This is a genomic window from Methylocystis rosea (genome assembly GCF_003855495.1).
In the GTDB taxonomy this organism is placed as follows: domain Bacteria; phylum Pseudomonadota; class Alphaproteobacteria; order Rhizobiales; family Beijerinckiaceae; genus Methylocystis; species Methylocystis rosea_A.
This window is the reverse complement of the sequence record NZ_CP034086.1, coordinates 398,230-512,246: the sequence shown is the minus strand read 5'-3', so window position 1 is coordinate 512,246 and position 114,017 is coordinate 398,230. Positions and strand designations below refer to the sequence as shown.

Sequence of the window (114,017 nt, the reverse complement as noted above, 5' to 3'; positions counted from 1 at the left end):
GCTGACGCGGCGGCTCTGCGCCGACACGGATCACGCCGAAGCCTGGCTTTCCGCCCATGGCGCGCACCTCCACAAATATGGAGCCAAAGCGCGATGATCGACCGCCGCGGCCTGCTCGGATTCGCCCTGCTCCTGCCCCTTCCGCTGTCGCAAGCCGCGTCGGCGCTGGCCGAAGAGCCGCGCAAACGCCTGCTCGTTCTCGATTTCGAGCTGGTCGACACGTCAAACGAGCCTGTCGACCAAAGCGCCGAACATGCAAAACGACTGGCGCGGGCGCGTGACGACATCGGCGCAGGAATCGCCGCGCGGCGCGTCTATGACGTCGTTGATCGGGGCCCCATCGCGGCGGATCTCGACGCGATCTTGAAGCAAACCTACATTCGCACCTGCAACGGCTGCGAATTGTCGCTTGCCCGCAAGGCCGGCGCCGATCTCGTTCTGACGGGCGTCGTCAACAAGGTCAGCACGCTTATCCTCAGCATGGGCGTGTCAATCGCGCGCGTCTCGACGGGCGAACTGATCTATCATCAAGGGTTCGATTTTCGCGGGGATAATGATCAATCCTGGGCGCGCGCGACGAAATTCTTCGTCGATCGCATCGCTCGCGATCCGCTGAATTGAGCCAAGGAGGCCGTATGAGCCAGAGCGCTGGCTGTGAACCGACGGCGACGTCGCGCCCGCCCTGGTCGATGGTGGCGCAGGCCCGCGCGCGCGGCGCCTTGCTTGACGCCCTCGTGCGGCGGGCGCAGGCGCTGCCGCCCATCCGCATGGGCGTCATCCACCCTTGCGACGCGCGCTCGGTCGAAGGCGCGATCGCCGCGCGCGACAAAGGGCTGATCGTCCCGACTCTTATCGGACCGCGGGCGAAGATCGAGGCGGCCGCGCGCACGAGCGGGGTCTCGCTTGAAGGCGTCGAGATCGTCGACGCGCCACACAGCCACGCCGCCGCCGATCAGGCGGTGGAGCTCGTGCGCCGCGGCCGGCTGCACGCGCTGATGAAAGGCGCGCTGCATACGGACGAACTGATGACCGCGGTCATACGAGACGGCGCGGGACTGCGCACGGACCGGCGGATCAGCCATGTCTTTGTGATCGACGCGCCGTATTATCATAAGTTGCTGCTCGTCACCGACGCCGCGATCAACATTGCGCCGACGCTCGACACCAAGCGCGACATCGTGCGCAACGCAATCGATCTCGCGCATGCGATCGGCATCGAACGTCCCAAAGTGGCGCTGCTCTCGGCCGTGGAGACGGTCGAAGGAAAGATCCCGTCGACGATCGAGGCGGCGGCGCTCTGCAAGATGGCCGACCGTGGCCAGATCGCCGGCGCCGCGCTTGACGGTCCGCTGGCCTTCGACAACGCCATCTCGCGCGAAGCGGCCGACGCCAAGCACATAGAGTCCGAGGTCGCCGGCGACGCGGACATCCTGGTCGCGCCCGATCTCGAGGCGGGCAATATTCTGGCGAAGCAGCTCGTCTTCCTCGGCGGCGCCGACACCGCGGGGCTGGTGCTCGGCGCGCGCGTGCCGATCGTGCTGACGAGCCGCGCCGACGACGTCGATTCGCGCGTCGTCTCTTCGGCGCTGGCGCAGATTTTCACGCATCGGCCGCGCCCCGCGCCTTAGAGCGCTTGATCTGGCGTTCTCGACAGAACGGCCCCCGCGTGGCAGAACGCGGCGCAAGATTCCCGAAGGGGCGGCTGACTTCGCCCGCATGCTTCGAGACGGCTCCTACGGAGCCTCCTCAGCATGAGGGCGCAAGCGGCGCGCTTTACGTTTCCTCATCCTGAGGAGCCCGCGGAGCGGGCGTCTCGAAGGACGAGGAAACGTCCACATTAGAAACCAATATGACCGACCTCGCCAAACTCGAAGAAGATACGCTGCGCCAGATCGACGAGGCCGCCGACGAGGCGGCGCTTGAAGCCGTGCGCCTCTCCTCGCTCGGCAAAAAGGGCGCGATTTCGGCGCTGCTCGCAACGCTCGGAAAAATGTCGCCCGAGGAGCGCAAGACCGAAGGCGCGAAGATCAACGCGCTAAAAGACAAGGCGGCCGAGGCGATCGCCGCGCGACGCGAACGGCTTGCTGAAGCGGCTTTGGAAGCGCGCCTTACGGCCGAGACGCTCGATATGACGCTGCCTGCGCCGGCGAGTCCGCTGGAGCGCGGGCGCATCCATCCGATTTCGCAGGTGACGGACGAGCTCTCCATCATCTTCGCCGACATGGGCTTCGCCGTCGCCGAGGGACCGGACATCGAGAGCGACGACTATAATTTCACCAAGCTCAACTTCCCGGAAGGGCATCCCGCGCGAGAGATGCAGGACACGTTCTTTCTGACCGCAGAGTCAGGCGTAAAGCGGCTGCTGCGCACCCATACGAGCCCGGTGCAGGTGCGCACCATGCTGTCGCAGGCGCCGCCGATCCGAGTCATCTGCCCCGGCCGGGTCTATCGCTGCGACTTCGACCAGACGCATACGCCGATGTTCCATCAGATCGAAGGACTCGTCATCGACGAGACGACGCATCTTGGGCATCTCAAATGGACGCTCGAAGAATTTCTAAGGAGCTTCTTCGAGGTGAAGGGCGTCAAGCTGCGCTTTCGACCCTCCTTCTTCCCCTTCACAGAACCCTCGATGGAGGTCGATGTTCAGTGCCGGCGCCAGGGCGGCGAAATCCGCTTCGGCGAGGGCGAGGACTGGATGGAGATTCTGGGCTGCGGCATGGTGCATCCCAATGTGCTGAGAAATTGCGGGATCGATCCCGACCGCTATCAGGGCTTCGCCTTCGGCGTCGGCGTCGACCGGCTGGCGATGCTCAAATATGGCATGTCGGATCTGCGCGCCTTCTTCGACGCCGACACGCGCTGGCTGGAGCACTATGGTTTCAGGCCGCTCGATTTCCCGACGCTGGCGGGCGGGTTGAGCAGCTAACGATAATTCGCCGCGTCATGGCCGGGCGTGTCCCGGCCATCCACGTAACGCCGAAAACTAGAGACGCGAAACGAATGACGCCGCTCACTTTCATCATTCCGCAGCCTCACGGCGTGGATGCCCGCGACAAGCGCGGGCATGACGAGCCCTTGGCGCCGGCGCTCGACAACTTCAAAGTTCTCAACAAATGAAACTCACCCTCTCCTGGCTCAAGGAACATCTCGACACGTCGGCTTCGCTCAGCGAAATCGTCGAGACGCTGACGCGCATCGGCCTTGAGGTCGAATATGTGCATGACCCCGCCGCGCAGCTCAAAGACTTCACCATCGCGAAGGTGATCGAGGCGAAGCCGCATCCGAACGCCGACCGTTTGCGGGTCTGCATGGTCGACACGGGGAGCGGCGCGCCGGTGCAGGTGGTCTGCGGCGCGCCGAACGCCCGCACCGGCATGAAGAGCGTCTTCTCGGCGCCGGGGACATATATTCCAGGCAAGAAGATCACGCTCGGCAAGGGCGTCATCCGCGGCGTCGAGTCGCTCGGCATGCTGTGCTCTGCCGCCGAACTCGAACTTTCCAACGACCATGAGGGAATCATCGATCTGCCGGAAGACGCGCCGGTCGGCGCCGTCTATGCGCAATGGGCCGGGCTCGACGATCCCATCATCGAGATCAATCTGACGCCCAACCGCCCCGACGCCGCCGGCGTCTACGGCATCGCGCGCGACCTCGCCGCGGCGGGCCTCGGCGTTCTCAAGAACAAGGACATTGCGCCAATCGAGGGCAAATTCCCCTGCCCTGTCGGCGTGACGTTGGATTTCGCGCAGGAAGACAAGCATCTCGCGCCCTTCTTCGGCCTTCGCCTCGTGCGTGGCGTCAAGAACGGACCCAGCCCCGCCTGGCTGCAGGCGAGGTTGCGCGAAATCGGCCTTCGTCCGATCAACGCGCTGGTCGACGTCACCAACTTCCTCACCTTCGATCGCGCGCGGCCGCTGCATGTCTTCGACGCGAAAAAGGTGAAGGGCGATCTTATCGTGCGCCGCGCGAAGATGGGCGAGACTCTGCACGCGCTCGACGGGCGGACCTATCAACTCGACGAGAGCATGGTGGTCATCTGCGACGAGGCCGGACCGGAATCGCTTGCGGGCGTCATGGGCGGCGAGGCCTCAGGCTGCGATGACTCGACGACCGACGTGCTGATCGAAACGGCGCTTTGGGACCCGATGAATATCGCGCACACCGGCCGCAAGCTCGGCATTGTCACCGACGCGCGCTACCGTTTTGAGCGCGGCGTCGATCCGGCCTTTGCACTGCCGGGGATCGAGCTCGCGACGAAGCTCGTGCTGGAATTCTGCGGCGGCGAGCCGTCGGAACTCACGCTCGCCGGCGAACTGCCGCTGCTCTCGCGCGCGATCAATTTCCCCTGGAGCGAAACCAGGCGGCTCACGGGCCTCGACGCGCCGCGTGAAGACGCGGCGAAGATTCTCGAGCGCCTCGGCTTCAGCGTCGAGAACGCCGGCGCCGACATCGCCCATGTCGCCGCGCCGAGCTGGCGTCCGGACATCGAGGGCAAGGCCGACATCGTCGAGGAAATCGTGCGCATGATCGGCGTCGACAACGTGCCCTCGACGCCGCTGCCGCGCGCCGAGGGCGTCGCGCCGCCCGTGCTGACCATGATGCAAAAGCGCGCCCGCAACGCGCGCCGCGCGCTCGCCGGCCAGGGCCTCGTCGAGGCGGTGACGTGGTCCTTCGTCTCCAAGGAGCAGGCGGAGGCGTTTGGCGGCGGCAAGCCGTCGCTGGCGCTCGCCAATCCGATCGCCGCCGATCTTTCCGACATGCGGCCGAGCCTGTTGCCGGGCCTCGTGGCGGCCGCTGGCCGCAACGCCGCGCGCGGGCTTGGCGATCAGAACCTGTTTGAAGTCGGCCAGATCTTCCTCGATGCGACCGAGACCGGCCAGCGCCTCGCCGCGGCGGGCGTGCGGCGCGGGTTGGCTGGCGCCGGGCGTCACTGGTCAGCGCCGCCGGCGCGCGCGGCCGGCGCCTTCGACGCCAAGGCCGACGCCATGGCGCTGCTGAATGCGCTCGGCGTCGCGGCCGGCGGCTTGCAAATCGTTTCCGGCGGGCCGGCATGGTTTCACCCCGGCCGTTCGGCGACGCTGCAATTCGGACCAAAGAACATCGTCGGCCATTTCGGCGAATTGCATCCGCGCGCGCTGAAAGTCATGGACGTCGAGGGGCCGATCGCGGCTTTCGAGATCATTCTCGACGCGCTCCCCGCGCCCAAGGCGAAGCCGACGAAAATCAAGCCGAAGCTCGATATTTCGGATCTTCAGCCGGTTTCGCGCGATTTCGCCTTTATCGTCGATCGCACAGCGGCGGCCGGCGATCTAGTGAAGGCGGCGCAGGGCGCCGACCGGAGTCTGATCGCCGATGTCACAGTCTTCGACGTCTATGAGGGCAAGGGCGTCCCCGAGGGCAAAAAATCGATCGGTCTCGCCGTCACCCTGCAGCCGCGCGAAAAGACTCTGACGGACGCGGAGATCGAGGCGGTGGCCCAGAAGATCGTGGCGGAGGCGCAAAAAAAATGCGGCGCAACGCTGAGGGGATGATGGGCCGTCATTGGCTACCAAGCCGTCATTGCGAGCGAAGCGAAGCAATCCAGCGCTTTGAGGCCGCCCCTCGATTGCCTCGTCGCGACGCTCCTCGCAATGACGCCCGCATTTTTGGCGCCGTGTTCTTCGCCGCATCGCTCCTCTTCGCTGCTCCCGCGCTCGCCGCGTCGCGAAGCATCGACGATTGCGAAGCGATCAAGGAAGCCGACGCCTACAACCGCTGCCTCGCCTCCTTCGGGCCGACGCGCGGTCAGCATGGGGCGACCTATCCCGGCGTCGCCGCCGAAGGCGGCCACAGCGGGAAAGCTTCGGGCCGCAGCGCCTCTCGCCCGCCCTCTCGCACTGGGGGCGCGCGGCTTTCCGCCAGCCGGGGCGGCCGCATGCGCATGGAGTTCACGCCGGGGCGGTGGTGACGCCGCTGAACTGGGTGAGAAACATCGTTTTTCCCCTTGGCAAACTCCTCTACTCCCCTTAAATAGACGATCCGGGGCTGGCCAATCGACCTGCGGCCCCCTTTTCAGTTTTGAGCTTCCGCCTCGACTCAAGTCCTTCCAGGGCTTAGGAAAAGGCGGTGGATAGGCCGGCGGACCCGGGGGTTCTCCCTCGTGTCCCGTCCGGCCATGTCCTGTCCGAGACTGCCGGCGCACGCAAGGGGTTTTACCCTGTAGCGGCTCAATCGGCCCAAGGGAAGGCGGAGCGATCCGTCGTCTTAAAGGCGGCCTGCACAGACGGGGAAACCGGAATTTTAGAGGCCGCAAACGGGCTTCCCGCGTGCGTCCTTCGAATTTGGTTCGCGCCCCTTCAACCGCCGCGGCGTTGCGCCGTGACGGGGACAGGATCTACGGCGTCGCTCGCCTCAAGCGAGCGACATGTCGCAACCGGCGGGATTTCCCGCCAGTAGAGAGAGCACCCGTGGACAGAGCGGAGAAAAAGGAAGCGGTCGCGGCGTTACGCGAAGTCTTTTCGAAGACCGGCGTCGTCGTCGTCGCTCACTACTCCGGCCTGACCGTGGCCCAGCTGCAAAACCTGCGCAAGCAGGCCCGCAATGCTGGCGCGACGGTCCAGGTCGCGAAGAACCGCCTCGCCAAGATCGCTCTCGATGGCGCCGACGTCGCCTCTATCGCGCCCCTGCTCAAGGGGCCGACCCTGATCGCCTATTCGGACGATCCGGTGGCGGCGCCGAAAGTCGCCGTGGCCTTCGCCAAGGACAACAACAAGTTTGTCATCCTGGGCGGCGCCATGGGCAAGACTGCTCTGAATCCGGACAGCGTCAAGTCGCTTGCGACGATGCCGTCCCTCGACGAACTGCGCGCCAAGCTCGTGGGCCTTATCCAGGCGCCCGCGACCAAGATCGCTCAGCTCTCGACCGCGCCAGCCGCCAAGCTCGCGCGCGTCTTCGGAGCCTACGCCAATCGAGACGCGGCCTAAGAGGCCGACATCCAGACAAACCAAATTCAAAGGACGCAACAAATGGCAAATCTTGAAAAGATCGTCGAAGACCTCTCGGCGCTGACCGTCCTCGAGGCGGCTGAACTCGCGAAGCTCCTTGAAGAGAAGTGGGGCGTTTCCGCCGCCGCCGCCGTCGCCGTCGCCGCCGCTCCGGGCGCCGCCGCCGCTGCGCCGGTCGCGGAAGAGAAGACCGAGTTCAACGTGATCCTGGCCGCGACCGGCGAGAAGAAGATCGAGGTCATCAAGGAGGTCCGCGCGATCACCGGCCTCGGCCTGAAGGAAGCCAAGGACCTGGTCGAAGGCGCGCCCAAGCCCATCAAGGAAGGCGTGAACAAGGACGAGGCCGAGAAGATCAAGGCCGCCCTCGAAAAGGTCGGCGCCAAGATCGAACTCAAGTAATTCTTCCGCCGCCTTTGGCGGCGTCGCGATCGTCGCAGCCCCGGCGCGCCGGGGCTGCGACCAATAAACAAAAGGCGCTCACGGACGCGGGAATTCCGCCGCTATGACGAGCGCCTGACGGGCAAGGACCTCTCGCAGCGGGACGGTCGGCTCAACGAAGAAAGAGGCTCGAAAAGCGACATGGCTCAGACGTCGGCGAGAAAGTTCACCGGTCGCAAGCGCATCCGCAAATTCTTCGGACATATCCGCGAAGCGGCGGAAATGCCGAACCTGATCGAGGTCCAAAAGGCCTCCTACGATCAGTTCCTCCTTGTCGACGAGCCCAAAGGCGGCCGTCCTGACGAGGGGTTGCAGTCCGTCTTCAAGTCCGTCTTTCCGATCTCCGACTTCTCGCAGGTCTCTCTGCTCGAATTCGTGCGCTACGAGTTCGAACAGCCGAAATATGACGTCGACGAATGCCGCCAGCGCGGCATGACCTACGCTGCGCCGCTCAAAGTGACGCTGCGCCTCATCGTGTTCGACGTCGATCCCGATACGCAGGCGAAGTCGGTCAAGGACATCAAGGAGCAGGACGTCTACATGGGCGACATGCCCTTCATGACGTCGAACGGCACCTTCGTCGTCAACGGCACCGAGCGCGTCATCGTCTCGCAGATGCATCGCTCGCCGGGCGTGTTCTTCGACCACGACAAGGGCAAGAGCCATTCTTCGGGCAAGCTGCTGTTCGCCGCCCGCATCATTCCCTATCGCGGATCCTGGCTGGACATCGAGTTCGACGCCAAGGACATCGTCTATGCGCGCATCGACCGCCGCCGCAAGATTCCGGTGACGTCGCTCCTGTTCGCGCTCGGCCTCGACGGCGAAGAGATTCTGTCGACCTTCTACAAGACCATCCTGTACACGCAGGACGGCGAGAACTGGCGCATGCCGTTTGACGCCGAGCGCATCAAGGGCGTGAAGGCTGTCGCCGATATGGTCGACGCCGACACCGGCCAGGTGATTCTCGAAGCCGGCAAGAAGCTCGCCGTGCGCGCCGCGCGCCAACTCGCCGAGAAGGGCGTGAAGGCAATTCGCGTCGCGCCCGAGGAGCTCTACGGCCAATATCTCGCGCAGGACCTCTTCGACCCCGCCACCGGCGAGATCTTCGCCGAAGCGGGCGAGGAGATCACCGTGAAGACTCTGCCGCTGCTGATCGAAAAGGGCTTCGACGAGCTGCCGGTGCTAGACATCGACCACATCAATATCGGCCCCTACATCCGCAATACGCTCGCCGTCGACAAGAACTCGATCCGCGAAGAAGCGCTGTTCGACATCTATCGGGTCATGCGCCCGGGCGAGCCGCCGACGATGGACACGGCGGAAAACATGTTCCACTCGCTGTTCTTCGATCCCGAGCGCTATGATCTCTCGGCCGTCGGCCGCGTGAAGATGAACATGCGCCTCGATCTCGACGCGCCGGACACGACGCGGACGCTGCGTCGCGAGGATATCCTCGCGGTCGTCAAGGCGCTCGTCGATCTGCGCGATGGTCGCGGCGAAATCGACGACATCGACCATCTCGGCAATCGCCGCGTGCGTTCGGTCGGCGAACTGATGGAGAATCAGTATCGCCTCGGCCTGCTGCGCATGGAGCGCGCCATCAAGGAGCGCATGTCGTCGGTCGATATCGACACGGTCATGCCGCAGGACCTGATCAACGCCAAGCCGGCGGCGGCCGCCGTGCGCGAATTCTTCGGTTCGTCGCAGCTGTCGCAGTTCATGGACCAGACCAATCCGCTGTCGGAGATCACCCATAAGCGTCGTCTCTCGGCGCTTGGCCCGGGCGGACTGACTCGTGAGAGGGCGGGCTTCGAGGTGCGCGACGTGCACCCGACGCATTACGGCCGCATCTGTCCGATCGAGACGCCGGAAGGTCCGAACATCGGCCTGATCAATTCGCTCGCGACCTTCGCCCGCGTCAACAAATACGGCTTCATCGAAGCGCCTTATCGCCGCGTGCGCGACAGCAAGGTGACCGGCGAAGTCGCCTATCTGTCGGCGATGGAGGAGGCGAAATATCACGTCGCTCAGGCGAACGCGCAGGTCGACAAGGACGGCAATCTGACGGAAGACCTCGTGCTCTGCCGCCACGCCGGCGACGTCATGCTCGTGCCGCGCGAGAAGGTCGACGCGATGGACGTGTCGCCCAAGCAGCTCGTGTCGGTGGCCGCGGCGCTCATTCCATTCCTCGAGAACGATGACGCCAACCGCGCGCTGATGGGCTCGAACATGCAGCGCCAGGCCGTGCCGCTCGTCAAGGCCGACGCGCCGCTCGTCGGCACCGGCATGGAGCCGATCGTGGCGCGCGACTCCGGCGCCGCCATCTCGGCGCGCCGCACCGGCGTGGTCGATCAGATCGACGCGACCCGTATCGTCATCCGCGCGACCGAAGAACTTGATCCGGGCAAGCCCGGCGTCGACATCTATCGGCTGATGAAGTTCCAGCGCTCGAACCAGTCGACCTGCATCAACCAGAAGCCGCTCGTCCGCGTCGGCGATCTTGTGGTGAAGGGCGACATCATCGCCGACGGTCCGTCGACCGACCTTGGCGATCTGGCGCTCGGGCGCAATGTGCTCGTCGCCTTCATGCCTTGGAACGGCTACAACTTCGAGGATTCGATCCTCCTCAACGAGCGCATCGTCAAGGACGACGTGTTCACTTCGATTCACATCGATGAATTCGAGGTGATGGCGCGCGACACGAAGCTCGGTCCGGAAGAGATCACCCGCGATATTCCCAACGTTTCGGAAGAGACGCTGAAGAATCTCGACGAGGCGGGGATCGTTTATATCGGCGCCGAAGTGCAGGCGGGCGACATTCTCGTCGGCAAGATCACGCCCAAGGGCGAAAGCCCGATGACGCCGGAAGAGAAGCTCCTGCGCGCCATCTTTGGCGAAAAGGCCTCCGACGTGCGCGACACGTCGCTGCGCGTGCCGCCGGGCGTTCAGGGAACGATCGTCGAAGTGCGCGTGTTCAACCGCCACGGCGTCGAGAAGGACGAGCGCGCCCAGGCTATCGAACGCGAGGAGATCGAGCGTCTCGCCAAGGACCGCGACGACGAGCTCGCGATCCTGGACCGCAACGTCTATACGCGTCTTTGTGAAACGCTGATCGGCAAGGTCGGCATCGCCGGCCCGAAGTCCTTCAAGAAGGGCGAGAAGCTGACTCAGGCGATCCTCGACGAATATCCCCGCTCGCAGTGGTGGACCTTCGTCGTCGAGGATGACGCGCTGATGGCGTCGATCGAAGCCGTGCGCAAGCAATATGACGAGTCGAAGAAGGGGCTTGAGAACCGCTTCCTCGACAAGGTCGAGAAACTGCAGCGCGGCGACGAACTGCCGCCCGGCGTGATGAAGATGGTCAAAGTCTTCGTCGCGGTGAAGCGCAAGATTCAGCCCGGCGACAAAATGGCCGGGCGTCACGGCAACAAGGGCGTCGTTTCGCGCATCGTGCCGCAGGAAGACATGCCGTTCCTCGAGGACGGCACGCCTGTCGACATCGTGCTCAATCCGCTCGGCGTGCCGAGCCGGATGAACGTCGGACAGATTCTCGAGACGCATCTCGGCTGGGCCTGCGCCGGTCTCGGCAAGCAGGTCGGCCAGGCCGTCGACGCGTATTATCGCAGCAAAGACATCAAGCCTTTGCGCAAAGCGTTGACGGAAATCTACGGCGACGATCCGGAACTCGCCTCGCTCAGCGAGGCGAACCTCGTGGAAGTCGGCAAGGATCTGAAGCGCGGGGTTCCGATCGCGACGCCGGTGTTCGACGGCGCGCGCGAGAAGGACATCGTCGAAATGCTGGAGAAGGCGGGACTTGCCTCGTCAGGTCAGGTGCGGCTCTTCGACGGACGCACCGGCGAGACCTTCGACCGTAAGGTGACCGTCGGCTACATCTACATGCTGAAGCTGCATCATCTCGTCGACGATAAGATCCACGCGCGCTCCATCGGCCCCTACTCGCTCGTCACCCAGCAGCCGCTGGGCGGCAAGGCGCAGTTCGGCGGACAGCGCTTCGGCGAAATGGAGGTCTGGGCGCTCGAAGCCTATGGCGCCGCGTACACGCTGCAGGAGATGCTGACCGTGAAGTCGGACGACGTCGCCGGCCGCACCAAGGTCTATGAGTCGATCGTGCGCGGCGACGACACCTTCGAATCGGGCATTCCGGAGAGCTTCAACGTGCTCATCAAGGAGATGCGCTCACTGGCGCTGAACGTCGAACTGACCAACGCGGAGCCGGAAGAGGAAGCGCCGCCCACAGCCGCCGAGGCGGCGGAGTAATCGCATCGCGAAGCGCGCCCCTTCTCCCGCTTGCGGGAGAAGGTGTCAGGCGAAGCCTGACGGATGAGGGCTGGCGCCGCTTCTTGAAGATCGAAGCGCCCTCACCCGACCCCGCTTCGCGGGGCCACCCTCTCCCGTGAATGGGAGAGGGAAGCGCAAATGGATTTAGACCGGCGGAGCGTACGACCGCTTCCATCCCGGTCCAGGAGAAGACCATGAATCAGCAAGAGGTCATGAATCTCTTCAATCCGGTCGTGGCGACGCAGGCCTTCGACCAGATTCAGATTTCGATCGCAAGCCCGGAGAAGATTCTTTCCTGGTCTTACGGCGAGATCAAAAAGCCCGAGACGATCAACTACCGCACGTTCAAGCCAGAGCGCGACGGACTGTTCTGCGCGCGCATCTTCGGTCCGATCAAGGACTATGAGTGCCTGTGCGGCAAATATAAGCGGATGAAATACAAGGGCGTCATTTGCGAGAAGTGCGGCGTCGAGGTCACCCTCGCGCGCGTGCGGCGCGACCGCATGGGCCACATCTCGCTCGCCGCGCCCGTCGCCCACATCTGGTTTCTGAAGTCGCTGCCCTCGCGCATCGGCCTGTTGCTCGACATGACGCTCAAGGATCTTGAGCGAATCCTCTATTTCGAGTCGTATATCGTCCTCGACGCGGGCCTGACGCCGCTCAAAGAGCGTCAGTTGCTGTCGGAAGACGAATATATGCGCGCGCAAGACGAATATGGCCAAGACACGTTCACGGCCATGATCGGCGCGGAAGCGATCCGCAAACTTCTTGAGTCGATGGACCTGGAAGCGATCGCCGCGTCGCTGCGCATCGAGATCTCCGAAGCGAAGACCGAGCTCAAGCCCAAGAAGCTGGCGAAGCGCCTGAAGATCATCGAGGCTTTCCTGCAGTCGGGCAATCGCCCCGAGTGGATGATCCTCAAGGAAGTTCCGGTCATTCCGCCGGATCTGCGTCCGCTCGTGCCGCTGGACGGCGGCCGCTTCGCGACCTCGGATTTGAACGATCTCTACCGCCGCGTCATCAACCGCAACAATCGTTTGAAGCGGCTGATCGAATTGCGCGCGCCGGACATCATCATCCGCAACGAGAAGCGCATGTTGCAGGAGGCCGTCGACGCGCTGTTCGACAACGGCCGCCGCGGACGCGTGATCACGGGCGCCAACAAGCGTCCGCTGAAGTCGCTCGCCGACATGCTGAAGGGCAAGCAGGGCCGCTTCCGTCAGAACCTGCTCGGCAAGCGCGTCGATTATTCCGGCCGTTCGGTGATCGTCGTCGGTCCGGAGCTGAAGCTGCATCAGTGCGGCCTGCCCAAGAAGATGGCGCTCGAGCTGTTCAAGCCCTTCATCTATTCGCGTCTCGACGCCAAGGGCTATTCGGCGACCGTGAAGCAGGCGAAGAAGCTCGTCGAAAAGGAAAAGCCGGAAGTCTGGGACATCCTCGACGAGGTCATTCGCGAGCATCCGGTGCTGCTGAATCGCGCGCCCACTCTGCACCGTCTCGGCATTCAGGCGTTCGAGCCCGTGCTGATCGAGGGCAAGGCGATCCAGCTGCATCCGCTCGTCTGCGCCGCCTTCAACGCCGATTTCGACGGCGACCAGATGGCCGTTCACGTGCCGCTGTCGCTCGAAGCGCAGCTCGAAGCGCGCGTGCTGATGATGTCGACGAACAACATCTTGCACCCGGCCAATGGTCAGCCGATCATCGTGCCGTCGCAGGATATCGTTCTCGGCCTCTATTATCTCACGCTTGAGCGCGACGGCGAACCCGGACAGGGCATGGCTTTCTCGAGCCAGGGCGAGATCGAGCACGCGATCGCCGCCAAGGCGGTCACGCTCCACACCAAGATCAAGGGCCGCGCCTGGACCTATGATGAGAAGGGCAAGCGCGTATCGAAGATTTTCGACACGACGCCCGGCCGCATGATGCTCGGCCAGCTCATGCCGAAACACGACAAGATTCCCTTCGACGTCGTCAACAGACTGATGACCAAAAAGGAAATCTCGAACATGATCGACACCGTCTACCGCAACTGCGGTCAGAAGGAGACGGTCATCTTCTGCGACCGCATCATGTCGCTTGGCTTCCGCGAAGCCTTCAAGGCGGGAATCTCCTTCGGCAAGGACGACATGGTCGTGCCGGAAAACAAGGAGGCGATCGTCTCCGAGACGCGCGCGGCGGCCAAGGAATATGAGCAGCAGTATAATGACGGCCTGATCACTCAGGGCGAAAAATACAACAAGGTCGTCGACGCATGGATGAAGTGCACCGACAAGCTCGCCGAGGAAATGATGCAGCGCATCTCGTCGGTGAGCAAAGACGAGCACGGCCGCGACATGCCGATCAACTCGATCTATATGATGTCGCATTCCGGCGCACGCGGCTCGCCGCAGCAGATGAAGCAGCTCGCGGCGATGCGCGGACTGATGGCCAAGCCCTCGGGCGAGATCATCGAGAGTCCGATCATCTCGAACTTCAAGGAAGGCCTCACCGTCCTTGAATACTTCAACTCCACGCACGGCGCCCGCAAGGGTCTCGCCGACACGGCGTTGAAGACGGCGAACTCGGGCTATCTCACGCGCCGCCTCGTTGACGTCGCGCAGGATTCCATCATCTCATCGACCGACTGCGGCTCCCAAAACGGCATCCGCATGCGCGCGATCATCGACGCGGGACAGGTCGTCGCCTCGCTGACGTCGCGCATCCTCGGCCGCACCGCGGCGGAGCCTCTGATGTCGCAGGACGGCAAGACCGTGATCGTGCCGGCCGGCGAGATGATTCAGGAGCAGCACATCGACGCGATCAACGCCGCCGGCATTCAGGAGGTGAAGATCCGCTCGGTCCTGACCTGCGAGGCTAAGAACGGCGTCTGCGGCAAGTGCTATGGACGCGATCTCGCGCGCGGCACGCCCGTCAACATGGGCGAAGCCGTCGGCGTCATCGCGGCGCAGTCGATCGGGGAGCCGGGCACGCAGCTCACCATGCGCACCTTCCATATCGGCGGCGCGGCGCAGCTGGCTGACCAGTCCTTCATCGAGTCGAACTTTGAGGGCAAGGTGCATGTGCGCAATCGCCATCTCGCCCGCAACTCGGACGGCGATCTCATTGTCATGGCGCGTAACGTCGCCATCGTGATCCTCGGCCCGAATGGCGAGGAGCGGGCGGTGAACCGCCTTCTCTATGGCGCCAAAATGAAGGTCGACGAGGGCGACAAGGTGAAGCGCGGCCAGCGACTGGCCGAGTGGGACCCTTACACGCGTCCGATCATCAGCGAAGTCGACGGCGTCATCGGCTTCGAGGAACTCGTCGAAGGGCAATCGATGTCGGAGACGGTCGACGAATCGACCGGCATCACCAAGCGCATGGTCATGGACTACCGCCTCAACCTGCGTTCGGCGAGCCTGAAGCCCTCGATCCTGATCAAGGGCGCCGACGGCAAGATCGTCAAGCTGGCCCGCGGCGGCGACGCTCGCTACTTGCTGCCCGTCGACTCGATCATCGCCGTCGAACCGGGCTCGACGGTGAAGGCCGGCGACATTGTCGCGCGTATTTCGGTGGAGAGCGCCAAGACCCGCGACATCACCGGCGGTCTGCCGCGCGTCGCGGAGCTTTTCGAAGCGCGCCGTCCGAAAGATCACGCGATCATCGCGGAAATCTCCGGCACGGTCGCCTTCGGCAAGGACTACAAGAACAAGCAGCGCATCACCATCACGCCGACCGAGGAAGGCGCGGATCCGGTCGAATATCTGATCCCGAAGGGCAAGCATATCCATCTTCAGGATGGCGACGTCGTCGAGAAGGGCGATTACATCGTCGACGGCAATCCGGCGCCGCATGACATTCTGGCGATCAAGGGCGTGGAGGAGCTTGCGGCTTACCTCGTCAACGAGATCCAGGAGGTCTACCGGCTGCAGGGCGTCAACATCAACGACAAGCACATCGAAGTGATCGTGCGTCAGATGTTGCAGAAGATCGACATCGTCGATCCGGGCGACACCGGCTTCCTCGAAGGCGAGCAGGTCGACAAGCTGGAGCTCGAGGAAGCGAACGCCAAGGCGCTCGAGAATGGCGGCAAGCCTGCGCATGGCACGCCGGTGCTTCTCGGCATCACCAAGGCCTCGCTGCAGACGCGTTCCTTCTTCTCGGCCGCCTCCTTCCAGGAGACGACCCGCGTCCTCACCGAGGCCGCCGTCAACGGCAAGATCGACCCGCTCGTCGGCCTCAAGGAGAACGTCATCGTCGGCCGGCTCATTCCGGCCGGCACCGGCGCTGCGATGTCCAAGTTCCGCGCCGTCGCGGGCGGGCGCGACGAGCTCATCATCGAGCAGCGCGGCGCCGAAGCGGCCGAGCCTGCGCCGGCGCTGCCGCCCGCGGAATGAGATCGCCTACACACTGAGACCGAAAAGGCCGCCCTCGCCGGGCGGCCTTTTTGTTGGACGGACCCCGGGCGCACATTGCGAGTCCCGTCCTGCGAACACGCCCTCCCTTCCGATCGTGTCGCCGACGACATAGATTGCTGTCCGTGTCCTCCCTGCTGTCTTCCTCTCTGTCCCTGCCCGCTCGCGCGGCGCGCGCGCTGATATTCGTCTACCGGGTCACCTTCTCGGCCTTCGCGGGACGTTTCTGCCGCTATGCGCCCACCTGCTCGGAATACGCCGACGAGGCCATCGCCAAACATGGCTTTTGGGCCGGGGGCTGGATGGGGTTCGCGCGGATCTGCCGCTGTCGTCCGGGCGGCGGCGCGGGCTTCGACCCAGTGCCCGCGACCTTGCGCGCCGATGCGCGCCCGCTCACGCCCTGGCGCTACGGCGTCTGGCGCCAGCGCTTGGTCTGCGAAGCCGTCGAGCCCGGAGACAAGATGGACGCCAGGCGCCCTTAATTGAGCACGACGACTTTCGTCCCGACCTTCACGCGACTGTAGAGATCGACGACGTCCTTGTTGGTCATGCGGATGCAGCCCGATGACACGGCGGCGCCGATCGTGTCCGGCTCGTTGGAGCCATGAATGCGATATTGGCTTGAGCCGAGGTAGAGCGCGCGCGCGCCAAGCGGATTTTCCATGCCGCCGGCCATATGGCGCGGCAAATCCGGTCTGCGCTTGAGCATCTGCGGCGGCGGGCTCCAGTCCGGCCACTCGCGCTTGCGCGAAATCGTTTTCACGCCGGACCAGGTGAAGCCCATTCGGCCGACGCCGACGCCATATTCAATCGCGCGTCGATCGCCAAGCACGTAATAGAGCCGACGGTCTTTGGTCGAGATGACGACCGTGCCGCGCTTGAATTCCGGATGGCGCCAATAGACGGCCTGCCGCGGTATCGCCTGCTCGCGAAACACATTGAGGAAGTCGGCGAGCGGACCGCGATTGATCGGGCTGTCGAACGCCTGCGCCGGGGCCGCCGTGAAGAGAAGCGCGGCAAAAATAATCGATCCGCTGTTTTGGCGCATGGTTGATCTCCCAAAAGCCGCGGAGAGAGTTTTTTGGGGGATTACGGCTGATTTCGGGTCGCCGACATCGACGACATAGATCAAGTATGCTGCGTTCGGCTGCTCAGAACGTCGCGCTCGACGCGCCCCCGGCCTTCGTGGCGCATCGATCAAGAATCTCGATCACTTCACCATCGCTGATCTGGCGAAAATCCCGGTAGAAAAAGCCGATCGCGCCGAAGGCGCGATGCGTCTCAAGACAGACAATCTCATCGACTTCAGCGCTAAGAGACTCCAGCGTATCTGGAGGCGCGACCGGCACAGCCAGCACAAGCTTTTTGGGCGCACGCGCGCGGACGGCGCGCAAGGCCGCGCGCGTCGTCGCGCCGGTGGCGACGCCGTCGTCGACAACGATGGCGATGCGCCCTTTCGCCTCCGGTCGTTCACGGCCTCCAAGATAGAGCTGCCGGCGCCTCTCGATCTCCTCAAGCTCGCGCGCGCACACCTCCTCAAATTCTTGTTCGCTCACATTCGCCATGGCGATCACGTCCTCATTGCGCACGATGATCGGCGCGCCGCCATCCGCCACGGCGCCCATCGCCAGCTCCGGCTGGAAGGGCACGCCAATTTTCCTGACGAGCACGAGATCGAGAGGCGCCTTCAGCAAAATCGCGATCGGCTCCGCGACAGGCGCGCCGCCACGCGGCAGGGCGAAGACGACAACATCCTCGCCCTTGAATTTCTCAAGCTCGGCGGCAAGGCGACGTCCAGCGTCGGTTCGGTCGTAAAAGGACATGGCGCCCTCACCTTCCCGTCTGATAGTCGGCGGCGAGCGCCGATTGCGCAAGATCGAGATAGCGCGTCGCCAGCGGCTCCCACTTCGTTGGCTCACGCGGAGAACCATCGAGAAGATGCGCTACGGACTGCCGCGCGCGCAGCACCGCGCGCCAAGCCGCGTAAAGCGACACCAGGCGTCGCGGGGGTTCGCAGGAGAGTCTCTGCGCCACTTTGTCGACAAGTTCGACGCCGAGCGCATTCGCGCCAAGCAGCGCAGATTCGACGCCAAGATAGGCAAGCTCGTCGAAGGGATCGACCTGGCGCAGTTCGGCGTTGAACTCCAGACAGTCGAATATGGCGATGGGGTCGCGAAAGCAGATGTGCTCCGGGCGCAAGTCGCCATGCCCGTCGATCACATGGTCTTGAAGGACGCGCTCCTGCAACTCTGACCGGCTGGCCGCCAGTCTGGCGTCGAGAAGGTCGAGCAGAACGGGCGTGCGCCCATGGTCGAGCGCGAAATCCCGCCGCGTCAGAACGTCTCGATTCTTTTCCTGCTCGCGAAAAAACCGCAGCGCATAGTCCTCGGCGCTGATCGAGGAGCGTTCCACGCCGCGATAGAACGCCGCCAAGGTGTCGCAGAGCGCGTCAATCTGCGCCGCGCTCAAGCGCTCTTCGGCGATCAGCCGATCGAGCATCGCTTCGCGCGGCAGGCGACGCATTTCGACAAGCCAGTCGACGACGGCTCCCTTGCCGCCAAGCGCCATGCCGCCTTCCGCACTATAGGTCAGCGGCGCGACGCCCAAATATACATCGGCCGCGAGCCGGCGGTTGAGACGCACCTCCTCGCGACAATTGTGTTCGCGAGCATCGATCGTCGAGAAGTCGAGGAAGGGATAGCAGACGGGTTTCTTGAGCTTGTAGACCTTGTCGCCTGCCAGAAAAACATAGGACATATGCGTTTCGAGCACGGTGACCGAGTCCGGAGCGTGCGAATAGGCGCCGGGCGCACTGAGAAATCGAACCTTCTCGGCCGTTGAGGGCGAGCCCGCGTCGCCAATGGCGCGCGCTCCGCTATGGGGGATCGACTCCATCGCCCCGCTGCTTTCTCAGCCCGTGACGCAGATGAGCGGCGCGGCTCGCGAGCGGGCCTTTCCGGCCGTCCGCCTGTCCGACAGGACAAGATGCAGGTTGATCTCTTCGAGCCCGCCGGTTTGCTGATGCGCGCCCGGACCTTTGAGGGCGTGACAGGTTGTCGCGCGTGCATAGCGATCCTCGAGCTTTTTGATCATGCGCATAATCTTCTCTTGCGGTCGGATGACGGCTCAACGGCCAGAAAGTCGATCTTCTGCTGCGAATGCATCAAATTCCTCTAAAAACTGAGACGCGCAATGGGCGTCCTAAAGAGGATATGGCGAGGGCTGAGCGGTTTCTCCAGAAGAAGATTCATACTGCGGCGCCATGTAGGACGCCATGTAGGCTGAAACGTCCAATCCGCACGAGGTCCCCATGACGCGCGACTTCACGACCGCCGACGTCGCAATCGGCCCCCATCGATTGGAGGGATCGCTGTACTTGCCTCAGTCGCCACAGGGCCTTGTCATTTTCGCGCATGGCAGCGGCTCCTCGCGCTTCAGTCCGCGCAACAGATATGTCGCCGAGCGACTCGTCGCGCAGGGATTCGCCTGTTTGCTGTTCGACCTCCTCACCGCCGAGGAAGGCGAATTCCGACGCAACGTCTTCGACATTGAACTGCTCGGCGCGCGCGTCGGCGAAGCGATCGACTGGGTGAGGGACAGCGATATGGCTCGCTTGCCCATCGGGCTGTTCGGGGCGAGCACAGGCGCCGCAGCGGCGCTCGTCGCCGCGGCCGACGAACCACGCGTCGCCGCCGTCGTCTCGCGCGGCGGTCGGCCAGATCTTGCAGGCGACGCGCTGCGGCGGGTTCAAGCGCCGACATTGCTGATCGTCGGGGGATTGGACTATGGCGTGATTGAACTTAATCGCAGCGCGCAGCAGCTGCTCAGATGCCGGAACCGTCTCGACATCGTCCCCGGCGCCACCCATCTCTTCGAGGAGCCTGGCACATTGGAGAGCGTCGTCGAGCGCGCGACCAGCTGGTTTGTCGAGAATCTTTGCGCGCCTCAGGCGTGACCCAAGGATAACGTCCAAGAATAACACATGCCAAATTTTTCTTAAGCAGAAGGTTTGAAAATGATGACGATGGCGCTGACCGAACCGCCGCGCGAAGCGGAGAGCAGCCTTGCGCTATTCGCGCTCGGCGCCAGCATATCCGCTGGCGAAGACGTCGCACAATTGCTTGGCGCTGAGCTCGCGCCGCTGGAAGACCGCAAGTTCGAAGACGGCGAATATAAGATCAGGCCGCTCGAAATGTGCGCGGCCGCGACTGTTACGTCGTTTTCACCCTAAATGGCGACGATGTCGCGAGCAGCGCCGACAAGCTCTGCAAACTGCTGTTCTTCATCGGCGCGCTGAAGGACGCGGGCGCTCAGCGCGTCACCGCCGTCGCGCCCTATCTGTGCTTCGCGCGCAAGGACAGGCGCACCAAGCCCCGCGATCCGGTCACCACGCGCTATGTCGCGCAGCTGTTTGAAGCGCTTGGGACGGACCGTGTGGTCTGCGTCGACGTACACAACATCGCCGCTTTTCAGAACGCCTTTCGTTGCGAGACGGTTCACCTTGACGCTCAGGCTCTGTTTGCGCGTCATGTCCTGGCCAATATCGGGGACAGGCCTGTCGCCGTCGTCTCTCCTGATCTTGGCGGCGAAAAACGCGCGGAGCTTTTTCGCTTGCGGCTCGAACGCATGCTGAAGCGGCCCGTGGCCAAGGCCTTCATGGATAAATACCGAAGCGAGGGCCACGTCGCTGGCGATATTTTCGCGGGCGACGTCAAGGATCGCACCGCGATCATCATCGACGACCTCATCGCCGGCGGGGGCACGGTGGCGCGCACCGCTGCGGCCTGCCGCGCCAATGGCGCGGCGCATGTCTGGGTCGCCGCGACCCACGGCGTCTTTTCCGAAAAGGCGGCGTCCGCGCTGAAGAGCGCGCCGATCGACCGGCTCATCATCACCGATACAACGCCGCTGCAACCGTCCATGGCGGCCGCGCTTGGCGATCGGTTGATGGTGGTCAGCGTCGCCGGTCTCCTGGCCGAGGCGATCAGACGCCTGCACGCAAATGCTTCGATCACGCAGCTTCTGGAGGACCGGCCCTAGCCGCCGGGCGCGCGTTGGTTGCGTCCTGCAGCGACTCGCGCCACAAGCCTCGCATGAACTTGGAAGACATCGTCATTCGCCGAATGTCCAAGAGCGAACTTGATCGCGCGCTCGATTGGGCCGCGGCCGAGGGCTGGAATCCCGGACTGTATGACGCGGAGAGTTTCTACGCCGTCGATCCGAAAGGGTTCTTTATCGCCGAACGCGCGGGCGAGCCTCGTGGCTGCGTCTGCGCCGTCGCCTATGACGAGTCATTCGGCTATGTCGGGCTCTTCATCGTTCGTCCGGCTCATCGTGGACAGGGCGTCGGCCTTCGGCTCTTGGACGTCGCACTGCAGCACGTGCAGGGCCGCAATGTCGGGCTCGACGCCGCGATCGACCTTCAGCAGACTTATGCGCGCTACGGATTCAGTTTCGCCTATCGCAACATACGTCATCGATGCGTGGGCGGCGGCGAAGCGCCACCCGACCTGACGGAATTGGCTGACGTCCCCTTCGACGAGATTGTGCGTTATGACCAAACGGTCTTTCCGACGTCGCGACCAAATTTTCTTTCGCGCTGGATCGCGCAGCCGCGCAGCGCCGCGCTCGCCGTGGTGAAGCAAGGGCGACTCGCCGGCTATGGCGTGCTGCGCGCGTGTCGCGACGGCTACAAGATCGGGCCGCTGTTCGCGGATGATTCGCAAATCGCCGACGCGCTGTTTCAAGGCTTATGCGCGCGAGCCGCGCGTGCGCCGGTGTTTCTCGATACGCCCGAAGCAAACGCCGCCGCCATCGCGCTGGCGCAGCGACGCCGGATGACCGCCGTGTTCGACACCGCGCGCATGTATACGAAAGGCACGCCGCCGGGACGCATCGACCGCTGCTACGGCGTCACGACCTTCGAACTCGGCTGATTCGCTTCGCCGGACAGGGCGCCGAGGCGATCGATAAGATCAGTGGCCGCGAGGCTCGGGGCGATCAGCGTCGCATCGTCGTCGGCTTCGCCCGAACGGTTGACGCGCGGCGACACGGTCCATTCCTGCAGAGCCTCGTCGAACGGCGCGCGTAGCAACGCCCCGGGATCCTCGCCTGTCATCCATGCGTTGGCGTCGCGCCAGTCGAGGACGACCGGCATGCGATCATGGAAACGGCGCATCCAGCCATTCGCTGGACCGACAATGATCGTCGCGGAGTCGATCGTCGCATCGCTCTCAATATCGCGACAAGTCTCGCACAAGCCGGCTAAGGCGAGCGGGCGGCCGTCGGGCGCCGTGAAATAATGTGGATTCCTGGCGCCTTTCGCCCCGGTCCATTCATAGAAGCCCGACGCCGGGATGATGCAGCGCCGAGAAGCGAAGGCCGAGCGGAACATCGGTTTTTCGGCGACCGTCTCGGCGCGCGCGTTGAAGGTTGCAGGCAGTTCGCGCAGGGGCTTCTTCCACCAGGAGGGCGCAAAGCCCCAGCGCATCTGGACAAGTTCGTTTCCCGCCGGCGTCGGCCTGATGACCTCGATCATCGTCGTCGGCGCCACATTGTAGCGGGGCTGCAAATTGCGCGGCTGGCCGAACAAATCGGCAAGCCGCTGGAGCTCCTCCCAGGAGAGATGCTGCGTGAAGCGCCCGCACATAAGCGAGACCGTCCTGTCTCAGTAGTAGTGCCGATGACGGCGGTAATAATATGGGCGCGGCGCCGTCGCGGCGCCAATGATGGCGCCGCCTGCTGCGCCGACCGCCGCCGTGGCGAGCGTCGGGCCGGCCAGTCCGCCTGAGGCAAGCGCGCCGATGCCGGCGCCCCCCAGACCGCCGATGACGCCGCCGCCGAGAGCGCGTTCCGCGGGCGTGTAGCAGCCATAAAGCGGCATTGAGGCCGTCAGAAGCGTCGCAAGGACGAGGGCTTTCTTGGCCCGGCGGGGCGTGGCGATGCTGTGCATTTTCATTCCCTTGTTCAAACTCTTCTCGCTGCGTTGGCGCTGAAGCCAAGCCTTCGCGGCGCATCGCCGAATGAACCCAGATTTGCGCCAGAACGATGGCCCTGTCGTGAAGCCACAGGCCAGAACGATGGCCTTGGCGTGATGGTCACAGCCGGGGCGCTCGATGACGACGCGCTTCCTTCTAACTGGAATATTTCGCAAGTAAGAACGCCGCGAACAGCGTTTTCTGAAAGACTTCCGATGAGTGATCAATTGTATTGACGCAGGAAGTCGCCTGTTAAATCTTTATACCATGCACGCGGCGCCGCTGAGACTTTCAGCATTGAACCCTCGAGCAAAAAATCAGGCGCGCAACCCCACGCGTGACGTTCCGCGCCCTCAAGGAGAAAATGATGTGCGATCTGGCGCGAGAGAGAAAACGCATTGATTCGATCCTCGCCGAAGCGATGAACCAAAACTCGGTTCGATCATCGATCGATGAAGTCGAACTCGCCGGCTATGGGCTTGCGGCGCTGCGCAGCCACTATGCGCTTACCTGTCCGGATGAATGCATGCGCAAGAGATGTGACGAATTCGCTGCGCTCATCGCGCTGACGCGTCGTGCGCAGCAGCATGCGCTACATGCGCTATGAAATATTCGGCGACAGGACAGAAGGAACGCGCGATGTTCATGGCCTCGAACCAGTTCAAGGTCGTCAAGGGCTGCGAAGAAACATTCGAAACGGCTTGGCGAGAGACAAGCGTCCGGCTGCGGGAAGCGGCCGGTCTCATCGGATTTCAATTCCATCGAGGGAAGCAGAGCGGTCCGCACGTGCTCTATTTCTCAGTGACCATGTGGGAGACGGAAGAGCGCTTTCTCGATTGGCGACGCGCCGAACTCTACGGTCCGCCGAACGGCGGCGCTGGTCCGCGCTGCGCCTCGAGGCTGGAGGAGTTCGACGCGACTGTCTCCAGAAGCAATCCGCAATAGGCGCCGATGGTGCTTCTTAGGAGAAAGACATGTTGGGAATTGGGGACAGCATACCGCCTTTCGTCGTCACCGGCGTTAAGCCGGGATTTAATGAGGTCGAAGAAAACGGCGAAACAGCCTTCGAAACGCTCAGCGAGACGAGCTTTCCAGGGATGTGGAAAATCATCTTCTTCTATCCGAAGGATTTTACCTTCGTTTGTCCGACGGAAATCGCGGCCTTCGCGCGTTTGTCGAAGGATTTCGCCGAGCGCGACGCCGTCGTTCTCGGCGGCTCGACCGACAATGAGTTCGTGAAGCTTGCTTGGCGGCGCGACCATCGTGACCTGAAGAGCTTGCCGATCTGGCAGTTCGCCGACTCGAGGGGCGATTTGGTCGATGGACTCGGCGTGCGCGCGCCTTCCGGCGTCGCCTATCGCGCCACCTTCGTCGTCGATCCCGACAATGTCATTCAACATGTCTACGCCACGAATCTCGACGTCGGCCGCGCGCCGGACGATACGCTACGCGTGCTCGACGCCTTGCGGACCGGCGCGCTTTGCCCCTGTAGCCGGCCGGTCGGCGGAGAAACGCTTATCCCCGCGGCATGACCGCGGACGCGGCGCCCGGCAACTGCAGCGTCAGACATTTCGCGGCGCCGCCCGCCTTCATGAATTCCGAGAGCGGCGTGACGACGGGCATGAATCCCGCGTCGATCAGGCGCGATCGAACATCGTCGGAACAGGCGTTGAGGAATACTCGCCCGGCGACTTCGACTGCGTTGCAGGCGAAAGCGAGCGCGTCTTTCTCGCCGACTTCGATCCGCTTCTCGACCGGCGCGATGGCTCGGATCGCTTCCTGTGACGCGATATCGAAGGCCGCTGGATAATACATCAGCCAGCCGCCGCTCAGCGGGCAGAAGCAGGTGTCGAGATGATAGAAGCGCGGATCGACGAGCTTCAGCGCGACGGCGCGCAGACCGAATATCTTTTGAAGATGTTTGGGCGCTTCCTCGCCTGAGCGCCAGCCGTATCCGCACCAGACAATGCCCCGCGCATGATCGAGAAGCGCGTCGCCGGCGCCCTCAAAGGGAATGTTCTCCGGCCAGCGTGCGATCGAATAGCCTTGCGCTTCGAACCATTCGCAAAACAGACGCTCTTCGGACCGCCGCTCCTTGGCGTTGAAACGACTCACGACGGCCGTGTCGCCGATCGCAAGTCCCGCATTTGCGGTGAAGACCATGTCCGGCAGGCCCGGCGTCGGCGCGACGAAAGCGATATCGCTATGCGCCGCCAGATTGCCGCGCAAGTTCTCCCACTGCGCCTGCGCGAGCGGCAGCGCTGCTTGCCCAATCTGATTTTCCATCCACGGGTTGATAATGTAATCGACGCCGAAATGGTCTGGCGCGCACATCAGTAGCGCGCGACGCGCAGGCGCAGGCCGTGGCTGCGCGGCTGCGCGCGCCTCGTCCCGCGGCGCATCGCTCAACACAGCGGCTTCAGCGTCGAAGCTCGTCAGCGAATTCTCTGGCATTGAACGTGCGTCGATCATGCGGGCTGTTCCGTCCTTACGAGAGCTGCGACGTTTTCCTGCTCCGCGTCGAGCGGATGCAGCAGTGAGAACAGATCCTTCGGGTCTGCAGGCCCAGCGATCAGCTCGATGTTGCGGCCGACGCCCGTCTCCCGCGCAAGGTCGCGCAACAGGCGCAACACCGAAAAATCCTCGATGGCGAAACCGACGCTGTCGAAGATGGTGATCGCGTCTTTGGAGGTGCGCCCTGGTCGATCACCAGCCAGAATCTCCCGCAGTTCCGTCACCGGATGCTCGGGGCCGAGTTGCTGAATTTCGCCCTCGCTGCGCGTCTGCGGCGCATATTCGACGAAGATCTCGGAACGCAGCAGCAGTTCGCGCGGAAGCTCGGTCTTGCCCGGGCAATCGCCGCCGACCGCGTTGATATGGGTTCCAGGCACAACCATGTCGTCGGCCAGTATCGTGGCGAATTTCTTATCCGCCGTGATCGTCGTGACGATGTCCGCGCCTGATGCGGCGATGCGCGCTTCAACGCACCGAACGATCGTCAGGCCGTAGTCAGCCATGTTGCGCTCGAACTTCTCGACGGCGTCAGGATCGACATCGAAGACGCGAAGCCGGTCAACGCCAAGAACGGCGTGAAACGCGCACGCCTGAAACTCCGATTGAGCGCCAAGGCCGATCAGCGCCATCGTCTTGCTGTCGGTTCGCGCGAGATGCGCCGCCGCCAGCGCCGAGGTCGCGCCGGTTCGGAAGGCGGTGGCGAGCGTCATGTCGGCGATGAGGGTCGGATAGCCGGTTTCGACGTCGGCGAGCGCGCCGAAGGCGACGACGGTCTGCAGATTGAAGTACGTGTTGCCGGGATGACCGTTGACGTATTTAAAGGCGAAAGCCTCGCCGTCGCTCGTCGGCATCAGTTCAATGACGCCGCGCGGCGAATGGCTCGCGTAACGCGGCGACTTCTCGAATGCGTCCCAGCGCATAAAATCGTGACGCAGATAGTCGACTAGCAACAACCAAAAGCGTCGCGCGCCCACTTCTCCAACGATGCGGGCGATATCTCGCGCGCTCAGAAACGTCACCATGCCTTCTCCCATCGATCCATGTGGGGAGACTAGAACGCGGGCCCGCTAATCAAAATCGCCATAAATTGGCGAAACGGCTCGAAATTTGTCATTTCGGTCATAGATATTGACCGTTTCGACAGAGGCGCGGGCCATGGACGACCTCGACCACCGACTGATCGCGCTGCTGCGGACGGACGCGCGCGCCTCCTTGTCCCAGCTCGCCAAGGCGCTGGGCGTCTCGCGCGGGACGGTCCAGAACCGACTCGACAAGCTGATCGCGTCCGACGTGATCCTGGGCTTTACGGTTCGGCTGAAAAATCCTTCCGCGTCCGATCGCATCCGGGCGATCATGATGGTCGAAGTCTCCGGCAAGAATTCCCGTCGCGTCGCCCAGGCGCTGCGCGGACTCCCGCAGATCCACACGCTTTACAGCACCAACGGGCCTTTTGACCTCATCGCGGAAATCGAGTGCGCCAATCTCGAGGAATTCGACCGTGTGCTGTCGGGCGTGAGGATGATCGAGGGGATCGCTCGAAGCGAGACAAGCCTGCTGCTTGCGCCCGCCTGAGCCTTCTCAGTGCAACGCCTGCGCTGCTTTTGAATCGCTGGGAGCCAGCCTCTCGTCCCCCTCCGATGCGCGCGGCAGGAACACGCGCGCGATCAGTCCGTGGGGTTCGCGGTCGAGCAGAGACACAGATCCGCCGTGGTTCTCAACGAGCGAGCGCACGATCGATAGCCCCAATCCAAATCCGCTGTGTTGGTCAAGGGTTCGTCCGGGCTGACCGCGAACGAAAGGCTCGAATGCGGTCTGCTTGCTTTCCGCTGACATTCCTGGCCCGTCGTCGATGACGTCGACCTGTATCAGTCCTTCAGGCCGATCGGTCAGAAGCACGTCCACTGTCTTCGCGTGATGCGTCGCGTTCTCGACGAGATTGGTAAAAATGCGCTGCATGTCGGGGAGCGATCCGAAAATCATTTGGCGTCCGCCGCCGTGGTAGGTCACATGATGCCCAAGGTCGCAGAACTCGTCGGCGACCGTTTGCAGAACGCTGTCGAGATCGACCAGGGAACAGTCGGACTTATCGTCTCCTTCAGCGCGCAAATACTGCAGATTCTTGAACAGCATTGCGTCCATCAGATCGACGTCGCGCATCATCCGCTGCTGAAGGCTTTGATCTGGCACGAACTCAGTTTTCAGCTTCAGGCGCGTGATAATTGTTCGCAAGTCATGACTCACCGCCGCAAGCACATGGGCGCGCGCGGCGATCATCTTGCTGATGCGCGCCTGCATACGATTGAGCGAGCGAGTCAATTCGCGCACCTCGTGGGGACCTCGTTCGGGAAGTGGCGTCTTCGTATCGATGTCATTCGGAATCTGCTCGGCGTATTTCGCGAGTCGCTGCAGCGGCGCCATGATCGCGTTCAGCGCCCAGAAGACGAAGATCGCGGTGAATATGATGAAAGATAGCGCCGTTCGCGCTCCGGGAGTGACGATGATCGGTTCGTCCTCCGCGTGCTGCCAGAGCCAACGCCAGATTGAGCCTGGCGACTTTTGGTGCTGCGCGATCGAGATGGTCGCGTAGCCGCCCTTGCGCAATTCGACGGCGAGAACGCCGTAGTCCCCTGGCGCCGAGCTGGCGACCTCGAACACGTCCGCGCCTTTCCACAAAAGCGAATCGATGTGACGGATCTCGTTATCGAAGGCAACGTCGCTTCCCAACGAGGCGTCCGCCGCTGCTGGGCGAGTCTCCTGGATCTCGATATTGGCGTAGGGAACGGCAAGAGAAAGCTCTGAAACGATATTCGCTCTCTCTGCATTCGGCGCGACGTCCAGAGCGAGGATTATGCTCGCTATGAAATCGCCCTGATCGACAATGTGCCGCCGGCCGAACACATGGAACATGCCGATCACGATAGTTTGGAATGCGACGATGGACACAAGCATGAGCAGCGTGATTTGCACGGCCAGCTTGTTGATCCGGAAACGCCAGGGAACGCGAGTTGAGTTCATGCGCGCGCCACGTGAGTGGAGAAAATATAGCCTTCGGAGCGAACCGTCTGGATGAACGCGGGCTTTTTTGGATCCGCTTCTATCTTCTGTCGAAGCCGGCTGATCAGCACGTCAATGCTCCGCTCAAAGGGCCCGGTCGTCGGGCCATGCGTCATGTTAATCAGTTGCTCGCGCGTCAACACCCGGTTGGGATTTTCGCACAAGGCATGCAGCAGATCGAATTCTGCGCCGGTCATGGCCACCTTTATGCCGCACGGCGCGACAACCTCTCGAGCGAGCACATCGACGCGCCAGCCCGAGAAAAGATACGCTTGCCGTAAGGCGCGCCCGTCGACGGCGTTCGCGTTCGGGGTTTCAGTTCGCCTCAAAACCGCGCGGATACGCGCCAGCAGCTCGCGCGAGTTGAAAGGCTTGACGATGTAATCGTCGGCCCCGAGCTCCAGACCCAATATTTTGTCGATGTCCTCCGACTGCGCCGTCAGTATGATTATGGGGATGCGTCTCTCGGATCGCACCCGCCGGCAGATCGATAAGCCGTCTTCGCCGGGAAGATTAAGGTCGAGGATCAGCAGGTCATAGGCTCCGGCGCTGAACGCAGCGTCCATTGCCTGGGCGTTTGCGGCCACCTTAGCCTGAATATCGTGCGCCGCGAGATAGAGCGAGATGAACTCGCCGATTTCGGCGTCATCCTCGACGATCAGAATTGAAATGGGAGGGGTCAAAGGAGGCGCAATCGCTTTCATTGGAGCTCGGCGGAACGTAATAATGCAGTGTTTCTAGAGTGTTTCCATCACAAAAAAGATTGCGCTTCTCAACGTTTTCCGTAGCTTTGGTCCGATCTCGTCGGATTTGGGAAAAGAATCAGAAACAATCTCTGTGGCCTGAAAAACTGGAGAAACACCACAGCCACTGGTGTGTCCTAAGTTGCGGCGCGCTCACCGGTCGGCGCCAAGGTTTCGGCTGAGCGCAATTGCAAGGACAACAGATGAAAAGCAAGGCTCAGGCTGTCACCCACGACCTCGAAGCGGGCGCGGCAGAGGCGAGCGCCGCTCGGCGCCCCAGTTCGTCGTCGCAGGCATGGCTGGGCAAGGATCTCGGCAGACCCGCCGCGGATGAAAATCGGTCAAATTTCGCAGCGACGATTCCAACAAGGTTCACGCCGAAGACCGGCCTCGCCGGATTGGCCGAAAATTGGCGCGCCGACATTCTGTCCGGCTTTCTGGTCTTTCTTATTGCGCTGCCGCTCTGCCTCGGCATTTCGATGGCCTCGGGCTTTCCGCCGCAGGCGGGCATCATCACCGCCGTGGTTGGCGGCCTCCTCGTGTCGCGCATTAACGGATCTTTCGTCACCATCACCGGCCCGGCGGCGGGCCTCATCGTGGTCATTCTGGACTCGGTGCAGGCGCTCGGCGGCGGCGACGCCAAAGCCGGCTACCACTACACCTTGGCGGCGATTGTATGCGCCAGCGTCATTCAGATGCTGATGGGCCTCATGAAAGCCGGCAAGATGAGCGCCTTTTTTCCGTCCTCGGCCGTGCATGGCATGTTGGCGGCGATCGGCATCATCATTATGGCCAAGCAGATTCACGTCATGCTCGGCGTAAAGCCGGATGCGCAGACGCTGTTTGAGACGATCGGCGCCATCCCCGCCAGCCTTCGCGACATGAATCCGGAAGTCGCCATCATCGGCGGCCTTGGGCTCTTGATCCTGATCGCCTGGTCGCTGGTGAAGAGTCGGCGACTAAAGATGATCCCCGCGCCGCTCGTCGTCGTGATCATCGGCATGGCTCTCGCGCAATATTACGATCTCGACGATGAACATATCTATCTCTTCCTGCCGGACACGCCGTTTCTGCCGCATCACGAATTCACGATCGGTCCGAAATTTCTGGTCTCGATTCCGCAGAACTTCCTGTCCGGCTTCGCCTTCCCGGACTTCTCGCTGATCGGCTCCAGCATGTTCTGGCAGCAGGTCTTCGCCATCTGTCTCGTTGGCAGCCTGGAGAGCCTGCTCAGCGCGGCGGCGGTCGATAAGCTCGATCCCTATAAGCGCACCTCGGATCTCAACCGCGACGTCGCGGCCGTCGGCTTCGGCAACATCATCTGCGGCCTGATTGGCGGTCTGCCGATGATCGCAGAAATCGTGCGCAGCTCCGCCAATGTGAATAATGGGGCGCGCACGGGGTGGGCGAATTTCTTCCACGGGTTGTTCCTGCTGATCTTCGTCGCGCTTTTCCCGAGGGTCATTCATGAGATCCCGCTGGCCTCGCTCGCGGCGCTGCTGGTGTTCACCGGTTACCGACTTGCCTCGCCGCTCGAGTTCAAGAAGACGCTGGCGATCGGCTGGGACCAGCTCACCGTTTTCGTGATCACCATCATCGGCGTGCTGGCGACCGATCTCTTGATCGGCGTCGCCATCGGCATCGCCGCCGAGTTCCTGTTCCACTTCTGGCGCAGCGTCAATTGGGCGCAGGTCTTCAAGTTGCGTCGCGACGTCGTGGAGAGCGAACCCGGCGTCTATCAGGTCAAGATCGGCGGCGCCGCGTTTTTCGCCAATTACCTCGCGCTCAAGGGCGATCTCGCCAAGCTCCCAAAGGGCAAGACGGTGATCTTCGACCTCTCGGAGTCCTGGTGCGTCGATCACACGGTGATGGAGAACCTGCATCACTTTTGCGAGGACTATGAAGCTAACGGCGGCCACGCAGAGATTTGCGGACTGGATCAACACGTTGCGACGTCAAAGCATCCCCTCGCCCCGCGCAAGCGCAGCGTCTAGCCCGTAAAGTTCCCGCAAGGCGCGACCGACGACTGTCGCGTCGATTCGAAGGTGACATGTATGCCGCTCTACCTGGCGCTGACCTGTGTCAGCGCCCTGCTCGCCGTCAGCGTCTACGCCATCGTCGACAGGCGGAACCATGACGTTAGCCGTAACGTCTACCGCCTTTGCGTCGGCCTCTGCTGCGTCATCTTTCTCGCAGCGGTCATGCCAAGGGGCGCTCATGTCGTTTCCACGGTTTTGCCGCTCGGACTGCCGTGGATCGGCATGCATGTTCGCATCGACGTCCTGACCGCCTTTTTTCTCGCCGTCGTCAATCTGGGCGCCGCGGCGGCGAGCGCCTATGCGATCGGCTATGGCGCGCATGAGAAAGAGCCGATGCGCGTGCTGCCGTTCTATCCCGCTTTTCTCGCTGGCATGAATCTCGTCGTGCTGGCTGACGACGCCTTCACCTTTCTCGTCGCTTGGGAGTTCATGTCGCTTACTTCATGGGCGCTCGTGCTGACACATCATCATGAGGAGGAGAACAGGCACGCCGGCTTCGTCTATTTGTTGATGGCGAGCTTCGGCGGTTTTGCGCTGTTGATGGCGTTTGGCGTTCTCGGAGGCGTCGGCGGCGCCTATGACTTCGCCTCGATTCGCGAGTCGACCAAGATGGGATGGACGTCGGGCCTTGTCCTCGCCCTCGCGATCGTCGGCATGGGGTCCAAAGCCGGACTCGCGCCCTTGCATATCTGGCTGCCGCTCGCCCATCCGGCGGCGCCGAGCCACGTCTCGGCGCTGATGAGCGGCGTGATGACGAAGGTCGCCGTCTACGGCTTCATTCGCGTCGTGTTCGATTTGCTCGGGCCGCCGGCCTTCTGGTGGTCGGTCGAGCCGATGACCTTTGGCGCAGCGAGCGCCCTCATCGGCGTTCTCTTCGCGACGATACAGAGCGATCTGAAGAAGCTGCTCGCCTACAGCACCATCGAAAACATTGGCGTCATTTTCATCGCGCTCGGACTTGCCTTGGCGTTCAAGGCCAATGGCATGGCGCTGCCGGCCGCCCTCGCCTTCACCGCCGCGCTCTTTCACGTTTTCAATCATTCGCTGTTCAAGAGCCTGCTGTTCTTTGGCGCCGGCGCGGTGCTGAACGCGAGCGGCGAAAGAAGCATCGAGCGTCTCGGCGGGCTCATTCACTCCATGCCGAAAACGGCGTTCCTTTTTCTCGGCGGGTGCGTCGCCATCGCCGCCCTGCCGCCGCTGAACGGCTTCGTCTCGGAATGGCTGGTGTTTCAGGCGATCCTGCTGAGCCCGTCGCTGCCGCAATGGACCGTCAAGCTCCTCGTTCCGGCGGTCGGCGTGGCGCTGGCGCTGAGCGCGGCGCTCGGCGCCGGCTGTTACATCCGCGCCTATGGCGTCGCTTTTCTGGGGCGCCCCCGCAGCGAAGCGGCGCGCAAGGCGCACGACCCGGATCGCTGGTCGCTCGCGACCATGGCGGTTTTGCTGACGCTGTGCCTCACGGCCGGTCTGCTGCCGAGCCTCCTCATCGACACGATCTCGCCCGTGGCGAAAGATTTTGTCGGCGGCCGCATGCCGACGCAGGCTGAACTCTCTTGGCTCTCGATCGCGCCCGTCGCCGAAAGCCGCAGCTCCTACAATGGGCTTCTGGTCTTCCTGTTCATTCTTTTCTCCGCCTATTCGGCGAGATGGGTCATCCACAAATTCGGCACGGCGCGGTCGCGGCGCGCGCCGGCCTGGGACTGCGGCCACATCGAAGCTAGCCCCATGACGCAATACACAGGCAGCAGCTTCGCGCAGCCGATCCGACGCACCCTTGGCGTCATCGCCTTTTCGGTGCGGGAGCGCCTCGACATGCCGGCGCCTGGCGATACGCGGACCGCGCGCCTGAGCGTCGACATCAAGGATCGAATCTTCGACTATCTCTATGCGCCCCTCACGCGGGCGGTTGAGTCCTGCGCCACCGGGCTAAACATCCTCAGTCTCCTGACGATCCAGGAATATCTCGCGCTGGTTTTCGCGGCGCTCGTCTTCCTCCTGGTCCTGGTGGCGATATGACGCTTCTTTTCAACCTTATGGCCCAGAGCCTCCAAATGCTTTTGGTGCTCGCGCTGGCGCCGCTGCTTATCGGCTTTGTTCGAAAGCTGAAGGCGCGCCTCTTGCGTCGCAGAGGGCCGCCGATCATTCAGCCCTGGCTCGATCTCATTCGGCTGCTGCGCAAAGAGGTCGTCCTCGCAGAAAACGCATCGTGGCTGTACCGCTGGGCGCCCTATCTGATCTTTGCGATGATCTGGGTCGCTGCATCGCTTGTGCCGACATTCGCCACGGGACTGACGTTCAGCTGGTCGGCCGATCTCATCGCCATCATCGCTCTGCTCGGCAGCGCCCGTTTCTTCCTTGCTCTCGCGGGCATGGACATTGGAACGAGTTTTGGCGGCATCGGCTCGAGCCGCGAGGCGATGTTCGGCTCGCTCGCGGAGCCGGCGATGATGATGATCGTCTTCACCGTCTCCTTCGTCGCCGGAACGACGCAGCTCTCTGAAATTGCGGCCTATATGGCCGGAAATCTGGAATTGCGCGCCTCGGTCGGGATGGCGCTCGTCGCGCTCCTCATCGTCGCCATCGCGGAGAATGGACGGATTCCCGTCGACAATCCGGCGACGCATCTCGAGCTCACGATGGTGCATGAGGCGATGGTTCTTGAGTATTCCGGGCGCTATCTCGCGCTCATTGAACTCGCCTCCGCGCTCAAACTGCTCCTTTATCTCTCGCTCATCGCCTGCGTCTTTTTCCCCGTTGGACTCGCGTCGCACGATGCGGGCGCGGAGGCGATGATGATCGGCCTTGGCGCTTACGTCCTGAAGCTGGCGATCGGCGGCGGCGCGCTCGCGCTATTTGAGACATCCACGGCCAAGATGCGCATCTTCCGCGTGCCGGACTTTCTCGGCGCGGGGCTGATGCTCGGCCTCCTCGCGACGCTGCTCGTTTTCGTGACACGGAGCCTCTGATGGAGCTTCTGACAATCGACATCGCCCATGTCCTGGCGGGCGCGCTCCTACTGACGAGCTTCATGCTGCTGTATCAGGACAGACTGTCGGGGCTGATCAATATCTACACGCTCCACGCCGTCATTCTGTCGCTGTCGGTCGCCTGGCAGGCCTATTACCAGGATGCACATCACCTCTATCTCACGGCCGCGATCGCGGCGATCTTCAAGGCGCTGATCATTCCGTTCAGCCTCCGCCGCATTATCAAGCGCTTGCGCATCCACCGCACCGTGGAGGTCGTTGGCGGCGTCGGCATAACCATGCTCATCGGCATATTTCTTGTGGCGCTGTCGCTCGTCGTCATGCTGCCGGCGACCGCCTCCGCCGATCCGCTGTCGCGCGAGGACATCGCATTCGCCCTGGCGATCGTGCTGCTGGGGCTGTTGATGATGGTGACGCGGCGTAACGTCGTGAGCCAGATTATCGGCTTCATGTCGCTGGAAAATGGTCTGGTGCTGGCGGCGGCAGGGGCGAACGGCATGCCGCTCGTCGTCGAGATCAGCGTCGCCTTTTCCATTCTCATCGCCTTCATCGTGATCGGCATCTTCCTGTTTCGCATCCGCGAGCGATTCGACAACGTCGACCTTTCTGAACTCGATCGCGTGCGCGGAGGACGTTCATGAGTTCCGATCTCTTCCTGGTCTCGAACGCGCTTGTCGGCATTCCCGCCGTCGCGGCCATCGCCGTGGCGCTCGAACCCGCCTACCGACGCTCGGCGATCATCAACCTCTGCGCCTCCGGCGCGACGTTTCTCTTCGCGCTTGTGCTTCTCGTCGTCGAACCCGAACGTGGCGGCTATCTCTTCGTCGACGACCTCAACATCGTCTTTATTGTGCTCTCGACCTTCATCGGCTTCACCACGAGCGTCTATAGCGCGAGCTATATCGACCATGAGATCGAAACTGGCCGGCTGACCACGAGAAACGTCCGCTTCTATCACGCGATGTATCAGTCGTTGATGTGCGCCATGAATCTGGCGCTGCTCGCCAGCAACATCGGCCTCATGTGGGTCGCGGTCGAAGTCGCGACCCTGACAACCGTGTTGATGGTCGGCATGTACCGCACGCCGCACGCCCTCGAGGCCGCTTGGAAATATTTCATCCTCGGCAGCGTCGGGATCGCGCTGGCGCTCTTTGGCACGATCCTCATTTACATGGCGGCCGAGCCGGTGCTGGGACAGGGCTACGACGCCATGGTCTGGACGACGCTGATGCAGCAAGCGCCGCAGTTCAATCCCCGGATGCTCAACGTCGCCTTCGTGTTTCTGATGCTCGGCTACGGCACCAAGGTCGGCCTCGCGCCGATGCACGCCTGGCTTCCGGATGCGCATGCGGAAGGCCCGACGCCGATCTCGGCGGTCTTGTCCGGCCTCCTTCTCAACGTCGCGCTTTACGCGGTGCTGCGGTTCAAGATGCTGCTGACGGCGAATGCGGCGGCGATTACGCCGGGCCCGCTGATGATCACGCTCGGCCTTGCATCTCTCATCATGGCGGCCTTCATGCTTTACCGCCGTGGCGACATCAAGCGGCTGTTCGCCTACTCCTCCATCGAGCACATGGGCATTATCGCCTTCGCCTTCGGCATGGGCGGACCGCTCGCCAACTTCGCCGGTCTGCTGCACATGACGATGCACAGCCTGACGAAGTCCGCGATCTTCTTCTCGGTCGGCCACATCGCGCAGGTCAAGGGCACGCAGAGAATCGCCGACATCAGAGGGCTGACGCAAAGCCAACCGGCGCTCGGCTGGTCCCTCGTCGCTGGCGTCGTCGCAATCATCGGTCTGCCGCCGCTTGGCATCTTCATGAGCGAATTTCTCGTCGTGAGTTCGACCTTCGCGCGCCAGCCCCTCCTCGCTATTCCACTGGTCTTCGGCCTCCTGCTGGCCTTTGGCGCGTTGCTGTTGCGACTCACCGGAATGGCGTTCGGCGAGCCGAGCCGCGACCAAGGCGAGGTGAAGGCTTCGATGTGGCCTGTCTACGCGCATCTCTCACTTGTGCTGCTGGCGGGAATCTACCTTCCCTCTCACGTCGTAACCTGGTTCCAGAACGTCGCGCGGCTCTTGGGTTGAGTTCAAAGGATGAAAAGATGAACTTCGCCAGCAAACAGATAGAGGCCCAGCCGTCGCCGCCGACGTGTCTGCCCTGGCCGCGTGAGATCGTCGACAGAGCTGGTTGGCTCGCTTTCGCCGAAAGTCTTGCGAGAGGCGATCGCGAGCTCCTCAGCCTGTGGGGCGAACCTGCGAGCGTTCACATGGCGGTGCTCGAAGAGCGGGAGCCGCGCCTGCGCATCATCACATTGGAGTGCCCTGAAGGCTCCTTTCCATCCGTCGGGCGATTGCATCCGCCGGCGTCGAGGCTCGAGCGCGCGATCCGCGATCTTTATGGGCTGAGGGCCGAAAACGCGCCCGACGAGCGGCCCTGGCTCGATCATGGCCGCTGGGGCGTGCGTCATCCTTGCAACGACCCCGAGAAGATCGACTCCGCCAGTGACAGCTACATGTTCCTTCCCGCGGAAGGCGAACCGCTCCACCAGATACCGGTCGGACCCGTGCACGCCGGCATTATCGAGCCGGGTCACTTCCGCTTCTCGGCCAATGGCGAAACCGTCGTGCGGCTTGAGGAGCGGTTTGGCTTCGTGCACAAGGGCGTCGATCAACTGATGGCGGGCGCCTCGATCGAGCGCGCCGCGCGTCTCGCGGCGCGCATTTCCGGCGACAGCACTGTCGCCTATGGCCTCGCCTTTTCGCAGGCGGTCGAGGCGGCGTTCGACGTCAATGTTCCGCCGCGCGCGATATATCTGCGCGCGCTGATGGCCGAACTGGAACGCCTCGCCAATCATTTCGGCGATATCGGCGCGATCTGCAACGACGCGGCCTTCGCATTGATGCATGCGCAGTGCGGCATCGTCCGCGAACGCATTCTGAGAGCAGCGGCAACTTGCTTCGGACACCGCCTGATGATGGATCGCATCGCGCCGGGAGGCGTCGTCGTCGATCTGGAGCGAGAGAACGTCAAGGCGCTCTTCACGCTGATCGAGTGGATCGAGCTGATGACTCCCCGGTTCATCGCGCTCTTTGGCGACACGACGTCGCTGCAGGATCGGACCGTCGGAACCGGCGTCGTCAGCGAAGAGCTCGCCAAGCAATATGCGTGCGGGGGCTATGTCGGACGCGCCTCGGGCCGGGAGTTCGACGCGCGCAAGGCGATCGGTTACGCCCCCTATCCGCAGCTGACGTTCGAGATCGGCGCTTCGAAGGAAGGCGACGTCGATGCGCGCGTCTGGGTCCGGTTCGACGAAATCAGAGCCTCGCTCAAAATCGTCAGACAGATCCTCGACGAAATGCCGCAGGGACCGATCATCGCCGCCTGGGCGCTGCCGGAAGACTGGACGCGCGAAGGCGCAGCGCTCGTCGAAGGATTCCGCGGCGATATCTTTGTCTGGCTGCGCATTCGCGCTGACGGCGTGGTGCAGCGCTGTCATTTGCGCGATCCCTCCTGGTTCCAGTGGCCGCTGCTCGAAGCGGCGATCAAGGACAACATCGTCGCCGACTTCCCCCTCTGCAACAAATCCTTCAACTGTTCCTACTCGGGGCATGATCTCTAGGACACGCGCGCGATGCAGAAATTCTTGCTTCAGGGCCTGCTCCGCCGCGCTCTGACCGAACAGGCCCCCATTCCGAATCCGACGTCGATCGCGGAACTTGGCTACACGCTAGGGCGCACCGCGCGCCAAAAACTGGGCCGAAGTCTTTCGATCCGCGAAGTCGACGCGGGGTCCTGCAATGGCTGCGAATTGGAGATCCACGCGCTCAACAACGCCTATTACGATCTCGAAAGATTCGGCCTGCGTTTTGTCGCGTCGCCGCGCCATGCCGACGTCTTGCTCGTCACCGGTCCGGTGACGAAAAACATGCGCGAAGCGCTTGAGCGAACCTATGCGGCGACGCCGGATCCAAAATGGGTGATCGCCGTCGGCGACTGCGCCTTTGACGGCGGCGTCTATTGCGAGAGCTACGCATGCGTGGGCGCCGTCGCGAATGTCGTCCCGGTCGATCTCCATATTCGCGGCTGTCCGCCTGATCCGACGACGCTGCTCAAAGGGCTGATCGCTTTCGTTGAAACGATGAGCTGAGCGACGCCAGCGAGCGTATTGAAGATGGCCGCCGCCTGAAACAGGGTGACGGCCATTTTTGCGAAACTCACGAGCAATATTTGAGGGTACAGAGATAAACTCGGGAAAAACCTGCGCATAAAAACTTGGCTAGAACGCAAGCGTGCGAAATGTAGAGGACGCACCAATGCAGACGCGCCAGAATGCCAAGGTTTTTTTTCGAGCTGAGCCTTTCTGGAGCGGCGCAAAGGCGGGGATCAATTTACTTAAAGACGTCAAGCGTTCCGCAATTTCGCTTACGGCTGCTGGCGTCCTGGCTCTATTGCCGCCACATCACGCCATGGCCATGACGGACAAGGAGCAGCTGCAAATGCTCCTTGGTCAGGTGAAGCAACTTAAAGCCCGCATGGATAAAAAGGACCGAGATGAGCAGGAGCGTCGCCGGGCCGAAACAGTAAATGCCCGCAGTGCGAACGTCAGGGAAACGGCGCTGACGCCGGTCGCCGCCGTCGCCATGCCAAGGATCCCAGATAGGTTCGTCTACAAGGGTCTGGAGATCATTCCCGGCGGCTTTCTGGCGCTCGAGTCGGTCTGGCGCAACCACTGGGTCGGCGCCGACGTCGCCACGCCCTTCAACGCCATTCCCTATGGCTTCGCGACGGCCGGACATACGGACGAGTTTCACTTCAGCGCCCGCGCGACGCGCCCCGCTCTCCTCGTGCGCGGCGATCTCAGTCCCACGACGCATATCCAGGGCTATTTCGAAACGGACTTTCTCGGCGCGGCCCAGACGGCGAACGCGAACCAGAGCAATTCGTACAATCTCCGCGTTCGCCAAGCCTACACCAACATCGACAATGACGATTATGGGCTGCATTTCACGGCAGGTCAGACCTGGTCGCTCGTAACGATGAATTCACTGGGCACTCGGCCTGACACGTCGTTGCAGCCGCCGACGATCGACCACAATTACATGCCCGGCTATGTCTGGGATCGAAATCCTGGCATCCGCATTTACAAGGATTTCGGAAAGCAATTTTGGTTGGCCTTGGCCGCGGAAGGCTCGGCCAACACCTTCGCCGCGCCGGGCCCTGGATTCGGGCCCGTCTCCACGCTTCTTCCCAACAATCTCGGAATCCCCGCGCCCGCCCTGCTCGCCCTGGCGACGAATGGCGGCTCGCTCAACACCTTGGACACTTATTCCTTCAATCGACTTCCCGATCTCGTCGGCAAGGCCGCATGGGATGCGCCACTCGGCGACCGTACTGTGCATCTGGAAGCGTTCGGGGTGGCGCGTGAGATGACCGAGCGCGTCTATTTCGGCAATCATCGAGTTTGGGTAGGCGGCGTTGGCGCCGGCGCAATTATCCCAATCATTCCCAAGCTCCTGGAATTTCAAGTGTCGGGCATGATCGGGCGCGGCGTCGGCCGCCTTGCATCGAGTCAGCTTCCCGATGCGACCTATACGGCTTTCGGCGCGCTCCAGCCGCTCTACCAACGAAGCCTCCTCGTCGGCGCAACGCTGCATCCGACGCCGCAAACCGATGTTTTTGCATTCGCGGGCGGCGACATCGCCGGCAAGAATCCGCAGGTCACCGCCATCAACGGCACAATCTTCGCCGGTGGATACGGCAATCCGCTTTATAACAATATCGGCTGTAATCTGGAAAATTCCATTTCGCAGGTTACGCCGGGCGTCGCGGCAGCCGTTCCACTTGCGGCGCTCGGCAATCCCCTTTTCAATTGTTCCGGACAGACCCACGCGCTGCGCGAAATCACCACCGGAGCCTGGCACACGCTCTACGAGGGACCGGCCGGCAAAATCAGGGTCGGCGTGCAATTCGCCCATATCATTCGTAACGGCTTCAACGCGGTCGGCGGCGCGCCACGTGGCTCGGAAAACACCATCTTGACGAGCTTCCGCTACTTTCCCTTCTAGGGTTCGATCCTACGGCTTTAAGCGCGCTGCTCCCATACGCTTCATTGTTCGAAAGCCCACATCCGATTCCAATCGCTTTTCATGCTGGCGACAAGCCATCCTTGCCGCTTCGCCTCGTCATACAAAGACTGAGGAAAAGTCCCAATTCTGGTGTCAGGCAAGCCGAGCGCCGGACCATAGGCGTATTCGCGCTGGGCGTCGTCGTGCAAAACCAACATGCCAAACCGCGCGCCGTCCCCGGACGTCGTGTATTCGAGCATCTGCCGGTCGCCCGTTGAGTTTCCGAACGCGGCGCGCGGCCGACGACCAATCATCAAATGGATTGCCTCGGGTTTGCCGGCGCCGACATCGCTGAGCAGCGTTTCGGCGCTCTCGATCAGAACGGGACGCCCGCGCTTGTCATAGCGGTAACTCACGCTCTCCAGAGTTCCGACAACCTGCTCCGGCGGAACGCCATAGGTCTTCTCTGCGTAGACCCGCACGAAATCCTGCCCGCCTCCGGTGACGATATAGGTCTTATAGCCGTTGGCGCGTAGATGTTTCATCAGCTCAAGCATCGGCAGATATGTCAGCTCGGTGTAACGGCGGCCCCAGCGCGGGTGTCTTGCTGTCTCAAGCCATGTCTCCGCATCGGCTCTGAACCGCTCTATGCTCATGCCGCTCAGCGGCGCGGCCATGATCTTGATGAGGTCCTTCGTCGAAAGCTTCGATATCGCCTCCATGTTGCGCGAGAGCGCTGTCTTGAAGGGTTCGATCTTCGCGAGCGCCGGTCTTGCCTTTACGACGGCAGGCAGGCGATCCAGACAATACATCAACTGCGGATAGATCGGATGGGACGCCCAGAGCGTGCCATCCTGATCGAAGACCGCGATGCGCTCCTCGGGCGGGACGAATTTCGTATTCGACGGATCGGTCGTCGCTCGAATGAATTCGACGATGGCATGTTTCGTCGGCGCTTCGTTCCATGACGGAAGCGGATCGCTTCCCGCCCCGGCGGATGATCCCGCCAACAGGAATGTTGTGGCCATCACAGCGATCAGGAAGCCCAATCGAACCAGCGCTTTCATCATTCCTCCCTGATAAGCCGATAGTGTCCAAGAAGCGCCTCCGACGACGTCGTATGTCCGCACGAACGACTGGGCGACGATAGACGATGGGCGACCATTCATAAGCGATTTGCGTGATCGATTGTGGGTGGATCTGCGGGGCGAACATGGTCCCTAATGAGCGCGGCGCTCAACTTTTGGAGCAGATGCTTTGCGCCGAAGATCTATTGAGAGCCATAAAGCGCCGCGACAAATTTACAACGCTTGGCGTAATTCTTCGCGGAAAGACGCGAGGAGATCGGAACAGAGCTTGATTTCATTCGTTGTTAGGATGACGCTCTTAAATAGGTTGTTCAGTGGTCCGTCTCTAAAGAAGGAGATTTCCAATGACCACCAGGAAGGTTCAGCGAAGGCGAAGCGCGATTAGATCGCTTCTCCAGAATCTCGAAACTCGTCCGTTCTGCGGGGATCATTTGCCGCACTCCGGCGGATGGCTGAGTCAGCCTCGGCCGAAGCTGTCGCGCGGCTCGTCCAGCGTCGGTGGTCAAGGCGATCGCCGATAGAGATTGGCGGCGGGGCGCCTGTGAGCGCCTCAGCCGCGCAAAGCTTGGACGGGACAGCGTTTAGCAAACGAACGCCCTGACCGTGGATGTGACGGGGCGTTCCATAGAGCGGCAAAGATCTCAGCTAATGTGCCGGCCTCGACAGCGGGCTCGCTTCGACGAGCGCCTCGCGTAGAGGGTGAAGACGTAGCAGCCACATGCTGCGGCGTGTTATTCGGCTCGGGAAGCTTCCGTCGACTCCAGCACATTCTCGATCGGACAGTTGAAGTCCCAGACGATGCCTGCGCTGTCGTATTGGAGCCTTGCATCCCCTCTGAGGTTCAGTCTGATCATATCGCGAATGACTGTGGACCCGAAGCCCTTACGCGCAGGCGTAACGACCGTGGGACCCTCCGTTTCACGCCAACTCATCGTGAAGCGCCGGCCCTCGCCATCGTGCTCCTGGCCCCATTCGATGTCGACGCGGCCATCCGCGTTGGAAAGAGCGCCATATTTGACGGCGTTGGTCGCCAGCTCATGCAGCGCCATGCTGAAAGATTGCGACGCCGCGGCCGAGATGGTCAGCGGCGGGCCTTTTAGCGTGATGCGATCGTCGATCAAATCCTCCAGATGAGCGAGCTGCGCGCGCACGAGATCGCTTAGCGTGACGCCTTGCCAATCGCTGGCGACCAGCAGGTCCTGGTTTGCGGCGAGAGACAAAATGCGCTCTTGAAACGTTTCCTCGAAGTCGCGTCCTGGATCGCCCGCGGTCGCTCGCGCGATGGCCAGCACGATGCTCAACATATTTTTCGAGCGGTGATTGAGCTCACGCATGAGAAGAGCGCGCTGTTCCTCGGCGCGCACGCGCTCAGTCACATCCCTCGACAGCACGGCGACTCTTGGGCTTTCCGCTTCCTCGATGCGGAAGACAAAGGCGTCATAGATCTTGCCGAGCGCTCGCGCTCTGCGGACGACGCGTTCGGCGTTCCCCGACGCCGCGACTCTGCCGATCGTATCGATCCAGTCCTTTTCCAGGCTGGGCACAAGCTCGCGCCCCCTCCGCCCTGCAACGTTCTTCAGTCCAGTAATAGCCTCAAATGCTGGATTGACTTCAAGGAAGCGGTAGTCGACCGCATGACCTTCCTCGTCATAGAGCGGCTCGACCACCGTGAAGCTTTCGTCAATGGATTCAAACAGCAGGCGATACCGCGACTCGCTGTCGCGCAGCGCCTCTTCGGCGCGCGCCCGCTCGATCGCCGACCACGTCCGCTCGGCGACATCTTCCGCGACCGCGGCCTGAGCGGCGCTCCACGTCCTCGGTAGCCGCGAATCAACGGTAACCACAGCGACCAGCCGGTCGTCCTTGACCAGCGGCGCAGCCAGAAAAGCGGAAACCGAACGGCTTTCGAATGAGCTGAGGGTCTCAGGCGCCGCTGTGCGCGGGTCGTTGCGGACGTCGCTAACGACGATTGTTCTGCCGCGCTTGAGGTCTGCGATCAGGGGCTCTCCCCAGCTCGCGAGACGATGGCGCCCGGCGTTGCTGGGCGCCGCGCCGTCGTTCCAGTCGCGCTGAACAGTTGCGTATTCGCCGGCCTCGTCGATCTCCGCATAGGCCGCCTGGTTGGCCTCGAGATGCCGGCCCAGGACTTCGCTCGCCGCAGCCTGAATGGCCATGGGATCCGCCAACGGGCGCAAACGGTCGTTCAGATCGATCAGGAGACGGCTCGCCTCGCGCGTCCGCTGCTCTGTCGTGTCGCGTATGGCGAGAAGGATCAGGTTAAGCTGGTCGAGCCGACGCCCGTTCAGCAGCATCACCCGAGGACCAAACCCTTGGAACACGCGTTCGATCCGGTAGTCGTCGAAACTCTGTCGGCGAGGCAGAATGTCCTCAAGCAGCCGTCGCAGCTCCGGGGTGTCCCACTGGCCATTGCCAAGCTCGTAAATGGGGCGCCCTTCCGTCTCCTTCGGATCTCCGCCGAAAAGTTGGTAGAAGGGCCGATTCGCCGAGTGAACCGTGAGGTCCCCGTGGAGAATCAGCAGCGCTTCACTAACGCTGTCGATCAGTTTCTCGGCGAATTCTATTCGGCCCTCGAGTTCATCTCGGAGCCGCTCGCGCTCGGTGTCATCGGATATCGCCAGCAGGACGCAATCTTTTTCATCCGGCCTGCGGATGAGCCTGGCCTTGAGCCGCAGGATGCGACGGCCGACGCGTTCGAAGTCATGTTCAACGCGGCAGTCCTCGATCGCACTGTTTGGCTCAACAATTTGTTCGAGCAGCCGGCGCAGCGCCGGGATGTCCCACTGCCTGTCGCAAAGCTCATAAACCAGCCGGCCGACTGTCTCCTCGCGCGTCACCTGAAACTGACTGAGGAACGCGTCAGTGGCGAACTCGACCGTGAGCTGTGAATCGAGCGCCAGCAGCGGCAAGCCCACGGTCTCAAGGATCGAACTCGCATAGGCGGAAATGTCCGTCTCGGTTGTCATGCCTACCGAACTCAGATCGACGATCAGCTTTGCTGAAGGTAACGCGTTTGAACGCGAGAGGAACCCCGTACGATCGTCTGGCGAATCTCGATTATGATGCCCTTCAATCGCCATTACCTGTCGATTCGAGGGAACACGTGCTTCTAAAATTCTGGATGTCGCAGACGACGCTCGTCATGGCGCTCATGCTCACAGGCGCCATGGCCGCCGTCGCGCTTTTCCTGTGCTGGCTCAGCTTCGCCTCGCGCTTCGCCGCCCATGCACAGAGCTGGAAAGGCGTCGTGCCGCCCTTCGTGGCCGTCCCGGCGACCCTGTTTGGCCTGCTGATGACGTTTCTCTCGCAGGACGTCTGGGACGCAAATCGCAGCGCCTATCGCGCCATCGCCATGGAGCGCGAACAATTGGCGACGCTCGCAGCGCTTTCCGGCAATCACGGAGACAGCGCGGACGATATTCCGCGCGCCGTGCGTGACTATGTGGAAACCGCCGTTGGCCTCGAATGGAAAACCATGGAAGACGGCAAAGAAGCGCCGGAAACCGAGGCCGCGCTGAACAGACTCACGCGCGCGGTCGCCAGCGCGAGAATCGAGGCGGCCTTCCAGCGCGCGCTCGTCGATACGGTGATGCGTTTGCGATCGGCGCGCGAACAACGACTCGCGATTGCGGCGGCCTTTCCCGACGATCGCAAATGGGCGGCGGTCCTCATCATCGCCTTCATCACGCAGATCGCCATTGCCGTCGTGCATCTCGACCGCCCGAGGCCTCAGCTTCTCGCGCAGGCAATTTTCGCTTTGGCGGCGATCGTCCCGATATCGCTTGTCGCATCCGTGGACGAGCCCTATTCGCCGCCCAATGCGGTGAGTTCCGAGCCGCTTGCGCAACTGCTGGAGCGCTATCCTCAAAAGTGACCGGCTCGCTCCCCTTTGATAGCGCCCTGCAGACGCAGCTAAGAGTTCCAAGAAGTTGCATTAACCTTCAACGAACGCCGGAACGCGTTCTGGCGCCGAACCCGAGTCCGATCGAGACGAGCCCATGATCAAAATTCAAAAAGTGGTTGGCACCGCTTTTGTCGTTGCGGAATTCCGCAATGACGAAAACAAAGAAGCTCATCCGCTCTACCGTGATCCCTACGTGCACCTGTTCCTCGATCGGGAAACGAAGGAGGCGGCGGATCGCATTTCCCAGTCGTTTCCGCCGATCAGGAACAATGTGCGACTGAGGACTCGCTACTTCGACGACCGGCTTCGTCATCAGATCGACCAAGGGCGCCGGCAGATCCTCATACTAGGCGCCGGTCTCGACACCAGGCCGCAGCGGATCGCGGCCGAAGGCGTCGCCTATTTTGAAATCGACGCTCCTGAAACTCAGGCGTTCAAGCAGGCGAAGCTCAAAGCAAGCAATGTCGATCCCAACACGACATATATCGGGGCGGATTATGTGACGGATGGAATGATCGGCCTCCTTGGTCGAAACGGATTTGATTACAAACTTCCCACGCATGTCATATGGGAAGGCAACACAATGTATTTGAACGAAGCTTTTGTTTGTCAAATCCTGACGGACCTCATGCGCCATATCGAGCGCTGCTCCGTGTCCTTCGACTATATGGCTGAGGACGTGATCAAGCACACAACCGGCGATCCTGAAATCACCAGCGTCGTCGAGAGATTCGCCGCAATGGGCGCCCCCTGGACGTACGGGATCGAGAATCTTGCGGAGCAAACCGCGCGGTGCGGGGCGAGCGTCTTCGATCGCTGCACAGTCGCCGATCTTTATCGAACCTACTGGCCGGATCAGCCGTTGGCGTCGCCCCTTTACGGGTATTACTCGCTTTGCACGGTAGGGAATGCTGTAACTTTGTAGTGGACGCAGTAGGGATCGCACCGGGCCTTTCCAGCGCTACATGGATTAAATCACAAGATAGGAGCCCGACTATGCCCCAAGGCATTTGCTTCACAGGCGCTTACGAAGTCGCAGCCTTGCCGGCGCTGATCCCGGGGAGCTGGTATATTGGCTTTGCATGCAAAAAGTGCCGCCAGCACTTCGCCATCTTGACCGAGCCGACAGGCGCGGGCGCTTTGGAGATATCCGGGCCTGCGACGTTCAGCGTGACGTGTCCGAACTGCAACACACGCGGCGAATATTCGGCGACTGACATCAAGCAGTTTCAAGCCGCTCAGGGCGGCCCATCGTCGACCGCCTGACCCGAGTCGCTCGGCCTCACGTACCTCACTTGCCGCCGCAGCGCTCGAGGCTCAACCGACCCGTTCGTAATGGGCGGTGAAGTGCCGGAGAAATGGCGCCTGTTCAGTGATCCGGTAAGCCGGGATTGCTTCGCGCCGGCGGCCGATGGCGTCGAGCACTTCGATCAGATAGTCGAAATGGCTCTGCGTATAGACCCGGCGAGGGAACGCCAACCGCACCAATTCGTGCGGCGCTGCGATCTCCTCTCCCCCTCCCGGCGCAGGCTTTCCGAACATGACGCTGCCGAGCTCAACGGCGCGAACCCCGCCCTCGAGATAAAGCGCATTGACGAGTCCGATGCCGGGATAGTCGCTGGCCCTCAAATGCGGGCAAAACGCGGCCGCGTCGATGAATATGGCGTGGCCGCCAGCTGGGCGCACGATTGGTATGTCGCGCGAGATCAGCGCCGACGCCACATATTCGACGGTCGCGTGCCGATAGCGCTGATAGTCGTATTCCAAAGCCTCCAACAGGCCGACGGAGATAGCTTCCAGATCGCGGCCGGCGAGACCGCCGTATGTCGGAAAGCCTTCGGTCAGGATGAGCAGGTTACGAAAGTCGTCGGCCCATGAATCATTGTTGCAGGCGAGAAATCCGCCGATATTTGCGAGCCCGTCCTTCTTTGCGCTCATCGTCGCCCCGTCGGCGAATGAAAACATTTCCCGCGCAATTTCCAGCAGGCTTCGATCGGCGAAGCCTTGCTCGCGCTCTTTGATGAAGAAGGCGTTTTCCGCAAAGCGGCATGCGTCGATGATCAGCGGAATACCGCGCTTGTTCAAGATTTCCTTGACGCTTCTGACGTTTTCCATCGACACCGGTTGGCCGCCGCCGGTGTTGTTGGTCACTGTCAGCATGCAGAAGGGAATGTTTCCGGCGCCTTCGGCCTCGATCAATTGTTCGAGTTTGTCTAAGTCCATATTTCCCTTGAACCGCTTCTCAGAATGCAGTTCGCGCGCTTCGGTCGACGGCAAATCCGTTGCAATCGCGCCGACATATTCGATGTTCGCGCGCGTCGTGTCGAAGTGACCATTGTTGGGAACGACGTTCCCTTTCTTGAGACGCGTCGCGGCCAGAATGCGCTCGGCGGCTCGCCCCTGATGCGTGGGAAAAATGTGCTTGAAGCTGGTAATCTCGCGTACGGTTTGCTCGAAGCGCCGCCAGGAGCGACTTCCGGCGTAGCTCTCGTCGCCGAGCATCAGAGCCGACCATTGACGGTCCGACATAGCGCCCGTGCCGCTGTCGGTCAGCAAGTCGATGGTGACGTGGTCGGCGTCCAACAGGAAAACATTGTTGAAGGCGCTGGCGAGAAACGCCTCACGCTCGCTGCGCGTGGTGATGGGCAGCGCCTCGGTCATCTTGATGCGAAACGGCTCGATGATCGTTCTCACGGGAATGCTCGCGATTGATAGCCGAACCGACCGGGCTGTCGGCCACGTGCTACTCAAATGGGCCTCATCGCACGGCTGGTCCACTTCCAAGCGCCAAGGGCATGCATCGCCGCTCTTTCACAGCGTCTGCGAGCTTCTCTCTCTCGTGGATTTAATTTTGGGGTTCGTCTGGCAGTTCGGCGCGTTCTGGCGTTCGCGCGTTTGACGCGGCACGTGCACTGGATGCCGAACCGATTGCGCCAAGACTGGTCACGGCGCCGCGAGTGGCTATCGATTGTGGGCGGCTGCGTCGATCAACTACGAAGGTTTACTGCTTCTCCCCGAGCCGTCCGAAAAACTTGCGAACCGAATTCGCGGTGCGCTTCAGGAAGGTGGAGAAGCCGTCGGACTTCCGAGAGGTTTGATGGCTGGCGTTCCTGTCCTTGGCTTGATGCTTGGGTTTGGCGTCCGCGCCGGTATTGACGGCTCCGCGTTTGGACTCCGAGGCGTTTTGCTCTTGTTCGGGCCTGATCTGCTCACGCGATCTTTCCGGCGCCACGGCCGCGGGCTCGGCATTTGAATTCTTGTCCGGCTTTGCAGGCGCGGCGGATTCCGGAGCGGCGCGCGGAGCCGGCGCCGCCAGAGGCGCCGCTGGCGCAGCCTCATTGCCATGGAGCGCCTTGTCTCCCTGCTCACGCTCCTGGGATGGAGAGCGCGCTTTGCTTCCCTGCTCGCCGCCCGGCGCAACAGGATCGGGTTTCGAGCTTTCTGGCGTTGCGGCCGGAGGCGCGGCGATGATCGCGGCGTCGCTCGGCCCTGCCGGCGCGGCGCTGCTCGGATGTGGCGCCGCGTCGTTTGTCGGCGCGCTTCCCTTCTCCATGGGCTTTGCCGCCGGGGCGCTCGTCTCGGTCTTGGGCAATGCGCTCTGGCTGCGATTGACATTTTCCGTTTTTGTCGGCGGCGGCGCGCCTGCGCGTTTGGTTGAATCGGCAGAGCCAAAGAGCAATGTTTTGACGCCAATGACCGAAGCCAAACCGCCAACAACGACCAGACCGGCGATCATGATGATTCGGCCGGCGCGGCGCGGCGGCTTGTCGAGAACCGTTCCGCCGTCGCGGCTTACGAGAGGCACAAGGGCTGTTGCTGAAGCTTCATCATTGGCGCCTGTCGCCGCGTCTTGGTTCGCAGACCCTTGATCCTCGGACAGGCTGATGCGCTCCGCCACGGCGCCGCTATCTGATGGCGACGAGTCCAGATCTGAAATGGGATGGTCGTCGCCAACACGCGGCGCTTCTGCTTCATCAGGTCTGGCGATCGTTTCTCGTCGCCGTTCTTCTTGCTGGTGACGCTTGAAGCCTTCGATGAGCCAGTTATCGACGGGAACTTCCTTGCTCGCCGCATGCGGATGTCCGCTACGGGATTGATGGCTCGCCGCTTTTGCGCGCTCTTCCTCTTGCCGGCGCCTGAAGGCTTCAGCGATCCAATTATTGCCGGATCCATCGTGCGCTCGGCGCGTTTCGCCGATGTCGGCGCCGCCTGCGGAAGAGCCGCGCTCGCTGCTGCGCCGCGCGTCTTCACGGCGTTTATAGGCGCCGAGCGTCCAATCGCTTTCAAGAATTTCTTGCAAAATCATATCCCCACTCACCGGCTCCGCTCCTGCGCTCATGGCTGCAGCGATGATCATCCGGGAACGCATGAGGTTTACACGAATGATCGATGCTAGCTGACTGACGGCGTGCGTCAATGATCCTGGGCTAGACTCCGCCCTGGCCAGGCTCGCGGCGCGTGAAATCTGCGCTCGAACGACCTCCTAACGCAAGCGTCGCTCCAACAAGAACACCTGCGGCAGGGCCTTCAATGCCGAGCTTACGAAGCGCCATGTGAACGCTCCGTGTGAACGCGCCGTGTGGAAGCGCCATGTGGCGGTGGCGCTGAAACGGCCATTCGGGGTAAGCTCTCGCTAAGCGGGAAGAGGTGACAGAAGCTGGAACGCCGCGGCGGCCGAGCGGCCGCGCCTGACGGCCACGACGGAAGCGAGTCCAAAAATTTAAACAAAAGGAAACAGACTATGCGGACTGTCCTCAAATTTTCGATTGCTTTCGCGTTTGTTGGAATCTCGTATCCCGCTCTGGCGGCCCAGTGTGGACGCTCGGCTGCGGGCTTCGACAATTGGAAGCAGGAATTTGCGCAGGAAGCGCGCGGCCAAGGGATAGGTCAGGCCGGCATCAGCGCGTTGATGGGCACCCATTACAACGCGGCGACGATTTCCGCCGATCGCGGCCAGAAGAGTTTCCGCCTTTCGCTCGACCAGTTCCTCGCCAAGCGCGGCGGCTCGGCCATTGTGTCGCGTGGCCGCGCGCTCAAGCGCTCCTACGGCGGGCTCTTCGCCCAGATCGAGCAGCGCTACGGCGTGCCGCCGGGGCCCCTTCTCGCGATCTGGGGGATGGAGACCGGATTTGGCGCGGTGCATGGCAATCAGCACGCGCTGTCGGCTGTCGCGACCTTGGCCTATGATTGCCGCCGCTCGGACTTTTTCACCGATCAGCTCTATGCCGCGCTGACATTGGTGGATCGGGGCGCGCTGTCGCCGAGCGCGCGCGGCTCGATGCATGGCGAAATTGGCCAGACGCAGTTCCTCCCGAAAAACATCCTCAACTATGGCGGCGGGGGCAATCTCGACAACTCGGCCGCGGCGCTCAACGCCACGGCGAATTTCCTTCACGCCCATGGCTGGCGCGCAGGGGGCGGCTATCAGCCGGGCGAGAGCAATTTCAGCGCGATCCAGGCGTGGAATGCAGCTTCGGTCTATCAGCAGGCGATTGCGCAGATTGGCCGCCAGATCGACGGCGGCGGCGCCTACCAGTGACCCGTTAAACTAAAAATGCGCCGGCGCGATCGGCGCCGGCGCAATTCCCAAACGCCTACGCGAGGCGCCATCACTCAGCCGGAGTCGCCTCCGGCCCGTGATCCTCATCGGGCGCACTCGGCGGCGGCGGCGGCGGCGGAGGTTTGTGCGCCTTAGCCGCGGTCGTCGTGTCACGACGGCGATGCACGAGATAGATTAAGAAGGCGGCGATCGTGCCGAGGCCGAGCGTAAGATAGACGGGCAGATCGCGCATGAAGCTCTTTCCCACCGAGAAGGGGAAGCGAGACACCCATCGCTCACCGTGATCGCCCGTGACCGTGACGATGCCGACGAAATAGCCCGGCTCATTGAACGTATGTTCGAAATTGATCGTGCCTGTCGGGTAGCTCTTGGGTTCCCGGTAGGCGACAGTGACGGCCTGGAGATCCTGGTTTTCTTTCTCCTCCCCGCCGATGTCCTTGACGATGCGCAGCTCGACCTTCATGTCGCGCAGCTCTTCCTGCTCCGCATCGAAAACCATGATAATCGGCCCGGTGGCGGGAATGTCTTCGCAGAATTCGTTCTTGGACGCTTCCGGCAGATAGCCCGTGAAATTCATGATGTCCGGCCCAATGAAGAGCCGGCACCGGCCTTCGGCCGCCCCCAAGCGCCCATGCGCCTCTGCCGGAGCGGGCGCGCCGGCGACCATCGTCACGACAACAGCCGCGGCCGATAAAACAGCGAGGCGCAGGCCTCTAGCGAAACGGCAAGCGTTCCGCTGCGCGAAGCGATCTTCGCCCACGTCCGGCGCGGGATGCGCTTCCGGATTTCCACCATCACGCATGATGACCTCCTGGGTCTTCGTGTGACAAGAACACGCGACTCTCAGAAATGTTGCCTTCGCGCCGCACAAACCACTCCCGTCAGGCTTACGCTCGGGAGTCGCTCCTAACAACGCCTGAGGCTTGATGTTAGCGGATTCCGGCGCATCAGCAAGGGTGCGACAATCGGCCGCTGTTTCCGCGGTGCGCAACATGGCGGCCGTCTTTTCACACGGCGCGCCTTGGAATCGCCGGCAGCCAAACGAACGCCGCTGGGGAGAATGTATGTTGCAGCGCGAAATAAAATTGACCAAAATCAGAAAAATATTCTCCGCCGGCCTTCCGTCGTGAAAACACCTTAACAAGAGTTCATCAGTGGCAAGCTTGCCACCCAATTGAGGCGGAGCCATATTCAGCGCGAGGCTGGGAGCGCTTTCTCTATCGCGAAGCGCGGAACGGCCAAACAGACCAAGAGGAACACATGTCCAACTTCGACCGCAACACCAGCTTCGGCTACGGGCGCGGGGTCGCGCGGCCGACCACGGCTGAGATCGACCAGGGCCTGCGCGCCTATATGCTTGGCGTCTATAATTATATGACGTTGGGCTTGGCCGTGACCGGGCTCGTCGCGCTCGGCGTTTATATGCTCGCCGTCGCCAGGGTGGCGCCCGGCGCGATCGAACTGACGTCCTTCGGCCACACGCTCTACGCCACGCCGCTGCGCTGGGTGGTGATTCTGTCGCCGCTGGCGTTCATTTTCTTCCTGGGCGCGCGCGCGAACGCCATTTCGGCGGCGACGGCCCGCAACCTCTTCATCGCTTTCGCGGCGGTGATGGGATTGTCGATGTCCTCGCTTCTGCTCGTCTTCACGGGCGTATCGATCGCGCGCGTCTTCTTCATTACCGCGGCGGCGTTCGGCGGGCTGAGCCTTTACGGCTACATGACGCAGCGGGACCTGTCGGCCTTCGGCTCTTTCCTGGTGATGGGCGTCTGGGGGCTCGTGATCGCCGGCCTCGTCAATCTGTTCCTGCAGTCGACCGGCCTGCAGTTCGCGCTGTCGATCATCGCGGTGTTGGTGTTCGCCGGCCTGACGGCCTGGGACACGCAGAACATCAAGGACATGTATTACAGCAGCGACAGCAATGAAGTCGCGCAGAAGAAGAGCGTTTTTGGCGCGCTCTCGCTCTATCTGGACTTCATCAACATGTTCCAGTCGCTGCTGTTCCTGTTCGGCCAGCGCAACAACTAAACGGGCGCCCGCCCGAGAAAAGCCCCGCTTCGGCGGGGCTTCTTCTTGCGTAAGCCTTTGCGGTCCGGCCCGCCCTGTGGCAGACGCGCCGAGCGACCCACCGAGGAGCCTTAATGGCGGATGTCACATTCCCGGCTGCTGCGGCGGCGGGACTACTGTCTTTTCTCTCCCCCTGCGTCCTGCCTCTCGTGCCGCCCTACCTGACCTATCTCGCGGGCGTCAGCATGGAGGATCTCGAACTCGAGACGCGCTCCGCCGCGCGGCGCGACATTCTGCTGTCGTCCATTCTCTTCGTCCTTGGCTTTACGACGGTTTTCGTCGCGCTTGGCGCGACGGCCAGCGCCTTCGGCGGCGTGCTGCGCGCCAATATGCACATTCTGTCCTGGGTCGCGGGCGGCATCATCATTCTGATGGGCCTGCACTTCATCGGACTCCTGAAAGTCGACCTGCTGTATCGCGAGAAGCGCGCCGAGATCGCCAAGCCCATGGGGCTTTTCGGCTCCTATGTCATGGGACTTGCCTTCGCTTTCGGCTGGACGCCCTGCATCGGGCCGATCCTCGCCGCCATTCTCGCCGTCGCGGGGACGCAGGAGACGGTGCCGCTCGGCGCCGCTCTACTCGCCACCTATTCGCTCGGCCTCGGTCTGCCTTTCATCGGGGCCGGCCTGGCGCTCGGCCGCTTCCTCGCCTTCGTTGCGCGTTTCCGCCGGCATTTCGGAAAAGTCGAAAAAGTCGTCGGCGTGTTGCTCGTCTTCACCGGCGTCGCATTTCTCACGGGCGGCGTGCAGGAGATGTCCTATTGGCTACTGGAGCTGTTTCCTGGCCTCGCCAGGCTCGGATAGGCGGCGCGCAAAACCCGCTGTATGACGAGCACCGGCTGCCGGAGATCGACCGGCTGCGCGGCCTCGTCATGGTCCTCATGGCGCTCGACCATATGCGCGATTTCTTCGACGCGGACGTCATGCGCTTCTCGCCGACCGATCTCGATCACACCTATCCGTTTCTGTTCTTCACGCGCTTCATCACGCATTTCTGCGCGCCGACCTTCACCGTTCTCGCCGGCGTGAGCGCCTATCTCTACGGCGTGAAGGTGAAAGACCCCGCGGCGCTTACGAGATTTCTGGCCGCGCGCGGCGTATGGCTCATCTTGCTCGACGCCGCCGTCATAAGCCCGATCTGGAGCATGGGCTGGGGCCGAATCGAGCTATCGACGCTTTGGGCGATCGGCTGCAGCCTCGTGGCGCTCGCCGCCCTCTCGCGCCTGTCGCCGCGAATTGTGCTGCTTATCGGCGTCACGATCATCTTCGGCCATAATCTGCTCGATGGGATTCATGCCGCCGACCTCGGCGCGTTTGGACCGTGGTGGTCTCTGCTGCATGAGCCCGGCAAACTGCCCTTCGACGTGCCGGGCGGCGTCCTCTATCCGGCGCTTCCCTGGATCGGCGTCGGCGCGCTGGGTTACGGACTCGGGCCGCTGTTCCTCAAGCCGGCGATACTGCGCGACCGCACGCTTTATCTTGCTGGCGGCGCGGCGCTAGCGCTTTTTGTCGTGCTGCGCTTCTCCAATCTCTATGGCGATCCGCGGCCTTGGAGCGTGCAGCGTGACTCCGTCTTCACCCTGCTCTCCTTTCTCAACGTCACGAAATATCCGCCCTCGCTGCTCTATCTCTTGGTGACGCTTGGCGGCGCCGCGTTGACGCTGCCCGTGTTGGCGCGCGCCGGAAAAAGAATCGGCGACGCGCTGACGGTCTTCGGCCGCACGCCGTTGTTCTTTTATGTCCTGCATCTTTACGTCGGCGCCCTCGCGGCGCTGGCGCTCACCTTCGCGCGCGGCTATTCCCTGGAGGACGTCGCAGCCTGGGCAAAGAGCGGGGGGCCGCCGCCGGAATTCGGCGTTGGGCTCGCGGGCGCTTACGTCGCGTGGATATTGATTGTTTTGGCGCTGTACCCGCTGTGCCGCTGGTTTGCGGAGGTGAAGCGTCGACGCCGCGATCTCTGGTGGCTGACGTATTTATGACGACAGCGGCGTCAAATTGACGCATCGCGTCGCCATTAAGGTTTCGGCGTAAGCCGCCTTGGTGGTCGCGCAGCGCGCTTGTATAGAGGAACCCGACCGAAGAGCGCCGGTTCCCGCTCATATTAGGTCTTACGCCAGAAGGCGGGAAAAAACGGAATGCTTGAAAAGCTGGTCGCCTTTTGTCTCCGCTGGCCCTGGACAGTGGTTTTGTTCACTCTCTGCCTGACGGCGGGGGGCGTTTATGTCACCGCTGAGCGGTTCGCCATCGATACTGACACCGGAAATCTTTTCTCGCCAGATATCCCTTGGCGAAAGAATGAAGCGGCGCTCTACAAAGCCTTCCCGGACCTCCTCGACGTCATCGTCATCGTCATCGACGGCAAAACCAGCGAAGAGGCCGACGACGCCGCGAAGCGGCTCAACGCGGCGCTGCAGGACAAGCCTCTCCTGTCGCGCGTATGGCGCCCGGACGAGCACGAATATTTCCGCAAGAACGGCCTGCTGTTCCTGCCGGTCTCCGACATCGAAAAAAATGTCGGCGTGATGATCGGTCAGCGCGACGTTCTCCAACCGCTCGCCGAAGATCCAAGTTTGCGCGGCCTGGCGAGCGTGCTCGTCGGCAACTTCAAGTCCGCTTCCGGCAGCGACCGCGCGATGAAAATGTACATCAGCGGCGTCGAGGAGTTTTCCGCCGGGATTGAACAGGCGCTCGCTGGAAAGCAGGCGGAGGTCGACTGGGGCAAGCTGCTGGCGTCAGGCGGCAGCGCGCCCGCCGCGCCTGAAATGGACAAGCGACGCATCGTGATCGCCAAGCCGGTCGTCAATTATTCCGACCTTGAGCCGGGCGCCGACGCGATCAGGCTGGTGCGACAGACGGCGGCCGACCTGCATCTCGACGAACAACACGGAGTCAAGCTGCGCTTGACGGGTCAGGTGCCGCTCGCGGACGACGAATTCGCCACCATCTCGGAAAACATGACCCTGAACACCGTTGGCACGCTCGCCGTGGTGACGCTCATTCTGTTCGCCGCGCTGCGTTCGCCAAAGCTCATTCTCGCCGTCCTCGCCACCCTGCTCGCAGGTCTCGCCATGACGTCGGGGCTTGGGATATTGATGATCGGCCGCTTCAACCTGATCTCGGTCGCCTTCGCCGCGCTGTTCATCGGGCTTGGAGTCGACTTCGGAATCCAGTTCGCGACCCGCTATCGCGAAGAACGGCACAGCGACGACCATCTCGAACGCTCGCTGCTTTCAGCGACTCGGGGCATCGGCAGTTCGCTGACGCTCGCCGCGGTGTCGCTGCTCGCGGGCTTCTTCTGCTTTCTGCCGACCTCGTTCAGCGGCGTGTCGGAACTCGGACTCATCGCCGGCGTCGGCATGATCGTCGCCTACATCGCGACCCTCACCTTCCTGCCGGCGGCGATCAAATTGCTGCGCCCGCGCGCGGAGCATGTGCCGATCGCGACGACCTCGCTCGCCGCCGTGGACCACTGGATCGCGCATCACCGCGCCTTCGTGCTGATCGCCACGGCGATCGTCGTGCTCGCCGGCATGCCGGCGCTGATGCATCTGACCTTCGACTCCAATCCGATGAACCTGCGCGATCAGAAAGTGGAATCGGTCGCGACTTTTCTTGATCTCTCCAAGGACCCCAAGACGGCGCCGAACAAGATCGAGGTGCTCGCGCCCTCGATCGACGCCGCGCGCGAACTGGAAAAGAAGATCGAGGCGCTGCCTCAAGTCGATCACGTCGACTCGATCGACTCATTGGTCCCCAAGGACCAGGACGACAAGCTCGCCCTCGTCGACATGGCGGTTTCGCAATTACGCGGCGTGCTGAATCCCAAGCAGAAATCACCGCCAAGCGACGCCCAGACCGTCAAGGCGCTGACGGACGCCGCCAAGGCGCTGCGCCGCGCGACGGCGAAGAAGCCCATCCCGGCCGTGACGCGCTTCGCCAACGACCTCGACGCTCTCGCCAAGGCGAGCCCGGAGACGCGCGCGGCCGCGCGCCAGGCGGTGTTCGGCGGCTTCGACAAGATGCTCGGCGAAATCCGTCAGGCGCTGCAAGCGCAGCGCGTGACGATCGACACGCTGCCCGAGGATTTGCGTCGCGACTGGATTTCCGACACCGGCGTGGTGCGCGTCGAGGTGACGCCCAAAGGCGACAGCAATGACCGCGTCGTCATGACCGAATTCGCCCAAGCGATGCAAGCCATCGCGCCGGACGCGAGCGGTCCGCCGGTGATCGTGTCGGAAGCGCAAAAGACCATTACGCGCGCGTTTCTCGAAGCTGGACTCTACGCCTTTATCGCGATCTTCATCATCTTGGCGGTGGCGCTGCGCAATCCGCTCGACGTCGCCTTGACGCTGGGCCCGCTGGTTCTCGCCGGCATCATGAGCCTTCAGGCCGCAGACTTACTCGGCATGTCGCTTAATTTCGCCAACATCATTGCGCTGCCGCTGATGTTCGGCGTCGGCGTCGCCTTCCACATCTATTATGTCATCGCTTGGCGAAAGGGCGTCGTCGACATGTTGGCGTCTAGCCTGACTCGCGCCATCTTTTTCAGTTCTCTAACGACGGGCACCGCATTTGGCAGCTTGATCCTGTCGAGCCATCCCGGAACCGCGAGCATGGGCCAACTTCTCGCCATTGCGCTGTTCTTCACATTGCTCGCCGCCTTCATTATCGTGCCGGCGTTTCTTGGCCCGCCGCGCGCCCCCCCGACGGATGCGGGGGACGTGGCTTGACGGAGTCGGCGTTCCGCCGTTCGCTACGTTGAGCGAATCGTATTCATTGCAACCGAAACAGAGGTCCCGCGTCATGAGAAAAGCATTTCTACGCATCGCGATGGCGACGGCCCTCTGCGCCCCCACGGCGGCGTACGCCGCCGACAGCGTTTACGGCGTCTGGGTTCGCGAAGGACATCCGAACGACAAGCTGGAATTCTACGACTGCTCGGGCAAGCTTTGCGCCAAGGGCATCGAGGCGATGCCAGATGGCTCGCCGGCGCCTCAGGTCCTGCGCAACGCCGCAAAAACAACGCCCAACCACTGGGAGGGCGAGATCAATGATCCCGAAAGCGGCAAGACCTACATCGGCAAGATCGCGCTCGACTCGCCGACGACGCTGACGATGACCGGCTGCCTGGTCTCGTTCCTGTGCCAAAGCGAGACCTGGACGAAAGTCTCCGGCCCGACCAAGCCGGCGGCCGACGCCAAGCCCGCCGGACAGCCTGCCGCCAAAACGGCCGCGCCCGCGCCGGACGCGAAGGAGCCTGCCGCCGCGAAACCCGCAGCCCACGAACCAGCGGCCAAGGAGACGACGAAGCCTGCCGCCAAGGCGGCGAAACCGGCAAAAGGCAAGACGACAGCCCCTCCAGCGGAATAGCGGCGTGATGGGCGCGCGGCATTCGGTCCTTACCGATACGTAACTTGACCGTCGCGGCGCGCCGCGCGAGCTTAGAACTCACAGCTTTTCGCGCGTTGACGGCCAGCGCGCGCCTCCCCGCCGCCGCTCCGAGGCCCGCAACTCGCTGCTCGTCAGGTCTTCGGACGAGCGAAAGCGAGCCGCAGAGACGAGCGAGAGGCCTTCCCGGCGCCTTCGCCGACGCTTAAGGAAGGGGACGCACGCGGCCGTTCCCGCGGTCCCTCCGGAGACGTCTGCTACTTGATCGCGCCCGCTCTGTCTCGCTCTTTTCGACCAGCGCTGGCGGCCGCCGCGACGCTCGCGGCGGCGCTCGCCGGCTGTGATCTGGAGTGGGACAAGCCCGATCTCTCGGCCCCGCCGCCCGCGCAATTTCGGGAAGCGAAGCCGCAGCCACAGCCTCCCATCGCCGGCGGGCGGGATTTCGCCGCCAAATTTGGTTCGAAGGAACTGACCCAACTCGTGGAGCGCGCGCTCGACGACAACCAGGATATCGCAGCCGCAATCGCCCGCATCACTCAGGCCGACGCTCAAGCGCGGGTCTCGAGCGCTGCGCTGTTTCCAACCGTTAACATGACCGATATCGCTCGCTCCACGCGCGTTCCCGGCACGACGATCAACGTGGGCTCCTCAAGCACCGGCTTTAATCCTTCGACGTCGAGCACAGGATCGCAGCAAGGCTTCGACGCGCGGACCTTCGGCTTCTTCCAGCTTGCTCTTACGGCGAGCTACGAGGTGGATTTTTGGGGCAAGAATGAGAACGCCTCAAAAGCCGCGCGCATCCTCGCCAATGTCTCGCGCTTCGATCGCAACGTTGTTGAAATCTCGACCGTCGCGGCCGTGCTGAACGCCTACTTCCAGGTGCTCACGGCGCAGGACCGTCTGCGCATCGCCAATCAGAACGTCGCGATCGCGCAAGGGGTCATGGACGCCATCAACGCGCGGCTTGAAGCCGGGACGGCGACCGTCCTCGACACCTCGCAGCAGGAAACGATACTGGCTCAACAGCGCGCGACGATCCCGCCGCTCGAACAGACCTTGCGCCAGACGCGCAACAACCTTGCGGTATTGCTGGGACAGACCCCCGAAAGCATGACTGTAAAGGGCGGCTCTCTCGTAAAGCTCAAGTTTCCGCAGATTGCGCCAGGGCTGCCCTCTGAAGTGCTGCTGCGCCGCCCAGACGTCGCCGAAGCGGAAGCGCGCCTCGCATCCCAGGAATTTTCGGTGCTGCAGGCGCGGGCGGCCTTTTTTCCGTCCCTGACTCTGACGGGGCTGTATGGGTTCCAGAGTTCGATGCTGTCGACGCTCATTATGAGGCCGGACGCGATCGCCTGGCAGATCGCCGGCTCGCTCACGCAGCCCGTGTTCGACGGCTGGAACCTGCAGGGCCAATATGATCTGCAGAAGGGCCGATATTCCGAATTAGCGGCGCTTTATCGCAAGCAGATTCTAACCGCTCTGTCCGATACTGAGAACGCGCTGATTGCAATACGCGAAACGGACCGCCAGATGAAGCTCCTGGGCGTCGCCGTCTCCGCGGCTCGACGCGCATTGGACGCCGTAGAGATGCGTCTGCGGGAAGGGACAATCGATATCGTGCAGCTTGCGCAGACGCAGACGACGTATTTTCAGACGGAGGATCAGCTCGCGATCGCGCGTCTCTCCCACTTCCAGGCGGCGACGAGCCTGTATCAGGCGCTCGGCGGCGGCTGGTCGCCGACGACGCGCGAAATCGAGATCACGCGCTCCAACGCCGCTTATGAGGCCGACAGAGGACCTTGGCCATGAGCCGCATCAGCCGAAGGGTGCTGCTTGCCGCCGGCGCGCTCGCGCTCGTCGGGGCCCTTGCGTGGGCGTATCAGACGGGCAGGCTTCCTGGCTTCGCGGCCAAGGACCAGGGCCCGGTCGCCGGGCGTCCCGGCGGCGGGCGCAGCGAGGGGACCGTCACCGTCACCGCAGCCAAGGCGCGTCTCGACGACGTGCCTGTGACCATTGACGCCGTCGGCACCGTGCAGGCGCTCAATACGGTGACGATCCGCACGCAGGTGGACGGGAGGCTGATACGCCTCGCCTTCACGGAGGGACAGGACGTCCGCAAAGGCGACATTTTGGCCGAAATCGATCCGGCGCTGTATCAGGCGCAGTATGATCAGGCGGTGGCCAAAAGAGCGCAGGACGAAGCCAATCTCGCCAACGCTCGCGTCGATCTCGCGCGCTACGAAAGACTTCTCGTCGGCGCCTACGCCTCGAAGCAGCAACACGCCACTCAAAAGGCGTCCGTCGCCCAGCTTGAAGCGCTGGTGCGCGCCGACAAAGCGGCGATCGACAACGCCAAAACCACGCTCGACTATGCGACGATCCGTTCGCCGATCGACGGACGCGTCGGCATCCGCCTCGTCGATGTCGGCAATATTCTGCACGCCTCCGACCAGACCGGCATTGTCGTCATCACGCAACTGAAGCCGATCTATGTTGTGTTCACATTGCCTCAGCAGGCGTTGCCGGCGGTGCAGAAGGCTCAAGGAAAGGCCAAGGTTTCGGCGCTCGGTCCGGACAACGCCACGCCGATCGAAGTCGGCGAGCTGACCGTCATCGACAATCAGATCGACCAGCAGACAGGCACGGTGCGTTTGAAAGCGACCTTCGCCAATCCGAACCTGGCGCTCTGGCCCGGCCAGTTCGTCAATGTGCGGCTGATGCTCGATACGATGAAGAACGTCCTCGTTGCGCCGAGTCAGGCCGTGCAGCGCGGGCCGAGCGGCGCCTTCGTCTATGTCGTGGGGCCCGATAACGTCGCCACGATGCGCCCGGTGACGACCGGCCGGCAAGATGAGACGATCGCCGTTGTCACTTCGGGGCTCGAGCCCAGCGACGTCTTGATCACAAGCGGCTTTTCGCGGCTGTCGGATGGCGCGAAAGTGCGCGTCATGAATGCGCCGGAAACCGCCAACGCCGAAAAAAACGACCCTGGCGCCGAAGACCGGCGCAGCGCGCCCAGCGAAGCGCCTGCGCCTGCGATGCGAGGTAATCGAACAAGAAGATGAACGTTTCGGCGCCCTTCATCCATCGGCCGGTGGCGACGTCGCTCTTGGCGTTCGCCGTGCTGCTGTTTGGCGTGATGGGCTATCTGCGGCTTCCCGTCTCGCCGTTGCCGCAGGTCGATTTTCCCACGATCCAGGTGACGACGCAGCTTCCGGGCGCCAACCCTGACACGATCGCCTCACTGGTGACAGCGTCGCTCGAACGGCAGTTCGGCCAGATTCCGTCGCTGACCAGCATGTCGTCGCAAAGCTCGTTCGGGCTTTCGCAGATCACGCTGCAGTTCGACCTTGATCGCGACATCGACGCGGCCGCGCAAGACGTTCAAGCGGCGATCAACGCGGCCGCCTCGACGCTGCCCCGCAACCTTCCCTATCCGCCGGTCTACGCCAAGGTGAACCCTGCGGATACGCCCATCCTGACGCTGACGCTGCGTTCGAAGACCGCCACGCTGCGGGACTTGAGCGATCGGGCCGACACCTTGATCGCGCCGCAGCTCTCGCAGGTCACAGGCGTCGGGCGCGTGTCGGTGCAGGGCGGCGTCCGCCCCGCCGTGCGCATCCAGGCCGATCTCGGCCGGCTCGCCGCCAATCGCATCAGCATGGAGGAGCTGCGCCTCGCCGTCGCCGCGGCGAACGTCGCCGGCGCCAAGGGTTCGCTCGACGGCAGGCGGCAGTCCTATACCCTCGACGCCAACGACCAGATTCTGCGCGCCAGTCAATACAATGACATCATCGTCACGTGGCGCAATGGCGCGCCGGTGGCGCTTCGCGACGTTGCGCAGGTTGTCGACGGGCTCGAGAACTCCCGGGTTGGCGGCTGGCACAATGGCGAGCAGACGGTCGTTCTCGACGTGCTGCGACAGCCCGGCGCCAATATCATCAATACCGTCGAGTTGGTGAAGAAGGAGCTGCCGCAAATTCAGCGGGCGCTTCCCGCCGGCATGTCTCTTGAGATCGTCAATGACCGGACCGTGACGATCCGGGCCTCGATTTTCGAGGTTCAGCTGACGCTCGTCATCGCCGCGGCGCTCGTCGTGCTCGTCGTGTTGATGTTTCTGCGCAGCTGGCGGGCGACGATCATCGCCGGCGTCAGCCTGCCGCTCTCGATCATCGCCACCTTCTCGATCATGTGGGCGGCGGGCTTCTCGCTCGACAATCTGTCGCTGATGGCGTTGACCATCGGCACCGGTTTCATCGTCGACGACGCGATCGTGATGATCGAGAACATCGTGCGCAATATCGAGGAAGGCAAAGCGCCGCGTCAGGCCGCGCTCGACGGGGCGCGCCAAATCAGCTTCACGGTCGTATCGCTCACCGTCTCGCTTATCGCCGTCTTTATACCGCTGCTGTTCATGACCGGCATTGTCGGGCGGATGTTCAGCGAATTCGCGCTGACCTTGACGATCGCCGTCGTCGTCTCGGCGGTGATCTCGCTGACCCTGACGCCGATGCTCTGCGCGGTCCTGCTGCGTCTTGCGCCGCCGCGGGGCCCCTCCCGCTTGGAGACGCTTTCGCTTGCGCTCGACCGCGGTTATTACGTGTCGCTCGACTGGGCGCTCAAGCGCGAGAAGCTCATGCTCGCGATCACCGTCGCGACTCTCGCGCTCACCGTCGCGCTCTATATTGTGATTCCCAAGGGCTTCCTGCCGCGGCAGGACACCGGCGTGCTGTCGGTGGTTCTAGAGGCCTCGGCGGACGCGTCCTTCGACAAAATGACGACGCTGCAGGCGAAGATCGCCGAGGAGTTCCGCCGTGACCCGGACGTCAGGGCGGTGACGTCCGTGCTCGGCGTCGGGCCACTCAATGCGACGACCAATGTGGCGCGGCTCACCGTGATGCTGCGCCCGCATAGCGAGCGCCACGAGAATGCTGAAAAGATTGCGGACCGGCTGAAGGCCGCGGGGCAAAAACTCCCCGGCGTCGCGCTGTACGTCCAGCCGGTGCAAGACATCCAGATCACGACGCGGCCGAGCCGGTCACAGTATCAGTATACGCTGACCTCCCCCGACCGCGAGGAATTGCTGACCTGGTCGAATCGATTGCTCGACAGCCTGCGCGAGACCCCAGGGTTGCGCAATGTCGCCGCCGAAACGCAGGACGGCGGCCTGCGCACGCTTATGCGAATCGACCGAGAGAAGATGGGGCGGCTCGGCATCACCGCGCAGATGGTCGATGACGTGCTCAACGACGCCTTCGGACAGCGGCAGATCTCGACAATCTACACGCAATCGAACCAGTATCGCGTCATTCTCGAAGCCGCCGCGCAATATCAGCGCGATCCCTCGGCTTTGGAAAAGCTCTATGTCGCGCCGCTTGGCGGGGGACCGCAGACGCCGCTTGCGAGTTTCGTGAGGCTGGAAAACCTCTCGGCGCCGCTGACCGTCGCGCATGAGGACCAATTTCCGGCGTCGACGATCAGCTTCGATCTTGCGGAGGGCTATGCGCTTGGCGATGCGGTGAAAATGATCGCCAAAGCGGAGGCCGCGATCGGCATGCCGTCGTCGATCCTTGGCGTATTCAGCGCCGACGCCGCCGAATTCAACAAATCTCTGGCGAGCGAGCCCTGGCTCATACTTGCGGCGGTCGTGTCGATCTATGTCGTGCTCGGCGTTCTTTACGAGAGCTTCGCCCATCCTTTCACCGTTTTGACGACTCTGCCCTCGGCGGGCGTCGGCGCATTGCTCGCGCTTCTCTTATTTCGAATTGAGATGTCCATCGTCGCGCTGATCGGCGTCGTTCTGCTGATGGGCATCGTCAAGAAGAATGCGATCATGATGATCGACTTCGCGCTGGACGCCGAGCGCGACGACGGACTCTCGGCGCGAGAGGCGATCGTGCGCGCCTGCCATCTGCGCTTCCGTCCCATCATGATGACGACGCTTGCCGCGCTCTTTGGCGCGCTGCCGCTCGCGCTCTCGCATGGGCCGGGCAGCGAGTTGCGCATTCCGCTAGGCGTCGCGATCATCGGCGGCCTGCTGCTGTCGCAGGCGCTGACGCTTTACACGACGCCGGTCATCTATCTCGCCGTGGAGCGGCTGCGTGTGCGGCTCTCGCCACCGGCCGAGCCGCCGACCGCCGAGAAGGAGTTTGAGCCGATCGGCGAGTCGCCGAAGCCGCCTGCCCGGGAGGCTGCCGAGTGAATGTCTCCGCGCCCTTCATCAGGCGGCCGGTCGCGACGACGCTGCTCGCCAGCGCGCTCTTCCTCGTCGGCGCCGTCGCTTATTTTTTCCTGCCGGTGGCGAGCCTGCCAGCGGTGGATTTTCCGATTATCGGCATTTCCGCGTCGCGGCCCGGCGCCGATCCGCAGACCATGGCGGCGTCCGTCGCGGCGCCGCTCGAACGGCGTCTGTCCAGCATCGCCGGCCTCAACGAGCTGACATCGGCGAATTCGCTGGGCTCGACGCAGATCATCGCGCAATTCGACATCTCACGGCCGCTGGACGCGGCGGCGCGCGACGTTCAGGCGGCGATCAACGCCTCCATCACCGACCTGCCGTCGGATCTGCCGATGGCGCCCGTCTATCGAAAGGCGAGCCAGTCGAGCATGCCCGTGCTCGTGCTGGCGATGACCTCCGACACATTGCCGACGAGCGCGATTTTCGATGCGGCCGATTCCGTGATCGCGCAGCGGGTTTCGCAGATTCCAGGCGTCGCCGAGGCGCGCCTCGCCGGCGCCGAGCAGCCGGCGATCCGCGTCCAGGTCGACAGCGCGCGTCTCGCCGCCATGGGGCTTGGCGTCGACGCCGTCGCCAATGCGCTCAACGCCGCCAACGCCCATTCCGCCGTAGGGGCGCTGGGCGGCGATACGCGGGAGATCACGCTCGCGACGACCGACCAGCTGTCGACGCCCGAAGACTATCGCAACATCGTCATCGCAGCGCGCGGCGGGGCGGTGGTCAAGCTCGGCGACGTCGCCACGGTCGAGCGCGGCGTCAAAAACCGCAACGCCGCCGGCTGGTTCAACGGCAAGCCGGCCGTTCTTCTTATCGTCACCAAGCAGCCAAACGCCAATGTGATCGAAACGGTCGATCAGATCAAAGCGATGATGCCGCAATTTCAGGAGTGGATTCCGAGCGGCGTCAAGATCGATGTGCTTGCCGACCGCACCCAGACCATCCGCGCCAGCATTCACGACATTCAGCGCACGCTGGCGATCTCCGTCTTTCTGGTGATGATGGTCGTCTACGTGTTTTTGCGCCGCGCGACGCCCGTCATCGCCGCCGGCATCACCGTGCCTCTCTCTCTGGTCGGCACCTGCGCCGCGATGTGGGTCGCGGGCTTCTCGATCGACAATCTGTCGCTGATGGCGCTGACGATCTCGGTCGGCTTCGTCGTCGACGACGCCATTGTCATGATCGAAAATATTCAAAGCAACGCCGAGCGCGGTCTCAGTCGCATCGAAGCGGCGCTGGTCGGCTCCAAGCAGATCGGCTTCACCGTCGTCTCGATCAGCCTGTCGCTCGTCGCCGTCTTCATTCCGCTTCTTTTCATGGAAGGCGTGATGGGCCGGCTGCTGCGCGAGTTTTCCTGGACGCTGACCTTCGCCATTGCGATTTCGACGATCATCTCCCTGACCGTGACGCCGATGGTCTGCGCGCGCCTGCCGGCGCCTCGGGAAAGGGCGCCTTCGCGCTTCGATCGGCTTATCGAAGGCAGTCTCGATCGAATCGTCGATCTCTACGCGCGCAGCCTGCGGCCGGTGATCGATCATCCCTGGGCCACCCTTATTGTCGTGGTCGTCTCGATCGGCTGGACGGTGCGTCTCTACCAGACGATCCCCAAGGGCAGCCTGCCGCAAGACGACATTGGTCTGATCAATGGAACGACCGAGGCGGCGGGCGACGTGTCTTTCACGGAGATGGCGCGTTTGCAGCGGCTCGCCTCCGACGTTCTGGTCGCCGATCCCGACGTCGCCAATGTCGGCTCATTCATCGGCGCCAGCAACCTGACCGCCTCGACGAATCAGGGCCGGCTGTTCGTGGCCTTGAAGCCGGCAGATGAACGGCGCGCATCGAGCAAGGATGTGATCGCGCGCCTGCGCGGCGAATTCGCGAAAATTCCGGGCCTCAGCGTGTTCATGGTGCCATCTCAGGATCTGCGAACGGGCGGACGGCTGAGCAAGTCGCAATATCAGTTCACCCTGTCGAGTCCGTCGATCGAGATTCTCGAGACGTGGCGCGACAAGGTGCTGGAGCGCCTGAAGCAGGCGCCCGAACTCATTGACGTGGCCTCCGACCAGGAGCGCGGCGGGCTGCGCGCCAAGGTCGTCATCGATCGCACCGCCGCCTCGCGAATGAATGTGCAGATCGCCGCGATCGACGCGGCGCTGAACAGCGCTTTCGGCCAGAGACAAGATGCAATCGTCTATACCCAGCGCAACCAGTATCGCGTGATCTATGAGACGCCGCTCGAACGTCAGCGGGACATTCGCGACCTCGCCGGCATTTATGTCTCCTCGGTCACCGGCGAGCAGATTCCGCTCACCGCGATGGCCCGTATCGAGCGCAGCTCGATGCCTCTTGTCGTTCATCATCAGGGCGTCGTGCCGGCGACGACAATCTCCTACAACGTCGCGCCAGGCTACAGTCTTGACGCCACCGTCGCGGCGATCGAACTGGCGATCGCCGAACTCAATCCGCCGGGCGGCCTGCGCGCCGAATTCGCAGGCGATGTCGCGGATTTCCGCAAGGTGGCGGCGGGAATGGCGGCGCTGATCCTCGCCGCTCTGCTTTCGGTCTACATCATTCTTGGCATTCTTTACGAAAGCCTCATCCATCCGATCACGATCATCTCGACGCTGCCCTCGGCAGGCCTGGGCGCGCTGCTGTCGCTCGAACTATTCAATGTCGAATTCACCATTATCGCCTTCATCGGCATTTTGCTGCTGATCGGCATCGTCAAGAAGAACGGCATCATGCTCGTCGACTTTGCCTTGCAAGCGGAGCGCGACGGCGGCATGTCCGTGCATGACGCGGCGCTCGCGGCGGCGCGCGAACGCTTCCGTCCCATTCTGATGACGACGCTTGCCGCGATTTTCGGCGCGCTGCCGCTCGCCTTCGCAACCGGGATCGGCGCCGAACTCCGGCGTCCGCTCGGCATCACCATCGTCGGCGGATTGCTGCTCAGCCAGGCGCTGACGCTCTACACGACGCCGGTGATCTATCTGTTGATGAGCAAGCTTCGGCGCGCAAAGCCGGCCGCGCCCGCGCAAGCGCGGGTCACGCCGTTAAAGGTCAGCGGAGCTTAGCTAGTGCGCCGGCGGTTGTGGCGCCGCGAAGAAGAAGCGCAGCACCTGGGCCGCGCCGCAATCCTCAATCGGGACGTGCCAGAACTTGGAATCGAGATCGGGAAACCGCTCCATCGGCAGCTGGATCTGCGTGAGCCGCGCGTGATTGTCGAAGCCTCGGAGCATGGCGCGTTCGAGCAATTTTAGCAGCTGCTCTTCGCAGTCTGGCACTTCCGTGACGGTGAGAATGGTGTTGTTGGCGAGGGGGAAGTCTTTCTCGAACAGCTGTTCCAAATTAACCGGCGCCATGTTCGCGTCTCCGACGCCCCCGAGATGGAGCTTCGACAATTCAGGGATTCCTAACGCCCAACCCTTAACATCACGCCAAAAGATGAGTGACGCTAACAGGTTGTCTATAGGAGTCCACAGGAAAGCCGCGCTCAGCCTTTCAGTTATTTAAGGCGGGTTTGTGGAAGCGACCAGTTCTCCCCAGCTGTCCTCGAAGATCAGATTCTCCAAAGGCAGACGCGAAGCCCAGCGTTTCGCTTCGAGCTCCGGCAGTCTATAGGCCTGCGCGACATAGCCGACGCAGAGATAGGCCACGATGGCTATCTCTTTGGGAATTCTATAGATCTCGCGCAGATCTGCATCCTTGACGATGCTCACCCAGCCGACGCCGACGCCTTCGGCCCGCGCCGCAAGCCATAGATTTTGAACAGCGCAGGCGGTGCTCAGAATATCGGTGTCCGGCTGCTGCGTGCGTCCGAGCCCGGTTGCGCCAAACCGCGCGCGATCGCAGGTGACGCAGATGTTGAGCGGCGCCTTCACGATGCCCTGCAGCTTGAGGCTGCGATAGAGCGAGCGGCGCTCCGGCTCCAGCGCCAGTTCCTCGGCTTCGCAGGCGCGTTGAAAGGCCGCATAGGCGGCGCGCCGCTTCTCGGCGTCCCGGATGACGATGAAGTTCCATGGCTGCATGAAGCCGACGGAGGGCGCATGATGGGCCGCGTCGAGGATGCGCAGCAGAACGTCGCGCGGCACGTCTTCGGGAAGGAATTCGTCACGCACGTCGCGGCGCGCGTGAATGACGCGGTAGATCGCCGCGCGCTCGGCCTCGCTGAAGGCTGCGGCGGGCGCCAGATCCGCTGGCTTCTCGGCCGGCTTGTTCGGGGCCTCAATCGCCATTGACGCTCTCCAGCGCCGCGGCGAGCCGCGCCCAGGCGGATTCGTTCGGCGGCAGACCGAACCGCAGCCAGTCAGACTTTCCGGCGAAGCCTCGGGTCAATATGCCGCGCGCGGCGAGATGCGTGAAACAGCGAGAGGCCTGCGGATGCGCCGCCAGACGAAACAGCGTCGTTCCGCCCATGATGTGAAAACCGGCGTGCGTCAAAATCGCGTCGAGGCGCGCAGCGTCGCCCGCGCAGGCTCGCCCGGCGTTCGCGCGCCATGTGTCATCCGCAAGCGCGCGAGCGCCGATGGCGAGCGCCGGACCGGACACGGCCCAGGGTCCGAGCGCCGCGCGCAGTTTCGCCCCGCGCGCACGCGAACAGAGCGCGAAGCCGAGCCGCAAGCCGGGAAGCCCGTAAGCCTTGCCGAAGGAACGCAACACGACGAGGCTCTCATTCTGAGCGAAACGCGCGACGCTCCCTTCCGGGGTGAAATCCATGAAGGATTCATCGACGATCAGCAGGCCGCCGCGTTGCGACATCTGGGTGCCGGCGGACAAAATATCGTGCGGCTCGACCACGCGTCCGTCCGGATTATTGGGATTGACGATCACGCCGACGTCGGCGTTCGCAAGCGCGTCCAATGTTTCCACCGTATCGACCTGCGCGCCCATTGCCGCCCAGCAGGCGGCGTGCTCGGCGTAGGTGAAGCCGAGGATCGCGACGCGTTTGGCCGGGAAAACGCGCGGAAGCATCTGAATGAAGGCTTGCGCGCCGCCGCCTGGAACGACGTCGACTCCGGCGGGCGCGCCATAGGCCTTGCGTGCGGCGCTGTCGAGCCCGGCGAAAGCGTCATCGTCGGGTAGCAGCGTAAACACATCATCGGCGAGCGGCGGCAGCGGATAGGCGCGCGGATTGACGCCCGTCGACAGATCGATCCAGGGCTGCGGCGCGTTGGGATAGAGTTGGCGCGCAGCGTCGAGTCGCCCGCCATGCGCGACGAGCGGCGGCGTGCCGATTGCGGAATGCGCCGTCATCGCGCCATCTCCCAGAGCGCGTCGAGATCGATATGGCGCGCGCAATGCGCTGCAAGCGCGTCGAGCGTCTCTTCTATCGACTCCTCGTATCGCAGCGACGATTGCGGCGCGCCAAGCGTGCGCAGCAGCGACGCGCGCAAGCAATCGTCCGCGAAAATCCCATGCGCATAGGCGCCCGCCACACGCCCATCGCGCGAGATCGCGCCATCTGCACGCCCATCCGCCAGTTGCAGCGCCGGCCGCGTGCAGTCGGGACCGGTGGTTGCGCCGACATGCATTTCGTAGCCGCAGAACGGCGCGTCGAAAATCGGCGCGTGACCGTTGACCGGACTCAGCGTTTTTTCTCCCGTCAGCGTCGTTTCAACATCGAGGAGACCCAATCCCTGCGCGTCGCCGGCGGCGCCTTCGACGCCGAGCGGATCGCGGATGACGCGGCCCAGCATCTGATAGCCGCCGCAGACGCCGAAGACGCGCCCGCCGCGGCGGACATGCGCGAGAATGTCGATGTCCCAGCCGTTGGCGCGCAGCGCCGCGAGATCGGCGATCGTCGCTTTCGATCCCGGTAGGATGACGAGTTGCGTTTCCGGCGGCAGCGGCTCTCCATCCTTGAGGAAGACCAGGCGCACGCCGGGCTCGGCTTTCAGCGGATCGAGGTCGTCGAAATTAGCGATATGCGGCAGCAGTGGAACGGCGATCACCACGCCATCGCGCTGATCGTGGCTTCGCATGCGCAACCCGAATGCGTCCTCCGCCGGAAGCCGCGCCGCGGCCTCGAAAAAAGGCACGAGGCCGAGCGAGGGCCAGCCGGTCCGCGTTTCGATGAAGCGCAGGCCATCGTCGAACAGCGAGGCGTCGCCACGAAACTTGTTGACGATAAACCCTTCGATCATCGCCGCGTCGTCATCGCCGAGCGCCGCCTTGCAGCCGACGAGTTGCGCGATGACGCCACCGCGGTCGATGTCGCCGACCAGCACGACCGGAACGTCGGCTTCGCGAGCGAAGCCCATATTGGCGATGTCGTTCTGGCGAAGATTGATTTCGGCGGCGCTGCCGGCGCCTTCGACAATGACAAGCTCGGCTTCCGCTTTCAGCCGCGCGTAGCTCTCGAGCACAGGCTGCATCAGACGCGGCTTCAAGTCCTGGTAATCGCGCGCCTTCGCCTGGCCGACGACGCGTCCCTGCACGATGATTTGCGCGCCCGAGGCGCCTTGCGGTTTGAGCAGCACGGGATTCATGTCGATGCGAGGCGTAAGCCGCGCGGCGCGCGCCTGCAAGGCCTGGGCCCGGCCGATCTCGCCGCCGTCGCTCGTCACGGCGGCGTTGTTCGACATGTTCTGCGGTTTGAAGGGCGCGACCCTGACGCCGCGATTGGCGAAGGCGCGCGCGAGCCCGGCGACGAGCAGCGACTTGCCTACGTCGGAGCCCGTGCCTTGGATCATCAGCGTGCGGCTCATGAAGCGAGGAAAGCCATCGCCGCGTCGATGCTATGCGTCGTCGCGGCGTCCGCGCTTGCCGGACGCGCGATCATGACGACGTCAAGCCTGAGCATCCGCGCCGCTTCGATTTTGGCGTAGGCGAGCGCGCCGCCGCTGTTCTTGGTGACGACGATCTCGATGCGCCCCTCGCGCATCAGCGCGATCTCATCTTCGAGCGCGAAGGGACCGCGACCGAAGATCACCTCGCAGGAGGGCGGCAGGTCATCGGAGTCGGGCGGTTCGATCACCCGCAAGAGATAGTCGTGCTGTGGCGCGGCGCGAAAATCGGCGACGCCCTGCCGGCCGATCGCGAGAAAGACCCGGCGCGACGCGGCGCCGAGCGCGCTTACCGCTGCGGCGTTGTCGTCGACGTCGATCCAGCGATCGCCCTGCGACGAGACCCATGGCGGGCGTGTCAGGACGAGCAGCGGCACGCCGGCGACGGCGCAGGCGGCGCGTGCGTTGGCGGAGATGCGCGCGGCGAAGGGATGCGTCGCGTCGACGACATGCGAAATGCGCTCTTCGATGAGATAGCGCGTCAATCCTTCAACGCCGCCGAAGCCGCCGACGCGAGTGGGCAGATCATGCGCGATCGGCGCGCTGGTGCGGCCGGCGAGCGAGATGACGCCTGCAAGATGCGGGTCGGCGGCGATACGCGTCGCAAGCGCGCGCGCTTGGCTCGAGCCGCCGAGCACGAGCGCGCGGCGGCGCTCCGTCGGCGCGGACGAATGAGAGCATGCCGAGTCCGCACCCTTCGGGCCGAATTCCATCAATCCATTCACGCGCGTCACAACAACCCAGTCGAAGTTTTCACGAATGTCATTCCCGACGCGCGGAAGCGCGATCGGGAATCCAGACCTTATCTCGATACTGGATTCCCCGTCGGACCTTCGGTCCGCCGGGAATGACAGCCCGGAAGCTCCGGCCACTGGGCTTTATATCACCGCATCATTCAGAGCGGCGCTCACTCGGCGGCGAGTTTCACCGCGCTTGGCTGGCGATATTCGGCCATGAGCCGCTCGCGCTCGGCGTCCGCCGCCGCGATGTGACGCGCCTTGACGTGGCCAAATCCGCGGATGTATTCGGGCACGCGCGCCAGCGCGACGGCGCTTGCATGGTTTTCCCGCGTCAACGAAGCGGCAAACTCGTCAAGCAGCGCTTCGTAATCCTTCAGCAACCTGCCCTCGACCACCCGGTCGTGGTCGAAGCGGAACACGTCGAACCAGGTGTTGCGCAAGCTCTTCATCCGCGCCAACAGACGCAGCACCTTGAACATCCAGGGACCGAAGGTGATCTTGCGCGAGCCGCCGAAGTCGGTCTTGCGCTGAAGGGACGGGAAGTTGGGCGCAAGATGCAGTTCGAGGCGAAGATCGCCCTCGAAAGTTTCCTTAAGCTGACGTTGGAAGGCGCCGTCCGTGTAAAGCCGTCCGACTTCATAATAGTCTTTCGCCGCCATTAGCTTGAAGAGATAGCGGGCGACCGCCTCGGTCAATTCGCGGGAACCCGGCGCGCGCGCGGATTCGAGCCGCGCAATCTGTTCCACTCGGGCGCGATAACGCGCGGCATAGGCTTCGTTCTGATAACCGACGAGAAAAGCCGCGCGACGTTCGATGATGTCCTCGAGCGTCTTCGCTTTCCCGCGATCGCCATTGGGCTGGCGCAGCGACTTAACGGTGGCGAGCACGCTGCTCAGATCATGCGCGGCGCGCCGGCCCCACAGAAAGGCCGACTGATTCATCGGCACGGATTCGCCGTTCAGTTCGATGGCGCGCAGGATCGCCGCCTCCGACAGCGGCAGATAGCCCTTCTGCCACGCGTAGCCGAGGATGAAAATATTCGCGGCGATCGAGTCGCCGAGCAGCGCCTGCGCGAGCGCCGTGGTGTCGATGAAGGTCGACTCCGGCCCGCCCGCGCGGCGGATCGCCTGCTTGATCTCTTCCGACGGCAGCACGAAGTCGGGATTGCGCTCGATATCGCCGGGGAACACTTCGGCGCTGTTGACGAGCACCGCCGTCTTGCCGTGCTCGACGGCGGCGAGCACCTGTTTCGCGCCGGCGACGACGAGGTCGCAGCCAAGTAGAAGATCGGCTTCGCCCGCAGCGATGCGGATGGCGTGAACGTCCGCCGGCGTGCGGCCGATCTTCACGTGGCAATAGACCGCCCCGCCCTTCTGCGCGAGCCCCGCCATATCGATGACGCCGACGCCTTTGCCCTCGAGATGCGCGGCCATGCCGAGAATGGCGGAAACCGTGACGACGCCGGTGCCGCCAAGCCCGGCGATGAGAACGCCATAAGGGACGGCGCCGATCTCGGCGATCGCAGGCTCCGGCAACGCCGGCAGTCCGCCGTCGTCCTGCGTCGAGGGCAGCGGCGCCTTCTTCATGCGCCCGCCATGCACGGTGACGAAGCTCGGGCAGAACCCCTCGAGACAGGAGAAGTCCTTGTTGCAGGCGGACTGGTCGATGCGCCGCTTGCGGCCGAATTCGGTTTCGACCGGCTGCACCGCGACGCAGTTCGACGCCGTGCCGCAGTCGCCGCAGCCCTCGCACACGAGTTCGTTGATGATGACGCGCGAATCCGGATCATTCATCAGCCCGCGCTTGCGCAGGCGACGCTTTTCCGTCGCGCAGGTCTGATCATAGATCAGGACGGTGACGCCGTCCGTTTGCGCCAGATCGCGCTGCACCTCGTTGAGGACATTGCGATGATGGATCGTCAGGCCCGGCGGCCAGCCGATCGTCGGCGCATATTTGCCAGGCTCATCGGAGACGAGCGCGATTTTCTGCACGCCTTCGGCTGCGACCTGCCGCGCGATCGTCTCGACGGTCAGCTCGCCTTCATGCTTCTGGCCGCCGGTCATCGCGACGACGCCGTTGAAGAGTATCTTGAAGGTGATGTTGGTGTTGGTCGCGACGGCAAAGCGGATGGCGAGCGACCCCGAATGATTATAGGTGCCGTCGCCGAGATTTTGGAACATATGCTTGCGCGTCGAGAACGGCGCCTCGCCGATCCAGTTCGCGCCTTCGCCGCCCATATGGGTGTACCCCTCTGTCGAGCGGTCCATCCATTGCGCCATGTAATGGCAGCCGATGCCGGTATAAGCGCGCGAGCCCTCGGGCACATGGGTCGACGTCGAATGCGGACAGCCGGCGCAGAAATGCGGCACGCGAACGGTGACGTCGGTCATCGTCCGGCGGCGATCCTGGAGCTTCTCGAGCCGGCGCACGCGCGCCTCCAGCTCGTCGAGCGAATGATATTTTAACAGCCGTCGGCCGATGGCGATGGCGACGTCGTTGGAGTCGAGCGCGCCCTTGACCGGGAACAGCCATTCGCCGCGTTCGTCCTTCTTGCCGATGCAGAGCGGCTGATGCGGCGCGCCGTACAGTTCCTCGCGCAGCTGCACTTCAATGAGCGAGCGCTTCTCCTCGACGACGATGATGAGGTCGAGGCCGCGGGCGAATTCACGCAGACCCTGCGGCTCCAGCGGCCAGGGCGCGGCGATCTTGTAAAGGCGCAGACCGAGATCGTTCGCCTTCACTTCATCGAGGCCAAGATCGTCCATCGCCTGGCGCACGTCGAGATAGGACTTGCCGACGGTGATGACGCCGATCTTCGGATTGGCGCCGCCGGAGGTAATGATGCGGTTCAATCGATTGGCGCGGATGAAGGCGAGCATCGCGTCGCGCTTGCTCTCCTGCATGCGCGCTTCCTGCGCGAGGACCGGATCGCCGGGTCGGATGTTGAGGCCGCCCGGCGGCATGAAGAAAGATGGGGGCGCGATCGGGCGGATGCGGTCGAGCGAACCGTCGATCGAGGCCGTCGACTCGACCGTGTCCTTGAGGAGCTTCAGGCCGACCCACACGCCCGCGAAGCGCGACAGGGCGAAGCCGTAAAGCCCGTAATCGAGAATTTCCTGCACGCCGGCCGGCGACAGGATCGGGATCATCACATCGACGAAATGATAATCCGACTGATGCGCGGTGGTTGAGGATTCGGCGGTGTGATCGTCGCCCATGAGCGCCAGCGCGCCGCCATGGCGCGACGTGCCGGCGAGATTGACGTGGCGGAAGGCGTCGCCGCTGCGGTCGATGCCTGGACCTTTGCCGTACCAGAGCGAGAAGACGCCGTCATACTTGCCTTCGCCGCGCATCTCGGCCTGCTGCGCGCCCCAGATGGCGGTCGCGGCAAGATCCTCGTTGAGCCCGGGCATGTACAAGATATTATTGGCGTCGAAGAGCGCCTTGGCCTTGTGCATCTGCGCGTCGACGCCGCCGAGCGGCGAGCCGCGGTAGCCGGTGACGAAACCCGCGGTGTTCAATCCAGCGCGGCGGTCCGCCTCCTTCTGCATCAGCAGCATGCGCACGATCGCCTGGGTGCCGGTGATCAGAACGCGCGACCTGTCGAGATCAAATCGATCGGAGAGCGACGCCTCGGCAAAGGCGGAGCCGGTCTTTGCGTCGCCGGCGGCGATGTCCGCCATTACTGCTCTCCTGCGAGAAATCGGGGCGAAGCGCGCTTGGGACTCTTGCGCTCACACGCTAAAAGCAAGGATCAACCCGTGAACGAATCCGGTTCAAAGACCCAGCTGGGCGGCCTTCCGCCGCAGAGGCGCCCCACTAGCGCCGATTCTATTCCGCCACCTTATGCCACACGGAAGCGCCTTTTCAAGGACGGATCTGCTAGCATGCACAGGCTCGAAGCGGGAGCCTGCGCCGCGTTTTCGCCGCCTTCGCCGCCTAAGCGCGAGACTCGCATGAAGCTGAAAATAAACTCGATTCTCATCCTTTTGACGACGGCGTTGGGAATCGGCGCGGCTTTCGCGCACCCCCATGTCTGGGTGGCGGTGCGCAGCGAGGTCATATTCGCGCCCGACGGAAAAATCGCGGGCGTTCAACATGCTTGGGAATTCGACGAAATGTATTCGGCCTATGCCGTACAGGGGCTCGGCAAGGACGGCAAGCCGCCCACCCGGGAAGAACTCGCGCCGCTCGCCAGGACGAACGTCGAGTCGCTGGCCGAATTCGAATTTTTCACCTTCGCCAAGCAGAACAGCGCCAAGCTTGCGTTCAAGCAGCCGGAGAATGTGACGCTCGAAGCCAATGACAAGAAGATCGTCACGCTGCGCTTCTTCCTGCCGCTGCAGACGCCGATCGCGGCGAAGAAGCCGTTCTCCTTTCAGGTCTATGACCCGACTTATTTCGTCTCCTTCGGACTGGAAAAGAAGGATCCCGTAACGCTCGCGGGAGCGCCGGGCGGATGCTCGCTCAGTCTCGTCGAACCTGCGCCGCTCGTGGCGAATGAAAGCCAGAAACTGAGCGAAGCGTTCTTTCAGAACATGTCGCCGGGAGCCGATTTCGGCATGAAGCTGGCGACGCGCGCGATCGTGGCCTGTCCGTGAAGATTGGGCAGAGGGTGGTTTGGCTCGGCGTAACGGCCGCGGCGATGGCCCTGATCGCCGCCTCATCGGCTTGGGGCGCGCCGCGCCATCCGTTTGCGGTCGGCGCGCAAGAGTCGACCGCGGCGGCGACAGGAATCGCCGGACTGATCCTTGCCTGGCAAAGCAAGTTCCACGCTGAGCTGCACGCGGCCGTGCGCGCGCTGAAGACCGATCCTTCCGCTTTCTTCGCGCTCGCCGCGGCGACTTTCGCCTATGGCGCCTTTCACGCCGCCGGTCCCGGCCATGGGAAGGCGGTGCTTGCATCCTACATGCTCGCCAATGAAACGGCGCTGCGCCGCGGTCTGCTGCTTGCGGCGCTCGCCGCGCTGCTGCAGGGAGTTGTCGCGATCGCCGTCGTCGGCGCCGCCGCGATGTTTTTTCGCGCGACCGCGAATCAAATGAGCGACGCGACCCGCCTTATCGAGCTTGCAAGCTATGCGGCGGTCGCGGCGCTCGGCGCGCGGCTCGCCTGGGTGAAAGGCCACGCGCTGGCGGCGGCCGTCCGCATGCCTGCAATCGCCCCAACGGCGCGCGGCTTCATCTGCGAGGCCATCGACGACCCGACGCATGTGCATGACGCGACCTGCCGCCACGCGCCGGACCCTTCGACATTGGGAGGACCAAAATTTCGCCTCGCCGACGCGGCCGCGACCGTCGTCGCCGCCGGCCTGCGCCCCTGCTCGGGGGCCATTCTGGTGCTAGTCTTCACCCTGTCGCAGGGGCTTTTCGCCGCCGGCGCCGGGGCGGTCATCGCCATGTCGGCGGGAACGGCGATCACGACGGGCGCCCTCGCCGCGACGGCGGTTTACGCCAAGAGCGCCGCGGTGCGGTTTGGCGCGAAGGATTCACGGCGCGCGGTCATCATCGCCCGTGGCGGCGAGTTCATCGCCGCAGTTCTCGTTCTGGCGCTCGGCGTTTCGCTGCTCTTCGGCCTCGGGCCGGCGCCACCCGGGACGGCGTGACGCCGCTCGCGACGCAACATAATGATTGCGGCAGGAGTGGCCTCATTCGACGCGAGACGCGCTATCTTGAATAAAAGCACATGGGCGGAGCAGACGATTCGCAATGCGAGATCGCCGCCGCCTCGCGGAGGTCCAGGACGACATGACAAGCGCGGAACAACACCGAGAGGACCCCTACGCGAAGCGGCCGTGGCTTTCTTCGTATCCCGCTGGCGTCCCGGCCGACATCGCCGAATCGTCCTATTCGACGCTGGTCAATATGTTCAACGCGAGCGTTGCGGAATTCGCCGACAGGACCGCGATGGAGAGTTTCGGCGCGACGCTCACCTTCGAGGAGCTCGGCCGCGCGGCGGTCGCCGTCGCCGCCTGGCTGCAGACGCGCGGATTAAGAAAAGGCGATCGGGTCGCGATCATGTCGCCCAACGTCCTCGCCTATCCAGCGACGCTCTTTGGCGTCTTGCTGGCCGGCGGCGTCGTCGTGAACGTCAATCCGCTGTACACGCCGCATGAACTCGAGCACCAGCTGAACGACTCCGGCGCGCGCTTCTTGTTCGTGTTCGAAAACTTCGCGCATACGGCGGCCGCCGCCTGGCCGCACATGAAAGTCGAACGTGCGGTGATCATGAAGCCCGGAGATCTGATGGGTCTGCGCGGACTGATCGTCAATTTCGTCTCGCGCTGGATCAAGCGCATGGTCCCCGCCTATCGGCTGCCCGGCTGCGTCGGCTTCGCGCATGTGTTGCAGGCGGGCGGCGAGGAGACGCTTAAGCCGCCGCCAATCGGGCCGGAAGACGTCGCTTTTCTACAATACACCGGCGGCACGACCGGCGTCGCCAAAGGCGCCATGCTTCTGCATCGCAACGTCGCCGCCAATGCCGAACAGTCGTGGTCCTGGCTGAAGCCTTATCTTGGAAACAAGCCGCTGATCATGGTGACGGCGCTGCCGCTCTACCATATTTTCGGACTGACGGCGTGCCTGCTGCTTGTGGTGAAGACGGGCGGCAGCTGTCTGCTGATCGCCAATCCGCGCGACATCAAGGGACTGATTGCGACGCTGCGCAAATCGAAGTTCACCCTGTTCTCCGGCGTCAACACGCTTTACGCGGCGATCGCCGACCATTCCGCCGCGCGCACGGTGGACTACTCCAACCTTCTTCTCACCATCTCCGGCGGCATGTCGACTCAGGAGGTGGTGGCGAAAAAGTGGAAGGCCTTGACGGGAAAGCCGATCGTTGAAGGCTATGGGCTGACCGAGACGTCGCCGATCGTCACGATCAACAAGCCGACGATCGCCGAATTCACCGGCGGGATCGGCTACCCCGTGCCATCGACGGAAATCTCGGTGCGTTCGCCCGATGGCGAGCCCGTTCCCCTTGGCGAGCGCGGCGAACTTTGCATCAAGGGGCCGCAGTTGATGGGCGGCTACTGGCGCCGGCCGGATGAAACCGCGCAAGCCCTGACCCCCGATGGATTTCTCAAAACTGGCGACATTGCGGTGATGGCGCCGGACGGGCTCATCAAGATCGTCGATCGACTGAAGGACATGATCCTCGTCTCAGGCTTCAACGTCTATCCCAACGAAGTCGAATCCGTCCTCGTCGAACACCCCAAGGTGAAGGAAGCAGCTGTCATCGGCGTGCCGCACGAACATTCCGGCGAAGCGCCGATGGCGTTTATCGTGGCGCGCGACCCGAGCCTCACGCGCGAGGAGTTGCGCGCGTTCGCCCATGAACAGCTGACGAGCTACAAGATTCCGCGCTACTTCGAGTTTCGCGAGAGCCTCCCCAAGAGCAACGTTGGCAAGATTTTGCGGCGCGCGCTCAAGGACGAATTTCTCGCGCGCAAGAATACCGTCGCCGATGAGGGGCGCGGCAAGAGCGTGCGCACCGAACTCAAAGGCTAACGATCGCACTATGCAGATCCGCCGAAGCGATCGGCCGCCTCGCTGATCGCGTCATAGACGAGATCGAGTTCGGCCGCCTCGATGCAGTACGGCGGAAAGACATAGAGCGTCGGCCCGAGCGGACGCAGCAGAAGACCGCGCGCATTGAAGAATCGCATGAGATCGAGCGCGATCGTCGACAGATAACCGCCCTGCACGATATTGAGATCGAGCGCCGTGATGATTCCGAGCTGGCGGACGTTGGAGAAGCGCGTATCGGACGTAAAGCGCGCAAGCCGCGTCGCCTGCATGTCGCACAGCGCCGCGACGCGGGCGGCGGGTTCGCCCGTCGCCCAGACGTCGAGATTGGCGAGCGCCGCGGCGCAGGCGATCGGATTGGCGGTGTAGGAACTCGAATGAAAAAAGGCGCGCGCGCGCTCCGGCGATAGATGCGCCTCAAAAATTTCGCGTTTGCACATGGTGACGGCGAGCGGCAGCGCGCCGCCGGTGAGGCCCTTGGCGTAGCAGGCGATGTCCGGAACGACGCCCGCCTGCTCGCAGGCGAAGAGCGTTCCCGTGCGGCCGAAGCCCGTCATCACCTCATCAGCGATGAACAGCACGTCGTAACGCGCGCAGATGCGCTGCATCTCCGCGAGCGTCTCGGCGCGGTAAAAGAGCATGCCGCCCGCGCCAAGAATGAGCGGTTCGACCAGCAGGGCGGCGGGTCGGTCGCGGCAGGCGCGCTCCAGCGCGTCGAGCGTCTCCTGCGCGCGCCCGCGCGCGGGGAAGGGAATGCGCGAGACCTCATAGAGCAGCGGCTCGTAAGGCGCATTGAAAGGCGATCGCGCGCCGACGGACATCGTGCCGATCGTATCGCCGTGATAGCCGTGTTCGAGCGCGACGATGCGCGTGCGCGCCTCCCCGCGATTGCGCCAGAAGCCGAGCGCCATCTTGATCGCCACTTCGACGCAGGTGGAGCCGCTGTCGGAATAAAACACGTAGTCGAGTCCCGGCGGCGTCAGCGCCACAAGGCGCCGCGCCAGCGCTTCCGCCGGCTCATGGGTGAAGCCGGCGAAGATGATCTGATCGAGCCGCTCGGTTTCTTCACGGATCGCCTGCATGATGGCCGGGTGGCGGTGGCCGTGGGTGATCACCCACCAGGACGAAATGGCGTCGAGAAAGCGCGCGCCGTCTTCGGCTTCGAGCCAGGCGCCTTCGGCGCGCGCGATCTTGAAGGCGCCGGGCTGCAGCGCATGCTGCGTGAACGGCCGCCAGACCGGCGAGTCGGTGACGACGCTCACGCGCCGCTCCCGAAAGCGTCGCGCGCGATCGCGGCGCTAAACGCCGCGCCGAGCGTCTTTTTATTCAGAGGATCGAGCTTCGGCAGACGGCCGAGAATGCGCGCGCCGCCGATCGTCTCGATCGAATGTTGCGCATCGGCGTCGGCGTCGCCGACGAAAATGATTCCGGCGATTGAGATTCCGCGTCGGCGCAAGGCTTCGAGCGTGAGCAGGCTGTGATTGATCGTGCCAAGGCGCGTTCGCGCGACGAGTATGACCGGCAAGCGCCAGCGTTCGAGCACGTCGATGGTCAATGCGCGGTCGCTGAGCGGCGTCAGCACACCGCCGGCCGTCTCTATGATCAGAGGACCGTCGCATGGCGGCGGATTCAGCGCGGCGGCGTCGATTTCGACGCCCTCGTCGCGCGCGGCAAGATGCGGCGAGGCCGGTCGACGCAGCCGCCAGGCTTCTGGGAAAATACGGTCCGCCGCCGCGCCCGAAAGACGCGCGACGATCTGCGAGTCCGTCTCGCCATCGAGTCCCGACTGCACCGGCTTCCAATAGCAGGCGTTGAGCGCGCCGACGAGCGCGGCGGAGACGACAGTCTTGCCGACGTCCGTATCGGTTCCCACGATCACGAAGCGGCGGTTCATGGTTCGAGCCTCGCGAGTTCTGCGCCAAGATGCGCGATCATGCGCGCGACGTCATCTTTGCTCGTATTGAGCGTCAGCGCGATGCGCAAGCGCGCGGAGCCGTCCGGCACCGTCGGCGGACGAATGGCGCGAATGTCATAGCCATGCGCCTGCATGCGCGCCGCAAGCGACGTCGCGCGGATATCGCCCCCGACGATGATCGGTTGAATCTGGGAGCCCGAAGGTTCGATCGCGCAGAGCCGCCGCAGCTCGGCGCCGGCGACATCGATGCGCGACATCAGTTCGGCGCGCCGATCGTCGGCCGCTTCGATGATCTTGAGCGCCGCGCGCACGCAAGCGGCCGTAACGGGCGAAGGCGCAGTCGCGAAAATGAACGGCCGGCAGCGGTTGATCATGAAGTCCCGCAAAATGCGCGGCAGACAGAGCAGACCGCCGGCGACTCCCATCGCCTTGCCGCATGTGTGCAGCGTGACGACGTTCTCCGCGCCTTCAAGACGCGCGGCAAGTCCACGCCCGCCCGATCCATAAACCCCCGTCGCATGCGCTTCGTCGATCAGCAGAAAGGCGTCGGTCCTCGCGGCGAGCGCATAGAGATCATCGAGCGGCGCCTTATCGCCGTCCATGCTGTAAAGGCTTTCCACGACGATCCAAATTCGCCCGCCTCCGCCCTTTCCGCGCCAGGCGCAGATCGCGTCCTCTGCGGCGTCGACGTCATTATGCGGAAAGCTCGCATTCGGCGCGCGCGCCAATCGCATGCCCTCATGAGCGCTGGCGTGCGCGAGCGCGTCATAGAGAATGAGATCGTCACGCTGCGGCGCCGTGGAGAGCAGCGCTTCATTGGCGGTAAAGCCGCCACTGAAATAAAGCGCGCTTTCCGCGCCAAAAAAGCGCGCCGCGTCCTCTTCCAGCGCTTCATGCTCCGGATGATTGCCGCGCAAAAGCCGCGAACCGCCGGCGCCAACGGGAACGCCGCGCGCCAGCGCCGCCGTCACGGCCGCGGCGAGTTCCGGCGACTCGGCGAAAGCCAGATAGTCATTCGACGCGAAATCCAGTCCGGCGCGCGAAGCGAGCGCGCGCAGCCTGCCGCGCGCGGCGAGGCTCGCAAGATCCTGCGCGTAGCGCTCAAGCATGAAGGATCGATGCTCGATCAGGAGAAACGCTCCCAGGCGGCCTGTCGGGAAACGCCCAGGACCTTGCCGATCGCCGTCCAGCTCACCTCGCGTTTGCGAAGCGCCGCGACTTGCGCGTGGATCAGTGAATGCAGCGCCGCCACGCTGGCCTCGCTCGCCTTGATCGAGGTCAACAGCTGCTCGTCGGTGAGGTCGTCCCAGCTTTTGAACGGCGAAGGCGCGGCGTCAAGAATCGTGTTGCAGACTCCGACGCAATCTTCGCAAATATAGCCCCCGGCGGCGCCGCCGATGAGCCGCGCGACCTGCGTCTCGGACTTCTTGCAGAATGAGCAGCGCAGTTTACGTTTAGGCAAGGCCAGCATCACAGCTCACGCATGTCCGGGGCGATTCGATGTCAAGCCGATCTTGACGGCCTGCAGGACCGCCGTCAAGCTGCACTTGACAAGGGCGCACTTGACAAGCGCTGACTTGAAACGAGCGCCCGCAACCGCGATCTAAAGAGAAGCGTTTTCCACCGATAGGAGCCGCGATGAATGCGCAGATCGACGCAAACGCGCCCCCATCCCGTATGCCCTGGCCGCCGATCCTGATGGCGATGACCTTGGCGGCCGGGCTTGCGCTCGACGCCGCGACAGGGGCTTCGCTCATCGATCGCGCCTCCTCCTCTATCATCCAGGTCGCCGGCGCAGCCATTGTCGTCCTCGCGCTGGCCAATGACGTCTGGTGCTTTCGCATCCTCTCGCGCCATCAAACAACGATCATGCCGCATCGCGCCGCGTCCTTTCTCGTGACCGAGGGGCCGTTCCGCTTTTCGCGCAATCCGATCTATATCGCGCATGTCGCCCTGATCTTTGCCCTTGGTCTCTTCCTCGGCTCGCCCTTCACGCTGTTGTTGACGCCAGTTCTCGCTTTTGGGCTGACGAAGCTGGCGATCGAGCCCGAAGAGCGGCATCTTCTTGAGAAATTCGGCGACGACTATCGGACCTATATGGCGCGCACGCGTCGGTGGCTTTAAACTGACGCATTGAGGGCGTTGTGAATGAGGCGGCAAGTATGAACGCTCAAACTCCGTTACCGGGCGGCGAACGCCTTGATTTCAGCGTCCGAGGCATGACCTGCGCCTCCTGCGTGTCGCATGTCGAGAAGGCGCTGGCGCGTACGCCGGGCGTTAACGCCGCCAGCGTCAATCTCGCGACTGAACGGGCGGAGGTTTCTCTGGCGCCGGGGGCGAGTCTCACGCAGCTCGTAAAATCGGTCTCGGACGCGGGCTACGAGGCGGTCGTCGAGACAATTGAGATCGGCGTCGGCGGCATGACCTGCGCCTCCTGCGTCTCGCATGTCGAAAAAGCGCTCAGCGCCGTTCCCGGCGTCATGGAAGCGAAAGTCAATCTCGCGACCGAACGCGCGACCGTGCGCGCGCTCGCCGGGCCTGGCCTGACAGACCGCCTGCGCCGGGCGATTTCACAGGCCGGCTATGAGCCGCGCGCCATTGAAACCGACTCCGGCGGCGCCGATCGCGAGCGGCTGCGACGTGAGGAAGAGATGCGCGCGCTGCGCTTCCGCCTCATCGTCGCCGCTACTCTAACGGCGCCGATCTTCGTGGTCGAAATGGGCGGGCATCTGATCCCCGCCGTCCATCACTGGACGATGGGCGTGATCGGCGAGGCGAGGATCCGCGAGATTTCCTTCCTGCTCGCCAGCGTCGTGCTGTTTGGACCCGGCCTGGTTTTCTTCCTCAAGGGGATTCCGTCGCTGTTGCGGCGCCAGCCCGACATGAACGCCCTCGTCGCCACGGGCACGCTCAGCGCCTATCTCTATTCCGTCGTCGCGACCTTTGCGCCCCAGGTGCTGCCGGCCGGCTCGGTGCATGTCTATTATGAAGCGGCGGTCGTCATCGTCACCCTCATCCTGTTTGGCCGCTATCTCGAGGCGCGCGCCAAAGGCCGCACGTCGGAGGCGATCCGCGCGCTGGCGCGGCTGCAGCCGAAGACCGCCCGCGTCGAGCGCGACGGCGCGACCGTCGACGTCGATATCGACGACGTGCGCGTCGGCGATATCGTGCTGGTGCGGCCGGGCGAGCGCATTCCGACCGACGGCGTCGTCACGCAGGGCTCGTCCCATGTCGATGAGTCGATGGTCACCGGCGAGCCGACGCCGGTTGCAAAGAGGATGGGCGCCGCCGTCACCGGCGCGACCGTCAACGGCTCCGGCGCCTTTTCGTTTCGCGCCACCCGCGTCGGCGCCGATACGACCCTCGCCGGCATCATCCGCATGGTCGAGCAGGCGCAGGGCGCCAAGCTGCCGATTCAGGCGATGGTCGACCGCGTCACCGCCGTCTTCGTTCCCGCTGTCTTCGCCGTCGCGGCGCTGACCTTCGTCGTCTGGATGCTGATCGGTCCGGAGCCGCGACTGACCTATGCGCTCGTCAACGCGGTCGCCGTGCTGATTATCGCCTGCCCCTGCGCCATGGGGCTGGCGACGCCGGCGGCGATCATGACCGGCACCGGCCGGGCGGCGGAGCTCGGCGTGCTTTTTCGCAAGGGCGAAGCCCTGCAGACGCTGCGCGACGTGACCCTCATCGCCTTCGACAAGACCGGCACGCTGACTTATGGCAAGCCGCGCCTGACTGATCTCGTCGCGACGCCCGGCAAGAACGAGAATGAGCTTCTGCGGCTTGCCGCGAGCGTCGAGGCGCAGTCCGAACACCCCGTCGGCGCGGCGCTGGTGGTCGCGGCCAAGGCCGCGGATCTGGCGCTTTCGCCCTGCGCCGACTTCAAATCGATCGCCGGCATGGGCGTCACGGGACTCGTCGACCGAAAGACGGTCGCCATTGGCGCCGAGCGCTTCATGGCGTCGCTCGGCCTCGACGCTTCGCCCTTCGCGCAGGACGCCCAGAGGCTCGCCGAGGAAGGCAAGACGCCGCTTTACGTCGCGGTCGACGGCAAGCTTGGCGCCATACTCTCCGTCGCCGACGATCTGAAGCCGACGAGCCGCGCCGCGATCGACGCCATTCATTCGCTGGGCGTGAAGACCGCGATGATCACCGGCGATGACGCGCGCACGGCGAAGGCCATCGCCGCGAGACTCGGAATTGACGAGGTCGTCGCCGGCGTCCTTCCCGATGGGAAAGTCGCGGCGCTCGAGCGCCTGCGCGAGACCAACCGGATCGCCTTCGTCGGCGACGGCGTGAACGATGCGCCGGCGCTCGCCGCCGCCGACGCCGGCATCGCCATCGGCACGGGAACCGACATCGCGATCGAAGCCGCCGACGTGGTGCTGATGTCGGGCGATCTCGCCAAGGTGCCGGCGGCGCTCGCAATCTCGCGCGCGACGATGCGCAACATCCAGCAGAACCTGTTCTGGGCGTTTGGCTATAACGTCGTTCTCATACCGGTCGCGGCGGGCGCGCTCTATCCCGTCAACGGCATGCTGCTCTCGCCGATGTTCGGCGCGGCGGCCATGGCGCTATCGAGCGTTTTCGTGCTGACCAATGCGTTGCGCCTGCGCCGCTTCAAGGCTCCGGTTATCGCAAGCGCCGATGCCGGCGCGGAGGCGGCGCCGGTCGAAACGGAAGCGGCGGAAAATGACAACAAGGAGGAAGCAATGACAACATTCAATGTGCAAGACATGACCTGCAATATGTGCGTGAAACATGTCACCAAGGCGGTGCAAGCCGTGGAGCCGAACGCCGACGTCAAGGTCGATCTCGCCACGGGCAAGGTCGATGTCACGCCCGCGCCCAAGGACGCCCAGGCGCTCGCCAAGGCGATCAGCGAAGCGGGCTACCCGGCGCAGGTCGCCGCGTGAGGCGGCGCGCGCTTTCCATGACGAATGCGGGCGGGAGCGCGCGATGACGCCGACAACGACGCGCTCGCTCGCCGGCAAGACGCTCTTCATCAGCGGCGCGAGCCGAGGAATCGGACTCGCCATCGCCATGCGCGCCGCGCGCGACGGCGCGAATGTCGTGGTCGTGGCGAAGAGCGTGACCGAAAACCCGAGAATCCCTGGCACGATCTACACCGCCGCAGCAGAGATCGAAGCGGCCGGAGGACAAGCGCTCGCCATCCCTTGTGACATTCGCTTTGAGGATCAGGTGGAGGCGGCGGTCGGTCAGGCCGTCTCATGCTTTGGCGGGATCGACATCCTGGTCAACAACGCCAGCGCCATAGATCTGCGCGGGATCGACACGCTCGAAATGAAGCGCTTCGATCTGATGCATCAGATCAACGCGCGCGGAACCTATCTGTGCTGCAAGGCGGCGCTGCCGCATCTGCGCCGATCCGAAAATCCGCACATCCTGACGCTGTCGCCGCCGCTCGATTTGAACCCGAAATGGTTCTCGCCCAATCTCGCCTACACGATGTCGAAATATGGGATGAGCCTGGTGACGCTCGGCCTCGCAAAGGATCTCGCGGCCGATGGCGTCGCCGCGAATTCGCTCTGGCCGGAGACGGCGATCGCGACGGCCGCCGTCGGCAATCTTCTGGGCGGCGACGAACTGCTGCGCCGGTCGCGAAAGCCCGAGATCGTCGCGGACGCCGCGCACGCCATTCTCATTCGTCCCGCAAAGAGCTGCAGCGGCAATTTCTTCATCGACGTCAGCGTTCTGGCGGAAGAAGGCATGACCGACTTCTCGACCTACGCCGTCGATCCCAGAGTTGACGCCGTGCTCGACTTTTTCCTTGAGGCCCCGATCACCGCCAAGGTGACGAAGTCAGCGTTTCACCTCGGCAAATAACGCTACCCCAGCGCGGCTGCGCCCATTGCGATCGTATAGGCGCCGACGGCGGCGACGATCGCGCCTGAAACATAAGGCGCGCGTGCGGCCAGCGCTTCCAATCCTGGCCAGCGCGACGCGGCGTGACGCATGCCGAGCGCCGCCGCCACCCCAACAAGCACGAGGGTCAGCGCCAGACCGACGCTGAAGCAGAGCACCAGCAGCGCGCCGAGTCCGATGCGGCCGACCTGCAGGCAAAGCAGAAGCACGGTGATCGATGCGGGACAGGGGATGAGTCCCCCCGTCAGGCCGAAGAGAATGATCTGTCCGGTCGTGACATGGCGACTGGCGAAGCGCCGCTCGATATCGAGCGCATGTTCGCGCTCATGTGCGTCAGCGTAGACGGTGGGATCAACGTCGAGGAGCGCGCTCTCGAATTCCTCTTCCTGATGGGTGTGCGGCACGCCGCCGTCATGGACGTGAACATGCTCGTGCACATGCCCGTGAACATGCGCGCCGTCGTGCGGGTGGCCATGCGCGGCGCTGGCGCCGGCCGGAAGCGGCCCGCTCTCGCGCGCAGCCGCCGTCACGGCGCCTTTGGCGGCGATATCGCGCCAGCTACGCCAAATCATCCAAAGCGCGACGGCGATGATCAACACGCCAGAGACAATCTGCAAATAGGGTTCGTTCGCTTCGACGTTCAGTTGCGCGCCGAGATAAAGCCCGGTCAGCGCCACGGCCCAGACGATCGCCGTATGGGAAATTGTCGCCGCGAGGCCGAGCAGCACCGCTTGCGCCACCGTGCCACGAACCGCGACGATGAAGGCAGCCATCATCGTCTTCGAGTGACCCGGTTCGAGCCCGTGCAGCGCGCCCAGGGCCACTGCGCTCGGCGCAAAAATCCAGGCGTTCGCCGCGCCGGCGCGGAAGACTTCGGAGAGGTCGGACATCGTGTTCGCCGTGGGCTCCTCAGGCGCAATGCCGAGGCGATGGAAGGGGCGCAGCCTCTGAGCGGCGCTCTCACGCGCCGCCGGTCACGAGGCAGCTTCAACCCCCGTATTTTATAGTGAGCGTCGCTTGATGAAACAAGCGCCAGTAGAAACAGAGAAATAGAAGCAGCGAGGCGCCAAAGGGCGCGAAGGCTGAAGTTTCATTTCACTTGGCCGCGAAGGCGCCAACTCTGGCCAACTCTGTGAGAAGGCGTTTGATACGCAGTTGCGCTTTGCTCCGCGACCGCCGCTATTCCCGATCCGGATGGCGACCTCAAAAGAAAACCCCCGGCTTTATGGGCCGGGGGCTTTTTATTTCAATTCGTCAGTATCGCTTAGGGCATATCGCCGGCGACGAACTTCGGAATGACCGGTCCGCCGATTTCGGCCGCGAAGCGGCGACCCGTCGGCGAGAAGAACATCAAGAGGCCGCCGATCTGGCTGTCGGTGTCGTAAGCCAGGTCAGACAGACGCTCGATGTCCCAACGCGCGTCCTGCACCTTCACGGCGATTTCCTTCGTCTCGCCCGGCGCGATCGGCGTCGCGTCCGTCGACAGACCGCGGTCGGCCAACAGATAGTCCGGGAAGTCGGGCTTCGTCGTGAACACGTCAGGGTTCAGGAAGCGCAGGCCGGCCGCCGTATATTCGCCAAGGCGAAGCGGCTCGGAGGTCGTGTTCGTGACCTTGACGTTGATCGTCAGCTCACGGCCAGGAACCTTGTAGACGCCGCCGTTCAGATCGGCCGTCACGCGCTCCTTGCCGACGCCCGCCGTGCCGTCCGTAACGAGCGGCGTCAGAGGCTTCTGCAAGCCCGCCTGAAGCGGGATCGTGCGCGGGAAGGTCGAGTTCGTCACAGCGTAGCCGACGATCGTCGCCAGAATGGTCAACGCCAGGACAATCGCGCCAATCCGCTTGTCGTCGTCAGTCACCTGCTCATCAACCTTGCCGGTGGCGACACGGAGATAAGAAGCGATGACGCCCTTACGGACGAACCAGAACAGGATCCACGCCGCGCCAACCGCAAGCCACGGCAGATGCCACGCGTAAACGCGGCTGATGCCGTAGGTCTCGAGGTCGACCGTCGAGCCATCAAGCAACGTCACCGGATCGGTGAAGTCCTTCATGTCGCCCTTGATCTCGATCCACTGGCCGGGGCCGATGATCGGACCGCCGCCCTCGACGTTGACCTGCGCATGAACGTGCCAACGGCCCGCGCGACGACCGCGAAGGTTGATGGAGAAGGCGTAGTCGTTGCCAGGAACAAGCGACACCGAACGCGGCGCAAACTGATCGCCGATGAACTGCGCCGTGCGAACCAGAACCGGACCGGGCTCGCCGGCGTTCAGGAACGACACGCGCGGATTGGCGACCGCCTGCGGCCAGGCCGAGAACACATGGATCTTGCCCGACAGCACCATCTCTTCATTGACGTTCACCGTCGTCTTCGACCACTGAACGTCATACCAGTTCAACGTGCGCATCCGAAGAAACGCCTGCTGAGACTTTTCGCCGTGCGCCGACGCAGGAGCAACAGCTCCCAGGGTCGCCGCCACAGCCGCCGCCGCGCCAATCGCGGCGAGCTTGACGAACTTTTTCATCGATAAACCTCCCAGGTTCCTCTTCCCGGCCGCCGCCTCGCGCGCCAACCGGTCTTGTCTCTCGCAGCGGACCTTCGCTTTCAAAAAAGCTTCCAGTCCGCCGCTCTTCTTTCTTGCAGGCCGCCGCGGCGCCCGTTCAGCGCCGCAGCACGCGACGTGGCTTAGATCGTGTCGATGATCTTGGTCGTCGAATACCAACGACCCATGAACCACCACAGGAAGTACACCATCATCGAGACGAAGCCCGAGAAGAACGCCGCAACCGGCACAACGTCCTTACCGAAGGTGCGCAGCGTGCCGCGCTCGACCATGCGGATATATTCCGGCATCGAGGTGCGGACGAAGTGGAAGCCGATCAGATCCGCAAGCGTCATCAGCTGACCATGCTGCTCCGTCGCCTGGTGGAACGCCGCAATCGCCGGCCAGTTGTTCGGGTAGAACAACAGACCCCAGCCGAGCGAACCAACAATCGCCGTGATCACATAGGAGCCCGACAGAAGCAGGATCACGTCAAGCCAGATCGCCGGAACGATCAGAGCAGACGGGAACACAAGGCTGATCGGGAAGTAGGTCCAGCCCCAGAAGTTGACGTAGCGGTTGATCCACTCGCCAATCAGCAGGCCGAGAGCCGCGAACACCGCGCCGAACGGCAGACGGAAGTTCACCCACCAGAACGCCTGCGCCGCGGCGCAGAAGGTCACGCCGAGAATCGGCACGACCGTCGGCCACATACGACGATCCTTCCAGTCAACCCAGAAGTCCCAGTCGCCCGCCGTCAACATGAAGTGGACGTGGTAGCCGCCAAGAACGGCGAAGAACAGAAGAACAAGAAGCATCCAGTCGACCGTCTGAACGCAACCCGCCGCCTCGGCGACGGAGTTGAACGGACCGACCGCCCCCCCGCTTTTCGATTGTGACATCACTCTTCTCCTTGGTGTTTCTCGAACCCGTAAAGCCCGAGTTCTTTCCTTATGGCTCCGGCAGGCCTTCCCGCCGCCGGCGCCCGGACGGCGGAGATCCCGCCGGCCGCATCGCTTAAAAGCCCTTCGCCCCCGATCGTCCCAGAGCCCGAAGACCCCTTCTCGACCGCAACAAGCCAACCCACTCGCCAAAGCGACAGGCAAAAGCTCTCTGGTTTTCGCGAAAAGCCCGGAGCCAGTCGCCGCCCGCCTTAAAGCGGGCGGCGAAGTCTCGGATTACTCGGTCAGGAGGGCGACGCCTTCCTTGCCGATCAGGCGCTGAATGTTCATCAGCAGCTGAAGCACGACGCCGAACACGCCGAGCGCCATCCAGCCGAAGAACACGAAGCCCCAATGCAGCGGCGCAACGAACAGTTCTTCCATGAACCAGAACGTGTGGCCCCACTCATTCAGGCCGACGTTCGGGATGATCATGAACGGGCCAATCGCCACGATCAGATAGGCCACCGAATAGCCCTTGGAGAAATACGGAAGACGCGTCTTCGCATAGAAGAAGCCGCCGACCGCGATCACCGAGTAGATCGGGTAGCTCATGTAGAACTCGATGATGTGCGACGGCGTGAAGTCCGTGTCGCGAATCACCGTCATGTGCCAGGTGCCGTCCTGCTCGGTGAAGAACGACGCGCCCCAGTAAATGGCCGCGGCGTAAACAACAAGCCATTGCACTTCGACCACCAGGCGGCGCATCTCTTCGCGCGGCGCCAGGTTCGAGAAGTCGCGCGTGCGCGTCTTCCAAAGAAAGCCCGCAAGGCCAATGCCGGAGATCAGCTCAAGCGGAATCTCGGTCCAAAGGATCGACATCCAATATGTCTGAAACTCCGGAGCGAACGAATCAAGGCCGGCGCGCCAGCCAAAAACCTGCTCGTAAATCCGGACGACCAGATAGAACCCGTTCAGAACGGCCAGGCCGATCCACATGCCCTTCAGGTCTACTACAGCTTCCGTGCCAGCAGCAGCGCGGGCTGCTGTGTCAGTCGTTGAGCTCATACCCTTCTCCTCCAATGTGCTCCCAGGGAATTGCGCGTGACCGGTATCGCTCCGCCTCCCACAACGGAGCCGCTTCGTCCTCGTTTCGTAAAGCAAAGCGAAAGCGCGTCTTCTTCTAAAAACACGCAAAACCGCCCTTGTCTGCCGCAGCCTTCCCGAAAACCCCGGAACGTCCCCGCCCAAAGGCGAGCAAATCCCCAAAATCCCCAGAACCCGGCTGCTTGTTGTTATCGGACGAAAACCGACGTCGCCGCCTAAGCCAAAATCCTAAATCCGCCCCTTGAAAGAGCAGACCGTAGACCCAGCTCAGCGTGCCGCAACATTCCAATAACCCCCAATAATCACAATACCCGTTAGTATAGAGCAAAACAATCTATCGAATAGCCAATGCAACCCTAGTGGATGGTAAAATACCTACCCTAGCGAGGCTCCGAGCGGAACCATTGCGCGGCGCACAATTCTTCATAGATAATTGTAATATATAAAACTTTTAGATTGCCTATTTTGCTCTCGACGCCTGAACAGCGACGAATGCTGCGCCGCGAAGACAGGCAACCATCCGGGGTGGGCCGCTATTCGTCCGACCACGGACGCACGCCGCTCGCGTCAGCGCCGGCCAGCGCCGCGCGCATGGTGACGCCGTCCAGTTCAAGTTCAGGGGCGATTTCGGCAAGCGGCGCGAGAACGAAACCGCGGCGAAAAAGCTCCTTATGCGGCAAGGTCAGCTCCGGATCGTCGATCGCGTGGTCGCCGAGGAACAGAATATCGACGTCGATCAGCCGCGGCCCCCAGCGCCGCGTCGGCGCACGGCCCATATCCGCCTCGATCTTCTTGACCGCGGCGAGCAGTTCATAGGGCGCGAGCGCCGTGTCGCCGATGGCGCAGGCGTTGGCGAAATCGCCCTGGTCGAGATCGCCCCAGGGCGGCGTGCGGTAGAGTTGCGAGACCCGATCGAGCCGCGCCAGCCCGCGCGCCTCGATCAGCCGCAGCGCCTCACGAATATTGGCCGGCTTGTCGCCGAGATTGCTGCCAAGCCCAAATCCGACCCGCATCGTCAACCTCCCGGGCGCGCACCGAGAATGCGCATCACGTCGAAAGCCGCGCGATGCTCCGCGGCGTCATGCACGCGAAAGACCTGCGCGCCGTCGCGCGCGGCGAAAAGATTGGCCGCCAGCGTGCCGACGAGCCGTCCCTCGAGAACGCCGTCGCCCAGGCCCTTGAAAATCGATTTGCGGGAGACGCCGATGAGCAGCGGAAAGCCGAGCGCCAACAGCTCCGGCGTCGCGCGCAACGCGTCATAGTTCTGCTCGCGGCTCTTGCCGAAGCCGATCCCCGGATCGAGCAGAATATGCCGCTCCGGCACGCCGGCGCGCTGGGCGATCTCGAGCGAGCGGGCGAAGAAGCGCTTCATGTCGGCGATGATGTCGATCTGTGGCTCCGTCGTCTCGCGATTATGCATGATTACGACGGCGGCGCCGGCTTGCGCGATCGTTGGCGCCATCAAAGGATCGCGCTGCAGGCCCCAGACGTCATTGACGAGACAGACGCCGAGCGAGAGCGCCCGCCGCGCCGTCTCGGCTTTGTAGGTGTCGATCGACACCGGCGCGCCCGCCTGCGCCACCAGCGCCGCGAGCAGCGGCTCCAGCCGCGCCCACTCCTCTTCCGCGGTGAGCGGCGTGTGGCCAGGGCGCGTCGACTCGGCGCCGACGTCGACGATGTCGGCGCCGTCGCTGACGAGCGCCTGCGCCTGCGCCAGCGCGGCGTCACGCGTCGCGAACCGCCCGCCGTCCGAGAAGGAATCAGGCGTGACGTTGACGATCCCCATGATGATAGGGCGCGTTCCGATCAGCGAAAGAAAGCGATCGCGCGCATCCGCGATCGCCTGCAGGTCGAAGGCCAAGCGCGCGTTCCGTCAGTCGTCGTATTTCACATAGGCGAAGCGCTGGTCGCTCTCGGGCGTGCCTTCGAGCGCGCCGCCGGCCTTGCCGGGGCGCCAGGAGACGACCTCCTCGATCTTCTTGGCGAGTTCGAAATCCTTGTCGGTGATTCCCTTGGCCGTATGGGTCTGAAGCTTCACCTCGACCCATGCGTAGGACGCGGCGATATCGGGATGGTGCCAGGCGGCTTCGGCGAGATGGCCGACCGTATTGACGACCATCAGCGTGCCCTTCCAGCCATGCGTCTTGAATTTGCGCCTGATCCAGCCGTTTTCGTAGCGCCAATGCGGCAGTTCGCTCTTCAGCCGCGCGGCGATCTCGTCTTCGGAATACGCGCGCTCTTCCTTCGCCATCTCAGGCTCCCCTCTTGCGCTTTGCGCCGCAACATTCTTTCGCTGAGACGCGTTATAGCCTAAACCGACCCAAAGTCTTCAGTTGCACCAAAGAGGCGGCATGCCGGCAAAGGTAAGCGTCGCGGCCAGCGCCCGGCTGCATCTGGGTTTTCTCGACATGAACGGCGGGCTTGGGCGCAAGTTCGGCGGCGTCGGCCTCGCGCTCGACGCGCCGGCGACCCGGCTGACCCTGACCCGCGCCGATCAAAATTGCGTCGAGGGCCCCGAAGCCGAACGCGCCGCCGCGCTGCTGGCGCGCGCGCAGGAGGCGCTTGGCCTGACGCAGCGCCACCGGCTGACGCTGGAGGAAGCGATTCCCGCCCATGCGGGCCTGGGCTCCGGCACCCAGCTGGCGCTCGCGGTGAGCGCGGCGCTGCGCCGTCTCGAGGACCTGCCGAACGACCCGGCCGCCGACGCGGCGCTGATGGCGCGCGGCGCGCGCTCCGGCCTCGGCGCCGGCCTGTTTCAGCTCGGCGGCGTCGTGGTCGACGGCGGACGCGGCCCGCAGACGACGACGCCGCCGGTCGTCGCGCGCGCCGAATTTCCCGACGCGTGGCGCGTGCTGCTGGTCTGCGATCCGGGCGATGTCGGCCTGCATGGCGCGGACGAGCGCGACGCCTTCGCCGAACTGCCGCCATTCGGCGCCGAAACAAGCGGCGAAGTCTGCCGGCTGGTGCTGATGCAGATCCTGCCGGCGCTCGCCGAAAAGGAGCTTGCGCCCTTCGGCGCCGCGGTGACCCGCATTCAAGAGATCGTCGGCGATCATTTCGCCCCAGCGCAGGGCGGGCGCCGCTTCACCAGCGGCAAGGTCGAGGCGATCGTCGCGCGGCTGCTCGCCGACGGCGCGACCGGCGGCGGCCAGACGTCCTGGGGTCCGACCGGCTTCGCCTTCGTCGAGAGCGACGCGGCGGCGCGCCGCCTGCTCGGGCGCCACGGCGCGCAGGCGCGCGAAGAAGGTCTCGACATTTCCATCCACCGGGGTCTCAACCGCGGCGCGAAGATCGACGCGGTCTACGCGCAGATCGCCTAGAGTCTACTGTTGATAACTACAAATTTTTTCGAAAGAACAAACCGAGAAGCCGAGAAAAGCGTTAATATTTCTATAACGGATACGACGCGAGAGAAGCTAAAATGGCTGAGAAAAATCGCTATCCCCAAATTCCGAGCACTGTATGGTGGGGCGTCCGAGCTATTCTTCAAAAAACACCCAATGCAACAGTAGATGAACGAATGCTTGGCGTGTCACTCGGTGTTCAGGAAACTGCTGCTCGCGCATACTTAGCAGAGCTAAAAGCTGTCGGAATACTCAGTGACGAAAACAAGGCAACGCCCCTCGCGCACAAATGGCGTTTAGATGATACCTACGCGGAGGCAATGCAGGACCTTGTTGCTGCTACGTACCCCGAAGGGCTGCGCCACATGGCCCCGCCTGGCGAGGGGGACCGACAAAAAATTACGGCCTGGTTTCAACGCGAAGGCCTCGGCCAAGGTGCGGCCGGGAATAAGGCCGCGTCCTACATCTTGCTGAGCAGCGCCACGCCAAATGAGGCACCATCTCGTACAACTGGACGAACGACGAAGAGCGCAAACGGAAGTCGCAAAGTAAAGGTTTCTGATCGCCCGCAGGAGGCAACTGCCGTCAAACATCTCCCGAAGACAAACGGGTGCCAAGACAATGCCGTTACCTCCAGAGAGGCCTTCCCGCTAAACGTGAATGTGCAAATTCACATAAGCGCGGATGCGGGCACGGAGCAGATTGAATCGATATTCTCGGCAATGAGGCGTTACCTTTATGACGTTCAAAGCGATTGAGGGAATACGCAGATTGCAGGAGCATCTTCTTGAACTCGGTGTGGCGCGTGCAGTGCTTTCGCTGCCCGCGCCTCGAATGCTGGCCTTACCGTCTCCGACTTCTGAAGGTGCAGAGCCCGCGAGCGTTTTCGCGCGCGTTATCACGGAAAGCGAAATAGAACGGGTTGCAAGGGACCTCTTCGTTTCTGGACACTATTCAATCGCTGTCCAAGAAGCGTACAAGGCGGTTGACAGGTTTATTGCAGATAAAACGGGACGTGGTTCATTGTCCGGAACGACCCTCATGGAACTCACCTTTAGCCCGAAATCGCCTATTCTCCATTGGACAGACCGAAGAACTCAGGCAGAACTCGACGAGCAGGCCGGCTATCACCGTCTTTATGCGGGCGCGATGCTCGGAATAAGAAACCCGGTCGCTCATGAATTCAACTGGGTCGATGAAGCGGATGTAGCGCTAGAGCTTATAGTTTTTGCGCAACATCTGTTACGCAAAGCAAAAGCAGCTCGACTGGACGAACCCCATGCGAGAAGGAAACCATAGGGAACCTACTCGCGCCGCATTTTTATGGCCTGCTCGAAAGATGACGTTCGCACGCTTCGCCCTCGTTCTGACATTTAGCCTCGCCGCTGGCGCAGCGCTCGCGCAGGACGCCCCGTCGAGCGGCGGCGCCTTCATCGGGCGGCTCTTCGACGCGACCGGTTTGCGCACCCCGCCGCCGCCGGCGCAGGATTTCGTGCGCGACTCGCGGTCCGAGGAGTTGCACTATCGCGCCTTCGACCCGACGCCCGCCAAAGACCCCAAGCGCAAGTCGGCGGCCGATATGCGCGCCATGGGCGCGGGGCTGGAAGCCGCCGCGGCCGAGAACCGGCGCCGGGCGGGCCGCGTCGCCGCGCCCGACGCGCCGGCGAAGCCTGTCCGCTAAGCGGTCTGCAGCAGCGCTCTACGTGATCGCGCTCCCCGCCGCCGGAACGGACTCGGCAAGCTCGATGTATACGCGTCGCCACGGCTGATCGTCGATGAGCCGCCAGCGATGTCCCGTTCCGGTCGTATCGGCGGCGAGCAGAATATCCCCTGGGCGCAATATCAAGGTCTCGCCGTCGCGCGTGATGAACTCCAGCGTGCCGGTGAGCGTAATGACGAATTGCGCGCATGGCGCGGTGTGCCAGTCGAGCGCGGAGCCCGCCGCGGTCTCCTCGAAGCGCGCCAATTTGGCGTGACGCGCGACGCCGAGCTCAATTTCCGTGTGTTCCACATGCGAGCGGCCGTCAGCCCCCGTGAACAGCCGGATGCAGCCGATTACGCTTCGAGCCATTTCTTCACCAATCGCGCAAGCGCGCCGCGCTCCTGCATTTGCGCCTGCGCGCCGTTCACCGCCGCGCGCAGCGCTTCGTCGCCAAGGCGAACGGCGACGCCGAGCGCTTCCTCGGTGATCCGCTCCTGCACCACCCGGAGCCGGGGCCGGTGTCTGATCATCCAGCGCATGACGGGCGCAAGCTTCATCACGCCGCCGATTTTTCCAGCGGCAAGATCATCCAGCATCACGCCGATGTCGTGATAGGCGTAGGTCCGCACCTCGGCGATCCGCCCTTCATCCTTGAGACGATGCGCCACCGGCTCCGATGTGTTGCCCTGCTGCACCCCGAGGGTCATCCCGCGCAGGTCGTCGATCGAGCGCACCTGCGGCGTCGCCTCGATATTGCAGACCAGGCTTTGTCCGGAGCGGATGTAGGGCGCGCAGAACGACGCCAGCCGCTCGCGCTCGGGCGTGATCGTCGCGCCCGATGCGACGCAGTCGCAAGCTCCCTTGGTCAGACCCGCGAAGACGCCGTTGAAATCCGCGCCGTCATAGGGAACGAGCCGCCAGACGAGACCGAGCTCCGCGGCGATCGCCTGCATCAGCTCGACGTCAAAACCGCGCGCTTGATCGCCGTCCATGAATTCAAACGGCGGATCGGGCAAGGCGGAGCCGACGGAGAGGACGCCGGGTAGGATTGTGCTGACGCCCATGGAATGACCTGCCCGATCGGCTCATGTCACGGGTAACAAACGCCTCCGCGGCGCACAAGCCGTCCCGGCGGCGCCGCGACGCCCCAAGGGGACGCGACGGCCAAGGGAGATGCGCGGCAAGAGCTTTGCATATCGTCGCAAGACTTGTGATGATGGGCGCCATGGCTTCGAAATCTGCTTCCCCGTCGTTCGACTACGGACAAACCGACCCCGGCCTTTCCGTGCTGCGCATGGCGGCGCTGCTCGCCGAGGCGGAGGACGGCCCGGACGAAGAAACGCTCGATCTGTTGTTTGAACAGGTCGAGGCCGGCCATCTCGTCGACGCCGACCCCGCGCAGATGTGGCCGGAGCTGGTTCGCGGGCTGATGAGCCCGGCGCCGTCGAAAATGATCGGGACCCTGCGCGACTGCGGCGCGCTGTTTGAAATCCTCCCCGAAGTCGCGGCGCTGTTTGGCGTGCCGCAGATTTCCGATGGCGAGGACGAGGTCGATCTCGGCGAACATCTGATGACATCGCTCGATACGGCGGCCAAACGCGGCGCGTCCTTGCCCACGCGTTTCGCGCTGCTGGTGATGAATGTCGGCAAGTCGGATTCGCCGCGCGAACATCTTCCCGTGCATTACCGACATGTCGAGCGCGGGCGCCCGCGCATCGAAGACATCTGCGCGCGCTTTCGCGCCCCGGCGGAATGCAAGGCTCTCGCGCTGCTGGCGCTCGCCGAGTGCGAACGCGTGCATCGCGTCTCGAAGATGCGCGCCGGCCCCGTCGCCTTGATGCTCGAACGCTTGGGGGCGTTCGACGCGCCGGAGCGATTTCAGGAGCTGATGATGGTCTGCGCCAGCGATTTTTGCGCCCATGAAGGCCGCGAGGGAAAGCCTTACCCCAAGGCGGCGCTGCTGGAGATCGCGCTCAAGGCCTGCGCCGACATTGCGGAGAACGACCGAGAGGCGCGCCAGAGCGCTCGCGCCGAGGCGATCGCGCGGGCGTTTCGCTCGGAGCGCTGGTCGAACGAGGTGGCGTAGGGGTGCCTTAGAGTAAACGTCTGCATTGCGCCAGAAGCGGTCGTTCAAAACAGACGGGGATAATTTATGCGCGGTCGCGAACAACTATTCATTTGCGGGACAGAGGCGCGCATATCCTGGAGTCGACTGTGGCATTTGGCACGGTTGAGAACAGTGTGGCCACCAGCGGCAGGCGCGCCACCGGCTGATCATCTTCACATTTGTCGGATCGTTGAAAAGTCGAAGTCCTCGTTCGGCGGATTTTCCCCGACTCGAATTGTCGTATCGCCCGTGAAGCGATATGGCGGAACCGGTAAATTATAGGGAGCGGGAACGTCACGAAATACGCGCCCCGCAAGATCGTATTTTGAGCCATGGCATGCGCAAAAATATCCGCCCAACCAGTTTGGGGCCGGGTCGGAAGCGTTAGGAAGCGGATCAAATTGCGGGATGCATCCCAAATGCGTGCATATCCCCACAAATACTCCGATTTCCGGCGTCAACGAGCGGTGCCAGTTTTTGGCGTAGGGAGGTTGCTGAAGATATTTCGAATCCGGATCAGCTAGCTCAATCAACAATTGGCGACTTTGAAGAACCTGCAGATTTTCCTGAGTTCGAAACACCACAAAGATCGGTTTTTTTCGCCATAGAATGACAACCTGTCCGCCCGGTTCCACCTGGCCGAGATCGATGTCTACCGGACCGCCGGCCGCGAGAGTTGAAGCATCGGGGTTCATCTGGTCGATTAACGGCACTAAGGAGGCCGCTGCCCCCGCAACCCCTGTTACGGCCGTCGCGATATAAAGGAGATCGCGGCGCGTCGGCTTATCTACCCTGACGTTGGAAGGCGGTGGAGACGCATTGACCATTTCAAACCCCTAAGCTTTGAGGCCTCGGCCACCCAATCCTTTGGACAATAGGGCTCAAAGCGACTTGTGGGGAATTCCTCGCGCCAGTGAACGGAGGTGCAAGGGACTTGCGAAACGCGCCAAAACGCCGCGCTCAAAACATAGCGCGGCGCTTATTGTCTTCATGACAGCGACAGCGTCGCCTCTCGATTACAGAAACGATCCGATGAAGGCGCCGCCAATTCCCGCGAGCACCGCCGTGGCGAGGACCCCCGGCAACCCAAAGAGCGCGCCGCCTAGTCCAGCGCCGATGGCCGCGCCGACGATCGCGCCGACAGCCGCCATTGTCATGTGTTCCTTGGCAGAAATCATCGTTCCCTCCATGACATGCGCCCCCTGCTAAACAGGGGCCTAACATGGAGTTAGAGCCAGCTTTGCAGGGGGCAAGGGCTCTAGCTTTTTTGGCCGCCGGCCATCAAAATCTCACAGCTTCCCCTCATCCGTCAGCGACATCACGTCGGCGACGATGCCTCGTTTGACGAGGCAGCGCCAGGGCGCGCGATCCGGGCCGACGCCGATCGTCACTGTATTGTTCGCCTCCGAGGTTTCCACGCTGAGCACGACGACCTTGGGATTATTGGTCTTCCGCTTCACCGCCAGCAGGCAGGCGGTCTTGTCGCCGCGCAATCCGCCGTCGGCGGGCTTCGTCGCGGCGCCGGCCCCTGCCCCCGTCCCTACGCGTTGATCCTCGGCGGCGCGGCAGCCGTTCTTATAGGATTCGCCATGCTGGTTTTCGTCCCAGCGGCCGGCCTTGCAGTCGGCGTAGCCGCGCTTGTATTCGCGCTGCGACGCGGTCGAGGCCGACGCGCCGGCGGCGATAATCGTCAGGGCGAAGACGCTGATCACGGCGACAATGTTGTTTTTCATATGCGCGTCTCCGAGCGAAGAGAATAATCCCGAAGGATAACGCCGGCGCGCCCGACCGCGCCAAGCGATTCTCATGTTCAAACTGCGACACATCCCCGCTGCGGACGCGTCCATTCCGATCGCCTCGGCCGCATCGGCTGTGCCCCGCCGCACTTTGTTAACCAAGACGTTCGTGCTACCCGCGGTTCGTTACGCGTGGACCTTGGGGGCCATGTTTCGGGGGGCATGTCATGACCATCATTGCAGCGAACCGCCGCGGATTTTTGGGCGCGATGCTTCTGGCGAGCGCCGTCATCGCCGGGCGCCGCGCGTTCGGCGACGAGAAGATGGCGGAGATCGGCCGGCTCAAGCCGGGCGAGTTCATCTGGCGCCCCGAGCTCGCTTTGAAGGGACCCGTCTCCGTCGTCGTGTCGCTTCCCCAGCAGCGCGTGCATGTCTATCGCAACGGCATCCGCATCGCCGCCTCCACCTGCTCGACCGGCAAGCCCGGACATACGACGCCGACCGGCGTCTTCGTCGTGCTGGAGAAGGACCGGAATCATCACTCGTCGCTTTACGACGACGCGCCGATGCCGAACATGAACCGCCTCACCTGGTCGGGCGTCGCGCTGCACGCCGGGAATCTCCCCGGCTATCCGGCGTCGCATGGCTGCGTGCGGCTGCCGGCGAAATTCTCCGAACTGCTGTTTGGCGTCACCCATATCGGCACGCCGGTCATCATCGCCGGCGCCCATACCGACCCCTGGGAGCTGACCCATCCGGGCATGGTGCTGAGCGGCTATGCCGAACAGGAGTTCGAACAGGTGCTCTCCGGGCTTGAGGGCAAGAAGCATCCCTCCGACTGGACGGAAGCCGAGAATTTTCCCGTCACCAGCGTCGTCGCCTCGTCCGCCGATCATGTGATCGAGCTGATCGAGAACGACCATGTGGTGGCGAAATCCGTCCTTGGCTTGGAGGGCGCCGACAAGCTCGGCTCGCATGTGTTCGTGCTGAACGGCGCCGACCAGAATTCGCGCGGCATGCATTGGAGCGCGATAACGCATCATCAGGAGGATGCGACGCTCGCGCCGAATCAGGATGTGATCCAGCGGCTTCGCGCCGACCCGTCCTTCAACGCGGCCATGCAGGCGCGCATGCATCCCGGCATGACAATGGTGCTGACCGACGCGCCGCTGTCGCCCGACAGCCGCTCGGGCAAGGATTTTGTGATCGTCACCACCGAGTGATGGGGTCGCCGGACGTCGGCGAAGGACGAGGGTGAGGAAAATACGCGAAAACGGGCTTCCTCGCCCTTCGAGACGCGTGCGGCGCACGCTCCTCAGGATGAGGAAGCCCTTCACCGATCGCACTGGAGCCACGGCGCCCGCCCCTGACGCCCGCGCCAAAATGCGCTAGACTTGCCGCTTCGCGCCTTCCGGAACAAATACAGAATGTCGGATTTCTATCGCATCAAGCGTCTGCCGCCTTACGTCTTCGAGCAGGTGAACCGCCTCAAGGCGCGCGCCCGCGCCGGCGGCGCCGACATCATCGACCTCGGCATGGGCAATCCCGACCTGCCTGCCCCCAAGCATGTCATCGACAAGCTCGTCGAGACCGCCGGCAAGCCGCGCACCGACCGCTATTCGGCCAGCAAGGGCATCGCCGGCCTGCGCCGCGCCCAGGCCGGCTATTACGCGCGCCGCTTCGGCGTGACGCTCGACCCCGAATCGCAGGTCGTCGCGACGCTCGGCTCCAAGGAAGGCTTCGCCAATATGGCGCAGGCGATCACCGCGCCGGGCGACGTGGTGCTGGTGCCAAACCCCTCCTACCCGATCCACGCCTTCGGCTTTCTGATGGCCGGCGGCGTCATCCGCTCCGTGCCCTCGGCGCCGACGCCCGACTATTTCGTGGCGCTGGAGCGCGCGATCATCCACTCGATTCCAAAACCCATCGCGGTCGTCGTCTGCTACCCGTCCAATCCGACCGCGGAAGTGGCCTCGCTCGATTTTTACAAGGATCTCGTCGCCTTCGCGAAGAAGCACGAAATCTTCGTGCTCTCCGACCTCGCCTACGCCGAAGTCTATTTCGACGACAATCCACCGCCCTCGATGCTGCAGGTGCCGGGCGCGATGGATGTGACGGTCGAATTCACCTCGATGTCGAAGACCTACTCGATGGCCGGCTGGCGCATCGGCTTCGCGGTCGGCAATGAGCGGCTGCTCTCGGCGCTGGCGCGGGTGAAGAGCTACCTCGACTACGGCGCCTTCACGCCGGTGCAGGTCGCCGCGGTCGCGGCGCTCAACGGCTCCGACGACTGCGTCAAGGAGATGCGCGCGATCTACAAGCGGCGCCGCGACGTGATGGTCGAGAGCTTCGCGCAGGCCGGCTGGCCGATCCCGGCGCCGCGCGCCTCGATGTTCGCCTGGGCGCCGGCGCCCGAGCGCTTCCGCAACATCTCGACGCTCGAGTTTTCGAAGCTCTTGATCGAGAAGGCCGACGTCGCCGTCGCGCCGGGCGAGGGGTTTGGCGAACATGGCGAGGGGTTCGTGCGCCTCGCGCTCGTCGAAAACGAGCAGCGCATTCGTCAGGCGGCGCGCAATCTGCGGCGCTTCTTCGAGACCGCGGATGCGCAGCTCCACAATGTCGTGCCGCTCGCCGCGCGGGGGTGACGAGGCCTCGCCGTCTCGGGAAACGCAGCGTGTGAGATAGGCAGGCGTCCGAATCCAGGTTAACGAGGCACCATCTCGCCGCGTCATGGCCGCGCTTGTCGCGGCCATCCACGCGACGAAGCGCGGCAAATGTGAAGACATTAGCCGGACATGGCTTCTCTGCGCGAAGCAGTCGCGATGTCCCGGCGTGGATGGCGGGATAAGCCCGGCCATGACGGCTGAAAGTGAGCTGAAATTAATCCGAGTTCGGAGCCCTGATGACAGAGTCCATGGCCGATCCCGTCGACATCTACAATTGGCTGCGTCTCGATGAGCGGACCACGACGTCCGGCCAGCCGACGCAAGCGCAGTTCGATGAGATCGCCGGGCTTGGCGTGCGCGAGGTGATCAATCTGGCGCCCGCGACCAGTGAGAAGGCGCTGAAGAACGAAGCGGAGATTCTGGCGACGCTGGGCCTGCGCTACACGCATATTCCGGTCGACTTTCAAAATCCCACGCAAGCGGACTTCGATCGCTTCTGCGAGGCTTTTGAAGGCGCCGGCGAAGCTGCGACGCATGTCCATTGCATCGCAAACTACCGGGTCTCGGCCTTCCTTTATCTTTATCGGATCAGCGCAGGCATGGAAGAGGCGCGCGCCCGGGCCGACCTCGACAAAATATGGACGCCCGACCCGATTTGGGCCGCCTTCATCGAGCGGATGCGGGCTCGAAATAGCGCTCGATGATGCGCGCATAGACGGCGCAGAGCCCGTCGATGTCGGCGACGCGGGCGTTCTCGTCGACCGCGTGAATCGTTTCATTCGTCAGGCCGAACTCCAGCACCGGACAATAATTGACGATGAAGCGCGCGTCGGAGGTGCCGCCGGTCGTCGAGAGTTCAGGCGTCAGGCCCGTCACCTGCCGCACCGCGTCGACCACGAGTTCGGTGAAGGCGCCGGGCTTGGTGATGAAGGACCTCGCGTTCGACGGCGGGAATTCGACCTCGACATTCGCATTCGGCGCCGCTTCCTTGATGACCTGCAGAATGCGTTCTTTCAGCGAATCATGCGTCCAGACGTCGTTGAAGCGGACATTGAACTGCGCGCGCGCCTCGCCGGGAATCACATTGACCGCCGGATTGCCGATGTCGATCGTGGAAAATTCGAGATTGGAGCGCTCGAAATGCGTGGTGCCTTTGTCGAGCTCGTGTCCTGAGAGCGCAGCGACGATGCGCGCGATGATCGGCGCCGGATTTTCCGCGCGCTGCGGATAGGCGACATGGCCCTGCTTGCCGATGACGCGGATGCGTCCGCTGAGCGAACCGCGCCGGCCGATCTTGATCATGTCGCCGAGCGTCGACGCATTGCTCGGCTCGCCGACGATACAGTGATCGAAGCGCTCGCCCCGCGCGCGCGCCCATTCGAGCAGCTTCACCGTGCCGTTGATCGACACGCCTTCCTCATCGCCGGTGATGAGCAGCGAGAGCGTTCCTTTCGGCGCGCCATGACGCTCGACGTAAGCGAGCGCCGCCGCAGCGAATGCGGCGATGGCGCCCTTCATGTCCGAGGCGCCGCGGCCGTAGACGCGGCCATCCGAGATTTGCGCGGCGAAGGGTTCGACGCGCCAGCGCGCGGGATCGCCCGGCGGCACGACGTCGGTGTGGCCAGCGAAGGCGAGATGCGGCGCGCCCGCGCCGATCTTGGCGAAGAGATTGTCGATGTCGGGCGTGCCCGGCGCGGAGAAGACGATTCGATGCGTCTCGAAGCCGACCGCCTTCAACGCCGTCTCGACGACGTCGAGCGCGCCGGCGTCGGCCGGCGTCACGGACGGACAGCGGATGAGTTCGCGGGTGAGCGCGACAGCGCGGGACTCCGACATCGTCAATTCGCTTTGTTCAGTTCGAGCAGGTCAGCATCATTGACGTTGCGGCGCTCACCCTCCCCTCGATGGGGAGGGTCGCCTTGCGCAAGCAAGGCGGGGTGGGGTGAATACTGCATCTCACCCCCTCCCGGCAGGCTCCGCCTGCCGACCTCCCCCCTCAAGGGGGAGGTAAAGCGCGCTACGACAGCGACTCCTCCCGCCAGCCCAATTCATAGATGGTCCACAGAGCGGCGGCGACAAAGAGCGCGTCGACGCCCCAGACATACCAGCGCGACATGACTTCGGCGACGCGCGGCTGCAGAAAATGCGCCGCGCCGGCAAGCAGCGCCAGGAGCGGCGCGAGGCTCGCGAGACCGAGCGGCGGCGTGAGGCCGCGGTCGCGACAGCGCTTGGCCGAAAGATTGATGAAGCTCACGACGATGAGCATCACCGCGAAGGCGTAAAAGATGACATAGACGTAGGCGAGAATCGTCATCGGCGCGAAGAAGGGCGTCGTCGACAGATCGTGGACCGAATAAGGCGCAAGCGCGAACCAGATCAGCGTCAGCGGCAAAAGCACCGCGATGAGCGCGCCCGCGCCGCGCCGCCAGGTCGCGCGATCAATGCGGCCTTGATCGGTTCGGTAGAGAAAGCGCAGGCGCTCGGCGTCCATCAATCCCTCAGCAGCTCGTTGATGCCGGTCTTGCTGCGCGTCTGCGCATCGACCGTCTTTACGATCACCGCGCAATAGAGCGACGGGCCGGGCGTTCCGTCCGGCAAGGGCTTGCCCGGCAGACTGCCGGAGACGACCACCGAATAGGGCGGCACATAGCCCATGTGGATCTTACCGGTGGCGCGATCAATGATCTTGGTCGAGGCGCCGATGAAGACGCCCATCGACAGCACCGAGCCCTTGCCGACGACGACGCCTTCGACGACTTCGGAACGAGCGCCGATAAAGCAGTCGTCCTCGATGATGGTGGGATTGGCCTGCAAGGGCTCGAGCACGCCGCCGATGCCGACGCCGCCAGACAAGTGAACATTCTTGCCGATCTGCGCGCAGGAGCCGACCGTGACCCAGGTGTCGACCATCGTGCCGCTGTCGACATAGGCGCCGAGATTGACGAAGGAGGGCATCAGGATCGCGCCCGGCGCCACATAGGCCGAATGGCGCACGATCGCGCCCGGCACGGAGCGGAAGCCCGCCGCGCTATGTTCGGACGCGCCCCAGCCGACGAATTTCGAGGGGACCTTGTCCCACCAGGTCGCGCCGCCCGGCCCGCCCGCGATCACCGCCATGTCGTTCAAGCGGAAGGACAGCAGCACGGCCTTCTTCAGCCACTGATTGACCGTCCAGCTTTCCGGGCCTTCCTGGCCTTCGATCTTTTCGGCGACGCGCAGCTTGCCGGCGTCGAGCAGACGCAGCGCGCTGTCGACGGCGCGGCGAACGTCGCCCTGCGTCTCGGCGGTGATATTGGCGCGATCCTCGAAAGCGGCGGCGATGAGCGTCTCTAGTCCCGTGTGCGGCATGAATATCCCGAAAATGATGCGGTGAAGCTGGCGCGGTTGTAAGGCTATGGCGAGGGGAGTTCAACACGGCAGCGTGAGCGGAGAGGCGCAACGAAAAGAAACATGGCGCGCACTCTCCGCGTCATGCCCGGCCTTGTGCCGGGCATCCACGCGTCGCCGTGACGCGAGTCCCGCAGCTTGGCGCAACGTCCCGGCGTGGATGGCCGGGACAAGCCCGGCCATGACGGACTAACCTTGGCAAGCGCCGCGGCGCAAATGTTGACGCGCCGACCGCCGCCGCCTATGTTTCTACCCTGTAGATACACCGCGCTCATCGCGAGGAACGCAAGCGACGAAGCAATCCCCAGAGCGCTGCGTCATGACGGGTCGCTTCGCTGCGCGCGCAGTGAGTGCGGAATCAGGAGGAAGGCCATGCGCGCGACCATAAGAAAATGGGGAAATTCTGCCGCCGTGCGCATGTCGGCCGCGGTGATGGAGGAAGCCCGGCTCGAAATCGACCAGCCGGTCGACGTTCGCGTCGAAGAAGGGCGCGTGGTGATCGAGCCGCTTGTGGCGCCAGAATTCACGCTCGAGGCGCTGCTCGCAGGCGTCACACGCGACAATCTGCATGAAGAGGAAGACTTCGGCGCGCCTGTCGGCCGCGAGGCGCTTTAATCGATCAATGACGTGTCGACGACGCGTGTCATTCCCGACAGGCCGCAGGCCTGATCGGGAATCCAGAGCAACCGCAAGCATTCTGAATTTTCCCCTGGATTCCCGATCGCGCTCCGCGCGTCGGGAATGACATGCGCGAAATGGATTATTGAAATGCCTTACGTCCCGGAACGCGGCGATATCGTCTGGCTCAGTTTCGATCCGCAGGCGGGCCATGAACAGAAGGGCCATCGTCCGGCGCTGGTGCTCAGTCCCAAGGCCTATAACGGCAAGACGGGGTTGATGCTCTGCTGCCCGATGACGATGAAGATCAAAGCCTATCCATTTGAAGTCCCGCTCGCCGAAGCGAAGCCTTCGGTCGCGCTCGCCGATCAGGTGAAGAGCCTCGACTGGCGCGCGCGCAAGGCGAAGAAGAAAGGCGCGGCGACGAAAGCGGAAGTGGCGGAGGCTTTGGCGAAGGCAAGGACGCTGCTGCAGTAGGCTTCCAGAAGCAAGACGATCGCATGATACGCTCCACATTTGTGCAGACCATGGCGCGCTACAATCGCTGGCAAAACGCCAGCCTTTACGCCGCCGCCGACAGCCTGTCGGACGAAGCGCGGCGCAAGAACCGCGGCGCTTTCTTCAAATCAATTCATGCGAGCCTCAACCATCTTCTTTGGGCGGACCATATGTGGCTGAGCCGCATTTCCGACGCCCCGAGGCCCTCCGCGCCGCTGAGCGAATCAGCTTCGTATCGAGACGATTGGGACGGCTTGAAACGGGACCGCCTCGCCTGCGACGAAAGGCTGATCGCCTGGGCGGACGCCGTTACCGACGACTGGCTCGCCGGCGATCTCATCTGGCGTTCAAGCCTCATGCAATCGGATATGATCAAGCCGAAGTGGCTCGTCGTCAGCCACATCTTCAATCACCAGACCCATCACCGGGGCCAGATTCATGCGATGCTGACGGCCGCGGGCGCCAAGCCGCAAGACACCGATCTGATCTTGATGGAACAACTCGCGACTTAATCCCCGATCAATCCCTCCAAAAACGCCACGATATCGTCCGTCACGAAATCCACATGCGGCTCGTCGCCCGTGGCGATTTCCCAGAGCTCCCGCTCGGGGCCTTCATCATGGGCGGGCAGCACCAGCACCGTCGTCATGCCGCGCGCATGCGGCACGACGAGATTGCGGTCGATGTCCTCGAAGATCACCGAACGCTTTGGCTCGATCTTCAGCTTCTCGAAAAAGCGCATATAGGCGCCTTCCTCGGGCTTATTGATGAAGTCCGCGGCGATGATGTCGAAGATGTCCTCGAAGCAATGGTCGATGCCAAGTTGCTTCGCCGTCTCGACCGCGTGATGGCGCGAGGCGTTGGTGAGGATGAGCTTGCGGCCGGGCAGCGCGGCGATCGCTTCAGCGAGCGAGTGATTATGCGCCAGCGACGAGCGGTCGATATCGTGCACAAAGGCCAGATAGGCCTGCGCGTCGATCCCATGTTCGGTCATCAGCCCGCGCAGCGTCGTGCCGTATTGGCGATAATAATGTTTCTGCAACGCGCGCAGCGAAATGGCGTCGAGGCCGAAGAGCCGCATCATGAACAGCGTGATGCGCGCGTCGATCTTGGGCCAGAGATCGGCGGTCTGCGGATAGAGCGTATTGTCGAGATCGAACACCCAGGTGTCGATCGCGGCGAAGCGCGATCTGTCGGGCAAGAGTTTGGTCATTGCATCGGTCGCCGCATGTCATTCCCGCGAAAGCGGGAATCCGGAGCAACGCCAGCGGTTGTTGTGGTTGCTCTGGATTCCCGATCGCGCTTTGCGCGTCGGGAATGACACTGGGGCTGATTCACGACGCCAATATCTCCTCGACCCATGACGGCGTGATCTCGCTCGCGCGGCCATAGCGTCTGTCGTCAAATTGCGTTGCGTTTTCCGACGCCTCCAGGTTGATCTCGCAGCAGCGCAGGCCTCTTGCGCGCGCCTCGCGCACAAAGCCCGCCGCCGGATAGACGGCGCCTGACGTGCCGATGGCGACGAAAAGATCCGCCGCTCCTAGCGCCGCATAGATATCTTCCATATAGAGCGGCGTCTCGCCGAACCAAACGACATGCGGCCGCAGCGCGCCATCGCATCCGCAACGTGAATCGGTCGAAAGGTCTTCGCGGCAATCGCTCACCGCGCCGCATGAGGCGCAGCGCGCTTTGAGCAATTCGCCGTGCATATGAATGACGCGCGTCGAGCCGGCGCGCTCATGCAGATCGTCGATGTTCTGCGTCACGAGCGTCAATGCGCCGCCGCGCCGTGCGAGTCCGGCTTCGAGCCGCGCCAGCGCGGCGTGGGCGGCGTTGGGCGAAGCGGCGAGCAGATTGCGCCGCCGCGCATTGTAAAACGCATGCACCAGCGCCGGATCACGCATGAAGGCCTCGGGCGTCGCGAGCTGCATGGGATCGTAGCTCTTCCACAGCGCCGCGCCCGGCCCGCGAAAGACGCCAAGGCCGCTTTCGGCGGAAACGCCCGCGCCGGTGAGGATGAAGAGGTTCACTGAATGGCCCTCATCCGACCCTCGCTACGCGAGGGCCACCTTCTCCCGCAAGCGGGAGAAGGGCAAGCGCCAATCATCGCTGCAAACGCAATAGCGAAGCGTCGCCGTTCTTCCTTCTCCCGCAAGCGGGAGAAGGTGTCGCCACGCAGTGGCGACGGATGAGGGCTTCGTTCGTCACCGCGTGATCAGCGTGCCGGCGCCGTGATCGGTGAGCAGTTCGATCAGCACGGCGTGCGGCAGTTTCCCGTCGAGAATGACGACGCCCTCGACGCCGCGCTCGATGGCGTACATGCAGGTCTCGACCTTCGGAATCATGCCGCCGGTGATCACGCCCTCGGCGATGAGGCCGGGAATATCGCCGACCTTCAGCTCTTGGATAATCTGTTTGTCCTTGTCGAGCACGCCCGGCACGTCGGTGAGGAAGATCAGGCGCTTGGCGTGAAGCGCGCCGGCGATCGCGCCGGCGAACGTATCGGCGTTGACATTGTAGCTTTCGCCGCGCGGACCTTCCGCGACGGGCGCCAGCACCGGAATAAGTTCGCGCCCCAGCACCTGATCGAGCACGGTCGTGTCGACCTTGTCGGGCTCGCCCACAAAGCCGAGGTCGACGCCGTCGGGGCGCTCGATCTTTTTGGCGGTGACCATGCGCCCGTCCTTGCCGGTCAGCCCGATGGCGCGCCCGCCTTCCGAATTGATGTAGCCGACGATCTGCTTGTTGATGGAGCCGGCGAGCACCATCTCGACGACGTCCATCGTCTCTTCGTCGGTGATGCGCAGGCCATCGGCGAAACGCGACTCGACGCCGAGCCGCTTCAGCATTGCGCCGATCTGCGGCCCGCCGCCGTGCACGACGACGGGATTCACGCCGGACTGTTCGAGCAGCACCATGTCGCGGGAAAAATCGCGCGCCACCTGATCGTCGCCCATGGCGTGGCCGCCGTATTTCACCACGACGATGGCGTCGTCGTAGCGCAGCATGTGCGGCAGCGCCTGCATGAGAATGCGGGCTTGCTGGAGCGCGGTGTCGACGGCGTCGGTCATCTGAGAATCCTGACTGAAGGCTGCGTCAAAAACGCCCCCTCCCTGTCCCTCCCCCGCTTCGCGGGAGAGGGGACGCTAACGAGCGGCGTGAGCGACCTCTACAAAGTGCCGAATCTACCCCCTCTCCCGCGAAGCGGGGGAGGGTTGGGGTGGGGGTTCTAAATTGACCTAGCCCGCCGCGCCCGTCGCATTCAAGCGTTTCGTTCGGCGAGGAGCTTCGCGATCGCGGCGCGAAGCTCGGCGATCCCCTCACCGCCGTGCGCCGAGGTGAAAATCACTTCAGGAAAGGCGGCGGGACGCTTCTCCAGCGCCTTCATCGTCGCGGCGAGGACCTCGTCGCGCTCGGCGATCTTCAATTCGTCATGCTTGGTCAGAATGACCTGATAGGAGACGGCCGACTGATCGAGGAGATCGAACATCTCTTCGTCGAGCGGCTTCACGCCGCGGCGCCCGTCGACGAGCACGAAGACGCGGGCGAGGCTGGCCCTCCCCTTCAGATAGTCGCGCATCAGCTGCGACCAGTTCGCCACCTTCTCCTTGCCGACGGCCGCGTAGCCATAGCCCGGCATGTCGACGAGGCGCAGCCGCTCCGCGCCCGGCGCGCCGCCCAGCGCGAAGAAATTCAGCTGCTGCGTGCGTCCCGGCGTGTTGGAGACGCGCGCGAGCGTCTTGCGGTTCGTCAAGGCGTTGAGGAGCGAGGATTTGCCGACGTTGGAGCGCCCTGCGAAGGCGATCTCCGGCGGGCCGATGACCGGCAGATCGCTCGACTTGGCGCTGGCGAAGATGAAGTCGCAGGGGCCGGCAAAGAGCAGCCGGCCCGGTTCGCTGAAGTCGGTTTCGGTCACGCTCTCTGGAACGTCTTGCGCAGATTGTCCCAGAACTCGAACCTCACGCCGGCGCGCTTCATGATGACGCCCTGCTGGACGATGGACAGGAGATTGTTCCACGTCCAGTAGATCAGCAGGCCGGAGGCGAAGCCGCCCATGGTGAATGTGAAGATCACCGGCATCCAGGCGAACATCGTCTTCTGAATCTCGTCGGCGGGCTCCGGATTCATCTTCATCTGCAGCCACATCGAGACGCCCATCAGCAGCGGCCAGACGCCGAGCGCCAGATAGGGGCCGAAGATCGCCACATGGGTGGGATCGAAAGGCAGCACCCCGAACAGGTTGAAGACATTCGTCGGGTCGGGCGCCGAGAGATCCCTGATCCAGCCGAAGAACGGCGCGTGACGCATTTCGATCGTGACGACCAGCACTTTATAGAGCGAGAAGAACACCGGGATCTGCACGATCACCGGCAGACAGCCGCTCGCGGGGTTAACCTTCTCCCGCTTGAAGAGCTCCATCTGCTCCATGTTGAACTTGTGCTTGTCGTCGCCGTATTTTTCCTTCAGCTCTTTGATTCTTGGCTGAATCGCCTTCATTTTGGCGATCGACTGATAGCTCTTGTTGGCGAGCGGCAGGAAGGCGAGCTTGACGATCACGGTGACCGCCAGAATGGCGAGGCCGAAATTCCCCAAGAGCTTGTAAAGGAAGTCGATCAGCCGGAACATGGGCCGGGTGATGAAGTAGAACCATCCCCAGTCGATCAGAAGATCGAAGCGCTTCAGGCCAGGATTGGCTTTATAGGCGTCGAGCACGTCGACGACCTTGGCGCCGGCGAAGACATAGGTCGTCGCCTCCGCCCACTTGCCGGGCTCGATCGTCTTCTGGTCGCTGACCGTATCGGCCTGATAGGTTTTCACCGCGCCGCCCATCGAGGCGAAGCGCGCCTCCATGGGCAGATTTTGGTCGGGAGCGACCACGGCCGCCCAATATTTGTCCGTCAGCCCAACCCAGCCGCCGACCCCCTTGTAGGTCTTGACCGCGTTGTCCTCTTTCTCGATCTTGTCGTAGGTGACTTCCTCGCCCGTCTCGCCGACGACGCCGACGAAGCCTTCGTGCAACGCCGCATAGCCCGCGGATGGCGGGTGGCCGACGCGGCTCACGCGCGCGTAGTTAAAAAGCGTGACGGGAACGCCCGCTTTGTTCTCGACGCTGTCCTTGACGGTGAAGAGATATTCGTCGTCCACCGAGATGACGCGCTTGAAAACGAGGCCGTGGCCATTGTCCCAGCTCAGCGTCACCGGCTTTGCCGTCGTCAGCCCGTCGGCGTCCGTGGTCCACAGCGTCTCGGTGGTCGGCAGAACCGGCGCGTTTTCGGTTTCGGCGGTCAGATAGCCGAGTTCCGCATAATAGGGGCTGGGGCCGTCCTCGGGCGAGAGCAGCGTGATGATCGGGCTCGAGGGATCGACGGTCTCGCGATAATTCTTCAACGAGACGTCGTCGATACGCCCGCCTTTCAGCGCGATCGAGCCGGAGATTGATCTGGTGTCGATGGCGATCCGGGGGCTGAGCGCCAGAGCTTCAGCGCGCGTCTTGGGCGCGGCCTTTACCGGCGGCTGGCCGGCTGTGACCCGCTCGGGCGCGCCAAGCTGAGGAACCTTGGCAAGCTTCTCCTGCTGAGTCTGCGCCCGGCGCTGCTTGTCGATCTCGGGGAAGGCGTAAAAATAGTCCCACAGGCCGATGAAGACCAGCGACAACGCCGCGGCGAGGATCATGTTCTTAACGTTTTCACTCATGGCCGCGTAAGCCTGTCTTCCTGTTTGCGTCTCGGGCGCGCCGCGCGCCGCGATCGTTCAACCTGGCGAGTCCTTCGGTCATCTGCGCGAGCAGTTCGGCGAATGGCGCGGAGAGGGACACGGGCCGCGCGA

Annotated in this window: 103 protein-coding genes (2 of these 103 only partly in view); 57 read left to right on the top strand and 46 right to left on the bottom strand. The window is 63.3% G+C overall.

The genetic code is table 11. The annotated features are described in order from the left end of the window. The 11 genes from EHO51_RS02340 to yidD all read left to right on the top strand — a co-directional run. Positions 1–97 carry the end of a M48 family metallopeptidase gene (locus EHO51_RS02340; protein ID WP_124737536.1) on the top strand. 671 nt of this gene lie to the left of the window's left edge, so only the last 97 of its 768 coding nucleotides appear in the window; its start codon lies off the left edge, out of view; the stop codon is at positions 95–97. Continuing rightward, complete coding sequence (locus tag EHO51_RS02335) at positions 94–621, top strand: DUF3280 domain-containing protein (protein ID WP_124737535.1); 528 nt, start codon at positions 94–96, stop codon at positions 619–621. The genes EHO51_RS02340 and EHO51_RS02335 overlap by 4 nt, the downstream gene beginning before the upstream one ends. A gap of 68 nt (positions 622–689) precedes the next feature. Continuing rightward, a complete protein-coding gene (locus EHO51_RS02330; protein WP_124740005.1) occupies positions 690–1,628 on the top strand; it encodes a bifunctional enoyl-CoA hydratase/phosphate acetyltransferase in 939 nt (312 codons plus the stop codon). A 221-nt stretch (positions 1,629–1,849) separates the two neighbouring features. Next, positions 1,850–2,929 carry a phenylalanine--tRNA ligase subunit alpha gene (gene pheS / locus EHO51_RS02325; RefSeq protein ID WP_124737534.1) on the top strand — a complete coding sequence of 360 codons (1,080 nt, stop codon included), beginning with the start codon at positions 1,850–1,852 and terminating at the stop codon, positions 2,927–2,929. A 187-nt stretch (positions 2,930–3,116) separates the two neighbouring features. Further along, complete coding sequence (gene pheT, locus EHO51_RS02320) at positions 3,117–5,534, top strand: phenylalanine--tRNA ligase subunit beta (protein ID WP_124737533.1); 2,418 nt, start codon at positions 3,117–3,119, stop codon at positions 5,532–5,534. Positions 5,535–5,608: 74 nt separating this feature from the next. Next, positions 5,609–5,950: a hypothetical protein gene (locus tag EHO51_RS02315; RefSeq protein ID WP_245434712.1), complete on the top strand. Its 342-nt coding sequence runs from the start codon at positions 5,609–5,611 to the stop codon at positions 5,948–5,950. A gap of 499 nt (positions 5,951–6,449) precedes the next feature. After that, positions 6,450–6,965 (top strand): 50S ribosomal protein L10, encoded by a 516-nt coding sequence (rplJ, locus tag EHO51_RS02310; RefSeq protein ID WP_018407366.1) that lies wholly within the window; start codon positions 6,450–6,452, stop codon positions 6,963–6,965. Between the two features lie 42 nt (positions 6,966–7,007). After that, positions 7,008–7,385, top strand: coding sequence for a 50S ribosomal protein L7/L12 (gene rplL / locus EHO51_RS02305; RefSeq protein ID WP_124737531.1), 378 nt, complete (start codon positions 7,008–7,010; stop codon positions 7,383–7,385). A 180-nt stretch (positions 7,386–7,565) separates the two neighbouring features. Beyond that, complete coding sequence (gene rpoB, locus EHO51_RS02300; RefSeq protein ID WP_124737530.1) at positions 7,566–11,702, top strand: DNA-directed RNA polymerase subunit beta; 4,137 nt, start codon at positions 7,566–7,568, stop codon at positions 11,700–11,702. 215 nt (positions 11,703–11,917) lie between these two features. Then, on the top strand, positions 11,918–16,099 hold the full coding sequence (rpoC, locus tag EHO51_RS02295) for a DNA-directed RNA polymerase subunit beta' (RefSeq protein WP_124737529.1): 4,182 nt from the start codon (positions 11,918–11,920) through the stop codon (positions 16,097–16,099). A 143-nt stretch (positions 16,100–16,242) separates the two neighbouring features. Next, a complete protein-coding gene (gene yidD / locus EHO51_RS02290) occupies positions 16,243–16,599 on the top strand; it encodes a membrane protein insertion efficiency factor YidD (protein WP_124737528.1) in 357 nt (118 codons plus the stop codon). Here yidD and EHO51_RS02285 read toward each other — a convergent pair. The 4 genes from EHO51_RS02285 to EHO51_RS02270 form a co-directional block, all read right to left on the bottom strand. Then, a complete protein-coding gene (locus EHO51_RS02285; RefSeq protein WP_124737527.1) occupies positions 16,596–17,165 on the bottom strand; it encodes a L,D-transpeptidase in 570 nt (189 codons plus the stop codon). The two genes, yidD and EHO51_RS02285, sit on opposite strands and share 4 nt — an antisense overlap. A 103-nt stretch (positions 17,166–17,268) precedes the next feature. After that, a complete protein-coding gene (locus tag EHO51_RS02280; RefSeq protein ID WP_124737526.1) occupies positions 17,269–17,940 on the bottom strand; it encodes a phosphoribosyltransferase in 672 nt (223 codons plus the stop codon). A gap of 7 nt (positions 17,941–17,947) precedes the next feature. Further along, positions 17,948–19,012 (bottom strand): hypothetical protein, encoded by a 1,065-nt coding sequence (locus EHO51_RS02275; protein WP_124737525.1) that lies wholly within the window; start codon positions 19,010–19,012, stop codon positions 17,948–17,950. 15 nt (positions 19,013–19,027) lie between these two features. Then, on the bottom strand, positions 19,028–19,216 hold the full coding sequence (locus EHO51_RS02270) for a hypothetical protein (protein ID WP_124737524.1): 189 nt from the start codon (positions 19,214–19,216) through the stop codon (positions 19,028–19,030). Between the two features lie 211 nt (positions 19,217–19,427). Here EHO51_RS02270 and EHO51_RS02265 point away from each other — a divergent pair, with 211 nt between their 5' ends. From EHO51_RS02265 to EHO51_RS02255, 4 genes are read left to right on the top strand one after another with little or no spacing between them, the layout of a single operon-like run. Next, entirely contained in the window at positions 19,428–20,072 is a 645-nt protein-coding gene (locus EHO51_RS02265; RefSeq protein ID WP_124737523.1) for a dienelactone hydrolase family protein, read from the top strand. A gap of 60 nt (positions 20,073–20,132) precedes the next feature. After that, complete coding sequence (locus EHO51_RS20800) at positions 20,133–20,348, top strand: hypothetical protein (protein ID WP_245434711.1); 216 nt, start codon at positions 20,133–20,135, stop codon at positions 20,346–20,348. Then, positions 20,312–21,157, top strand: coding sequence for a ribose-phosphate diphosphokinase (locus EHO51_RS02260; RefSeq protein ID WP_245434710.1), 846 nt, complete (start codon positions 20,312–20,314; stop codon positions 21,155–21,157). The genes EHO51_RS20800 and EHO51_RS02260 overlap by 37 nt, the downstream gene beginning before the upstream one ends. Positions 21,158–21,210: 53 nt before the next feature. Further along, positions 21,211–22,053, top strand: coding sequence for a GNAT family N-acetyltransferase (locus tag EHO51_RS02255; RefSeq protein WP_124737522.1), 843 nt, complete (start codon positions 21,211–21,213; stop codon positions 22,051–22,053). Here the strand turns inward: EHO51_RS02255 and EHO51_RS02250 are convergent. Together EHO51_RS02250 and EHO51_RS02245 are read right to left on the bottom strand one after the other, a co-directional pair. Continuing rightward, complete coding sequence (locus tag EHO51_RS02250) at positions 22,023–22,766, bottom strand: SOS response-associated peptidase (RefSeq protein WP_124737521.1); 744 nt, start codon at positions 22,764–22,766, stop codon at positions 22,023–22,025. The genes EHO51_RS02255 and EHO51_RS02250 overlap by 31 nt on opposite strands. A gap of 18 nt (positions 22,767–22,784) precedes the next feature. Beyond that, positions 22,785–23,069, bottom strand: coding sequence for a hypothetical protein (locus EHO51_RS02245; protein ID WP_018407351.1), 285 nt, complete (start codon positions 23,067–23,069; stop codon positions 22,785–22,787). Positions 23,070–23,458: 389 nt separating this feature from the next. Here EHO51_RS02245 and EHO51_RS02240 point away from each other — a divergent pair, with 389 nt between their 5' ends. Genes EHO51_RS02240 through EHO51_RS02230 form a run of 3 tightly spaced genes read left to right on the top strand, consistent with a single transcriptional unit; the run spans position 23,459 to position 24,626 of the window. Further along, entirely contained in the window at positions 23,459–23,701 is a 243-nt protein-coding gene (locus tag EHO51_RS02240) for a hypothetical protein (protein WP_124737520.1), read from the top strand. 32 nt (positions 23,702–23,733) lie between these two features. Continuing rightward, complete coding sequence (locus EHO51_RS02235; RefSeq protein WP_245434709.1) at positions 23,734–24,039, top strand: antibiotic biosynthesis monooxygenase family protein; 306 nt, start codon at positions 23,734–23,736, stop codon at positions 24,037–24,039. A gap of 29 nt (positions 24,040–24,068) precedes the next feature. After that, complete coding sequence (locus EHO51_RS02230; protein WP_124737518.1) at positions 24,069–24,626, top strand: peroxiredoxin; 558 nt, start codon at positions 24,069–24,071, stop codon at positions 24,624–24,626. On the opposite strand, the gene EHO51_RS02225 is transcribed toward EHO51_RS02230, so the two are convergent. After that, positions 24,610–25,566, bottom strand: coding sequence for a dimethylarginine dimethylaminohydrolase family protein (locus EHO51_RS02225; protein WP_205788989.1), 957 nt, complete (start codon positions 25,564–25,566; stop codon positions 24,610–24,612). The two genes, EHO51_RS02230 and EHO51_RS02225, sit on opposite strands and share 17 nt — an antisense overlap. Continuing rightward, on the bottom strand, positions 25,563–26,630 hold the full coding sequence (locus EHO51_RS02220) for an ornithine cyclodeaminase (RefSeq protein ID WP_124737517.1): 1,068 nt from the start codon (positions 26,628–26,630) through the stop codon (positions 25,563–25,565). The genes EHO51_RS02225 and EHO51_RS02220 overlap by 4 nt, the downstream gene beginning before the upstream one ends. 133 nt (positions 26,631–26,763) lie before the next feature. Here EHO51_RS02220 and EHO51_RS02215 point away from each other — a divergent pair, with 133 nt between their 5' ends. Next, on the top strand, positions 26,764–27,180 hold the full coding sequence (locus EHO51_RS02215; RefSeq protein ID WP_036241384.1) for an Lrp/AsnC family transcriptional regulator: 417 nt from the start codon (positions 26,764–26,766) through the stop codon (positions 27,178–27,180). 6 nt (positions 27,181–27,186) lie between these two features. Here EHO51_RS02215 and EHO51_RS02210 read toward each other — a convergent pair whose 3' ends face one another. Both EHO51_RS02210 and EHO51_RS02205 read right to left on the bottom strand, forming a co-directional pair. Beyond that, on the bottom strand, positions 27,187–28,623 hold the full coding sequence (locus EHO51_RS02210) for an ATP-binding protein (protein WP_124737516.1): 1,437 nt from the start codon (positions 28,621–28,623) through the stop codon (positions 27,187–27,189). After that, complete coding sequence (locus tag EHO51_RS02205; protein WP_205788988.1) at positions 28,620–29,345, bottom strand: response regulator; 726 nt, start codon at positions 29,343–29,345, stop codon at positions 28,620–28,622. The genes EHO51_RS02210 and EHO51_RS02205 overlap by 4 nt, the downstream gene beginning before the upstream one ends. A 263-nt stretch (positions 29,346–29,608) precedes the next feature. Here EHO51_RS02205 and EHO51_RS02200 point away from each other — a divergent pair, with 263 nt between their 5' ends. The 8 genes from EHO51_RS02200 (at position 29,609) to EHO51_RS02165 (ending at position 40,495) form a co-directional block, all read left to right on the top strand. Further along, on the top strand, positions 29,609–31,399 hold the full coding sequence (locus EHO51_RS02200) for a SulP family inorganic anion transporter (protein WP_205788987.1): 1,791 nt from the start codon (positions 29,609–29,611) through the stop codon (positions 31,397–31,399). A gap of 60 nt (positions 31,400–31,459) precedes the next feature. Continuing rightward, complete coding sequence (gene hyfB, locus EHO51_RS02195; protein ID WP_124737514.1) at positions 31,460–33,457, top strand: hydrogenase 4 subunit B; 1,998 nt, start codon at positions 31,460–31,462, stop codon at positions 33,455–33,457. Next, positions 33,454–34,407, top strand: coding sequence for a respiratory chain complex I subunit 1 family protein (locus EHO51_RS02190; RefSeq protein WP_124737513.1), 954 nt, complete (start codon positions 33,454–33,456; stop codon positions 34,405–34,407). The genes hyfB and EHO51_RS02190 overlap by 4 nt, the downstream gene beginning before the upstream one ends. Continuing rightward, positions 34,407–35,069: a hydrogenase-4 component E gene (locus EHO51_RS02185; RefSeq protein WP_018407338.1), complete on the top strand. Its 663-nt coding sequence runs from the start codon at positions 34,407–34,409 to the stop codon at positions 35,067–35,069. Before EHO51_RS02190 ends, EHO51_RS02185 begins: the two co-directional genes overlap by 1 nt. Continuing rightward, positions 35,066–36,514, top strand: coding sequence for a hydrogenase 4 subunit F (locus EHO51_RS02180; RefSeq protein WP_018407337.1), 1,449 nt, complete (start codon positions 35,066–35,068; stop codon positions 36,512–36,514). The genes EHO51_RS02185 and EHO51_RS02180 overlap by 4 nt, the downstream gene beginning before the upstream one ends. A gap of 17 nt (positions 36,515–36,531) precedes the next feature. Beyond that, positions 36,532–38,049, top strand: coding sequence for an NADH-quinone oxidoreductase subunit C (locus tag EHO51_RS02175; protein WP_245434708.1), 1,518 nt, complete (start codon positions 36,532–36,534; stop codon positions 38,047–38,049). A gap of 12 nt (positions 38,050–38,061) precedes the next feature. Beyond that, the gene (locus EHO51_RS02170; protein ID WP_124737511.1) at positions 38,062–38,577 is read left to right on the top strand and encodes an NADH-quinone oxidoreductase subunit B family protein; all 516 of its coding nucleotides are present in this window, start codon (positions 38,062–38,064) and stop codon (positions 38,575–38,577) included. A 349-nt stretch (positions 38,578–38,926) separates the two neighbouring features. Beyond that, entirely contained in the window at positions 38,927–40,495 is a 1,569-nt protein-coding gene (locus EHO51_RS02165; protein ID WP_245434707.1) for a hypothetical protein, read from the top strand. 41 nt (positions 40,496–40,536) lie between these two features. On the opposite strand, the gene EHO51_RS02160 is transcribed toward EHO51_RS02165, so the two are convergent. Together EHO51_RS02160 and EHO51_RS02155 are read right to left on the bottom strand one after the other, a co-directional pair. After that, positions 40,537–41,565 (bottom strand): HAD family hydrolase, encoded by a 1,029-nt coding sequence (locus EHO51_RS02160; RefSeq protein ID WP_124737509.1) that lies wholly within the window; start codon positions 41,563–41,565, stop codon positions 40,537–40,539. 749 nt (positions 41,566–42,314) lie between these two features. Beyond that, on the bottom strand, positions 42,315–44,567 hold the full coding sequence (locus EHO51_RS02155) for an HWE histidine kinase domain-containing protein (protein ID WP_124737508.1): 2,253 nt from the start codon (positions 44,565–44,567) through the stop codon (positions 42,315–42,317). A 137-nt stretch (positions 44,568–44,704) separates the two neighbouring features. Here EHO51_RS02155 and EHO51_RS02150 point away from each other — a divergent pair, with 137 nt between their 5' ends. From EHO51_RS02150 to EHO51_RS02140, 3 genes are all read left to right on the top strand, one after another. Further along, complete coding sequence (locus EHO51_RS02150; RefSeq protein ID WP_245434706.1) at positions 44,705–45,475, top strand: DUF4239 domain-containing protein; 771 nt, start codon at positions 44,705–44,707, stop codon at positions 45,473–45,475. Between the two features lie 124 nt (positions 45,476–45,599). Next, entirely contained in the window at positions 45,600–46,430 is an 831-nt protein-coding gene (locus EHO51_RS02145; protein WP_124737506.1) for a class I SAM-dependent methyltransferase, read from the top strand. A 71-nt stretch (positions 46,431–46,501) separates the two neighbouring features. Continuing rightward, positions 46,502–46,771 (top strand): hypothetical protein, encoded by a 270-nt coding sequence (locus tag EHO51_RS02140; RefSeq protein ID WP_124737505.1) that lies wholly within the window; start codon positions 46,502–46,504, stop codon positions 46,769–46,771. 51 nt (positions 46,772–46,822) lie between these two features. Here the strand turns inward: EHO51_RS02140 and EHO51_RS02135 are convergent, their stop codons facing one another. Next, entirely contained in the window at positions 46,823–48,199 is a 1,377-nt protein-coding gene (locus EHO51_RS02135) for a tryptophanase (RefSeq protein WP_124737504.1), read from the bottom strand. A 307-nt stretch (positions 48,200–48,506) separates the two neighbouring features. Then, positions 48,507–49,811, bottom strand: coding sequence for a hypothetical protein (locus EHO51_RS02130; RefSeq protein ID WP_124737503.1), 1,305 nt, complete (start codon positions 49,809–49,811; stop codon positions 48,507–48,509). Between the two features lie 435 nt (positions 49,812–50,246). On the opposite strand from EHO51_RS02130, the gene EHO51_RS02125 reads away from it, so the two are divergent. Beyond that, on the top strand, positions 50,247–51,044 hold the full coding sequence (locus EHO51_RS02125) for a lytic murein transglycosylase (protein ID WP_124737502.1): 798 nt from the start codon (positions 50,247–50,249) through the stop codon (positions 51,042–51,044). A gap of 70 nt (positions 51,045–51,114) precedes the next feature. Here the strand turns inward: EHO51_RS02125 and EHO51_RS02120 are convergent, their stop codons facing one another. Then, positions 51,115–51,867, bottom strand: coding sequence for a hypothetical protein (locus tag EHO51_RS02120; protein WP_124737501.1), 753 nt, complete (start codon positions 51,865–51,867; stop codon positions 51,115–51,117). A gap of 458 nt (positions 51,868–52,325) precedes the next feature. Between EHO51_RS02120 and EHO51_RS02115 the strand changes: the two genes are divergently transcribed. The 9 genes from EHO51_RS02115 (at position 52,326) to EHO51_RS02075 (ending at position 67,825) form a co-directional block, all read left to right on the top strand. After that, positions 52,326–53,093: a Bax inhibitor-1/YccA family protein gene (locus tag EHO51_RS02115; RefSeq protein WP_124737500.1), complete on the top strand. Its 768-nt coding sequence runs from the start codon at positions 52,326–52,328 to the stop codon at positions 53,091–53,093. 113 nt (positions 53,094–53,206) lie between these two features. Beyond that, complete coding sequence (locus EHO51_RS02110) at positions 53,207–53,935, top strand: cytochrome c biogenesis CcdA family protein (RefSeq protein WP_124737499.1); 729 nt, start codon at positions 53,207–53,209, stop codon at positions 53,933–53,935. Next, entirely contained in the window at positions 53,893–55,110 is a 1,218-nt protein-coding gene (locus EHO51_RS02105) for a DUF1624 domain-containing protein (RefSeq protein ID WP_245434705.1), read from the top strand. The genes EHO51_RS02110 and EHO51_RS02105 overlap by 43 nt, the downstream gene beginning before the upstream one ends. A 156-nt stretch (positions 55,111–55,266) precedes the next feature. After that, complete coding sequence (locus EHO51_RS02100; RefSeq protein ID WP_124737498.1) at positions 55,267–57,861, top strand: MMPL family transporter; 2,595 nt, start codon at positions 55,267–55,269, stop codon at positions 57,859–57,861. 73 nt (positions 57,862–57,934) lie between these two features. Then, a complete protein-coding gene (locus EHO51_RS02095) occupies positions 57,935–58,501 on the top strand; it encodes a DUF2147 domain-containing protein (RefSeq protein WP_124737497.1) in 567 nt (188 codons plus the stop codon). A gap of 279 nt (positions 58,502–58,780) precedes the next feature. Beyond that, positions 58,781–60,325, top strand: a complete 1,545-nt coding sequence (locus EHO51_RS02090) for an efflux transporter outer membrane subunit (RefSeq protein WP_124737496.1) — start codon at positions 58,781–58,783, stop codon at positions 60,323–60,325. Beyond that, positions 60,322–61,581 carry an efflux RND transporter periplasmic adaptor subunit gene (locus EHO51_RS02085; protein WP_124737495.1) on the top strand — a complete coding sequence of 420 codons (1,260 nt, stop codon included), beginning with the start codon at positions 60,322–60,324 and terminating at the stop codon, positions 61,579–61,581. The genes EHO51_RS02090 and EHO51_RS02085 overlap by 4 nt, the downstream gene beginning before the upstream one ends. Then, entirely contained in the window at positions 61,578–64,718 is a 3,141-nt protein-coding gene (locus tag EHO51_RS02080) for an efflux RND transporter permease subunit (RefSeq protein WP_124737494.1), read from the top strand. Before EHO51_RS02085 ends, EHO51_RS02080 begins: the two co-directional genes overlap by 4 nt. Continuing rightward, positions 64,715–67,825, top strand: coding sequence for an efflux RND transporter permease subunit (locus EHO51_RS02075; RefSeq protein WP_124737493.1), 3,111 nt, complete (start codon positions 64,715–64,717; stop codon positions 67,823–67,825). Before EHO51_RS02080 ends, EHO51_RS02075 begins: the two co-directional genes overlap by 4 nt. Here EHO51_RS02075 and EHO51_RS02070 read toward each other — a convergent pair whose 3' ends face one another. The 6 genes from EHO51_RS02070 to EHO51_RS02045 all read right to left on the bottom strand — a co-directional run bounded on the left by EHO51_RS02070 (position 67,826) and on the right by EHO51_RS02045 (position 75,959). Further along, positions 67,826–68,113 carry a hypothetical protein gene (locus EHO51_RS02070; RefSeq protein WP_124737492.1) on the bottom strand — a complete coding sequence of 96 codons (288 nt, stop codon included), beginning with the start codon at positions 68,111–68,113 and terminating at the stop codon, positions 67,826–67,828. It abuts the gene before it with no gap. Positions 68,114–68,260: 147 nt separating this feature from the next. Continuing rightward, positions 68,261–68,986 carry a 5,6-dimethylbenzimidazole synthase gene (gene bluB / locus EHO51_RS02065; RefSeq protein WP_124737491.1) on the bottom strand — a complete coding sequence of 242 codons (726 nt, stop codon included), beginning with the start codon at positions 68,984–68,986 and terminating at the stop codon, positions 68,261–68,263. Further along, a complete protein-coding gene (cobD, locus tag EHO51_RS02060) occupies positions 68,976–70,004 on the bottom strand; it encodes a threonine-phosphate decarboxylase CobD (protein ID WP_124737490.1) in 1,029 nt (342 codons plus the stop codon). Before cobD ends, bluB begins: the two co-directional genes overlap by 11 nt. After that, positions 70,001–71,458 (bottom strand): cobyric acid synthase, encoded by a 1,458-nt coding sequence (locus EHO51_RS02055; RefSeq protein WP_124737489.1) that lies wholly within the window; start codon positions 71,456–71,458, stop codon positions 70,001–70,003. Before EHO51_RS02055 ends, cobD begins: the two co-directional genes overlap by 4 nt. Beyond that, entirely contained in the window at positions 71,455–72,249 is a 795-nt protein-coding gene (locus EHO51_RS02050; protein ID WP_245434704.1) for a cobalt-precorrin-6A reductase, read from the bottom strand. Before EHO51_RS02050 ends, EHO51_RS02055 begins: the two co-directional genes overlap by 4 nt. Before the next feature lie 194 nt (positions 72,250–72,443). Next, positions 72,444–75,959 carry an indolepyruvate ferredoxin oxidoreductase family protein gene (locus EHO51_RS02045; protein WP_124737488.1) on the bottom strand — a complete coding sequence of 1,172 codons (3,516 nt, stop codon included), beginning with the start codon at positions 75,957–75,959 and terminating at the stop codon, positions 72,444–72,446. A 204-nt stretch (positions 75,960–76,163) separates the two neighbouring features. Here EHO51_RS02045 and EHO51_RS02040 point away from each other — a divergent pair, with 204 nt between their 5' ends. The 3 genes from EHO51_RS02040 to EHO51_RS02030 all read left to right on the top strand — a co-directional run bounded on the left by EHO51_RS02040 (position 76,164) and on the right by EHO51_RS02030 (position 79,781). Then, positions 76,164–76,877 carry a DUF1007 family protein gene (locus EHO51_RS02040; protein WP_124737487.1) on the top strand — a complete coding sequence of 238 codons (714 nt, stop codon included), beginning with the start codon at positions 76,164–76,166 and terminating at the stop codon, positions 76,875–76,877. Then, positions 76,874–77,878, top strand: a complete 1,005-nt coding sequence (locus EHO51_RS02035) for a nickel/cobalt transporter (RefSeq protein WP_124737486.1) — start codon at positions 76,874–76,876, stop codon at positions 77,876–77,878. Before EHO51_RS02040 ends, EHO51_RS02035 begins: the two co-directional genes overlap by 4 nt. Positions 77,879–78,020: 142 nt before the next feature. Then, positions 78,021–79,781 (top strand): AMP-binding protein, encoded by a 1,761-nt coding sequence (locus EHO51_RS02030; RefSeq protein WP_124737485.1) that lies wholly within the window; start codon positions 78,021–78,023, stop codon positions 79,779–79,781. 8 nt (positions 79,782–79,789) lie between these two features. Here EHO51_RS02030 and EHO51_RS02025 read toward each other — a convergent pair whose 3' ends face one another. From EHO51_RS02025 to EHO51_RS02010, 4 genes are read right to left on the bottom strand one after another with little or no spacing between them, the layout of a single operon-like run. Continuing rightward, positions 79,790–81,061: an adenosylmethionine--8-amino-7-oxononanoate transaminase gene (locus tag EHO51_RS02025; protein ID WP_124737484.1), complete on the bottom strand. Its 1,272-nt coding sequence runs from the start codon at positions 81,059–81,061 to the stop codon at positions 79,790–79,792. Beyond that, on the bottom strand, positions 81,058–81,693 hold the full coding sequence (gene bioD / locus EHO51_RS02020; RefSeq protein ID WP_124737483.1) for a dethiobiotin synthase: 636 nt from the start codon (positions 81,691–81,693) through the stop codon (positions 81,058–81,060). Before bioD ends, EHO51_RS02025 begins: the two co-directional genes overlap by 4 nt. Continuing rightward, the gene (locus EHO51_RS02015; RefSeq protein WP_124737482.1) at positions 81,690–82,823 is read right to left on the bottom strand and encodes an 8-amino-7-oxononanoate synthase; all 1,134 of its coding nucleotides are present in this window, start codon (positions 82,821–82,823) and stop codon (positions 81,690–81,692) included. The genes bioD and EHO51_RS02015 overlap by 4 nt, the downstream gene beginning before the upstream one ends. Before the next feature lie 17 nt (positions 82,824–82,840). After that, positions 82,841–83,185, bottom strand: coding sequence for a ClpX C4-type zinc finger protein (locus tag EHO51_RS02010; RefSeq protein ID WP_124737481.1), 345 nt, complete (start codon positions 83,183–83,185; stop codon positions 82,841–82,843). Between the two features lie 167 nt (positions 83,186–83,352). Between EHO51_RS02010 and EHO51_RS02005 the strand changes: the two genes are divergently transcribed. The 3 genes from EHO51_RS02005 to EHO51_RS01995 are packed head-to-tail and all read left to right on the top strand — an operon-like array spanning position 83,353 to position 87,561. Further along, positions 83,353–83,838 (top strand): methyltransferase family protein, encoded by a 486-nt coding sequence (locus EHO51_RS02005; RefSeq protein ID WP_164479329.1) that lies wholly within the window; start codon positions 83,353–83,355, stop codon positions 83,836–83,838. Between the two features lie 38 nt (positions 83,839–83,876). Beyond that, positions 83,877–86,630: a heavy metal translocating P-type ATPase gene (locus tag EHO51_RS02000; protein WP_124737480.1), complete on the top strand. Its 2,754-nt coding sequence runs from the start codon at positions 83,877–83,879 to the stop codon at positions 86,628–86,630. A 43-nt stretch (positions 86,631–86,673) separates the two neighbouring features. Then, a complete protein-coding gene (locus tag EHO51_RS01995; protein ID WP_124737479.1) occupies positions 86,674–87,561 on the top strand; it encodes an SDR family oxidoreductase in 888 nt (295 codons plus the stop codon). Positions 87,562–87,563: 2 nt separating this feature from the next. Here EHO51_RS01995 and EHO51_RS01990 read toward each other — a convergent pair whose 3' ends face one another. The 7 genes from EHO51_RS01990 to EHO51_RS01960 form a co-directional block, all read right to left on the bottom strand. After that, positions 87,564–88,490 carry a nickel/cobalt efflux transporter gene (locus EHO51_RS01990; RefSeq protein ID WP_124737478.1) on the bottom strand — a complete coding sequence of 309 codons (927 nt, stop codon included), beginning with the start codon at positions 88,488–88,490 and terminating at the stop codon, positions 87,564–87,566. Positions 88,491–88,864: 374 nt separating this feature from the next. Further along, on the bottom strand, positions 88,865–90,127 hold the full coding sequence (gene amoB, locus EHO51_RS01985) for a bacterial ammonia monooxygenase, subunit AmoB (protein WP_124737477.1): 1,263 nt from the start codon (positions 90,125–90,127) through the stop codon (positions 88,865–88,867). Positions 90,128–90,288: 161 nt separating this feature from the next. Then, entirely contained in the window at positions 90,289–91,047 is a 759-nt protein-coding gene (gene amoA, locus EHO51_RS01980) for a bacterial ammonia monooxygenase, subunit AmoA (protein WP_014892304.1), read from the bottom strand. Between the two features lie 276 nt (positions 91,048–91,323). Beyond that, positions 91,324–92,094, bottom strand: a complete 771-nt coding sequence (gene amoC / locus EHO51_RS01975; protein ID WP_026222791.1) for a bacterial ammonia monooxygenase, subunit AmoC — start codon at positions 92,092–92,094, stop codon at positions 91,324–91,326. 572 nt (positions 92,095–92,666) lie between these two features. After that, positions 92,667–93,146, bottom strand: coding sequence for a 2-amino-4-hydroxy-6-hydroxymethyldihydropteridine diphosphokinase (folK, locus tag EHO51_RS01970; protein ID WP_124737476.1), 480 nt, complete (start codon positions 93,144–93,146; stop codon positions 92,667–92,669). 2 nt (positions 93,147–93,148) lie between these two features. Then, a complete protein-coding gene (gene folP, locus EHO51_RS01965; protein ID WP_124737475.1) occupies positions 93,149–93,994 on the bottom strand; it encodes a dihydropteroate synthase in 846 nt (281 codons plus the stop codon). Between the two features lie 12 nt (positions 93,995–94,006). Then, positions 94,007–94,384 carry a 4a-hydroxytetrahydrobiopterin dehydratase gene (locus tag EHO51_RS01960; RefSeq protein ID WP_018407292.1) on the bottom strand — a complete coding sequence of 126 codons (378 nt, stop codon included), beginning with the start codon at positions 94,382–94,384 and terminating at the stop codon, positions 94,007–94,009. 100 nt (positions 94,385–94,484) lie between these two features. On the opposite strand from EHO51_RS01960, the gene EHO51_RS01955 reads away from it, so the two are divergent. The 4 genes from EHO51_RS01955 (at position 94,485) to EHO51_RS01940 (ending at position 97,158) form a co-directional block, all read left to right on the top strand. Further along, positions 94,485–95,453 carry a beta-ribofuranosylaminobenzene 5'-phosphate synthase family protein gene (locus tag EHO51_RS01955; RefSeq protein WP_124737474.1) on the top strand — a complete coding sequence of 323 codons (969 nt, stop codon included), beginning with the start codon at positions 94,485–94,487 and terminating at the stop codon, positions 95,451–95,453. Positions 95,454–95,554: 101 nt separating this feature from the next. Next, on the top strand, positions 95,555–96,235 hold the full coding sequence (locus tag EHO51_RS01950; protein WP_124737473.1) for a DUF5343 domain-containing protein: 681 nt from the start codon (positions 95,555–95,557) through the stop codon (positions 96,233–96,235). Further along, entirely contained in the window at positions 96,216–96,776 is a 561-nt protein-coding gene (locus EHO51_RS01945) for a TIGR02391 family protein (protein WP_124737472.1), read from the top strand. The genes EHO51_RS01950 and EHO51_RS01945 overlap by 20 nt, the downstream gene beginning before the upstream one ends. A gap of 40 nt (positions 96,777–96,816) precedes the next feature. Further along, a complete protein-coding gene (locus EHO51_RS01940; RefSeq protein WP_124737471.1) occupies positions 96,817–97,158 on the top strand; it encodes a hypothetical protein in 342 nt (113 codons plus the stop codon). A gap of 18 nt (positions 97,159–97,176) precedes the next feature. On the opposite strand, the gene EHO51_RS01935 is transcribed toward EHO51_RS01940, so the two are convergent. After that, complete coding sequence (locus EHO51_RS01935) at positions 97,177–97,548, bottom strand: cupin domain-containing protein (RefSeq protein WP_124737470.1); 372 nt, start codon at positions 97,546–97,548, stop codon at positions 97,177–97,179. Beyond that, positions 97,533–98,243 carry an ABC transporter substrate-binding protein gene (locus tag EHO51_RS01930; RefSeq protein ID WP_124737469.1) on the bottom strand — a complete coding sequence of 237 codons (711 nt, stop codon included), beginning with the start codon at positions 98,241–98,243 and terminating at the stop codon, positions 97,533–97,535. The genes EHO51_RS01935 and EHO51_RS01930 overlap by 16 nt, the downstream gene beginning before the upstream one ends. Before the next feature lie 161 nt (positions 98,244–98,404). Between EHO51_RS01930 and EHO51_RS01925 the strand changes: the two genes are divergently transcribed. After that, positions 98,405–99,265, top strand: coding sequence for a tRNA nucleotidyltransferase (locus tag EHO51_RS01925; protein ID WP_245434703.1), 861 nt, complete (start codon positions 98,405–98,407; stop codon positions 99,263–99,265). A gap of 194 nt (positions 99,266–99,459) precedes the next feature. Here EHO51_RS01925 and petA read toward each other — a convergent pair whose 3' ends face one another. The 3 genes from petA to EHO51_RS01915 all read right to left on the bottom strand — a co-directional run bounded on the left by petA (position 99,460) and on the right by EHO51_RS01915 (position 101,019). Beyond that, a complete protein-coding gene (gene petA, locus EHO51_RS01920; RefSeq protein WP_026222790.1) occupies positions 99,460–100,113 on the bottom strand; it encodes a ubiquinol-cytochrome c reductase iron-sulfur subunit in 654 nt (217 codons plus the stop codon). 189 nt (positions 100,114–100,302) lie between these two features. Then, positions 100,303–100,464, bottom strand: a complete 162-nt coding sequence (locus tag EHO51_RS20430) for a hypothetical protein (protein ID WP_158273629.1) — start codon at positions 100,462–100,464, stop codon at positions 100,303–100,305. 111 nt (positions 100,465–100,575) lie between these two features. After that, entirely contained in the window at positions 100,576–101,019 is a 444-nt protein-coding gene (locus tag EHO51_RS01915) for a hypothetical protein (RefSeq protein ID WP_124737467.1), read from the bottom strand. Positions 101,020–101,249: 230 nt separating this feature from the next. Here EHO51_RS01915 and EHO51_RS01910 point away from each other — a divergent pair, with 230 nt between their 5' ends. From EHO51_RS01910 to EHO51_RS01900, 3 genes are all read left to right on the top strand, one after another. Further along, positions 101,250–102,245: a L,D-transpeptidase gene (locus tag EHO51_RS01910; RefSeq protein WP_124737466.1), complete on the top strand. Its 996-nt coding sequence runs from the start codon at positions 101,250–101,252 to the stop codon at positions 102,243–102,245. A gap of 204 nt (positions 102,246–102,449) precedes the next feature. Continuing rightward, positions 102,450–103,667 carry an LL-diaminopimelate aminotransferase gene (locus tag EHO51_RS01905; RefSeq protein WP_124737465.1) on the top strand — a complete coding sequence of 406 codons (1,218 nt, stop codon included), beginning with the start codon at positions 102,450–102,452 and terminating at the stop codon, positions 103,665–103,667. Positions 103,668–103,924: 257 nt separating this feature from the next. Continuing rightward, positions 103,925–104,392, top strand: a complete 468-nt coding sequence (locus tag EHO51_RS01900; protein ID WP_124737464.1) for a protein tyrosine phosphatase family protein — start codon at positions 103,925–103,927, stop codon at positions 104,390–104,392. On the opposite strand, the gene dapE is transcribed toward EHO51_RS01900, so the two are convergent. The 3 genes from dapE to dapD all read right to left on the bottom strand — a co-directional run bounded on the left by dapE (position 104,355) and on the right by dapD (position 107,036). After that, positions 104,355–105,524 carry a succinyl-diaminopimelate desuccinylase gene (gene dapE, locus EHO51_RS01895; protein ID WP_124737463.1) on the bottom strand — a complete coding sequence of 390 codons (1,170 nt, stop codon included), beginning with the start codon at positions 105,522–105,524 and terminating at the stop codon, positions 104,355–104,357. The genes EHO51_RS01900 and dapE overlap by 38 nt on opposite strands. Before the next feature lie 181 nt (positions 105,525–105,705). After that, a complete protein-coding gene (locus EHO51_RS01890; protein WP_124737462.1) occupies positions 105,706–106,179 on the bottom strand; it encodes a hypothetical protein in 474 nt (157 codons plus the stop codon). Further along, positions 106,179–107,036, bottom strand: coding sequence for a 2,3,4,5-tetrahydropyridine-2,6-dicarboxylate N-succinyltransferase (gene dapD, locus EHO51_RS01885; RefSeq protein WP_124737461.1), 858 nt, complete (start codon positions 107,034–107,036; stop codon positions 106,179–106,181). The genes EHO51_RS01890 and dapD overlap by 1 nt, the downstream gene beginning before the upstream one ends. 411 nt (positions 107,037–107,447) lie before the next feature. Between dapD and EHO51_RS01880 the strand changes: the two genes are divergently transcribed. The 3 genes from EHO51_RS01880 (at position 107,448) to EHO51_RS01870 (ending at position 108,703) form a co-directional block, all read left to right on the top strand. Then, on the top strand, positions 107,448–107,690 hold the full coding sequence (locus EHO51_RS01880) for an AbrB/MazE/SpoVT family DNA-binding domain-containing protein (RefSeq protein ID WP_124737460.1): 243 nt from the start codon (positions 107,448–107,450) through the stop codon (positions 107,688–107,690). A gap of 153 nt (positions 107,691–107,843) precedes the next feature. After that, positions 107,844–108,170, top strand: coding sequence for an endoribonuclease MazF (gene mazF, locus EHO51_RS01875; RefSeq protein ID WP_124737459.1), 327 nt, complete (start codon positions 107,844–107,846; stop codon positions 108,168–108,170). Between the two features lie 23 nt (positions 108,171–108,193). Further along, entirely contained in the window at positions 108,194–108,703 is a 510-nt protein-coding gene (locus tag EHO51_RS01870) for a DinB family protein (protein WP_124737458.1), read from the top strand. Here the strand turns inward: EHO51_RS01870 and EHO51_RS01865 are convergent. The 6 genes from EHO51_RS01865 to rnpA all read right to left on the bottom strand — a co-directional run. Beyond that, entirely contained in the window at positions 108,700–109,404 is a 705-nt protein-coding gene (locus EHO51_RS01865; RefSeq protein WP_124737457.1) for a pyrimidine 5'-nucleotidase, read from the bottom strand. The two genes, EHO51_RS01870 and EHO51_RS01865, sit on opposite strands and share 4 nt — an antisense overlap. 121 nt (positions 109,405–109,525) lie before the next feature. Further along, complete coding sequence (locus EHO51_RS01860; RefSeq protein ID WP_124737456.1) at positions 109,526–110,221, bottom strand: NAD-dependent deacylase; 696 nt, start codon at positions 110,219–110,221, stop codon at positions 109,526–109,528. 174 nt (positions 110,222–110,395) lie between these two features. Next, on the bottom strand, positions 110,396–111,262 hold the full coding sequence (argB, locus tag EHO51_RS01855; RefSeq protein WP_018407270.1) for an acetylglutamate kinase: 867 nt from the start codon (positions 111,260–111,262) through the stop codon (positions 110,396–110,398). Between the two features lie 191 nt (positions 111,263–111,453). Continuing rightward, positions 111,454–112,107 (bottom strand): ribosome biogenesis GTP-binding protein YihA/YsxC, encoded by a 654-nt coding sequence (gene yihA, locus EHO51_RS01850; RefSeq protein ID WP_029651579.1) that lies wholly within the window; start codon positions 112,105–112,107, stop codon positions 111,454–111,456. Beyond that, a complete protein-coding gene (gene yidC, locus EHO51_RS01845) occupies positions 112,104–113,885 on the bottom strand; it encodes a membrane protein insertase YidC (RefSeq protein ID WP_124737455.1) in 1,782 nt (593 codons plus the stop codon). The genes yihA and yidC overlap by 4 nt, the downstream gene beginning before the upstream one ends. Continuing rightward, positions 113,878–114,017, bottom strand: partial view of a ribonuclease P protein component gene (gene rnpA, locus EHO51_RS01840; RefSeq protein WP_245434702.1) — the 3' portion only. 292 nt of this gene lie beyond the right edge of the window; the window shows 140 of its 432 coding nt (coding positions 293–432); the start codon falls outside the window, past its right edge — the gene reads right to left on this strand; its stop codon occupies positions 113,878–113,880. Before rnpA ends, yidC begins: the two co-directional genes overlap by 8 nt.

Excerpts from the sequence above, each read along its gene's own strand:
- EHO51_RS02335 (WP_124737535.1), top strand. The coding sequence starts at position 94 with ATGATCGACCGCCGCGGCCTGCTCGGATTCGCCCTGCTCCTGCCCCTT.
- EHO51_RS02330 (WP_124740005.1), top strand. The coding sequence starts at position 690 with ATGGTGGCGCAGGCCCGCGCGCGCGGCGCCTTGCTTGACGCCCTCGTG.
- pheS (WP_124737534.1), top strand. The coding sequence starts at position 1,850 with ATGACCGACCTCGCCAAACTCGAAGAAGATACGCTGCGCCAGATCGAC.
- pheT (WP_124737533.1), top strand. The coding sequence starts at position 3,117 with ATGAAACTCACCCTCTCCTGGCTCAAGGAACATCTCGACACGTCGGCT.
- rplL (WP_124737531.1), top strand. The coding sequence starts at position 7,008 with ATGGCAAATCTTGAAAAGATCGTCGAAGACCTCTCGGCGCTGACCGTC.
- rpoB (WP_124737530.1), top strand. The coding sequence starts at position 7,566 with ATGGCTCAGACGTCGGCGAGAAAGTTCACCGGTCGCAAGCGCATCCGC.
- rpoC (WP_124737529.1), top strand. The coding sequence starts at position 11,918 with ATGAATCAGCAAGAGGTCATGAATCTCTTCAATCCGGTCGTGGCGACG.
- EHO51_RS02285 (WP_124737527.1), bottom strand. The coding sequence starts at position 17,165 with ATGCGCCAAAACAGCGGATCGATTATTTTTGCCGCGCTTCTCTTCACG.
- EHO51_RS02280 (WP_124737526.1), bottom strand. The coding sequence starts at position 17,940 with ATGTCCTTTTACGACCGAACCGACGCTGGACGTCGCCTTGCCGCCGAG.
- EHO51_RS02275 (WP_124737525.1), bottom strand. The coding sequence starts at position 19,012 with ATGGAGTCGATCCCCCATAGCGGAGCGCGCGCCATTGGCGACGCGGGC.
- EHO51_RS02270 (WP_124737524.1), bottom strand. The coding sequence starts at position 19,216 with ATGCGCATGATCAAAAAGCTCGAGGATCGCTATGCACGCGCGACAACC.
- EHO51_RS02265 (WP_124737523.1), top strand. The coding sequence starts at position 19,428 with ATGACGCGCGACTTCACGACCGCCGACGTCGCAATCGGCCCCCATCGA.
- EHO51_RS20800 (WP_245434711.1), top strand. The coding sequence starts at position 20,133 with ATGATGACGATGGCGCTGACCGAACCGCCGCGCGAAGCGGAGAGCAGC.
- EHO51_RS02255 (WP_124737522.1), top strand. The coding sequence starts at position 21,211 with ATGAACTTGGAAGACATCGTCATTCGCCGAATGTCCAAGAGCGAACTT.
- EHO51_RS02250 (WP_124737521.1), bottom strand. The coding sequence starts at position 22,766 with ATGTGCGGGCGCTTCACGCAGCATCTCTCCTGGGAGGAGCTCCAGCGG.
- EHO51_RS02245 (WP_018407351.1), bottom strand. The coding sequence starts at position 23,069 with ATGCACAGCATCGCCACGCCCCGCCGGGCCAAGAAAGCCCTCGTCCTT.
- EHO51_RS02240 (WP_124737520.1), top strand. The coding sequence starts at position 23,459 with ATGATGTGCGATCTGGCGCGAGAGAGAAAACGCATTGATTCGATCCTC.
- EHO51_RS02235 (WP_245434709.1), top strand. The coding sequence starts at position 23,734 with ATGTTCATGGCCTCGAACCAGTTCAAGGTCGTCAAGGGCTGCGAAGAA.
- EHO51_RS02230 (WP_124737518.1), top strand. The coding sequence starts at position 24,069 with ATGTTGGGAATTGGGGACAGCATACCGCCTTTCGTCGTCACCGGCGTT.
- EHO51_RS02225 (WP_205788989.1), bottom strand. The coding sequence starts at position 25,566 with ATGATCGACGCACGTTCAATGCCAGAGAATTCGCTGACGAGCTTCGAC.
- EHO51_RS02220 (WP_124737517.1), bottom strand. The coding sequence starts at position 26,630 with ATGGTGACGTTTCTGAGCGCGCGAGATATCGCCCGCATCGTTGGAGAA.
- EHO51_RS02215 (WP_036241384.1), top strand. The coding sequence starts at position 26,764 with ATGGACGACCTCGACCACCGACTGATCGCGCTGCTGCGGACGGACGCG.
- EHO51_RS02210 (WP_124737516.1), bottom strand. The coding sequence starts at position 28,623 with ATGAACTCAACTCGCGTTCCCTGGCGTTTCCGGATCAACAAGCTGGCC.
- EHO51_RS02200 (WP_205788987.1), top strand. The coding sequence starts at position 29,609 with ATGAAAAGCAAGGCTCAGGCTGTCACCCACGACCTCGAAGCGGGCGCG.
- hyfB (WP_124737514.1), top strand. The coding sequence starts at position 31,460 with ATGCCGCTCTACCTGGCGCTGACCTGTGTCAGCGCCCTGCTCGCCGTC.
- EHO51_RS02190 (WP_124737513.1), top strand. The coding sequence starts at position 33,454 with ATGACGCTTCTTTTCAACCTTATGGCCCAGAGCCTCCAAATGCTTTTG.
- EHO51_RS02185 (WP_018407338.1), top strand. The coding sequence starts at position 34,407 with ATGGAGCTTCTGACAATCGACATCGCCCATGTCCTGGCGGGCGCGCTC.
- EHO51_RS02180 (WP_018407337.1), top strand. The coding sequence starts at position 35,066 with ATGAGTTCCGATCTCTTCCTGGTCTCGAACGCGCTTGTCGGCATTCCC.
- EHO51_RS02175 (WP_245434708.1), top strand. The coding sequence starts at position 36,532 with ATGAACTTCGCCAGCAAACAGATAGAGGCCCAGCCGTCGCCGCCGACG.
- EHO51_RS02170 (WP_124737511.1), top strand. The coding sequence starts at position 38,062 with ATGCAGAAATTCTTGCTTCAGGGCCTGCTCCGCCGCGCTCTGACCGAA.
- EHO51_RS02165 (WP_245434707.1), top strand. The coding sequence starts at position 38,927 with ATGCTCCTTGGTCAGGTGAAGCAACTTAAAGCCCGCATGGATAAAAAG.
- EHO51_RS02160 (WP_124737509.1), bottom strand. The coding sequence starts at position 41,565 with ATGATGAAAGCGCTGGTTCGATTGGGCTTCCTGATCGCTGTGATGGCC.
- EHO51_RS02155 (WP_124737508.1), bottom strand. The coding sequence starts at position 44,567 with ATGACAACCGAGACGGACATTTCCGCCTATGCGAGTTCGATCCTTGAG.
- EHO51_RS02145 (WP_124737506.1), top strand. The coding sequence starts at position 45,600 with ATGATCAAAATTCAAAAAGTGGTTGGCACCGCTTTTGTCGTTGCGGAA.
- EHO51_RS02140 (WP_124737505.1), top strand. The coding sequence starts at position 46,502 with ATGCCCCAAGGCATTTGCTTCACAGGCGCTTACGAAGTCGCAGCCTTG.
- EHO51_RS02130 (WP_124737503.1), bottom strand. The coding sequence starts at position 49,811 with ATGATTTTGCAAGAAATTCTTGAAAGCGATTGGACGCTCGGCGCCTAT.
- EHO51_RS02125 (WP_124737502.1), top strand. The coding sequence starts at position 50,247 with ATGCGGACTGTCCTCAAATTTTCGATTGCTTTCGCGTTTGTTGGAATC.
- EHO51_RS02120 (WP_124737501.1), bottom strand. The coding sequence starts at position 51,867 with ATGCGTGATGGTGGAAATCCGGAAGCGCATCCCGCGCCGGACGTGGGC.
- EHO51_RS02115 (WP_124737500.1), top strand. The coding sequence starts at position 52,326 with ATGTCCAACTTCGACCGCAACACCAGCTTCGGCTACGGGCGCGGGGTC.
- EHO51_RS02110 (WP_124737499.1), top strand. The coding sequence starts at position 53,207 with ATGGCGGATGTCACATTCCCGGCTGCTGCGGCGGCGGGACTACTGTCT.
- EHO51_RS02100 (WP_124737498.1), top strand. The coding sequence starts at position 55,267 with ATGCTTGAAAAGCTGGTCGCCTTTTGTCTCCGCTGGCCCTGGACAGTG.
- EHO51_RS02095 (WP_124737497.1), top strand. The coding sequence starts at position 57,935 with ATGAGAAAAGCATTTCTACGCATCGCGATGGCGACGGCCCTCTGCGCC.
- EHO51_RS02085 (WP_124737495.1), top strand. The coding sequence starts at position 60,322 with ATGAGCCGCATCAGCCGAAGGGTGCTGCTTGCCGCCGGCGCGCTCGCG.
- EHO51_RS02080 (WP_124737494.1), top strand. The coding sequence starts at position 61,578 with ATGAACGTTTCGGCGCCCTTCATCCATCGGCCGGTGGCGACGTCGCTC.
- EHO51_RS02070 (WP_124737492.1), bottom strand. The coding sequence starts at position 68,113 with ATGGCGCCGGTTAATTTGGAACAGCTGTTCGAGAAAGACTTCCCCCTC.
- bluB (WP_124737491.1), bottom strand. The coding sequence starts at position 68,986 with ATGGCGATTGAGGCCCCGAACAAGCCGGCCGAGAAGCCAGCGGATCTG.
- cobD (WP_124737490.1), bottom strand. The coding sequence starts at position 70,004 with ATGACGGCGCATTCCGCAATCGGCACGCCGCCGCTCGTCGCGCATGGC.
- EHO51_RS02055 (WP_124737489.1), bottom strand. The coding sequence starts at position 71,458 with ATGAGCCGCACGCTGATGATCCAAGGCACGGGCTCCGACGTAGGCAAG.
- EHO51_RS02050 (WP_245434704.1), bottom strand. The coding sequence starts at position 72,249 with ATGGAATTCGGCCCGAAGGGTGCGGACTCGGCATGCTCTCATTCGTCC.
- EHO51_RS02045 (WP_124737488.1), bottom strand. The coding sequence starts at position 75,959 with ATGGCGGACATCGCCGCCGGCGACGCAAAGACCGGCTCCGCCTTTGCC.
- EHO51_RS02040 (WP_124737487.1), top strand. The coding sequence starts at position 76,164 with ATGCACAGGCTCGAAGCGGGAGCCTGCGCCGCGTTTTCGCCGCCTTCG.
- EHO51_RS02030 (WP_124737485.1), top strand. The coding sequence starts at position 78,021 with ATGACAAGCGCGGAACAACACCGAGAGGACCCCTACGCGAAGCGGCCG.
- bioD (WP_124737483.1), bottom strand. The coding sequence starts at position 81,693 with ATGAACCGCCGCTTCGTGATCGTGGGAACCGATACGGACGTCGGCAAG.
- EHO51_RS02015 (WP_124737482.1), bottom strand. The coding sequence starts at position 82,823 with ATGCTTGAGCGCTACGCGCAGGATCTTGCGAGCCTCGCCGCGCGCGGC.
- EHO51_RS02010 (WP_124737481.1), bottom strand. The coding sequence starts at position 83,185 with ATGCTGGCCTTGCCTAAACGTAAACTGCGCTGCTCATTCTGCAAGAAG.
- EHO51_RS02005 (WP_164479329.1), top strand. The coding sequence starts at position 83,353 with ATGAATGCGCAGATCGACGCAAACGCGCCCCCATCCCGTATGCCCTGG.
- EHO51_RS02000 (WP_124737480.1), top strand. The coding sequence starts at position 83,877 with ATGAACGCTCAAACTCCGTTACCGGGCGGCGAACGCCTTGATTTCAGC.
- EHO51_RS01995 (WP_124737479.1), top strand. The coding sequence starts at position 86,674 with ATGACGCCGACAACGACGCGCTCGCTCGCCGGCAAGACGCTCTTCATC.
- EHO51_RS01990 (WP_124737478.1), bottom strand. The coding sequence starts at position 88,490 with ATGTCCGACCTCTCCGAAGTCTTCCGCGCCGGCGCGGCGAACGCCTGG.
- amoB (WP_124737477.1), bottom strand. The coding sequence starts at position 90,127 with ATGAAAAAGTTCGTCAAGCTCGCCGCGATTGGCGCGGCGGCGGCTGTG.
- amoA (WP_014892304.1), bottom strand. The coding sequence starts at position 91,047 with ATGTCACAATCGAAAAGCGGGGGGGCGGTCGGTCCGTTCAACTCCGTC.
- amoC (WP_026222791.1), bottom strand. The coding sequence starts at position 92,094 with ATGAGCTCAACGACTGACACAGCAGCCCGCGCTGCTGCTGGCACGGAA.
- folK (WP_124737476.1), bottom strand. The coding sequence starts at position 93,146 with ATGCGGGTCGGATTTGGGCTTGGCAGCAATCTCGGCGACAAGCCGGCC.
- EHO51_RS01960 (WP_018407292.1), bottom strand. The coding sequence starts at position 94,384 with ATGGCGAAGGAAGAGCGCGCGTATTCCGAAGACGAGATCGCCGCGCGG.
- EHO51_RS01955 (WP_124737474.1), top strand. The coding sequence starts at position 94,485 with ATGCCGGCAAAGGTAAGCGTCGCGGCCAGCGCCCGGCTGCATCTGGGT.
- EHO51_RS01950 (WP_124737473.1), top strand. The coding sequence starts at position 95,555 with ATGGCTGAGAAAAATCGCTATCCCCAAATTCCGAGCACTGTATGGTGG.
- EHO51_RS01945 (WP_124737472.1), top strand. The coding sequence starts at position 96,216 with ATGACGTTCAAAGCGATTGAGGGAATACGCAGATTGCAGGAGCATCTT.
- EHO51_RS01940 (WP_124737471.1), top strand. The coding sequence starts at position 96,817 with ATGACGTTCGCACGCTTCGCCCTCGTTCTGACATTTAGCCTCGCCGCT.
- EHO51_RS01935 (WP_124737470.1), bottom strand. The coding sequence starts at position 97,548 with ATGGCTCGAAGCGTAATCGGCTGCATCCGGCTGTTCACGGGGGCTGAC.
- EHO51_RS01930 (WP_124737469.1), bottom strand. The coding sequence starts at position 98,243 with ATGGGCGTCAGCACAATCCTACCCGGCGTCCTCTCCGTCGGCTCCGCC.
- EHO51_RS01925 (WP_245434703.1), top strand. The coding sequence starts at position 98,405 with ATGGCTTCGAAATCTGCTTCCCCGTCGTTCGACTACGGACAAACCGAC.
- petA (WP_026222790.1), bottom strand. The coding sequence starts at position 100,113 with ATGGTCAATGCGTCTCCACCGCCTTCCAACGTCAGGGTAGATAAGCCG.
- EHO51_RS20430 (WP_158273629.1), bottom strand. The coding sequence starts at position 100,464 with ATGATTTCTGCCAAGGAACACATGACAATGGCGGCTGTCGGCGCGATC.
- EHO51_RS01915 (WP_124737467.1), bottom strand. The coding sequence starts at position 101,019 with ATGAAAAACAACATTGTCGCCGTGATCAGCGTCTTCGCCCTGACGATT.
- EHO51_RS01910 (WP_124737466.1), top strand. The coding sequence starts at position 101,250 with ATGACCATCATTGCAGCGAACCGCCGCGGATTTTTGGGCGCGATGCTT.
- EHO51_RS01905 (WP_124737465.1), top strand. The coding sequence starts at position 102,450 with ATGTCGGATTTCTATCGCATCAAGCGTCTGCCGCCTTACGTCTTCGAG.
- EHO51_RS01900 (WP_124737464.1), top strand. The coding sequence starts at position 103,925 with ATGACAGAGTCCATGGCCGATCCCGTCGACATCTACAATTGGCTGCGT.
- dapE (WP_124737463.1), bottom strand. The coding sequence starts at position 105,524 with ATGTCGGAGTCCCGCGCTGTCGCGCTCACCCGCGAACTCATCCGCTGT.
- EHO51_RS01890 (WP_124737462.1), bottom strand. The coding sequence starts at position 106,179 with ATGGACGCCGAGCGCCTGCGCTTTCTCTACCGAACCGATCAAGGCCGC.
- dapD (WP_124737461.1), bottom strand. The coding sequence starts at position 107,036 with ATGCCGCACACGGGACTAGAGACGCTCATCGCCGCCGCTTTCGAGGAT.
- EHO51_RS01880 (WP_124737460.1), top strand. The coding sequence starts at position 107,448 with ATGCGCGCGACCATAAGAAAATGGGGAAATTCTGCCGCCGTGCGCATG.
- mazF (WP_124737459.1), top strand. The coding sequence starts at position 107,844 with ATGCCTTACGTCCCGGAACGCGGCGATATCGTCTGGCTCAGTTTCGAT.
- EHO51_RS01870 (WP_124737458.1), top strand. The coding sequence starts at position 108,194 with ATGATACGCTCCACATTTGTGCAGACCATGGCGCGCTACAATCGCTGG.
- EHO51_RS01865 (WP_124737457.1), bottom strand. The coding sequence starts at position 109,404 with ATGACCAAACTCTTGCCCGACAGATCGCGCTTCGCCGCGATCGACACC.
- argB (WP_018407270.1), bottom strand. The coding sequence starts at position 111,262 with ATGACCGACGCCGTCGACACCGCGCTCCAGCAAGCCCGCATTCTCATG.
- yidC (WP_124737455.1), bottom strand. The coding sequence starts at position 113,885 with ATGAGTGAAAACGTTAAGAACATGATCCTCGCCGCGGCGTTGTCGCTG.